At 40.9% G+C, this 104,978-nt stretch carries 78 protein-coding genes, 10 tRNA genes, 1 other RNA gene and 8 pseudogenes; 50 read left to right on the top strand and 47 right to left on the bottom strand.

The annotated features are described in order from the left end of the window. Positions 1–159 (top strand): annotated as a pseudogene (locus FTU82_RS01810) (IS4 family transposase); the annotation flags it as partial. Positions 160–177: 18 nt separating this feature from the next. After that, positions 178–960: pseudogene (locus tag FTU82_RS01805) on the top strand (M28 family peptidase); the annotation flags it as partial. A gap of 60 nt (positions 961–1,020) precedes the next feature. Here the strand turns inward: FTU82_RS01805 and lon are convergent. Together lon and FTU82_RS01795 are read right to left on the bottom strand one after the other, a co-directional pair. Next, complete coding sequence (lon, locus tag FTU82_RS01800; RefSeq protein ID WP_180085187.1) at positions 1,021–3,447, bottom strand: endopeptidase La; 2,427 nt, start codon at positions 3,445–3,447, stop codon at positions 1,021–1,023. Between the two features lie 146 nt (positions 3,448–3,593). Then, positions 3,594–4,175 (bottom strand): 5-formyltetrahydrofolate cyclo-ligase, encoded by a 582-nt coding sequence (locus tag FTU82_RS01795; protein ID WP_005171883.1) that lies wholly within the window; start codon positions 4,173–4,175, stop codon positions 3,594–3,596. 419 nt (positions 4,176–4,594) lie between these two features. Here FTU82_RS01795 and FTU82_RS01790 point away from each other — a divergent pair, with 419 nt between their 5' ends. The 3 genes from FTU82_RS01790 (at position 4,595) to FTU82_RS01780 (ending at position 7,325) form a co-directional block, all read left to right on the top strand. Then, positions 4,595–5,077, top strand: a complete 483-nt coding sequence (locus FTU82_RS01790) for a VOC family protein (protein ID WP_171063357.1) — start codon at positions 4,595–4,597, stop codon at positions 5,075–5,077. Between the two features lie 499 nt (positions 5,078–5,576). Next, a complete protein-coding gene (locus FTU82_RS01785; RefSeq protein ID WP_227523622.1) occupies positions 5,577–6,854 on the top strand; it encodes a sorbosone dehydrogenase family protein in 1,278 nt (425 codons plus the stop codon). Between the two features lie 309 nt (positions 6,855–7,163). Further along, positions 7,164–7,325, top strand: a complete 162-nt coding sequence (locus FTU82_RS01780) for a YqaE/Pmp3 family membrane protein (RefSeq protein ID WP_005096350.1) — start codon at positions 7,164–7,166, stop codon at positions 7,323–7,325. A 189-nt stretch (positions 7,326–7,514) separates the two neighbouring features. Here FTU82_RS01780 and ssrS read toward each other — a convergent pair. From ssrS to FTU82_RS01765, 3 genes are all read right to left on the bottom strand, one after another. After that, positions 7,515–7,695: non-coding RNA, 6S RNA (gene ssrS, locus FTU82_RS01775), on the bottom strand. Between the two features lie 97 nt (positions 7,696–7,792). Next, positions 7,793–8,080: a cell division protein ZapA gene (locus tag FTU82_RS01770; protein ID WP_004279505.1), complete on the bottom strand. Its 288-nt coding sequence runs from the start codon at positions 8,078–8,080 to the stop codon at positions 7,793–7,795. Beyond that, a complete protein-coding gene (locus FTU82_RS01765; RefSeq protein ID WP_005096351.1) occupies positions 8,077–8,634 on the bottom strand; it encodes a hypothetical protein in 558 nt (185 codons plus the stop codon). Before FTU82_RS01765 ends, FTU82_RS01770 begins: the two co-directional genes overlap by 4 nt. 64 nt (positions 8,635–8,698) lie before the next feature. Between FTU82_RS01765 and FTU82_RS01760 the strand changes: the two genes are divergently transcribed. The 7 genes and pseudogenes from FTU82_RS01760 to FTU82_RS01730 all read left to right on the top strand — a co-directional run bounded on the left by FTU82_RS01760 (position 8,699) and on the right by FTU82_RS01730 (position 15,712). Beyond that, positions 8,699–9,331 (top strand): UPF0149 family protein, encoded by a 633-nt coding sequence (locus FTU82_RS01760; RefSeq protein ID WP_005096352.1) that lies wholly within the window; start codon positions 8,699–8,701, stop codon positions 9,329–9,331. Between the two features lie 128 nt (positions 9,332–9,459). Continuing rightward, entirely contained in the window at positions 9,460–10,794 is a 1,335-nt protein-coding gene (gene pepP / locus FTU82_RS01755; RefSeq protein ID WP_180100980.1) for a Xaa-Pro aminopeptidase, read from the top strand. Positions 10,795–11,086: 292 nt separating this feature from the next. After that, a pseudogene (locus FTU82_RS01750) lies at positions 11,087–11,325 on the top strand (DUF378 domain-containing protein). A gap of 478 nt (positions 11,326–11,803) precedes the next feature. Next, a complete protein-coding gene (gene yddG / locus FTU82_RS01745) occupies positions 11,804–12,709 on the top strand; it encodes an aromatic amino acid DMT transporter YddG (RefSeq protein ID WP_074383056.1) in 906 nt (301 codons plus the stop codon). A gap of 117 nt (positions 12,710–12,826) precedes the next feature. Continuing rightward, positions 12,827–14,035 carry an FAD-dependent monooxygenase gene (locus FTU82_RS01740; protein ID WP_180001167.1) on the top strand — a complete coding sequence of 403 codons (1,209 nt, stop codon included), beginning with the start codon at positions 12,827–12,829 and terminating at the stop codon, positions 14,033–14,035. Continuing rightward, the gene (locus tag FTU82_RS01735) at positions 14,032–15,279 is read left to right on the top strand and encodes an FAD-dependent monooxygenase (protein WP_180085189.1); all 1,248 of its coding nucleotides are present in this window, start codon (positions 14,032–14,034) and stop codon (positions 15,277–15,279) included. The genes FTU82_RS01740 and FTU82_RS01735 overlap by 4 nt, the downstream gene beginning before the upstream one ends. Positions 15,280–15,454: 175 nt before the next feature. Further along, positions 15,455–15,712: a hypothetical protein gene (locus FTU82_RS01730; RefSeq protein ID WP_005096360.1), complete on the top strand. Its 258-nt coding sequence runs from the start codon at positions 15,455–15,457 to the stop codon at positions 15,710–15,712. An 87-nt stretch (positions 15,713–15,799) separates the two neighbouring features. Here FTU82_RS01730 and rsmI read toward each other — a convergent pair whose 3' ends face one another. Then, on the bottom strand, positions 15,800–16,642 hold the full coding sequence (gene rsmI, locus FTU82_RS01725; RefSeq protein ID WP_180085191.1) for a 16S rRNA (cytidine(1402)-2'-O)-methyltransferase: 843 nt from the start codon (positions 16,640–16,642) through the stop codon (positions 15,800–15,802). Between the two features lie 10 nt (positions 16,643–16,652). Between rsmI and FTU82_RS01720 the strand changes: the two genes are divergently transcribed. The 4 genes from FTU82_RS01720 to FTU82_RS01705 all read left to right on the top strand — a co-directional run bounded on the left by FTU82_RS01720 (position 16,653) and on the right by FTU82_RS01705 (position 19,738). Further along, positions 16,653–17,612, top strand: a complete 960-nt coding sequence (locus FTU82_RS01720; protein WP_180100979.1) for a penicillin-binding protein activator — start codon at positions 16,653–16,655, stop codon at positions 17,610–17,612. A gap of 15 nt (positions 17,613–17,627) precedes the next feature. Next, a complete protein-coding gene (locus FTU82_RS01715; protein ID WP_005096365.1) occupies positions 17,628–18,041 on the top strand; it encodes a YraN family protein in 414 nt (137 codons plus the stop codon). 133 nt (positions 18,042–18,174) lie between these two features. Further along, positions 18,175–18,861 carry a BON domain-containing protein gene (locus FTU82_RS01710; protein ID WP_005096366.1) on the top strand — a complete coding sequence of 229 codons (687 nt, stop codon included), beginning with the start codon at positions 18,175–18,177 and terminating at the stop codon, positions 18,859–18,861. Next, positions 18,851–19,738, top strand: coding sequence for an alpha/beta hydrolase (locus FTU82_RS01705; RefSeq protein WP_100328783.1), 888 nt, complete (start codon positions 18,851–18,853; stop codon positions 19,736–19,738). Before FTU82_RS01710 ends, FTU82_RS01705 begins: the two co-directional genes overlap by 11 nt. 103 nt (positions 19,739–19,841) lie before the next feature. On the opposite strand, the gene nudC is transcribed toward FTU82_RS01705, so the two are convergent. The 3 genes and pseudogenes from nudC to dnaQ form a co-directional block, all read right to left on the bottom strand. Then, entirely contained in the window at positions 19,842–20,618 is a 777-nt protein-coding gene (gene nudC, locus FTU82_RS01700; RefSeq protein WP_005171856.1) for an NAD(+) diphosphatase, read from the bottom strand. Further along, positions 20,618–22,260 (bottom strand): annotated as a pseudogene (locus tag FTU82_RS01695) (chemotaxis protein). Before FTU82_RS01695 ends, nudC begins: the two are co-directional and overlap by 1 nt. 126 nt (positions 22,261–22,386) lie before the next feature. Continuing rightward, entirely contained in the window at positions 22,387–23,763 is a 1,377-nt protein-coding gene (dnaQ, locus tag FTU82_RS01690; RefSeq protein ID WP_005171851.1) for a DNA polymerase III subunit epsilon, read from the bottom strand. Positions 23,764–23,970: 207 nt separating this feature from the next. On the opposite strand from dnaQ, the gene FTU82_RS01685 reads away from it, so the two are divergent. The 5 genes from FTU82_RS01685 to FTU82_RS01665 all read left to right on the top strand — a co-directional run bounded on the left by FTU82_RS01685 (position 23,971) and on the right by FTU82_RS01665 (position 32,502). Next, positions 23,971–27,204: a LysM peptidoglycan-binding domain-containing protein gene (locus FTU82_RS01685; RefSeq protein ID WP_180085197.1), complete on the top strand. Its 3,234-nt coding sequence runs from the start codon at positions 23,971–23,973 to the stop codon at positions 27,202–27,204. 40 nt (positions 27,205–27,244) lie between these two features. After that, the gene (locus FTU82_RS01680; RefSeq protein ID WP_180085199.1) at positions 27,245–29,047 is read left to right on the top strand and encodes an extracellular solute-binding protein; all 1,803 of its coding nucleotides are present in this window, start codon (positions 27,245–27,247) and stop codon (positions 29,045–29,047) included. 24 nt (positions 29,048–29,071) lie between these two features. Then, complete coding sequence (locus tag FTU82_RS01675; RefSeq protein ID WP_074383047.1) at positions 29,072–30,118, top strand: ABC transporter permease subunit; 1,047 nt, start codon at positions 29,072–29,074, stop codon at positions 30,116–30,118. Next, positions 30,118–31,128, top strand: a complete 1,011-nt coding sequence (locus FTU82_RS01670) for an ABC transporter permease (RefSeq protein WP_100328778.1) — start codon at positions 30,118–30,120, stop codon at positions 31,126–31,128. Before FTU82_RS01675 ends, FTU82_RS01670 begins: the two co-directional genes overlap by 1 nt. A gap of 129 nt (positions 31,129–31,257) precedes the next feature. After that, positions 31,258–32,502, top strand: a complete 1,245-nt coding sequence (locus tag FTU82_RS01665) for an NADH:flavin oxidoreductase/NADH oxidase family protein (protein ID WP_005171838.1) — start codon at positions 31,258–31,260, stop codon at positions 32,500–32,502. Between the two features lie 63 nt (positions 32,503–32,565). On the opposite strand, the gene FTU82_RS01660 is transcribed toward FTU82_RS01665, so the two are convergent. The 12 genes from FTU82_RS01660 to pyrC form a co-directional block, all read right to left on the bottom strand. After that, positions 32,566–33,987: an iron-containing redox enzyme family protein gene (locus tag FTU82_RS01660; RefSeq protein ID WP_180083219.1), complete on the bottom strand. Its 1,422-nt coding sequence runs from the start codon at positions 33,985–33,987 to the stop codon at positions 32,566–32,568. 293 nt (positions 33,988–34,280) lie between these two features. Further along, positions 34,281–34,356, bottom strand: a tRNA-Glu gene (locus FTU82_RS01655). 46 nt (positions 34,357–34,402) lie between these two features. Next, positions 34,403–34,478, bottom strand: a tRNA-Glu gene (locus tag FTU82_RS01650). A gap of 24 nt (positions 34,479–34,502) precedes the next feature. Next, positions 34,503–34,578: transfer RNA gene (locus tag FTU82_RS01645), tRNA-Glu, on the bottom strand. A 131-nt stretch (positions 34,579–34,709) separates the two neighbouring features. Further along, positions 34,710–35,615, bottom strand: a complete 906-nt coding sequence (locus FTU82_RS01640; protein ID WP_180085201.1) for an alpha/beta fold hydrolase — start codon at positions 35,613–35,615, stop codon at positions 34,710–34,712. Positions 35,616–35,696: 81 nt separating this feature from the next. Next, positions 35,697–37,109 carry an amino acid permease gene (locus FTU82_RS01635; RefSeq protein WP_100355245.1) on the bottom strand — a complete coding sequence of 471 codons (1,413 nt, stop codon included), beginning with the start codon at positions 37,107–37,109 and terminating at the stop codon, positions 35,697–35,699. A 112-nt stretch (positions 37,110–37,221) separates the two neighbouring features. Continuing rightward, positions 37,222–37,297: transfer RNA gene (locus FTU82_RS01630), tRNA-Glu, on the bottom strand. A gap of 209 nt (positions 37,298–37,506) precedes the next feature. Continuing rightward, on the bottom strand, positions 37,507–37,656 hold the full coding sequence (locus tag FTU82_RS01625; protein WP_005096385.1) for a hypothetical protein: 150 nt from the start codon (positions 37,654–37,656) through the stop codon (positions 37,507–37,509). Between the two features lie 80 nt (positions 37,657–37,736). Beyond that, positions 37,737–40,265 (bottom strand): TonB-dependent siderophore receptor, encoded by a 2,529-nt coding sequence (locus FTU82_RS01620; protein ID WP_180085203.1) that lies wholly within the window; start codon positions 40,263–40,265, stop codon positions 37,737–37,739. Between the two features lie 163 nt (positions 40,266–40,428). Then, positions 40,429–40,504: transfer RNA gene (locus FTU82_RS01615), tRNA-Glu, on the bottom strand. Positions 40,505–40,524: 20 nt separating this feature from the next. Further along, the gene (gene rnt / locus FTU82_RS01610) at positions 40,525–41,184 is read right to left on the bottom strand and encodes a ribonuclease T (RefSeq protein ID WP_034608604.1); all 660 of its coding nucleotides are present in this window, start codon (positions 41,182–41,184) and stop codon (positions 40,525–40,527) included. Continuing rightward, positions 41,169–42,203 carry a dihydroorotase gene (gene pyrC, locus FTU82_RS01605; protein WP_180085204.1) on the bottom strand — a complete coding sequence of 345 codons (1,035 nt, stop codon included), beginning with the start codon at positions 42,201–42,203 and terminating at the stop codon, positions 41,169–41,171. The genes rnt and pyrC overlap by 16 nt, the downstream gene beginning before the upstream one ends. 151 nt (positions 42,204–42,354) lie before the next feature. On the opposite strand from pyrC, the gene FTU82_RS01600 reads away from it, so the two are divergent. Next, on the top strand, positions 42,355–43,635 hold the full coding sequence (locus FTU82_RS01600; protein ID WP_100328772.1) for a diguanylate cyclase: 1,281 nt from the start codon (positions 42,355–42,357) through the stop codon (positions 43,633–43,635). A 65-nt stretch (positions 43,636–43,700) separates the two neighbouring features. Here FTU82_RS01600 and argG read toward each other — a convergent pair whose 3' ends face one another. Continuing rightward, complete coding sequence (gene argG / locus FTU82_RS01595) at positions 43,701–45,041, bottom strand: argininosuccinate synthase (RefSeq protein ID WP_100328771.1); 1,341 nt, start codon at positions 45,039–45,041, stop codon at positions 43,701–43,703. 248 nt (positions 45,042–45,289) lie between these two features. On the opposite strand from argG, the gene FTU82_RS01590 reads away from it, so the two are divergent. From FTU82_RS01590 to FTU82_RS01580, 3 genes are all read left to right on the top strand, one after another. Then, positions 45,290–45,643, top strand: a complete 354-nt coding sequence (locus tag FTU82_RS01590; RefSeq protein ID WP_100534377.1) for a hypothetical protein — start codon at positions 45,290–45,292, stop codon at positions 45,641–45,643. 140 nt (positions 45,644–45,783) lie between these two features. Next, on the top strand, positions 45,784–47,820 hold the full coding sequence (locus FTU82_RS01585) for an NADPH-dependent 2,4-dienoyl-CoA reductase (RefSeq protein WP_180085206.1): 2,037 nt from the start codon (positions 45,784–45,786) through the stop codon (positions 47,818–47,820). An 87-nt stretch (positions 47,821–47,907) separates the two neighbouring features. After that, positions 47,908–47,997, top strand: a tRNA-Ser gene (locus FTU82_RS01580). Positions 47,998–48,127: 130 nt separating this feature from the next. On the opposite strand, the gene FTU82_RS01575 is transcribed toward FTU82_RS01580, so the two are convergent. The 3 genes from FTU82_RS01575 to FTU82_RS01565 form a co-directional block, all read right to left on the bottom strand. Then, a complete protein-coding gene (locus FTU82_RS01575; RefSeq protein ID WP_180085208.1) occupies positions 48,128–49,099 on the bottom strand; it encodes a class I SAM-dependent methyltransferase in 972 nt (323 codons plus the stop codon). 302 nt (positions 49,100–49,401) lie between these two features. After that, positions 49,402–50,100 carry a pirin-like bicupin family protein gene (locus tag FTU82_RS01570; RefSeq protein WP_005171818.1) on the bottom strand — a complete coding sequence of 233 codons (699 nt, stop codon included), beginning with the start codon at positions 50,098–50,100 and terminating at the stop codon, positions 49,402–49,404. 177 nt (positions 50,101–50,277) lie between these two features. Next, positions 50,278–51,498, bottom strand: a complete 1,221-nt coding sequence (locus tag FTU82_RS01565) for a L,D-transpeptidase family protein (RefSeq protein ID WP_005171817.1) — start codon at positions 51,496–51,498, stop codon at positions 50,278–50,280. Between the two features lie 206 nt (positions 51,499–51,704). On the opposite strand from FTU82_RS01565, the gene hemE reads away from it, so the two are divergent. From hemE to FTU82_RS01540, 5 genes are all read left to right on the top strand, one after another. Further along, the gene (gene hemE / locus FTU82_RS01560; protein WP_074383035.1) at positions 51,705–52,775 is read left to right on the top strand and encodes a uroporphyrinogen decarboxylase; all 1,071 of its coding nucleotides are present in this window, start codon (positions 51,705–51,707) and stop codon (positions 52,773–52,775) included. A gap of 10 nt (positions 52,776–52,785) precedes the next feature. After that, complete coding sequence (locus tag FTU82_RS01555) at positions 52,786–53,586, top strand: DUF817 family protein (RefSeq protein ID WP_005096399.1); 801 nt, start codon at positions 52,786–52,788, stop codon at positions 53,584–53,586. 146 nt (positions 53,587–53,732) lie between these two features. Then, positions 53,733–54,203 (top strand): DUF3015 family protein, encoded by a 471-nt coding sequence (locus tag FTU82_RS01550; protein ID WP_005096400.1) that lies wholly within the window; start codon positions 53,733–53,735, stop codon positions 54,201–54,203. Between the two features lie 78 nt (positions 54,204–54,281). Further along, positions 54,282–56,168 (top strand): DUF4105 domain-containing protein, encoded by a 1,887-nt coding sequence (locus tag FTU82_RS01545; RefSeq protein ID WP_180085210.1) that lies wholly within the window; start codon positions 54,282–54,284, stop codon positions 56,166–56,168. Positions 56,169–56,331: 163 nt separating this feature from the next. Next, the gene (locus FTU82_RS01540) at positions 56,332–57,720 is read left to right on the top strand and encodes a diguanylate cyclase (protein WP_180085212.1); all 1,389 of its coding nucleotides are present in this window, start codon (positions 56,332–56,334) and stop codon (positions 57,718–57,720) included. A gap of 19 nt (positions 57,721–57,739) precedes the next feature. On the opposite strand, the gene FTU82_RS01535 is transcribed toward FTU82_RS01540, so the two are convergent. From FTU82_RS01535 to FTU82_RS01505, 7 genes are all read right to left on the bottom strand, one after another. Next, the gene (locus FTU82_RS01535) at positions 57,740–58,300 is read right to left on the bottom strand and encodes a DUF4385 domain-containing protein (RefSeq protein WP_180085213.1); all 561 of its coding nucleotides are present in this window, start codon (positions 58,298–58,300) and stop codon (positions 57,740–57,742) included. Between the two features lie 129 nt (positions 58,301–58,429). Continuing rightward, positions 58,430–58,867, bottom strand: a complete 438-nt coding sequence (locus tag FTU82_RS01530) for a hypothetical protein (protein WP_005096405.1) — start codon at positions 58,865–58,867, stop codon at positions 58,430–58,432. Positions 58,868–59,150: 283 nt separating this feature from the next. After that, positions 59,151–59,699, bottom strand: coding sequence for a GTP cyclohydrolase I FolE (folE, locus tag FTU82_RS01525; RefSeq protein WP_005096407.1), 549 nt, complete (start codon positions 59,697–59,699; stop codon positions 59,151–59,153). 93 nt (positions 59,700–59,792) lie between these two features. Further along, the gene (locus FTU82_RS01520; protein WP_005096408.1) at positions 59,793–60,476 is read right to left on the bottom strand and encodes a Smr/MutS family protein; all 684 of its coding nucleotides are present in this window, start codon (positions 60,474–60,476) and stop codon (positions 59,793–59,795) included. A 195-nt stretch (positions 60,477–60,671) separates the two neighbouring features. After that, positions 60,672–61,478 carry an indole-3-glycerol phosphate synthase TrpC gene (gene trpC, locus FTU82_RS01515; RefSeq protein ID WP_005096409.1) on the bottom strand — a complete coding sequence of 269 codons (807 nt, stop codon included), beginning with the start codon at positions 61,476–61,478 and terminating at the stop codon, positions 60,672–60,674. Between the two features lie 20 nt (positions 61,479–61,498). Further along, entirely contained in the window at positions 61,499–62,545 is a 1,047-nt protein-coding gene (gene trpD / locus FTU82_RS01510; RefSeq protein WP_005096410.1) for an anthranilate phosphoribosyltransferase, read from the bottom strand. Positions 62,546–62,554: 9 nt separating this feature from the next. Further along, positions 62,555–63,139 (bottom strand): aminodeoxychorismate/anthranilate synthase component II, encoded by a 585-nt coding sequence (locus FTU82_RS01505; protein ID WP_005096412.1) that lies wholly within the window; start codon positions 63,137–63,139, stop codon positions 62,555–62,557. A gap of 811 nt (positions 63,140–63,950) precedes the next feature. Here FTU82_RS01505 and glnA point away from each other — a divergent pair. From glnA to FTU82_RS01475, 6 genes are all read left to right on the top strand, one after another. Further along, positions 63,951–65,366 (top strand): type I glutamate--ammonia ligase, encoded by a 1,416-nt coding sequence (gene glnA / locus FTU82_RS01500; RefSeq protein ID WP_180085215.1) that lies wholly within the window; start codon positions 63,951–63,953, stop codon positions 65,364–65,366. Positions 65,367–65,461: 95 nt separating this feature from the next. After that, positions 65,462–65,740: a hypothetical protein gene (locus FTU82_RS01495; protein ID WP_074383029.1), complete on the top strand. Its 279-nt coding sequence runs from the start codon at positions 65,462–65,464 to the stop codon at positions 65,738–65,740. A gap of 35 nt (positions 65,741–65,775) precedes the next feature. Continuing rightward, positions 65,776–66,243, top strand: coding sequence for a chorismate lyase (locus FTU82_RS01490; RefSeq protein ID WP_034609065.1), 468 nt, complete (start codon positions 65,776–65,778; stop codon positions 66,241–66,243). Positions 66,244–66,249: 6 nt separating this feature from the next. Then, positions 66,250–67,128 carry a 4-hydroxybenzoate octaprenyltransferase gene (ubiA, locus tag FTU82_RS01485; protein WP_180100978.1) on the top strand — a complete coding sequence of 293 codons (879 nt, stop codon included), beginning with the start codon at positions 66,250–66,252 and terminating at the stop codon, positions 67,126–67,128. 135 nt (positions 67,129–67,263) lie between these two features. After that, entirely contained in the window at positions 67,264–68,478 is a 1,215-nt protein-coding gene (locus FTU82_RS01480; RefSeq protein ID WP_180100977.1) for an alpha/beta fold hydrolase, read from the top strand. Between the two features lie 135 nt (positions 68,479–68,613). Beyond that, positions 68,614–68,871 carry a hypothetical protein gene (locus tag FTU82_RS01475; protein ID WP_005096421.1) on the top strand — a complete coding sequence of 86 codons (258 nt, stop codon included), beginning with the start codon at positions 68,614–68,616 and terminating at the stop codon, positions 68,869–68,871. Position 68,872: 1 nt separating this feature from the next. On the opposite strand, the pseudogene FTU82_RS01470 reads toward FTU82_RS01475, so the two are convergent. After that, positions 68,873–69,034 (bottom strand): annotated as a pseudogene (locus FTU82_RS01470) (DUF559 domain-containing protein); the annotation flags it as partial. 180 nt (positions 69,035–69,214) lie between these two features. Between FTU82_RS01470 and FTU82_RS01465 the strand changes: the two are divergent. After that, positions 69,215–70,226, top strand: a pseudogene (locus FTU82_RS01465) (transposase). Between the two features lie 92 nt (positions 70,227–70,318). Here the strand turns inward: FTU82_RS01465 and FTU82_RS01460 are convergent. Continuing rightward, complete coding sequence (locus tag FTU82_RS01460; protein WP_180100976.1) at positions 70,319–70,552, bottom strand: helix-turn-helix transcriptional regulator; 234 nt, start codon at positions 70,550–70,552, stop codon at positions 70,319–70,321. Positions 70,553–70,631: 79 nt separating this feature from the next. Between FTU82_RS01460 and FTU82_RS01455 the strand changes: the two genes are divergently transcribed. From FTU82_RS01455 to istB, 13 genes and pseudogenes are all read left to right on the top strand, one after another. Then, positions 70,632–71,117: a hypothetical protein gene (locus tag FTU82_RS01455; RefSeq protein ID WP_180100975.1), complete on the top strand. Its 486-nt coding sequence runs from the start codon at positions 70,632–70,634 to the stop codon at positions 71,115–71,117. Between the two features lie 625 nt (positions 71,118–71,742). Then, positions 71,743–72,033: a hypothetical protein gene (locus FTU82_RS01450; protein ID WP_180100974.1), complete on the top strand. Its 291-nt coding sequence runs from the start codon at positions 71,743–71,745 to the stop codon at positions 72,031–72,033. A 46-nt stretch (positions 72,034–72,079) separates the two neighbouring features. Then, positions 72,080–72,700, top strand: coding sequence for a restriction endonuclease subunit S (locus tag FTU82_RS01445; RefSeq protein WP_180100973.1), 621 nt, complete (start codon positions 72,080–72,082; stop codon positions 72,698–72,700). Continuing rightward, the gene (locus FTU82_RS01440; protein ID WP_180100972.1) at positions 72,700–74,241 is read left to right on the top strand and encodes a type I restriction-modification system subunit M; all 1,542 of its coding nucleotides are present in this window, start codon (positions 72,700–72,702) and stop codon (positions 74,239–74,241) included. The genes FTU82_RS01445 and FTU82_RS01440 overlap by 1 nt, the downstream gene beginning before the upstream one ends. Then, on the top strand, positions 74,238–75,440 hold the full coding sequence (locus FTU82_RS01435; protein ID WP_180100971.1) for a restriction endonuclease subunit S: 1,203 nt from the start codon (positions 74,238–74,240) through the stop codon (positions 75,438–75,440). The genes FTU82_RS01440 and FTU82_RS01435 overlap by 4 nt, the downstream gene beginning before the upstream one ends. 3 nt (positions 75,441–75,443) lie before the next feature. Further along, a complete protein-coding gene (locus FTU82_RS01430) occupies positions 75,444–76,604 on the top strand; it encodes an SAVED domain-containing protein (RefSeq protein WP_180100970.1) in 1,161 nt (386 codons plus the stop codon). Positions 76,605–76,615: 11 nt separating this feature from the next. Continuing rightward, positions 76,616–77,809, top strand: coding sequence for a nucleotidyltransferase (locus tag FTU82_RS01425; RefSeq protein ID WP_180100969.1), 1,194 nt, complete (start codon positions 76,616–76,618; stop codon positions 77,807–77,809). 4 nt (positions 77,810–77,813) lie between these two features. Further along, positions 77,814–78,467: a hypothetical protein gene (locus tag FTU82_RS01420; protein WP_180100968.1), complete on the top strand. Its 654-nt coding sequence runs from the start codon at positions 77,814–77,816 to the stop codon at positions 78,465–78,467. 125 nt (positions 78,468–78,592) lie between these two features. Beyond that, positions 78,593–81,874, top strand: a complete 3,282-nt coding sequence (locus tag FTU82_RS01415; RefSeq protein WP_180100967.1) for a type I restriction endonuclease subunit R — start codon at positions 78,593–78,595, stop codon at positions 81,872–81,874. Then, positions 81,864–82,616: a M48 family metallopeptidase gene (locus tag FTU82_RS01410; protein WP_180100966.1), complete on the top strand. Its 753-nt coding sequence runs from the start codon at positions 81,864–81,866 to the stop codon at positions 82,614–82,616. The genes FTU82_RS01415 and FTU82_RS01410 overlap by 11 nt, the downstream gene beginning before the upstream one ends. Positions 82,617–82,717: 101 nt before the next feature. Further along, positions 82,718–82,942: pseudogene (locus FTU82_RS16090) on the top strand (transposase); the annotation flags it as partial. 92 nt (positions 82,943–83,034) lie between these two features. Further along, positions 83,035–84,054 carry an IS21-like element ISAba8 family transposase gene (gene istA, locus FTU82_RS01405; protein ID WP_180100965.1) on the top strand — a complete coding sequence of 340 codons (1,020 nt, stop codon included), beginning with the start codon at positions 83,035–83,037 and terminating at the stop codon, positions 84,052–84,054. After that, positions 84,054–84,827 (top strand): IS21-like element ISAba8 family helper ATPase IstB, encoded by a 774-nt coding sequence (gene istB / locus FTU82_RS01400; RefSeq protein WP_001053379.1) that lies wholly within the window; start codon positions 84,054–84,056, stop codon positions 84,825–84,827. The genes istA and istB overlap by 1 nt, the downstream gene beginning before the upstream one ends. Before the next feature lie 339 nt (positions 84,828–85,166). Here the strand turns inward: istB and FTU82_RS01395 are convergent, their stop codons facing one another. From FTU82_RS01395 to FTU82_RS01335, 13 genes and pseudogenes are all read right to left on the bottom strand, one after another. Further along, positions 85,167–91,460, bottom strand: coding sequence for a DEAD/DEAH box helicase (locus tag FTU82_RS01395; protein WP_180100964.1), 6,294 nt, complete (start codon positions 91,458–91,460; stop codon positions 85,167–85,169). 1 nt (position 91,461) lies between these two features. After that, on the bottom strand, positions 91,462–94,800 hold the full coding sequence (locus tag FTU82_RS01390) for an STY4851/ECs_5259 family protein (protein ID WP_180100963.1): 3,339 nt from the start codon (positions 94,798–94,800) through the stop codon (positions 91,462–91,464). A gap of 918 nt (positions 94,801–95,718) precedes the next feature. After that, entirely contained in the window at positions 95,719–97,077 is a 1,359-nt protein-coding gene (locus tag FTU82_RS01385; RefSeq protein WP_180100962.1) for a tyrosine-type recombinase/integrase, read from the bottom strand. Then, positions 97,067–97,570 carry a hypothetical protein gene (locus tag FTU82_RS01380; protein WP_180100961.1) on the bottom strand — a complete coding sequence of 168 codons (504 nt, stop codon included), beginning with the start codon at positions 97,568–97,570 and terminating at the stop codon, positions 97,067–97,069. Before FTU82_RS01380 ends, FTU82_RS01385 begins: the two co-directional genes overlap by 11 nt. Further along, positions 97,567–99,792 carry a hypothetical protein gene (locus FTU82_RS01375; RefSeq protein ID WP_180100960.1) on the bottom strand — a complete coding sequence of 742 codons (2,226 nt, stop codon included), beginning with the start codon at positions 99,790–99,792 and terminating at the stop codon, positions 97,567–97,569. The genes FTU82_RS01380 and FTU82_RS01375 overlap by 4 nt, the downstream gene beginning before the upstream one ends. Beyond that, a complete protein-coding gene (locus tag FTU82_RS01370) occupies positions 99,779–102,148 on the bottom strand; it encodes a hypothetical protein (RefSeq protein ID WP_180100959.1) in 2,370 nt (789 codons plus the stop codon). Before FTU82_RS01370 ends, FTU82_RS01375 begins: the two co-directional genes overlap by 14 nt. 110 nt (positions 102,149–102,258) lie before the next feature. Further along, positions 102,259–102,582 (bottom strand): annotated as a pseudogene (locus FTU82_RS01365) (DUF2726 domain-containing protein); the annotation flags it as partial. 63 nt (positions 102,583–102,645) lie between these two features. Then, positions 102,646–102,721 (bottom strand) — tRNA-Asn (locus tag FTU82_RS01360). A 6-nt stretch (positions 102,722–102,727) separates the two neighbouring features. Then, positions 102,728–102,803, bottom strand: a tRNA-Asn gene (locus tag FTU82_RS01355). Between the two features lie 292 nt (positions 102,804–103,095). Continuing rightward, positions 103,096–103,171, bottom strand: a tRNA-Asn gene (locus tag FTU82_RS01350). 5 nt (positions 103,172–103,176) lie between these two features. Further along, a tRNA-Asn gene (locus FTU82_RS01345) sits at positions 103,177–103,252 on the bottom strand. Between the two features lie 147 nt (positions 103,253–103,399). Then, entirely contained in the window at positions 103,400–104,026 is a 627-nt protein-coding gene (locus tag FTU82_RS01340) for a superoxide dismutase (protein ID WP_005096423.1), read from the bottom strand. Between the two features lie 153 nt (positions 104,027–104,179). Then, a complete protein-coding gene (locus FTU82_RS01335; RefSeq protein WP_180085219.1) occupies positions 104,180–104,938 on the bottom strand; it encodes a Nif3-like dinuclear metal center hexameric protein in 759 nt (252 codons plus the stop codon). Positions 104,939–104,978: the final 40 nt, after the last annotated feature.

Here is a 104,978-nt window from a genome sequence, read left to right as displayed (position 1 = left end):
AAGAAGCATGGACGACTCTCAATGAGTTTATTTCGCTATGGTTTAGACTATGTTCAAATGGCGATTCAGCGTTTAATTGGTTTTGGGAAAAAAGAAGAGTTTAAGGAAATTTTGGCAATTTTAAGAAAGCAGAATCCTGATAGGATAAGGGTTCTGTGAAATTTGTCGTGTACAGAGAAGAATGTTAAAGAACTGAACCGAGTGTCTGCATGGATTAAAGGACAGATGCAGCGTTTTGGCATTCCCTGTCAGTTTCAGGTCTATGTAGTTAATAGCCTAAGCTATCGAAATGTCATTTGCCATTTAAATGCTCAGGCCAAAACCAAAATGGTCATGGGCACGCATTATGATGTCTTTAGTGATCGATATGGTGCTGACAATAATGCCTCGGGAGTGGCAGGTTTACTGGAAACCGCAAGATTATTGGCCTTGCAAAAATCCAAGCTCAAACATGAGATCGAATTTGCTTTTTATACCTTGGAAGAGCCGCCTTTTTTCAAGACAGAGCATATGGGCAGCTATATTCATGCCAAGTCGCTCAAGAAAAAAAAGCAGAAGCTGAAAGGTGTGGTGATTCTGGATTCAATTGGCTATTTTGATGAAAATCTGGTGCAGACTTATCCGGTGGGGTTGAAATGGATTTATCCAGATCATGGGAACTTTATTGCCGCGATTGGTCATTTGACCTCGACTGGCATGACCGGAGATTATTGTACTGCCATGCAAAGTCTTAACCGTCTGGAATGTCAACGTTTTATCAGTCCAACTTTTGCTCAGGATATGAATTTTTCTGGTTATCTGAATTATGCCAAATTCAATTATTCGACCATGTTAATTACCGATACGGCGCATTATCGTAACCCTTATTATAATACTGAGCTGGACACCTTGGATAAACTGGATCTGAAAAAGATGACCTATGTGATTGATGGGCTGGTAGAGATGGCCTTGCAACCTTAATCAATTTCTTTACACAATAAAAAACCCTGCCGGAGCAGGGTTTTGGCAAATCAGCTCATCTTAATGACGCGCTGCTTTCGCTTCTTCTTTGGTTTTCACAATTGGTGCTTTAACCAAGGCTTTTGGCAAAGAGGTCAGTGCCAGCGGTAAAATCTCATCAATCGATTTTACGGCTTTAATTTCTAGACCTTCTTTGACATTTTCTGGAATTTCCGCCAAATCACGTACGTTTTCCTGTGGAATGAAGACCAGCTTGATGCCACCACGATGGGCTGCAAGAAGTTTCTCTTTCAAACCGCCAATACGTAATGCACGACCACCCAGACTGGTTTCACCTGTCATCGCGATATCCGGACGAATCGGAATCCCGGTAAATGCAGATACCAATGCAGTGGTCAATGCCAAACCTGCGGATGGACCATCTTTCGGTGTCGCACCTTCCGGTAAATGCACGTGCACATCGGTTTCTTCAAAGCGGGACGCTTCGATGCCAAGCTCATCTGCACGGGTACGCACCACAGTCATGGCAGCGGTAATTGATTCTTTCATGACATCGCCAAGAGAACCGGTAGTAATGAACTTACCTTTACCTGGAACGGCTGCAACCTCAATGGTCAGCAATTCGCCACCCACCGAAGTCCAAGCCAGACCATTGACACGGCCGATTTGTGCTTCTTCTTCCGCCATACCATAGTCAAATTTATGTGCGCCCAAGTAATCTGGAAGATTGCCTGCTGTCACTTCAATCTGAAGGTTTTTGGCTTTTTTGCTCACCGCTTCTTTGACCACTTTACGTGCAATTTTGGATACTTCACGCTCAAGGCTACGTACACCGGCTTCACGGGTATAACGGCGCACGATGTCACGAATCGCTTCTTCATGCACAGTTAACTCTTTAGCACGCAGCCCATTATTTTTAATGGCTTTTGGTACCAGATAACGATCTGCAATATTGACTTTTTCTTCTTCGGTATAACCCGGAAGACGAATCACTTCCATACGATCCAGCAAGGCTTCAGGAATGTTCATGCTGTTTGCGGTACAGATAAACATTACTTCAGACAGATCTAGATCCAGATCCAGGTAGTGATCACTGAACTTGTTGTTCTGTGATGGATCGAGGACTTCGAGCATCGCAGACGCCGGATCACCACGGTAATCTTGCGCCATCTTGTCGATTTCATCGAGCAAGAACAACGGATTTTTCACGCCAACTTTAGTCAATGACTGCACGATTTTACCTGGCATCGCACCGATATAGGTACGACGATGACCACGAATCTCGGCTTCGTCACGTACACCACCCAGCGCCATACGTACAAATTCACGACCAGTTGCTTTGGCAATCGACTCACCCAGTGAGGTTTTACCAACACCCGGAGGGCCGACTAAACACAGAATCGGGCCACGCAATTTTTTCACACGTGACTGAACCGCAAGATATTCCACAATACGATCTTTGACATCGTCCAGACCATAGTGGTCTGCATCCAGAATTTCCTGTGCTTTGTTCAGGTTAATGCTGACTTTGCTGGCTTTATTCCACGGTGTATCCAGAATCACTTCCAGATAGTTGCGTACCACAGCAGCTTCACTTGAAGCAGGCTGCATCGCTTTGAGTTTACGGAATTCAGCTTCTGCTTTTTTACGTACATGCTCAGGCAAATCAGCTTCAGCAAGACGTTTTTCAATTTCAGCGACATCATCTTCCGCGCCGCCGTTCATATCAGAAAGCTCGCGCTGAATGACTTTCATTTTTTCATTCAGGAAGTATTCGCGCTGGTTCTTTTCCATCTGACGTTTAACAGAGTCATGCAGGGTTTGCTCAATCTGCTGTTCTTCAGATTGTTGCAATAGATAAGTCATCAGCTCAGTTAAATGCGCTTCGAATTCATCATGTTCCAGGAATTTTTGTTTGACATCAATATTCAATGGAACACGGGTCGCCACGAAGAATAATAACTGTAACAGGTCTTCAATTTTGTTGGCTGCGGTGATCAGTTCACGCGCATTACGAAGTTTCGCTTCTGCATATTGAGCAAAAAGCGCACGTAATTCTTGTAAGCGCACGGCTTGAGTGTCTTCATCCACCGTAACGGTCATTGGGCTGAGTTCATGTTCTGCTGTCAGATACTCATTTTCGTCAATGATGGTTTTCAGTTTGGCACGGTGCAGTCCTTCAATCAGGACTTTGATACAGTTTTCATCATTTTCGTGATTCACAACTTGCACAATCTTCGCGACAGTACCGTATTGATATAAATTGTCGTGATCAATTTCTTCTGTAAGCGAATCTTTTTGCGCAACTACAAATACTAGATTGTCACTGTTACGAGCCACATCAACTGCATTGATCGATTTTTCACGACCGACAAACAGCGCAATTTGCATATGCGGATAAACCACCACATCACGCAGCGCCAAAAGGGGTAGTACACTTGGAACCTGAGGCTCTAAGGTTTCTTGATTCATAATAATTTCAGACATGAGCACTCCTAATGAGTGACAACGGTGTTGCCATGTTTTAATAGTGATGGGTAATTTAAAAAATACAAGGGGCGTTAAGATTAAATTGTATGAAAAATGACTAATTATGTGATTTTAAAGTAGTTCACAACAGGGAAATTGAGAAATTAGCGTTTGAAAGCTAAAAAAACTGTCGGGGTAATAAGAGCATCCAAGGGTTGGTCCCATTTTTCCCGTTTTAAGGACTGGCTAAGCAGTTGAAAGTCATGCGCCAGTCCCAGACGGAATGGAAGCCCGGGCGCAGAAGCCAGGGTTCGATCATAAAAACCGCCACCCATCCCAATGCGTGTCCCTGAATGATCACAGGCCAGCAGCGGCATGATCAATAAATCCAGCTTAGAAACATGAGTACCACGTGTCGTCATGGGCTCCCGCATTCCCAGCCGATGATAGGCAAAGCGCTTGTTGCGATATTGATGCTGGCTGATTCGGATCCAGACCAGCTGTTGATTCATGTCGCAAATCGCAGGCAGATAGACCTGTTTGCCCAGTTTAAAGCAGCGTTCAATAATGGTGTGGGTATGAATCTCACCAAAAGCATGCAGATAAATGCCGATGTGCTTGGCATGAATAAATTGCGGGCTACGTATAAGGCGATTTAAAACTTTTTGTGCAGCTTGCCTTTGCTCAAATTTAGAAAGATGACGACGTGTTTTACGCAGGTATCTTCTTAATTCTTGAATGGTCATAGGGCAAAAGCAGATCTGACAAAAGTGTGCTCTAGTCTAAGTGGGAATTCGGGAAAAGTAAAAAATAATTGTGATCTTGATTCTCATATGACGAGGTAGCAACTTGGTTAAGTTCAGCAAATTTCATAATGAATCTCATCTCTAAAAACTTGATTAAAATTGGTCAATTAAAGGCATTGAATTATTGGCTGCTTAAAATGTCATAATTTTTTTATTTTCTGTGAAGCATGCGTTTTTAAGTCATCATTTTGATGATCATGAAACAGATTTTGATTAATAAAGGTACAAATCTAAAATCGATTTTTTGTGTTTTTGAGTGAATTATAGATAAGGGATCAGATCTCTGATTAACCCAATAGATCTAACACATTGTGCCTAGGCAGAGCGCGTAAGACCTAAATCAATGGAGATTGAACATGATGAATATTGCGAAGAACACCATCTGCCTCTGGTATGATAACGACGCTGAAGCTGCTGCACGATTTTATGCCGAGACATTTCCTGACTCCTCAATTGGCGCGATCAACCTTGCACCCGGAGACTATCCTTCTGGAAAAGAAGGCGATGTCATCACCGTTGACTTTAGGGTGCTGGGTATTAGCTGCATTGGACTAAATGGTGGCCCGGCATTCCAGCATAACGAAGCATTCTCATTTCAGGTGGCAACTGAAGATCAGGAAGAAACCGACCGATACTGGAATGCAATTGTTGGCAATGGCGGTCAGGAAAGCGAGTGTGGCTGGTGTAAAGACAAGTGGGGCATTTCCTGGCAGATTACGCCAATTGTGCTTATTCAGGCAGTGACCAGTTCTGACCGTGCCGCCGCCAAACGTGCCTTTGATGCAATGATGACCATGAAGAAAATTGACATCTCCGCGATTGAAGCGGCATTTCGTGGTTGAGAGCCACGGATCTTATCTTTCATTCCAGTGGATCTGGCTGTGTAGCACAATCTTACCCAGCTGTTTGGAGGACTTCCCTTAATTGTTTTTTGAAGTATTTCAGACGAATATCCGACTCTCTTATTCATAGATTCTCTAGGTTTAGGATCATTCAGGTCTGATTTGCACGTAGAAGCTCATCAAAAGATGGGCTTTTATTTTGAACAGTATATGAAACCTTAAAACGGAGCTGTGCTTGGATGAACTACAACAATCCCTGAGTCGAATGACTGATCAGAATTCTTTTAGCTCTTGTGCATCATGCTGCTACGACAAAAAAACAAATCTACTTCAAAACTGATAACCAATTCATAACCAGAAAAAACATCAAGCCACTAGTGGCATCTCTAATTGTTTTTTAAAGTAAGTCGATGACGATAAAAAATAACAAGAGATAAAAATGCCTATTCAGCCGGTTCACTTTTTTTTGCCTGGTGCAGGCTTGGCACTTCTGCTGGCGATGACGGCTTGTACTATGCCATCCAAGTCGCCAATTGCTGACAGTTATGGTTCCCAGCCACAGTTACCCAAACCAAAATCCAGCTTGCTGCCTACAGTCAATATTGCACCTGCCAAAGGTTGGCCTGAGGGCAAAATGCCCACTCCGGCTACAGGTTTAAAAGTTCAGGCATTTGCCAAAGGGTTGCAGCATCCGCGCTGGATCTATGTATTGCCAAATGGTGATGTGCTGGTGGCCGAAACCGATGCACCACCTAAGCCTGATGATAGCAAAGGAATTAAAGGCAAAATCATGAAATGGGTAATGCAGCGAGCCGGCTCATCGCATCCGAGTGCTAACCGCATTAGTCTGCTTCGTGACAATAATGGTGATGGAGTCGCTGAACAAAAAACTGTATTTTTACAGAATCTCAACTCTCCATTTGGCATGGTGCTGGTCGGCAATATGTTGTATGTGGCCAATACTGATGCCCTGATGCGCTTTCCTTATCAAGCAGGTGCTACTCAAATTACTGCAACCGGCACCAAAGTACTGGATTTACCGGCGGGTCGTTTAAACCATCACTGGACCAAAAATGTCATTGCCAATCCTACGGGCAGCAAACTCTATATTACGGTAGGTTCCAACAGTAACGTAGCTGAAAATGGCTTGGATCAAGAAGAAGGTCGGGCACTGATCATGGAATTTGACCTGGCCAATACTCAAGCACGACCTTTTGCAACCGGACTTCGTAATCCGAATGGTATGGACTGGCAACCACAGAGTGGCAAACTCTGGACGGTAGTCAATGAGCGTGATGAGCTCGGCAATGATCTGGTTCCAGATTATCTCACCTCGGTTAAAGACGGTGCTTTTTATGGCTGGCCCTATAGTTATTATGGCCAACATGTAGATACACGGGTCAAGCCGCAAAACCCTGCACGGGTGGCACGGGCAATTCCACCAGACTATGCTTTGGGTAATCATACAGCATCATTGGGCTTAAGTTTTTATACAGCAGATCTAATGCCTCATTATCGAAATGGTGCACTGATTGGCCAGCATGGCTCATGGAACCGCAAACCGCATAGTGGCTATAAAGTGATTTTTGTTCCCTTTCAAAATGGCCAGCCTTTCGGTCAGCCTCAAGATGTCTTAACCGGATTTTTAAGCGAGCAGGGCAAAGCATTTGGGCGCCCTGTTGGTGTAACCGTAGATTCTGCAGGCGCTATTTTAGTGGCTGATGATGTCGGTGACGTGATTTGGCGGGTATCACCCTTGAATACGGCTGCCAAGTAGCAATCAGTTTTCACCTAAACAGCCCAAAGATGAGGGGTTTCAGTCGAGTGAAAAGCTGCTGGGCAGCGCGAGTGAAAGCAAGGTCTTTTTCATAAAAACGTCAAGACGATAATTGAAAATATAAGTTCGCCAAGCTGATTTAAAATAATTTTTAAGCTGCATTTAAGCTAACTGAATTAGGCTTTTGAGATGTTTTTTAGAATGATACAGCATGCATATTTTTTTTGATAACACTAAAAAGAGCGAACACAGAGTCCAGTAAAAACTGGATATTAAAATTGCAAACACGAACACAAGAGGGTATTTAAAATGAAGTTGATGATTGCCTTTATTTTCCCCTGGTCATTATTTATGACCATTCACAAACCGGTTGAAGCAACAATATGTCTCATGCTGCAGATTTCAATTTTAGGCTGGATTCCTGCCGCAATCTGGGCCATGTTTATTTTAGATCGAGATCAAATAACTTGAAAATTCAATGTGTATTTAAAAGAAAGTTAAAGCGATTTTCTTGTTAAGCATTTTATAGGCCTACCAGATAATGGCATGAATAAAATGAACTTTGAAAAATGACCGAGATAAATACTGAAATATAGAACTGAGAGAAAATTTAGAAAGGATTTTAAGAGAATTATAAGTATATTTTAAGCAAAAAACTAAAGTACTCCGAAGATGCCGCTGCATGTCGTTACCCTGAACCCGATGAGTTCAAGGTGGACGCGACGCATACTTGCTGGGTTTCCTGCACGAAGGCAGGCATACACTCTAAATATGCAGAACGCATCCGGAGATATAAGTATCGGCAGGGATATAGACCCGCTGGCGAACACCTCAGAGATAAGTTAATTATAAACGATAATGTCGGTGTGGCAACTCTATGCTGTTCATGAACTGTAAACAGTTCAGCCAAATGGCCGAAGTTTAAACAGAATATGAGATTATTCTGTTAGTTCCTCAACTTCTTCTAAAATGGTTTGTAACAAACGCTCGCAATGCGCATATTGTTGAAGTGATCTGTTCATGTTCAAGACTTCCTGCATCAGCTCAAGTGCCACCATGATAATCAGCTTGCTGGGTTCCATGCGTGGTGCTTTACGACGAAATTCATCGTATTTATCATTCAATAACTGTGCCGCGCGCTCTAATTCTTCCTGCTTGTCAGGAGTAGAGGCCAAACGGAAACTATGCCCCAATACTCTGAGATCAATTGCAATTTGTTCACTCATGATGAGGCTTCCTCAGTTACTTCAGTCGGATGGGCCAGTTGTTGGATTTCTTGTGCATGATGATCCTGCGCAGTGCCGAGAATTGCCAGACGTTGAATAATCGCCTCAACTTTGGCTTTGGCATTTTCATTTTTCTGGGTTAAACGCTCAGATTCCTGATTGAGGCGCTGAATTTCCTGTTGGGCTTGACGCTGTTCGATCAGCATCTTTTCCTTCAAAACCCGCAGTTCATTTCGTTCAGCCAGAATTTCCTGAAAACGGTTTTTCAGATCGGTACAGCTTTTTTCCAGACGGCCATAACGGTCTGCCAGTGCAGTTGCATCATTATTGAGCAGTTGAAACTGGGCACGAGAATCTGTCAGCTGTTCGGTCAGGTGTTCATTTTCTTGTTGTTTTTGCGCAATCACGCTGTTCTTTTGTTCAATTTGCTGTTGATGTTGCACCATGGAAGAGTCTTGCTCTTCGCGCAAACTGGAATTCTCACTTTCAAGCCGTGCGAGTCGCGTTTTTAACACGCCAATCTGCACTTGTAGACGCTGTAATTCTTCTAACATATCGAGGTCGCACAGTGTTGCAAACAGAGGTAATATATAAGCAGTATAGAGATTGGATAAACGAATGCAAGACGATATTTCAGGTTGGACCGAATGGCACCGCAATTTTTCTTCAATTGAGGAAATTTCTAGCCCGAGTGAACTGCATGGTTTGCTGACCGGGATTGTTTGTGTCACCCAGGCACCGAGCAGTGAAGAATGGTTACAGATTTTAGAAACACTGGATGTGCCTGAACTGGATGCCGAAGCATTAGAACTGTTGACTGGCGAAGCTGAAGATGTTTTCCATGCATTGTCTGAAGATGAACTGGATTATTTACCTTTGCTTCCAGATGATGAGCATGTGCTCTCAGAACGTGTGCAGGCATTGGCGGACTGGTGCGCAGGCGTGGTGTTAGGTTTTGGTCTGGCTTCTGGTCATATTCGTCAGGACGAAGTAGAACTGATTGAACATTTACAAGATGTTGCAGCGGTTGAATTTGAAGACTCAGACGATGATGCCGAAGGTGAAGAAAGCTATCAGGAATTGTATGAATTTGTGCGCCTGATTCCAGTGAGCCTGTCTTTGGGACGTAAGAAAGTGGAGGTTGAGGAAACGCCACTCTTGCAGCAATTGACACAAAAAGTGCAGCCTCAGGTTTCTGCTACAGAGGCGCAAAGCGTGGTCGAAATTTTCTCGCCTAAACGTCCAAGCTAACTAAATAGTTAGCTATGTCATCACACTGCTTGAAATCAGGCATATATTTTGCTGTTTCATTAGAATATATGTTCTGTTTTCAAGAGAAAATTTCAATAAAAGCATGAATTGACAAGAAGTAAGGTGTAATGAAGAAATTAACACAAGCTGATTTTCAGGAACGTCGCAGTATTCTCGCAGGGGAAATTGGTTTACGCAGTATTGCGATTATCGCGACCAGTCCGGTGGCGATGCGTAACCGTGATGCAGATTATAAATACCGTGCAGACAGTAGTTTCTTCTATTTAACCGGATTTTCAGAACCTGAAGCTGTGGCTGTGATTGAAACCTTTGACACTGAAGAAGAAGGCTATAGCTATAGTTTATTCTGCCGGGAACGTAACCGGGAAATGGAAATCTGGAATGGCTATCGTGCAGGGATTGATGGGGCGATGCAGGATTATGATGCAGATGAAGCCTATCCGATTGATCTGCTAGATGAAGGAATTCTGGAAAAATTACAAAATAAAGACCAGTTATTTTATCGCATTGGCCACAACGCGGATTTTGATGCACGTGTAGCGAAATGGATTGCGACTGCAAGTGGTGAAAGCCGGCGTGGTACGTCTGCACCTGCTCAAGTGATTCAGCTGGATCGTATTATTGACGAAATGCGTCTGCATAAAGATGACAATGAAATTGAACTGATGCAAATTGCTTCAGATATTTCGGCAGATGCACATACTCAAGCGATGCGAGCAGTACGTCCGGGCATGATGGAATATGCACTCGAAGCCGAGCTGAATTATATTTTCGGCAAGAATGGCGGTGTTCCGGCCTATAACAGTATTGTCGGTGGCGGTGAAAATGCCTGCATCCTGCACTACGTAGAAAATGATAAAGCGCTGAAAGATGGTGATTTGGTGTTGATTGATGCCGCGGCTGAATATCAGCTTTATGCTTCAGATATTACCCGTACCTTTCCAGTGAATGGTAAATTCAGTCCGGAACAGAAAGCCTTGTATAACGTGGTACTGGATGCCCAAATCGCTGCGATCAATGCCGTGCAAATTGGCAACTCCTATAAAGAACCGCACAATGTTGCTGTGCGCATCCTGGTGCAAGGTCTGCTTGATCTTGGCTTGATGCAAGGTGATATCGACGACATTATAGAAAAAGAAGCTTTCCGCCAGTTCTACATGCATGGCACGGGTCACTGGCTTGGTATGGATGTGCATGATGTTGGCGCGTATAAGGTCGATGGTGAATGGCGTCCGTATGAAGAAGGCATGGTGGTCACCGTTGAGCCGGGTGTATATATTGCACCTGATGATGAAACTGTGGATGCAAAATGGCGTGGCATTGGCATCCGGATTGAAGATGATGTCGTGGCCACTGCAAATGGCCCGTTGGTGTTAACCGCGAAAGTCGTGAAAACGGTAGAAGACATTGAAGCATTAATGGCGAAAGCACAGGCTACTTAATTTTAGAGACATGAAAAGCCGATCCTTAGATCGGCTTTTTTTATGACTGCTCTAATAGATTTGAAGCCAGATCTTTTGAGAGATTGCGCAACGATAGTAAAAAAGATTTCAATTACATTTATCACGAACAAGTCAAATAAAACTCACCCAGTTAAAATTTGCAGCTTAAAAATTGACAGGAATTCAACACAGAAAATCGGTTTTTAGCATCAAAGCTACATATTAAATGCGCTTTGCTTCTCATACTTTCTCTGATCCTTAAATAAACTTAAAGAACAGCAGGAGAAGACTTATGAGACTAAATACGATTGACTGATTGCTTACGCTTTAACAATTATTGGTGGCATCAATTGGGGTTTAATTGGTGCATTCGACTTTAATTTGGTTGCTGCAATCTTTGGTGATATGACTGCGCTTTCTCGAATTGTTTATGTACTGGTTGGTTTGTCGGCATTGTACCTGATCTATACCGGTACGAAATTAGGAAAAACAGTGCATCACACTGAGCCGCATAGCCGAGTGGTGCGTTAATACGCCAACGATTAATCTATATGACTTACATCCCTACAAGGTTGATTTTAAATAATTAAAATTCGGCTTGAGTGGATGGAATAGTTATCAATAAAACGGAGCTGAGGCTCCGTTTTTATTATGGTGATTTGAGCTAGATGACTGGCTGACAGAGACGGCATTTTGGGTGTTTGGATAGCTATAAAATAGCGGAGTTATGAGGAAAAAACGTCCATAAACAAATGATTTTTTTACCTCCAAGCTGTAGATCTTAGTTCTCCTTAAAAGCTAAGCGACGATTTAAAAAAATAAATGTTGTGCCAATTTTAGTCATACAAAACTATAAATTTAGCTGAAAGTTACAGTTCTTATCTAAAATTTAAGTCTGCATTATTTACTATCATTCTGATTCATTGCATGATCTGAATGAGTCGAAAAATTAATCTTTAAAACTACAAAAGCATATATCTGAATATCTTTGATTCTGAGTAAATAGCCCATGCTCTTAAACGCTCTACCGGTATTTAATCGAAATGTCGCGACTTTAATTGGTCTTTCTGCGGTCATCTTCTGGAGTACGAATGTTGGCTTAATTCGTAGTGTCAGTGAGAGTTTTGGAGCGGTCGCAGGTGCTGCCCTGATTTACAGTGTGGCATCCATTATTTTATTTTTTACCATCGGTCTACCCAAGCTTTCTACTATTCCAAAGCCTTATTTATGGTGGGGAAGTCTTTTATTTGTTGCTTATGAATTATGTTTTGCCCTTTCTATTGGTTATGCTCAAAATAGTCGGCAAGCCATTGAAGTAGGGATGATTAATTATCTATGGCCGACTTTTACCTTATTATTTGCAATCATTTTTAACAACGTTAAAGCCAATCTCTTAATTCTTCCTGGTTGCCTATTGGCCTTGGTTGGAATTTGTTGGGTTTTAGGCGGAGATACCGGCTTTGATCTCTTACAAATATGGAGCAATTTGAAAGCTAATCCTCTTAGTTATGGTTTAGCTTTTGCTGCAGCGGTTTTGTGGGCTGCATATTGTTCCGTGACCGTAAAAACTTCTCAAGGTAAAAACTTGGTCACGATATTCTTTGCCCTTGCTGCGGTTGTGCTCTGGATCAAATATTTCCTGATGAATGGAGCAGCGCTTAATTTTACTTATGATAATACCGTCACTTTGATTATGGCAGCCGGAGCTTTAGGTTTGGGATATGGTGCCTGGAATATTGGAATTATTTCTGGAAACATGACATTAATGGCGGGTGCTTCCTATTTTACTCCGGTGTTATCTGCTTTATTTGCAGCATTATTGCTGAGTACGTCTTTGTCTTTTGGTTTTTGGCAGGGTGTGGCAATGGTTACGGCTGGAGCAATTCTGTGCTGGTTGGCCACCCGGAAACAATAAACATCAGAGGCGAGACACGCTATTTCATTATAAAAAAGAATTTTTTTGAGCTAATATAAAATCCATCATGATTATAAGTATCTATTGACTTAGATACGACATTGAAAGGATTACAGCATGCAACAAGAAGTCATCATTGTCGGTGGTGGTATGGTGGGCTTAAGCCTCGCACTGATGTTGGCGAAAACCAATATTGCAGTCAAACTTTTGGAAGCCATCAAATATCCAGATTATGATGATGAACATCTTGCCCCGTATCATTCCAGTTTTGATGCGCGTAACAGTGCCTTGTCGCGCCGTAGTGTACAGATCTATCAGGAACTCGGCCTTTGGGGTGCACTACAGCAACATGCCACACCAATTCTGGAAGTCAATATTACCGAACAAGGCAGCTTTGGTAAGGCATGCCTAAAAGCAGAACAGGAAAAAGTCGAAAGTTTCGGTCAGGTGATTGAAAATGCCTGGCTCGGCCGTGTGCTGCTGACCCAAGTGAAACAACAGCCGCTGATTGAACTGATTGATGGTGTACAAGTCACATCGCTGACCCAAGATGCCGATTGTGCTTATATTCAGGCGCAGCGTGGTGAATCTGAGCTGACTTTACAATCTAAACTGGTCATTGCCGCAGACGGTCGTGATTCTTTCTGCCGTAAAGCATTGGGCATTGGTACTTCAGAACACGATTATAATCAGGTCGCGATCGTGACTACAGTACAAACCTCGAAGCCCCATGGTCATGTCGGTTTTGAGCGTTTCAGTCATTTAGGCCCTTTGGCGTTATTGCCATTGCCGGGTGAATATCGCCGTTCCGTTGTCTGGCCGGTAAAAAAAGGCACAGAAGGTGAATGGTTGGGCGATGAAAATGATCAGCATTTTCTTGATGCCTTGCAGGACACTTATGGTGATCGTGCCGGAAAATTCCAGAAAACCGGTCGCCGTTTTAGCTTCCCATTGTCTCAAGTCCTGGCAGAAAAACAGGCCGTTGGCCGTGTGGTATTGATGGGCAATGCTGCACATACCATCCATCCTGTAGCCGGACAGGGCTTTAACCTGTGTATGCGCGATGCTTATGTGCTTAATCGCTATTTGGCAGAGCAGCTTGAGCAGGGTGCTGATTTAGGTGATGCAGCCATGCTACAGGACTACGAAAAATCACGCCTGAAAGATCAGCAGCGGGTCATTAAATTCTGTGATTCAGTGGTACGCGGTTTTAGTAATCAGAATCCATTCCTCAAACTGATGCGTAACACAGGCTTAATCTGCTTTGAAAATATTCCAGGCATTAAACCTTTGGTTGCAAATTATGCCATGGGATTAAAAGCATGAGCTTAAATCAAAATAACGAAATCTTGGATGTGGTCATTATTGGCGGTGGACTGGTCGGTGGACTGACTGCACTTCTGCTGGCGCAAGGTGGTGTGCAGCCTACAGTTTTAGACGCTGCCCCAATTTTAGATGCAGATAAGGCATTAGGTGTGGCGAATCCACGTGTTTTGGCGCTGAGTCAGGCAACCATTCACCTATTAAAAATAGTCGGTATATGGGAAAAACTGGCACGTCAGCAGCCTTATACCGGTATGCAGGTCTGGAATAAAAATGGCTATGGTGATATTAATTTCGGCCAGCCTTCAGAAAAAACACCCTCAGTAGAACAAGCCTTAGGTTCGATGGTGGAACCGAGTATCCTGAATCTGGCTATTCAGCAAAAGATGCTTGACGCTGTACAGGATTACCGTACCGAAGTTAAAGTCAGCCGGGTAGAACGTGGAGTCGGTGTCTGGATCATTCATCTGGCCGATGGCACACAGCTTAAAACCAAGCTGGTGATTGGTGCAGATGGTGCCAACTCCTTTGTCCGTGAGCAAGCTTTCATCGATATTGATGTACTGGACTATAAACAGGCCGGGATCAGCTGTGCGATTCAAACTGTACAGCCCCATCAGCATATGGCGCGCCAGATTTTTCTGGAAACTGGCCCTCTGGCTTTTTTACCGATGGCCAGCTTAAAAAAAGAAGAGCAGGGACATTGGCAATCCATCGTCTGGACTTTGCCGGATGATTATGCTGAAGAATATGCAGGGTTGTCAGATGCTGACTTTACACAGCTATTGACCCGTGAAAGTCATCATATGCTCGGTAAGGTCGTACAAGCGACACCACGTGCGACTTTTCCATTAAAAGCACGTGCCGCCCAACACTATGTTCAAGATGGTCTGGCTTTGATTGGTGATGCTGCCCATGTGATTCATCCGCTGGCAGGTCAAGGGGTGAATATTGGCTGTCTGGATGCTGCCGTGCTTTGTGATGTATTGCTGCATGATCAGTCACGTGGTATTTGGGCACACGAGCAAAGCCTGAAGCGTTATGAGCACCGCCGTAAAGGACAAAACGATGCCATGATGCACAGCATGTCTGCGATTGGCTGGATGGAAACGACTTCATTTTTCCCGATGGTTTGGGCACGTAATTTCGGTCTGAAACAGGTGGAAAATCAGCCCATGTTAAAAGATGCATTTATGGCACAGGCCAATGGTCTGAGTTTACTTAAAGACACACGCTATGCAGCTTAGCGTTGAAATGTAAATTTTTTAAACAAACATCCATAAAGAGTAACGATTTTGTTTAAAAAAAATACGATTTTTTAATATTTGGTACTAGGCGAATGCCACATAGATTGCTAAATTTCACTTAATTCGACACCTGGCTTTAAATACAAAGCGAGCGCTCATTTTGGGGGAGATGCAAATGACAGACATGAATAATGATTATGACGACGACGTTGAAGATTCAATCGTTGACGATGATGAAGCAAAAGCAGCTGAAAAAGGCGCAACAGAGAGTACAGAGGTCGTCAATGATAACGATCTTGCAGAAGCTGAAACTTTGACCGTGACTGCAAAGTTAAAGAAGCGTCAGGCACTTGAAGACGAAATTGCGGCTTTTCTCGCAAGTGGCGGCCGTATCGTTGAAGTACCGGCAGATGAGTCAGTAGCTAAAGAATAAGTCATTCCTTGACTTGGATTTATAAAAAAACACCACATCAGTTGTGGTGTTTTTTTGCAAAAATAAAAGTGATAGATAGCTAGAATATTAATCGTTGGCTGATGTCAGTTCTAAAGCACGTTGATAAGCCACTTTCTTTTTGATACCGGTTAAATCTGCTGCCAGTTGTGAAGCTGCTTTGACTGACAGATCCTGTAATAAGCGATTCAATAATTTATCCAGCTTTTCCTGATCCAGATCTTTTTCTTCGGTTGCTCCGCCAATCACCAGAACAATTTCACCTTTTTGCTGATTATGATCATTAGCAATGAATTCGACCAGTTCACCTAAAGTCATTTTCTTGATGGTTTCAAAAGTCTTGGTAATTTCACGCGCGAAGCCAACAGGACGGTCTGCTCCAAATATGCCCGCCATATCTTTAACGCATTCCAGAATCCGGTGCGGTGCTTCATAGAAAATTAAGGTCTGGGTTTCATCTTTGAGTTTTTCCAGATTCAGCAGGCGCTGACTTTGTCTGGATGGCAGAAAGCCTTCAAAACTGAAACGGTCACTCGGCAAGCCGACCGCACTTAAGGCCGCAATGGCAGCACAAGCACCGGGCACAGGAATAACACGGATATTATGCGCTTGAGCAGCCCGAACAAATTTAAAACCAGGATCGCTAATCAGGGGCGTGCCAGCATCACTGATCAGGGCCATATCTTCGCCGTTCAGTAGACGCTGGATCAGCTGCTCAATTTTGTTGCTTTCATTATGTTCATGACATGCAGTCAAAGGTGTTTGAATATTAAAGTGTTTAAGCAACTGTGCCGAAGTTCGTGTATCCTCAGCAGCAATCAGACTCACCGACTTCAACACCTGAATTGCACGATAACTAATATCATCTAAGTGCCCGATTGGAGTCGCAACAACAAATAACTGAGCACTCATAGGTTTCTCCATGTGGAATAAATTGAATAATAAAAAATGGAAGATGAAAAATAAAATATTAGGCTTGTGTTTAGTCAGCTGCATCAGCAGCGTTCAAGCAGAAGTGTTGATCATTCTACCCGAATCCGGGCCTTTGGCGCGAGCTGCATCGAGTATCAAACAGGGTTTTCTCAGTACCTATACCGCTTCAGGACACAAGATTCCGCTGAAATGGGTCAATGCCAATCAGAAAAACATCTCCCAGTTACTCAAACAGCATGTCAATAAAAAGACCAGAATGGTGGTGGGGCCGTTAGCACGTAGCGACGTGGAACAACTGCTGAACAGCAAACCCAAAGTACGTACCCTCAGCCTGAATGAAGTGGCTGATGCGTCTCCCAATGTCTGGCAGTTCAGCTTATCCAAGAAAGATGATGCCGCTGCCTTAAAAGCACTTTTATTCAAAGACGGGATTCGGCAACTGCTGATTTTACGCCAGCCGGGCAGTGAAGCAGAGCATGAACTGTTGTTGATGTCCTTGCTGAGCCAGAGTGATCTGAAATTCAAGATCGTAGATAAACCACCACGATTTTTAATGCCCAAGCAGGGATTATTGTTTCTGGGCAATGCAGAATGGATGGCTGTCATGCCTGAATTAAATCGTTCACGGATGTATACCGTAGCCAATGCCATGAGCGAACAGCACAAGCTGCCACAAGGGATCAAGTTTTGTGATGTTCCAGTGCTTTACTTAGCGGATTGGCCGGATGTGCTGCAAGCTTATGCCAAGGAACCGGTTAATCTGTCTTATCAGCGCCTGATTGCTTGTGGCGGCGATGCCTGGCACATCACCCAGCAGTATTTATCTCAGCCGCGGCTGCAAACGATTGAATTTCAGGGCAGAACCGGCCGGATTCAGATCACTGAACACGGTGTCCAGCGTACTCCGCAATGTTTTCAGTACAGTGGCACAGGTGTAAAGCTGCTCTAACAGGGAAAGAGAATAATGCGACAGCAATTAGGTACATGGGCAGAACAGCAAGCCGCCCAACTGATGCAGCAGCAGGGATTTCAATTGCTTACAGCCAATTATCACAGCCGTTATGGTGAACTGGATCTGATTCTGGTACGTGAACAGGAGCTGATCTTTGTTGAAGTCAAAGCTCGTGCACACACCGGATATGCGCAAGCGATCGAGTCGGTGTCGAAAGCAAAACAGGGCAAGATGCTCAAGACGGCAATGTGCTTTATTCAGAAAAATCCACAATTTGCACACTATTACTATCGTTTTGACGTGATTTGTTTTGATTTTAAACAGCAATTTGCAAAAACCCTACAGCATGACTTTTCGCAATACCCTTATGATCTGGAATGGATTGAAAATGCTTTTACTTTTGATCAAGAGTTTATTAATCTGTGAATAAAATAAGGTCTAAAGATGCTTATATTTGCCTCAAGATCATTGTAAAGTTCAAGCAGAGTTGCCATGATCTGAGCTTAAAGACAGATTATTAGATTGAAAAAGACGTAATAAAATGAAGGAGTCTTGCTGAGTGGTTAAGCGTATTGCAATAACAATGCTGTGTGTCGCAAGTTTATCAGGTTGTGCCAGTTTTATTTCTAGCGGCACAGGTACGGCTCCTGTAGGAACTGAGAGTGGGGCGCGTACCTTGGGGCAGGTGTTTATTGATTCCTCGATTGTCCGTACTGCAAAAATTAATCTTTATAAACTAGATTCGCGCTTCAAACAGGCTCGGGTCAATATTGAAAGTTTTCATGGCAATGTCTTGCTGACCGGTCAGGTGCCCGATGCACATCTCAAGCAGCTGGCAGAAGACAATGTCAAATCCATGAGCGATGTCAAAGCGGTACATAATTTTATTACTGTAGGCAACCAGATCAGCTATAGCACCATCATGCAGGATACTGCGGTCACAGCGAATACCCGTGGCCTGATCATGAAAGCCACTGTGGTTGCGGACAGTAAAGTACATGTGCATACTGAAGATGGCGTGCTGTATGTGATGGGACGTTTGAACAGCGCAGAAATTGCTGACCTGAATCAGGTATTGCAGCAAGTGGGCAATGTCACCAAAATTGTGACCCTGATTGACAATGTTGAACAGTCTTCAAATCTGAGCAGTCAGAACTTTGCAGCACCTGCTTATGCACAGCCCGGTATTGAACAGACGCCGGTTGCGATAGATCCTGATACGGTTGAACCAACCGATGCTCCATAAGGTCGGTCATTTTAAAAACCAATTGTCGAATCAGATTCTGGAAGTCCAGCAACGCTATAAAGCATTTAGACTCTATGATTTTGGCAGTTATGCGCTGAATCGTTTAACGCCTAAACAGGGTTACACGATCGAAACTCAGCTGGCTTATGGTCTAAAATCACGGCAACGCTTTGATCTGTTCCGTAGCCAGCAGCCTTTGCCCCATCGCCCCCTGATTGTTTTTGTACATGGCGGCGCGTGGTTGCATGGCGATAAAAAGGACTATCAGTTCATTGGTGAGGCCTTTGCCAAAGAAGGCTATGATGTGGTGGTGATGAATTATCATCTGGCACCACAACATATTTTCCCAGCCTATATTCATGATCTGCATTTATTATTGAACCACTTGCAGCAGTCTGCCGGCCGGTTAGATATCTGTGCTGAAAACCTGGTTTTGATGGGACATTCGGCTGGGGCATTCAATGTCATGTCTGCACTGTATCATCCGCAATCTGCCAGTATTGATCATAGTCTAATCCGTGCGATTATTGGTCTGGCGGGGCCTTATCATTTTGATTATAAGAATGATCCGATTTGTGCTGATGCTTTTGATCAGACGGTGCCATATCAGCAGGTCATGCCTTATTATTTTGTTAAAAATAGCCCAACCCGGCATTATTTGTTTATTGCCGAGAAGGACAACATCGTTGGCCATTTTAATAGTCAGGATCTAGATCGGGTATTGCGAGAAAAGGGCAATCATAGCCATTTGATTCATATTCCGAAACTTGGCCATATTACGATCGTGGGTTCGCTCTCCAGTTTGTTCAGTCGCTATTTCCAGACCAAAGCGCAGGTGCTTTGGGCACTCGAGGATGCATTTAGATCTCGAGACTGATAGCGGGATTTAACCCAGTAGTAAGGCATAAAAAATAATCCAAGAGATTATCTCCCTTGGATTCTTTTTTTATTGGTTCAGCCAAACTTGAGCTCAATAAGAGCTAGAGCCAGGTCTTGGTATCGTCTGCGACTGCCGTACCTTGAGTCACATGCATAATCATGGCATGGGCAATACTGCCCTTGAACGGAATTTCGGGCAGCTGATCGAATTTAAAGAATTGCGCATCGCTAATTTCTTCTTGCTGTAATTCGATTTCACCCGCGGCATATTCAGCCTTGAAGGCAATCATCAGATTGCTTGGAAACGGCCAGGGCTGGCTGGCCAGATACTGGATATTCTTGAGTTCTAAACCGACTTCTTCCAGCGTTTCACGACGTACTGCCTCTTCCAGCGTTTCGCCTACCTCAACAAAACCGGCAATCAGGCCATACATCTGGCTTTTGGTATTACGCGCGTTTTTGGCCAGCAAAATTTCGTCTTCACCCCGGGTAATGACAGTAATGACACAAGGCTGAACCCGTGGATACTGACGATAGTTGCAGGATGGGCAGAGCATCGCATGTTCAAGCGGATGTGCTTCGGTGGCTGTACCGCAATGACTACAAAATTTGTGATTCCGGCGCCATTCTAAAAGCTGTACCGCACGGCTGGCCTGTTCGAATTGCTGGGTATTCCAGAACTGTAATAACTGGCGGATGGGTACCAGTTGCAAGCCTGCAGGAATCGGCTCATCGGGAAGCAGGTCACGGGCAATCACTTGATCACCCGTGTGGAGTAACAAATCACTTGCGAGGGCTTCAACCTGTGGAAGCTGAAAATGTTGATCGACCAGCAGTTGCTGCTGCTGAAAAATATAAGCAAGTGATAATTTGGACATTAGGCAACTATTTTGAGTTTTTCACTACTGTCCAATGCTACCTTAAACATAGCCTGTAAAACAGGCTGTTTGTTCTTTAAGTTATCAATCATCATGTCGGCACTCGCCAGAGTATCCAGAGCACGATGAATCTCTTCCGGCGTTAATGCCATTGATAGATCAATACGGTTCTTGATGAATGCTGCAGTGGTGGTGAATGCAGTACGAACATGTTCTGCATTCAGGAACAGCATCGCCCCGCCAATTTCACAGAATTGTACTGGCACAGGTTCGAGTGCAGCCAAGTCCTGATCTTGCAGATAGTTGCTCAGAATCTGGCTGGAAAGCTCGATCAGGGCCTTGGTTTCAGTGAGTAAAGCCGCATGTGCTTCATCCAGGCGGTCCAGAGAAATATTCATGTTGTTGACGCGCAGCTGCAAACGGCTCGAGGTGTGATGACGTTCCAGTACCCCAATCGAGTTCATGGCAGACAGGATCACATTCATCAACTGCTGGGCAAAACCCGGATCTTTCAGGATTTCAGTCTGGCTCAGTGAAGTAGCTTGACGGTTCAGGTCATGATAGGCTTCATTCAGGTTCAATACTTTGAAGATGTTGGCCAGATTATTGAGCTGTGCCTGCAATTCCTGAGTTTTTTCAGGACTCATGTTCTGATAGTTAAACTCGATGTCATTACGAATCTGCGCCATTTCTGTGGTCACCAGTTCGCTAATGGTATGCATGGTTTCAAAGTCTGGACCATACAGGTGGCGACTAAAGACCTGTAACTGCATATCGGTCAGCAGGTCTTCACCAATATTGAGCTGACTGCGGATATGTTGTGCAGTATCATCTTCCTGGCTAATACACAGACTCAGGACATTGGCCAGGTCTGCAAGTGAAGCCTTGAAGCTGTCCGGCGAGCCAAAATATTGTGCCATGTTGCGCTCGATACTCACCAGAGTGCGCAGACGTGGCTCATTAATCAGCAAGTGATCAATATTGCTGAATGCAACGAAAACCAGATTCCAGTACTGTTTGCTGGTGTGCGATTGAGCGAGCCCAGCCAGATAAGCCCCCACCAGTTTAATCGCCTGCAGATCCAGTTCACTTTCTTCCTGCTTAAGCAGCTTGTTCAGGGACAGCTTGTACAGGCGCTGAACATATTTGGATTTTTCCAGACCGGGTGCTTGTGGTAACTGAAAGTCAGGCGTGATCAGATCGAGCAGGGATTCAATATGCTGACCTTCACTGGTGAGCGGTTTACCCAGCGCAATTTCCAGACGGTTCAGGGTGTCGAGCAGGAACTGTGGAATTTTTACTTCACGCAGGCAGATAAATTCGATATAGCGTTTCAGCATGGTGGTGCCTTCACTCAGGGCAATGACGTCCTGCGTATTGACCTGTGCCGGGTTCCCCATAATCTTGCGCATCAGTTCTGCTGAATAATGAGCGACTTTTGCCAGGCTGGACATGTCGATGAGTGCCAGAACCTGGGCGCATTGTTCGAACTGATTTAATGCATCATCAATGCCAAAAGTAAAGTCTGATCTTCTACCAAGGTGCTTACTGCTGATTCGACTAACTTGATCGAGTTATCAACCTCATTTCTTATTATCAGTAAGGCTGTTGGATCAAAATGTATAGAGGTTTGGTAAGACATGGATCTGCACCTTTCCTGAAGTATTATCTATATATGAGCCCCGCTTAAAGCTGCGGAACCTCTTTGTATTTACTATAACTGAAGAACTGTAGTTTTTAACCTAAAGCATGCTCGGAAATGTAGATTTTATTTCGAGAAAAGGCAAGCAGTTCCATGTTTTTCTTCGAATTGTTTGATCCATTTCTCATGTTCCTGCAATTCTTGTTCTGAGGGGAGAATCACCGGCAGTTCAATTTCAACTCTGGCCATGCCTGAACGGTTGTTCTGATCGTCAGAATGAGACAAAGCATCGATATCAAAAGATACCTGTCCACCGGTCATCGCCAGATAAACATCAGACAGGATTTCCGCATCGAGCAAGGCACCGTGGAACGTACGGTCACGCTTTGGAATCTCGTAGCGGCGCACTAAGGCATCCAGCGAGTTTTTCTGCCCCGGATGCTTGGACTTGGCCATTGCCAGGGTATCGGTTACTTCACAAACTTCGGACAGGGCTTTAAAACCTGCCCGTTTGAATTCCATATCCAGGAAGTTCATATCGAAGCTGGCGTTATGCGCGATAATTTCGGCACCGTGCAAATAGTCAAACAATACTTGAGAGATTTCCTCAAATAACGGTTTGTCTTGCAGGAACTCATCGGTAATGCCGTGGACATTGACCGAGTCGCCGACCGGTGTTTTCGGATTGATATAGATATGAATCGAGCTGCCGGTCAGTTTGCGGTTGATCATTTCCAGCGCGCCAACTTCAATAATCCGGTCACCATCCTGATAATAAAAACCGGTGGTTTCGGTATCCAGAATCAATTGTCGCGGGCCATGCAATTGTAAGGTTGCGGGGGTAATCACAATCTGGGGATGTAGTTGCGAGCTATTGGCAACGGTTGCATCCACCTCTTGAAGCGCTGGATCACTTTGCTCAGGGTCGGCAACTTCATTCAATTCAATGATTTCTTCTTCCTGCATATCGTCCAGCTCTTCTTCGCTCTCGGCCAGATCCAGACCAAAAGGATCATCTAGCAGCCAGTCGGGTTCAGATTTTTTTTTATCTTCAGATATTGAAGGGCTTTGCTTGGATTTTTTCAGGGTTTCATCGGCGCCCTGATTGGCCAGCTGATCGGCCATTTCATTGCCGGCATGCCCGGCGTGACCCTTGATCCAGTGCCACTCAATCTCTCGTCCCTGACAGACTGCATCCAGTTTTTGCCACAGGTCAGGGTTTTTGACGTCTTTCCAGTTTTTCTTTTTCCAGCCGTGAATCCATTCGGTAATGCCTTGTTTGACATAATTGGAATCGGTATAGATCACCAGCTTATCCTGTTTGTCACAGAACAGAATGCCTTCGATGGCAGCCGTCAGTTCCATGCGGTTATTGGTGGTATGGTCTTCACCGCCACAAATTTTGTGTTCTTGTTGGCCATTAACAATGTACGCACCCCAACCGCCTAAACCCGGGTTGCCGCGACAGGCGCCATCAACATAAAGTGTGATAGTGTGTGACATAGATTAAATCCGATCAAAATAGAACAAGCTGGAAGGCTTATTGTATAGCGCAAATGCAGTCGATCAATCTATATGTCCGGGATTTTTTAATTTCTTGTAACATTTAACGTGAAATCGCGGTAAATTATTGCCTTGTGTCTTCGACCTGCTTCACTACAATGGCATATCTAAAAAATAAATTTATATACGAGTTGTTTGGATTTTTTTATGTATAAACCAACCGCAATCTTGTGGCAGCCGACATTACCTACATTTCTAAAATTTTCTGTACTGGGAACTGCACTTGCTTCCTTGGGACTGACGGGCTGTTCATCTACACAAAGTGCGACCCAAACAGCGAAAAGCAAGCAAGTTGGATCACAATATCTGGATGCCAACAGTCTGGATGGACTGGAAGATTTACTCTCTGCAACCGATATGCGTGCAGTAGAAGGCGACCGTTTACTGGTTCTGAAGCATGGTGATGTCTGGAAACGCATGACTGTGGGTTTCAAGATGGATTTAAGTGTCTGGAATCCGCGGATTGATGCGCAGCGCGGCTGGTTTATTTCACGTCAGCCTTATCTGGATCGTTTAAGTGCGCGTGCCTCACGTTATTTATATTACACGGTAAAAGAAGCAGAACGCCGTGGTATGCCGACCGAGCTGGCGCTATTACCGATTATTGAAAGTTCCTATGACCCGGCAGCGACCAGTAGTGCGGCAGCGGCAGGTTTATGGCAGTTTATTCCAAGCACAGGCCGTATTTATGGTTTAAAGCAGACCCCTTTATACGACGGTCGTCGTGATGTGGTGGAATCGACCCGTGCAGCCTATGAGTTTTTAGGCAGTTTATATAACCAGTTTGGTTCTTGGGAGCTGGCGCTGGCGTCTTATAATGCTGGCCCGGGACGTATTCAGCAGGCGATTAACCGCAATAAGGCAGCAGGTCTGCCGACCGACTATTGGTCACTCAAATTGCCACAAGAAACCATGAGCTATGTGCCACGTTTCCTGGCAGTTGCACAAATTATTAAAACTCCAGGTCAGTATGGGGTGAGCCTGCCACCAATTGCCAACCGTCCGCATTTCCGTGAAGTGCCTGTAGGCGTGGCCAATTTAAATGAAATTGCAGCCATCACCGGTTTGAGCCGTGCGGAGCTGTATCAATTGAATCCGGGGCATCGTGGTGATCATATTGACCCTACCAGTCCGCGTCGTATTTTGATTCCTGCTGACCTCAGTCCTTCAGTTGATGAAAAGCTGAAAAAACTATCTGGTTCCGGCGGATTATCTGCGAGTAGTGCCAGCAATCTGCCGAAAAACACCACCCCAGTGGTGCCGACCAAAGCTGCGCCTCCCGTATTAAATGCGAAAACGATTACACCGGCAAAACAGACTCCACCCGTTCTTGCCAGTACTCGGCCTGCAACGACTGCACCTGTGGTGACAACGGCAAATACAGTGGCACAGACCACGAAAAAGATTTCAACGCCTAGAGGCTCATCTGCCTTGGCCAGTTTTGCTGCCCAAAGTGATTTGCCGATTCCAAGTGCGCCACGTATTCCGGTCGCAGTGACACCGGCAGCGCCAGCGAAACAGATTCAGGTCGAACCACCGATTTCTGCAGCCGAGCGTCAGCAAGTTCAGCAGGTCGTCACCGCGCAGGAAACTGACAAAACTGTGGATGACGTTCTGCAGCCTGTTGCAACACCGGCAGAGCAGGCTCAGGTAGTTGAAGAGCTGAAAGCATTGGCGCCGGCAGGCACAGAAATTGTCGATCCTTATGATGGTAAAATCAAGCTGACGGCTATTCAAACCAGCCTGTCTGTGGCTGAGCAGCAAGGCAAGGAACTTACCAAAGGCTTCTCTTATCCGAAAGAAGTTGCTGACAATACCACAGCGACTTCGGTCGAAGCCCAGTTGAACCAGGGTAAAAATTACGTCAAGACTGATTCTGAAGTGGTGGTGGTCGCGCCTAAGGGCAAGCGTAGTACCTATAAGGTTTTACCGGGGGATAATCTGGCACTGATTGCAGCAAAAAATGGGGTGAACTGGCGTGATGTAGCGAAATGGAACCAGATCGATCCAAACTCTACGCTATATGTAGGCACCACGATTTATTTGTATGATGCCAAGCCGGTGCAGGAACAAACCAAAGCCAAAGAAAAGCCGGAATCTTATGTGGTTCAGGCCAATGATTCTCTAACCAGTGTGGCAAGCCAGTTTGGTTTAAGTCTCAAACAGCTGGCTGATTTTAATGGTTTAAGTACCAACAGTGGTTTATTTGTCGGTCAGAAGCTGTCGCTGAAAGAAACGGCTGCAGCTAAAGCCAAAGTAGAAGATGCTAAAAAAGCTGAAGCTGCCAAAGCTCAAACCAAATCCTATACAGTCAAGCGCGGTGAATATCTGAAACTGATTGCCGATCGTTATGGACTGTCAAATGCTGAACTGGCGTCATTCACCTCAGGTTTAACTGCGGGTAGCAGTTTGATGGTGGGACAGAAAATCAATGTGCCACTTCAGGAAGTTGAAGCACTGACCGCATCGACCCAAAAGACTGAACAGACATTTGAAAATGTTAAAGTTGATCAGACAGCAACTGAAAATTATCAGGTCAAACGCGGTGAAACCCTGTATAGCATTGCCAGTCAAAGCAAGCTCAGTGTGTCTGAGCTGGCAGCTTTAAATGGTTTTGCGGCCAATAGTGGTTTACGTATAGGCCAGACCATCAAGATTCCGGCCGGCAGTCAGGTGCCTGAAACTTATACAGTTCAATCGGGCGATACCTTGACCGGCATTGCAGCAAAATACAATCTGTCGATGGATCAGGTGGCGAGTCTGAATGCTATTTCTCGTAATGCCGGCCTGCGCGTCGGTCAGCGTTTAAAGCTGACGGGTGAGGCAGCTGAACCCGTGCGTGAGTCTGTGGCGGAAACGGTGTCGAAACATATGAAATCCGATTCGCATGTGGTGAAATCGGGTGAAACCTTAAGTTCTATTGCGCGTCAGTATCATCTTCAGGTCAAGTATCTGGCCGATTTAAATGGCCTGAATGCCAATGGCAACGTCCGTATTGGTCAGCGTTTAAAAATTGTGGGTGATGTTCCGACGGATAAAAAAGCAGAAGACGTGAAAGTGGCAGCTACGCCTGTGGCTTCTAGAGCAACTGAATCTTATACCGTCAAGTCAGGCGAATCCCTGAATGCGATTGCCAGCCGTTTAGGAATTACGGTCACCGAACTGGCCGAGTTAAATAATCTCAGTCCACGTGCCGGATTGCGTGTCAGTCAAACCATCCAGATTCCAAAACTGGTGACTGATTATAAAGTCAAACGCGGCGATACCTTGATCGGTCTGGCCTCACGTTACGGCATGAACAGCAATCAACTGGCGGAAATGAATGATCTCAAACCGAATACACAATTACGTATTGGTGATGTGATTAAAGTGCCAAACTAATTCATTCATCGTGAGATTTTTTAGTTTATTTGTTTTAAGCATGGTTGTCCCGCTGGTAATGAATACCAGTTGGGCAGCCCTGATCACCACGCCTTATATTGCGCTACATAGCCCACCGAAATATAGCCATCTGCAATCCTTACCTTATGCCAATCCGCAAGCCCCCAAAGGTGGTGCACTGATTCTGGCGGCCGATGGCAGCTTTGATAATTTAAATAGCATGAATGGCAAAGGCAATGTCACTGAAGGGATCAACTATATTTTTGACAGTTTGCTGTCGAAATCACTGGATGAGCCCGGGGTGTATTATCCCTTGCTGGCGGAAAAAGTCAGTTTTGACCCCAAGAAAACCGCCTTTATCATTTTCCATTTAAATCCGAAAGCGCGCTTTAGCAATGGTCAGCCCTTAACTGCGGAAGATGTCAAATATAGCTTTGAGCTTTATCAGACCCAGTCCAATTTTGGCTTGCAAATGTATCTGGCAGATTTAAATAAGCTGGAAGTACTGTCAGCTTTAAAAATCAAAATGCATTTTAAATCCGGGCATAATCCGGAAATGGCCATGATTGTCGCGCAGATGCCCATTTATTCTAAACGGCAATGGCAAAGGCGCAATTTTAAAGACCTGACGCTGAAACCGATTCTGGGTTCAGGGCCTTATGTGATTGAGCGCATAGATCCCGGCCGCAGTATTTCGTATCAGCGCAATCCTCAATACTGGGGAAAAGATCTATTGGTGAATCGCGGTCGTTATAATTTTGACCGGATCCAGTATCGTTATTATCGTAGTCCGGAAATCAAGTTCGAAGCCTTTAAATCGGGCCAATTTACTTTGCATGAGGAAAAACAGGTCAATCGCTGGATCAGGGATTATCAATTTCCTGCGGTTCGGCAAGGACAAGTCAAACGTTATCGTTTTCGGCATCAAAATCCGGTCCCGACCCAGAGTCTGGTCTTTAATACCCGGCGTCAGCCCTTTGCCGATATTCGCTTCCGTCAGGCCTTAAGTTTCGCTTACGATTTTGAATGGCTGAATAAAGCCATGTTCTATGGTGAATATCAACGTCTGAACAGCTTTTTTTCCAATAGCGAGCTGGCTTCTCGTGGACGGCCGAGTGCCCAAGAGCTGCAAATTTTAAAGCCTCATTTGCAGAAGCTTCATCCGGTTCAGCGTCAGGCTGTACTTCAGGACTGGCAATATCCTCAATCCGATGCCTCAGGGTTTAACCGGCAGAATTTATTAAAAGCCCGTCAATTGCTGTTAAAGGCTGGTTATCGTTATCAACAGGGGCAGTTGGTCAATGCTTCCGGTCAAGCGGTCAAGATTGAATTTTTACTGCATCAGATGGAACAGCAGCGTCATCTGATGCCTTATTTGCGTCATTTAAAACGTTTGGGGATTCAGGCGAATATTCGTATGGTCGAAACCGCACAGTATTATGAACGGCTAAGAAATTACCAGTTTGATATGATTGTCGACAGCATGCCACAGTCCCTGACACCGGGGCAGGAACAAAAACAGTTCTGGAGCAGTCAGGCTGCCAAGCAGGTCGGTAACTATAATTATGCCGGTATTCAGAATCCTGCTATTGATGCGGTGATTAAGCAAGTAATTCAGGCGCAGAACCGGGAGCAGGTGATTGAGAGTACCCGAGCTTTAGACCGGTTGCTGCGGGCAGGTTATTATCATATTCCGACTTATGGTACGGGTGAATACTGGTATGCTTACTGGAACATGTATCAGCAGCCCAAGCTTAAACCTAAGCTCTCCGCGGGCATTGACTACTGGTGGGTCGATGCAGCAAAGGCTCAACATGTGGCCAATTATTTCAAACAGCATTAAGCTCCAAGCCTATCAGGGAGTGCCATGAGCACTTATATACTCAAGCGTCTGTTGCTGATGATTCCAACCTTGCTGATCATTTTGCTGATCAATTTCATGGTGATCCAGCTGGCACCGGGTGGGCCGGTGGAACAAGCGATTTATCAGGCACAACAGGTCAATGGCTTGACACATACCGGATTACAGTATCAGGGGCAGCAAGGCCTCACCCCTGAGATGATCGAGCAGATCAATATTCAATATGGTTTTGATCAGCCTGCCCATATCCGCTTTTGGGACATGCTAAGGCGCTATGCCCAGTTTGATCTGGGCACTAGTTTTTTTAAAGACAAGGCTGTGACTGAGCTGATCTGGGAAAAACTACCGGTATCGCTGTCTTTAGGTCTGTGGAGTACCTTAATCATCTATCTGGTGTCTATCCCTTTAGGCATCGGCAAAGCCAGAAAACATGGCAGTGTTTTTGATCAGATCACCTCTTTAATGCTGGCGGTGAGCTATGCCATTCCAGCCTTTATTTTTGCGATTTTACTGATTGTATTTTTTGCCGGTGGATCTTTTCTGCAATGGTTTCCCTTACAGGGACTCAGCTCTGAAAATTTTGCCGAACTCTCATTTTTCGGGAAAATTCAGGATTATTTCTGGCATATGGCATTGCCATTGTTGGCCATGGTGCTCGGCGGATTTGCCAGTTTGACCTATCTGGTGAAATTTTCTTTTGTGGAAGAGCTGAGTAAGCAATATGTTCTGGCTGCGCGGGCCAAAGGTTTAAATGAAAATGCAGTGCTATATCGGCATGTGTTTCGAAATGCGATGTTAGTGTTGATCGCAGGTTTGCCAGAAGTATTAATTGGGGTGTTTTTCGTCGGCAACCTGTTTATTGAGATTATATTTAATCTCGATGGTTTAGGTGTTTTGGGTTTTGAGGCGATCATCCAGCGCGACTATCCGGTGATTTTCGGTACTCTGTTTATCTTTACTTTGCTTGGTCTGATATTGCGATTATTAAGCGATTTGCTGTATCAACTGATCGACCCACGGATTCATTTCAGTTCACGTCGGGGATCCTCCTAATGTCGTCCTTGATGCAATTAGGCTGGCAACGCTTTAAGCAGCACAAGCTGGGATTTGGCTGTTTTATTATGTTTGGCCTTATTTTTATCATGTCCTTGGGCGCAGAACTGATTGCCAATGATAAGCCCTTGCTGGTGAAATATGATCATGCAGTGTATTTGCCTATCTTAAAATCTTATCCGGAAACCGTTTTTGGTGGGGTATTTGAAACCGAAGCCGAGTATAAAGATCCTGCCGTTCAACAGTTGATTGCAGAAAAAGGCTGGGCGATCTGGCCAATTATTCCATTTTCATATCAAAGCCCGAATCTGGAACTGGCTGTTCCGGTGCCTTCGCCACCAAGTGCACAAAACTGGCTCGGAACAGATGATCAGGGTCGTGATGTGTTGGCGCGGATTCTGTATGGCTTGAGGGTTTCACTCTTATTTGGTTTTGCGCTGACTTTATTGTCGGCGGCGATTGGAGTTTTGCTGGGGGCTGTGCAGGGCTATTATGGCGGCTGGATCGACCTGATCGGGCAACGACTGCTCGAAGTCTGGAGCAGTTTGCCGATGCTATTTATGGTCATGGTGCTGGTCAGTCTGTTTAGTCCCAATATTTACTGGCTATTTCTGATCATGCTGTTGTTTGGTTGGACCACTCTGGTGAGCATGGTACGGGCTGAATTTCTGCGTGCACGCAATCTGGAATACGTCTGGGCGGCACGAAGTATGGGTGCAGGAGATGGGCGAATCATGTTCAGGCATATATTGCCGAATGTCATCGGTTCAAGTCTGTCACAACTTCCCTTTATGCTGACTGCCAATATTACCGCACTGACGGCTCTGGATTTTTTAGGTTATGGGCTACCACCGGAAACAGCCTCTTTAGGAGAGCTGTTGCTGCAAGCCAAAAATAATTTAAATGCGCCGTGGCTGGCTTTATCAGCTTTCTTTAGTCTGGCCATTGTGCTGAGTTTGCTGATGTATATTGGCGAAGCAGTGCGTGATGCTTTTGATCCAAGACAATAAATCACGAAACTTTTTAATCATCGTAAAAATAAGCAGATGAAAATTGTGTAAATTTGACAAGTTGAATTGTCAATTATCCTGACTTGCGTTATAAACGAATACAAAATAAAAGTAATATCAGGACAGATCATGACCCAATTGGCCGATTCCATTCAAATTCGTCATACCAATTTCAAAAACCGTATTATTAAAGGCGCTATGAGTGAGGCGCTGGCCAATGATGCCGGCCAGCCCAATCAGGCACATTTCAAGTTGTATGAAGCCTGGGCCAAAGGTGGACTGGGCTGTGCCATTACTGGCAATGTCATGGTGGACTTTCGTGCCAAAAATGAGCCGGGCGTGGTGGTGGTAGAAACCGAGCGTGATCTGGAGCAGCTTAAAGTCTGGGCGGAAGTGGGCAAGCAGCAGGGTATGGTACAGTTGGTGCAGTTATCACATCCGGGTCGTCAGTGTCCCAAAGGCTTAAATAAAGAAACAGTTGCGCCGTCGGCCGTACCTTTTAGTCCGGCATTGGCCGTCAGCTTCGGCACACCACGTGCGCTGACTGAAACTGAAATTCTGGAGATTATCCAGCGTTTTGCCACTTCAGCGCAAATTTGTGAAAAGGCCGGTTTTGAAGGCGTCCAGTTGCATGGTGCGCATGGTTATCTGATTAGCCAGTTTCTGTCACCGCTGACCAATAAGCGTCAGGATCAATGGGGTGGCAGTATTGAAAACCGTACCCGTTTTCTGCTGGAAACCTATCAGGCTGTCCGTGCTGCAAGCTCAGAAAATTTCATTATTTCAGTCAAACTGAATTCTGCTGACTTTCAGCGCGGTGGTATAAGTGAAGAAGATGTGATCTATGTCTTTAAGGCGATGGATGCAGCCGGGATTGATATCATTGAAGTGTCTGGTGGCAGCTATGAAGCGCCTGCCATGGCTGGTGTAAAAGAAGACAAACGCAAAGCTTCAACCATTGCCCGTGAAGCCTATTTCCTCGATTTTGCCGAAAAGATCCGTCAGGAAGTCAATTGCCATATCATGGTGACTGGTGGCTTTAGAACCGTCGACGGCATGAATGCTGCACTCGACAGTGGTGCATGTGATTTTGTCGGCATTGCCCGACCTTTTGCGGTAGAGCCGGATCTGGGTGATCGTTTGATTGCAGGGCAAGATGTACGTTATGCGGTTGAGAAAATTAAAACCGGTATTCCGCTGGTTGACAAAATGGCGATTATGGAAATTATCTGGTATGCCGCGCAGTTTAAGGAAATTGCCAAAGGCAAACAGCCGAATCCAAAACTGTCACCGTTAAAAGTCTTTTTGAACTACCTCAAAGGCAATGTTAAAGCCGTAATTAAAGGGCAGTTGAATTCGCGTAAATCGGCTTAAATTTATCATCTAAGCATAAAAAACCGGGCAATTAGAATGCCCGGTTTTTTATTCATCACATAGTTAAGAATAATGCATCGCCTGGGTCTGGAAAGGAAATAATAACTGTCCCAGTTGACGAGTGGCCCATAAACCCACTTCAGTATGATGCATATGCGGTGAAGTATAGGGAATCAGCAAGTCAATTTTCTGTTCCGCACCTTCACAGCGCATAAAGCGATTTTTTAACTGATTTAAACGTTGTTGATCCATACGGCTTAAAGCAGGTTCAACTTTCGCCTGAGACGGCGCTGCGCTACGTGAAGACAGCCGAGTTGCTAAAGTTGCCCCCTGAATCCAGTCTTTAATGATCTGTTTTTCAGTCGCATTAAACACACCAAACATTTTACCTTCAGGATGATCAATCATTTTCCAGAAACGGCTCTGTTCAACAGGAGCATCTTTAATAATCCAGCCTTTCTCAATCAGCACGTTCAGGAACTTGAAAATTTGTACCGGATCTGATAACCAGTCATTGATAGTCTTGCCACTAAACTGACATTTCTGATTATGAATATATTGGCCAATCAGTGCCTTGTTCTGGAATACTTTTAAGGCCATGCGCTCAATATCCAGCTCTTTCACAATCTGGGAAGAACTTTTACCGATGTCATTGAGCAGATAGCCTTGCTTGATCAAATCAAGATAAGTCTCCGGATCTTCCGCATTCTCATAATGCTGGATAAAGGCTTGCAGGGATTTTTGTGCATGGCCATTGTGGGCATTATCAATCGTAATATGCACATTGAAATAATGGGGATCAATCCCGAGTTCAGCCAATTCGTAATTGGTAATGAGTAGATGCAGCGGCAACTGTTCATAGCCGAGATTAAAACCAATCACCAGAGGCAAGTATTTGGCCGGCGCATAAGCCAGTGCTAACTGTACCGCGGCCTGCTCATAATAACTGGCATCCAGTTGTTCGGCATAACTGTTCAGCTCATAGTGACTTAACAGGTGCTGATACATGGTGACATGATTGGCACGTGGATGTCCCAGACCCAGTTCTTCCAGATAGATATAGATCAAATCTTTCAGCTTGGGTTGATTGCAGTTATGTACGGTGGAATATAACCAAGAACCATCGACCAGTTTAACCGGTGCAACCTTGGACAGAAATTCGAAAGCATGTGAAACCGTTGGGAAATACTCCCGGGCCTGATGTTGTTTACGCCGTCCCAGATAAGCCTGAAACTTGGCACAAATTTGATGATGTTGTTCTAAAAGATGCTGTTCAACTTGTGCCGGTTGATCCAGCCATTCAAGTGTTTCTATATTCAGTTTTTTAATCAGATCACTCAAATAAGATTCAGCTTGTTCGGTTTTGGTATTCGTCGAGATTTCAGTATCTTGAAAAAAGTCGACCCAATCCTTAAAGCTTTTAAATTGATAATTATGATTATTATTTGGCGATAAAGGCAAACTTAACTCTGTGCTGACGAACATAATCTGATCCTTGCAGATATCTCTTCAGTTACCTTAACGTGCGACTTGACGTCTAGATGTTGAATTTTTGTTCTAATTTATTGGTGTATTGCTTTAAATGAAAATGAACGGATATTTATATGAATAGAAATGTTAAAAGAATGCAAATTGTAAAATATGAATTACATGGCAGCCTATGTAACGAAGAGCATATTTTAATGAGTGGTAAAAAATTATATTTAAATATTCAGAATGCAAAAAAGCCCAAGTCGCAATGCCCGGGCTTTTTTGTTGAGATGTTGCCATCTCGAATATGGCGTCCCTACGGGGATTCGAACCCCGGTTACCGCCGTGAAAGGGCGATGTCCTAGGCCTCTAGACGATAGGGACAGTACAGAAGATAAATTTTAAAACCTTTACTTTTAACTTGAAGTAATGGCGTCCCTACGGGGATTCGAACCCCGGTTACCGCCGTGAAAGGGCGATGTCCTAGGCCTCTAGACGATAGGGACTTAATAAAATGTACTTCTGAAAATTGGCGTCCCTACGGGGATTCGAACCCCGGTTACCGCCGTGAAAGGGCGATGTCCTAGGCCTCTAGACGATAGGGACGTTTCAGAGGTGGGCGTATAATAGGGTGAAAATAGGGGGGTGTCAAACGCATTTCTATAAAAATTTTTATTTTCTGGATTGAGTGCGTAAATTTAAAACAATATTGTTGAAATAATGGAAAATGATTTAAATTAAGCTGAATTTTTAAGCAATTCCAGCATGGCAGCTAACACTTGGGGATGCTGTAAATAGCCCGCAATATAATGTGGACGTTGTACAAAGGTACGAATTTCCTGATTGATAATGGCAGGCTGAAAATTAAATGAAGCTGCTGAGAGTGGAAATGCGGTGAGAAAATCATCATGTGAATAGAAATTTATCCAATCGCCTGAAATGGCAGCAGGTCGTATGATCGGTTGCGGAAGATGCGCCTGAATGACACGAAATGCCAGCGGTGATCCGAGGGTAATAAAACGCTGGATATTCAGTTCTGGATGTTGAAGCAAATAATTATAGGCGATCACGCTACCCAGCGAATGTGCCACCAGAATCTGTGGTTTGCTGCTATGCAGTTGATGATGAATGCGCCGATGAACTTCCTGCATAAAAGTCGGATTGGCCAAATAAAGATAGGTTTCCAGCAGGAACTTATGCAAAAAACTGGCGTGTAAACTGGGGAAATAATTAATGAGTACCGCAAAATCCCGCAAGGCAATATCTTTGCTTAATGCTGTGATGAACTTTAGTTTTTGATTGAAATTCAGGACATCATCAATATTCGACTGCGGGACGTCACAAATTTGATAGGTACACTGGTCTGGTGGCGATGCCGGTTGCAGCTGTGCCGGATGTAGAAAAGGGAAATGCGGCCATTGCTGCGGCATTAAGGTGCTGGCATTGAGTAGATTATGCAAATGATGTCGAGAGAGTAAATCACCATAAAAAGGGATACGGATATGCCGTTTTAAATAGCTAAAACGGGCTTGCTGTTGCGGGTTATTTCTGAGGCCTCTTTTGAGAAGATGCAGCCAATGTTGGCGTAATGAAGGTGCCGTATACTGTTGCTTGTTCATGCCGTGAATAAACACAATTTTCATCGACGCACCATTGAAGCTGCCCAATATACAATCAGTATAGACAAAAAAGAGCGACCGAAGTCGCTCTTTTAAAGCTGATGCTTAAGACTTGTTATGGTAGAACGCATAATAACTGGCATAGCAGGCTGCAATAAACAGCAGACAGCCAAAGAAGCTGATGCGCATTGATGGATCAAAGACCATACTGACACAGGTAATAAAACAGAACACGAAGCCTAAAATCGGCACAATCGGGAACAATGGTGCAGCAAAGCCCAGTTCTTTGGCCGTGTGACCCTGTTTATACCACTGACGACGGAAGTTGAACTGGCTTAAGCAAATACTCATCCAGACCACCACCATGGTAAACGCTGCAACGCCCAGCAAGTTGGTAAAGATCGTTTCTGGCGCAAACTGTTCAGATAATAAACCTGGCAATGCACCCAGCATAGTCACCATGACTGCAATATACGGTACACCGCGAGCATTCAGTCTTGAGAATACGGCAGGTAACTGTTTGCTGTATGACAATGACCACATCATACGAGAAGCAGCAAATAAGCCCGAGTTGGCAGCAGATAACAACGCAGTGATAATGACAAAGCGGATGATGTCTTCAGCATATGGGATACCAATGTGCTGGAATACGGTTACGAATGGGCTGCTACTCACGCCTTCAGCGGCTAAGCCTGCTTCCTGATGCGGAAGTAATGCCGTCACCACGATAATCGTACCCACAAAGAAAATTAATAAGCGGAAAATTGCAGTATTAATGGCTTTAGGGACATTTTTCGCAGGATCTTCAGTTTCACCCGCCGCAACACCAATCAGCTCTGTACCCGAAAAGGCAAAGTTCACGATCAGCATGGTCGCAAAAATCGGGAATAGACCTTCAGGGAACCAGCCCTGGGCCGTCAGGTTGGTAAATAGAGGCGCAGCTTCGTAGCCCTGATAGCCCAAAACACCAAAGATGGCCAGTAAGCCCAAAACAATAAAGGCAACAACAGTGACTACTTTCACCAGTGCCAACCAGAATTCGGATTCGGCAAACCATTTGGTCGAAATCATATTTAAGCTAAATACAAAGACACCAAAAATAATGGTCCATAACCACATGGAAATATCCGGGAACCATTCCTGCATCAGCAAGGCGGCTGCAGTAAATTCGGTTCCCAGAGTGACAGACCAGGTCAGCCAGTATAACCAAGTGATGGTATAGCCTGTACCCGGTCCAATATAACGTTTGGCATAAGCACCAAATGAACCAGATTCTGGCATATGAACAGCAAGTTCGCCCAGACAGAGCATAACCATGTAAGCGATAATGCCGCCCAGGAGATAAGCAATAATGGCACCTACAGGCCCCGTTTGTGCAATGACTTCACCCGACCCTAAAAATAGGCCTGTTCCGATTGCGCCACCAAGCGAAATCATGACCAGATGTCGAGTACTCATAGCGCGTTTTAAAGGCGCAGAATTGCCCTGATGCGTAGCATCATTCGGAGATGAGTGCATAGGAGTTGAAAAAAATCAGAAGAATGAAGCGAGTTATTGTAGTGAAAAACTACAAATCTGCAATGTATTAATAATAATTTTGAATAAGGCTTGATCGTATGCGATCAATAGATGGCGTCCCTACGGGGATTCGAACCCCGGTTACCGCCGTGAAAGGGCGATGTCCTAGGCCTCTAGACGATAGGGACGTTGCGAGGTGATGCGTATATTAAGGACTCAATTGGTTTTTGTCAAAAGGCTTTTATATAAAAAAGCGCTAAAAGTTCAAACATTAAACAGGAGTAATGCATTAATTTTATTGAGGGCTTAAATAAATCGAATGATTGGGCTTATTTGCTCGTCATTTAGGCGGAAAATGAAACTCCCGCGGCTGGCAGGAGTTTAAAACAGCCAGATTTTAATGATCGGGTGTTTGGTATTCTGTCGGGTTATGCACAGGAGCAGTCTGCTCGGCAGGTGTTTCTACTTTCTCTTCACGGTTCACGATATAAAGATAAAGCAGTGAAGGAGCTAAAATCAGTAAAACCAGTAAGATCTTTTTTAACATGGCAGATAGACAAAGTACGAAATTGCATTAATTATAGCCTAAGCAAATTAAAAAGAGCATCGGAGTGCTCTCTATAAAACTTAGAATTTGAAAGTGACATCGGCGATAAACTGGCGGCCGATTTCAGTCATAACTCTTGGTTTGCTTGCGATTGTTGATTTGGTGGTATACGTGTTGGTGCGGTTAGTTACATTGTTAATAGTTAAACCAAAGATTGCATGTAAATCTTTTGAAAGTTTCCAATCATAAGTTGTACGCATATCCCAGATAAATTTAGGTTTAATTTCAGAAGCAATATAAGTATCAAGAAGATTACCTTCATATTCTACTTTGTCATCTTTACTGGTCACTGTGATCATATCGTCGTAACTGTCTTTATAGCTAAAGAAGTTTGAAAGTTTTACTGGTGCGTGATCGAAAGCAATATCCCAATTTACACGGGCAGTCCATGGTTGGTTGAAGTTTTGTGCAGGACGCTCTGACCAATGCATAATTTTACCGTTATAGGACACGAGTTCATCTTGATCTGCGGTTATGAATTTGTCGGTATAATCGGTATAACTGCGGAATACATCGCTATAGTCAAAACCAAAAGCAATGAAATGCTGTGTACTAGCGAATTTCAAAGCTTCACGATTTTTTAATGTGAGTGTGTAGATGTCGGCTTCACCATGACCATCATTGCTATATTCATAAGAGAAGTTGAAACCATCTTTTGGGATATCGGTGTGGGTACGTGAAATTTCATCTTGGTATTTGCGATTCACCCACTTAAGACCTAAATCCCAAGAATGTAATTGGGTGTTGATACCCAAAACAGTTTCATCACTAAATGGTGTGTCTAGGTCAGAGCGACGTGTGGCATTTGCTGAGTTCGTTGCAGATGTGACCCAGTCCGCCTGCGGATTCTCACGTGAGAATTTATACATCAACTCACCAATACCATCGTTGAGTTCGGTGCCTAATGTTTGCTGACCATAGTAACGATTCCAGCCTGCTAAAAATTGCAGTTTGTCATTCGCAAAGGGCTTATAAGACACGGAACTACGTGGAGAAATATTGAAATTACCGCTTAAAGAGTCGTAGTCGGCACGGACACCTACTCGGGTCGATAATTGATCGTTCCATTGAATGTTGTCTTCAAGGAAAGCATTGAAGCGGTCTTGTTGAGCAGAGAATTGTCCAGCTTTATACAATGAACCTGCAGCGACATATTGTCCTGTCCAACCTTGAATCGTGGGTGTCGCATCGCATAAAGCATCATCAGCTAAACAGGTATTGTTAGCTAAATTTTTCATATTGACAGCTGAAACATTTGACATATATACATCAGAGGCACGTTTCCAATCCACTTCTGCATGAGTGTATCCTGTACCCGCTGTAATCTTATGCTGAGTCGTACCAATTTTGAATGGATCAAAGGCTGCTTTTAAGTCGTAGTTGAGCGCAGTTTCATTTTGTTCTAGCTGACCAAAAAGCGTACCTTCAGATACGGTTTTTGAGTCGGTCCAATCTTTACTGCCTTCAGCATAATGCCAAATAAAACCATAGTTGTTTTCTGAGTTTCGGACATTATCAGCACTTTGGAAGTTGAGTTTATGCGTTAATGTTACAGATCCTATGTGGTGTTCTAACTCTGAAAACATTGTTGTCGTTTCTGTGTCAAGCGTACTGGCTGAGTTGCGACGGCTTTCAGCATAATTCAAGCTGTCAAGTAAAGCATAATCAAATCCAAATTTAGCTTTCACTGTCTCGCTTGGGTTATAGAAGAAGGTTGAACCAATGTTGGTATTACTGCGTTCTTGATCAATTTTTTTCGGGTCATCAAAACCACTCATTACAGGAATAATAGATTTACGTTTTGATGCATAACTATTAAACCCCCATTGCTCTGAAAGCTTGCCATAAATATTGGCACTTAAACCTTGTTTGGTATATTCCTTTTGATAGGCTTCAGTCGGCTCTTCAAAGAGCTCTTCTTCTAATGGGCTAACAGCATTAAAGCGAGCCCAGTCACTTTCTGTGTAATCATATGTGACAGTACCATGAATTTTTCTAATTTCAGTTTGTGGTGCACAGGTCTTTGCATTGACCACGCCACCGGTAAACTGACCATATTCAGCAGAAACATTGCTGTCGAGTACTTCCAAATCACACAGTAAGTCTGTATTGACAGCCATCGCTTGAGAGCCAGTGCTAAATGTATTGTAGTTACTTGGACCATCAGCAGGGTTAATTAATAGGTTATTGGATACGCCATTCACAATAAAATTATTTTGGAAGGTTTGAGCACCATTGATAGAAATTTCAGAGGGTTTAAGTTCACCTTGTGAGCCTGCTGCTAACTGTGATTGGCTAAACTGCACATTCGGATTCACCTTTAAAAAATCAGTTATATTCTTTGAGCTATTCGGCGTTTTTGCTAAATCTTCTTTGCTATAAACCGTTTTCCCAACTTCATTTCCTTGCTGAGCTTCGACAATAATCGTGTTGAACTTAAGTGTTGCCTCATTGGGGACAGATTCTTGATAACTGGATTCTTCTGCGAAACTAGAGGTTGATAAAGCTGCCAATATAGCAAGTGAAAGTGAAGAGTAGGCAAAACGCATGAGAAGGTTAAATCTTTGAAAGATAATGAAAGCGATTATCATTAACTTGATTGCTATAATCAATAGTAATGAGAATTATTTGCATTAATTGGGCTTTAAATGTGTAAGATTTAAGCAGCTTAAGTCGCTGAAAAATAAAAATATGAAAAGGGAGGAAAATATATGGCGTCCCTACGGGGATTCGAACCCCGGTTACCGCCGTGAAAGGGCGATGTCCTAGGCCTCTAGACGATAGGGACGTTTAGAAGATGGCGGTATCTTATTGATCCGCCACCAGAGTGTCAAGCAGGTGAGGCGCGAGTTTGTTTAAAATATAGCAAAACAGTTCAGCTGTCTTCTGTGTGTCATATAACGCAGAGTGAGCTTCTTTGCCATCAAAATCGATCCCGGCCTGAATACAGGATTTCGCCAGTACGGTTTGACCAAACATCACCGCACTCAAGGTCACCGTGTCAAACACAGAAAAACTATGGAACGGGTTCTGGTTTTTGGTGCCGGTACGGGCAATTGCTGCCTGAACAAAACCTAAATCGAAATGTGCATTGTGACCCACCAAAACCGCATGGGTACAGTTTTGCTGACGGCGCACGTCATTGACCGATTTGAAAATACGCTTTAATGCGGTTTTTTCATCTTCAGCCATGGCAATCCGCATCGGATTTGACGGATCAATGCCGATGAATTCCAGTGACCTGCGATCGAGGTTGGCCCCTTCAAAAGGATTGATATGTGCATGGTAAGCTTGGCCCGGCACAAATTGGCCATCCTCATTATAAACAATCGGAATGGCCGCAATTTCCAGCAATGCATCAGTCTGTGCATTAAAACCTGCCGTCTCGACATCGACAACTACAGGTAAGAATCCACGAAAACGTTGACCAATGATTGGGAGGGTTTCATTTGTCACACTTTTCTCCATTGAATGGTTTTACCCGCATAGAGCGGAATAATCTGTTCACCATCCAAATAGTCTAAACTTTCAGGGATTACTTGATCTTCTTTAACCAGTGTAATGGTACTGGTATTACGTGGCAGGCCATAGAAGTCTGCACCAAAGTGGCTGGCAAAACCTTCCAGACGTTCAATTTTACCCACTTGATCAAATGCCTGAGCATACAGCTCAATGGCAGTCGGCGCACTATAACACCCTGCACAGCCACACGCATTTTCTTTTGCATTTTTTGAATGTGGTGCGCTGTCCGTGCCTAGGAAAAATTTAGGATTGCCACTAGTCGCCACTTCCAGCAAGGTTTGCTGATGGGTTTGACGTTTTAAAATTGGCAAGCAGTAGAAATGCGGCTTGATGCCACCCACCAGCATGTCATTACGGTTGAACAATAAATGTTGCGGCGTAATGGTTGCAGCGACATTACGGTCTTGCTCAAGCACAAAGTTTGCTGCTTCGCTGGTAGTAATGTGCTCTAACACCAGTTTCAGCTTAGGGAACTGTCTGAGCAAGGGTGCGAGGACTTCATCCAGAAAGCGCTTTTCACGGTCAAAAATATCGATATGGTTATGCGTCACTTCACCGTGCAGCAATAAAGGCACCTGATGTTCTTCAAGCTGCTCAATTACGCCATACACTTTACTCATGTCGCTGACACCACTATCAGAATTGGTGGTTGCACCCGCAGGATAGAGCTTGATGGCATTGATATGCGCAGATTCTTTGATCTTTTTAACTTCACTTGCCGGGGTGTTGTCTGTGAAATACAGCACCATACGCGGGTCGAAATTTATCCCTTCAGGTACGTGCGCCATGATGCGTTCACGATAGGCATTGGCCTCTTCAACGGTTTTAACGGGTGGTACCAGATTCGGCATACAGATTGCGCGAGAAAACTGTCTGGCTAAATCGGGAACAGTACGTTGAAGTGCTAAACCATCACGCAGGTGAACGTGCCAATCATCTGGCTGGAGAATCGTAATCGTATTCAAGGCAAATTCAGTCGAACAAATAAAACAAATGATAATCCATCTATAGCAAAAATGGTAATGAGAAAGGGCTACAAAATAAGGGATATCTATAAATTAATTTGAAAAAGTATGTTATTTTAAAATTACTAAAAAAATTACATAAATACTTGCAATGGAATACAAGTACAGTTTAGCGAAATTACAAGATGACAAGGAAAACATAGAAGAATTAATTACACGCCAAAGTCAGCGTGTAGGCCCGGTCTTCCCTCAACATCTGGAACAGGAATTCTGGACAAAAAATCTGGAACGTGCCCGCAAACATGTCGAAAAATATGTTTGGGGTGGGGTATTGGCTTATTTTATTTTTCTGGTGGTGATGATCCCCACAGATTACTGGATTATCAGTAAAGAATATTTCGTGCATGATTTTGTGCTGTCTATGTTCGGGCTACTGAATGGCGGTATGTCATTAATTCTCTTTTATATGTTTTCCTGTTTACCCAAGATCAAGCGCTTTTTTCCGCAAGCTTCAATGCTGCTGGTATTCTGGATGCTGGTGTCGATTTCCTGTATCACGATGTTGGTTAAAACCCCAGCGTTACAACACCAGTCGATGGCAATCGTCACCATTATTTATATTCTGGGTTATATCCTGACCGGTATTAAGCCTGTACAGATGCTGGTCACCGGACTGGTCGCTGCAGCAACGACCATTATTGTATTATCAATCATGGCCATAGACTTTAATCCGCTGGTTTTTGGGCGAATTCTGATTGGGAGTTGCTTACTGGGTTATGTAATTAGTCATATGATTTTCGCGCGTGAGCGTGTGATTTTTTTATATAGTATCCGGGCCAGAATCAGTGAGCAGATCCAGCGTATTCATACCACTGAATTATTACATTTAAGCCAGTATGATGAACTGACCAAGATTTCCAATCGGAGAACCTTCGATGAAACGCTTGAAGTGTATTTTGAACGGGCCCGTCGTGAAGACACTGCCTTGGCGATTCTGTTTATCGATGTGGACTTTTTTAAAAACTATAATGATTTTTATGGGCATCAGAAAGGCGATGATGTTATTTCAACCATTGCCAGAACCATCAAGAATGCGATCCGTCATATGGACTTTGTGGCGCGTTATGGCGGGGAAGAGTTTGTTGTGTTATTGCCAGAAACAGATGCACATGGTGCTTATGCCGTAGCTTCAAATATTTTCAAGGCGATTGACCGTCTGGAAATTCCCCATGAAAAATCTTTGGTTGCGAAACATATTACCATCAGTTTAGGCATTACCGTCTATCGTGGTGAAACATATACTGATAAAGATATATTATTGGGAATTGCAGATCAGGCGTTGTATCGTGCCAAGCAGCTTGGGCGCAATCAGATTTATTATCAATCACTTCGTTCCGTCAACTCAGATACCGCCAATGGCTCGATGCTTTAAACATCAAGAACAACTATCCATAAAAAAACCGCTCATCAAGAGCGGTTTTTTAACAAAAACAAAACTTAGTTTTTGTCTTTCAGTTGTGGCACTGCAGATGCTGTACCCACTGCAAGCAAACCAGTTTCTGTATAGATGCCAAGTTTTGCGCGGGTATCGGTAATGTCCAGATTACGCATGGTCAACTGACCAATACGATCCATTGGAGAGAACATAGAATCACCTTTCTCCATGGTCAAGCGCTCAGCTTCATAGGTCAGGTTAGGCGACTCAGTGTTCATGATGGTGTAATCATTACCACGACGCAGTTCTAAAGTCACAGTACCGGTCACGGCTTTAGCCACCCAACGCTGTGAAGTTTCACGCAACATCAGCGCTTGAGAATCGAACCAACGGCCTTGGTACAACAAACGGCCTAAACGTAAACCGTTGATGCGGTATTGTTCGATGGTATCTTCGTTATGAATACCGGTCACAAGACGCTCGTAAGCAATATGAAGCAGCGCCATACCCGGAGCTTCATAAATACCGCGAGATTTTGCTTCGATAATACGGTTTTCGATTTGATCCGACATACCTAGACCATGACGGCCACCGATACGGTTTGCTTCAAGAATGAATTCAACTGGATCTTCGATACGTTGACCGTTGATCGCAACCGGGAAACCTTCTTCAAAAGTAATCGATACTTCTTCAGCTTTAACTTCTACGTCATCTTTCCAGAAGGCAACGCCCATGATTGGATCCACGATTTTGATGCCCGCATTCAGGTATTCAAGATCTTTGGCTTCATGGGTCGCACCCAACATGTTTGAATCTGTTGAGTAGGCTTTTTCTTTTGACATTTTATAGTCAAAACCGTTGTCGATCAGGAACTGCGACATTTCTGCACGGCCGCCAAGCTCATCGATAAAGGTTTGGTCTAGCCAAGGCTTGTAAATTTTAAGCGCAGGGTTGGTCAACAAACCATAACGGTAAAAACGTTCAATGTCGTTACCTTTGTAAGTAGAACCGTCACCCCAAATATTGACGTCATCTTCTTTCATGGCAGTGACAAGCATGGTACCTGTAACAGCACGACCAAGAGGAGTCGTATTAAAGTAAGGAACACCGCCAGTTGAAATGTGGAACGCGCCACATTGAATTGCAGCAATACCTTCTAATGCAAGCTGTAAACGGCAGTCGATTAAGCGTGCTTTTACTGCGCCATAAGCTTCAGCTTTTTTTGGAATCGCATCGTAATCGTCTTCGTCTGGCTGACCCAAGTTCGCTGTGTAAGCATAAGGTTCAGCGCCTTTTTGTTTCATCCACAAAAGAGCAGCAGAAGTATCTAGACCACCAGAGAAGGCAATACCAACTTTTTTACCTACTGGGACATTCTGCAAGATAGTTGCATTATCAGACATTGTTCATCCTAATGATATGAAATAGGCACGCCAGAATTGGTGGCCTGAAAAAATACATATTGTCTCAATTGTATCATTAATTTATTTAGGTTTGCTTTAGAAAAGAAAAACTCGTTTTAAAATCTATATTCAATAGGCTTAAATAATCATAAATTGCACGATTTTGAGCAGAATCCTGCTAAAAAAGTAAAAATTCGCTATATTCAGCCGAATAAAGTTAAAAACTCAGATAAAACAGGAATAAATGCATGGCGACTCATATCCCACCCTTACCTAATTTAAATCCTAAAACCAAGAATGAAACGCTGGCACTGTTGCATGGGATTTATGCCGGTCTGATTGGTTTTAGTACACTGGTATTTTTATATCTGGAATATCAGCAAGCCAGTATTTCTACGCTGAGTTTAGGTATGGTGCTGCTGCTTTTAGGCGGCCTGGTATTTTTTAATATACAGGCCAGCATCAAAGTCAAACAGGGCAATGGTTCAGGACGGACTTTATCCAGAATTATGGCCATCCTGATGCTCCTGAGTTTTCCGATTGGTACAGTATTGGGCGTGATTGCATTATGGAAATCTAGCGCGCGACAATGGCAGGATTAATCCGCCAAATAGAAAGTGATCCTCTTCTAAAGATTGATATTTGTGCCTGAAAATGCTGAACTCCGGGTCATAAAAAGCCACTGAAAATCAGTTAAAGTAAGGGAATGACTTGCTCAGCCAAATATAATCAGGGATTTGTTATGACTACGACGCGCTATGCCAACATTTTAAAGCCACTGCATTTGGGTTTTACCACCATTAAGAACCGGGTGGTGATGGGGTCGATGCATACTGGCCTAGAAGATCGTTTTTATAATTATCCCAAACTGGCTGCGTATTTTGGTGAGCGTGCAAAGGGTGGCGCAGGTCTGCTGATTACGGGTGGAATATCGCCCAACCGTCAAGGCTGGTTGTTACCGGCGGGCGGTACCATGAATACTTTGGGGGACATTGCGCCGCATCGTTTGGTGACGCATGCAGTGCATAAGCATGGTGCCAAAATTCTGTTGCAGATTCTGCATGCCGGACGTTATGGCTATCAGCCTTTTGTGGTCTCGGCCAGCCCGATCAAGTCGCCGATTTCTCCCTTTAAACCACGTGAAATGTCAGATAAACAGATTCTGAATACCATTCAGGATTATGTCAGAACGGCCAGTATTGCCAAAAAAGCCGGCTATGATGGCGTAGAAATCATGGGTTCTGAAGGCTATTTGCTGAATCAGTTTTTAAGCCGGCATGTCAATCAGCGTGCTGACCGTTGGGGTGGCCCGATCGAAAACCGGATGCGTTTTGCCGTAGAAATTGTCAAAGCGATTCGTGAGGAAATTGGCGAAAAATTTATTATCTGTTTCCGTTTGTCGCTTCTGGATCTGGTACATGATGGCAATACCATGCAAGATGTGATTACCGTGGCTAAAGCTTTGGAAAAGGCGGGGATTACTTTACTCAATACCGGTATTGGCTGGCATGAAGCACGTATTCCCACCATTGTGACTTCTGTACCGCGTGCAGCTTTTGTCGATTATACCGCTGAAGTGAAAAAGCACGTGGCGGTGCCGGTCATTGCATCGAACCGGATCAATATGCCAGATACTGCTGAAGAAATTCTGGCTTCCGGCCAGGCAGACATGGTGCAGATGGCACGTCCATTCTTGGCAGATGCCTTCTGGGTCAATAAAACCGCGACCAATCGTGTTGATGAAATCAATACCTGTATTGCCTGTAATCAGGCCTGTCTGGATCATACCTTTAAAAACCAGCGCGCAACCTGTCTGGTCAATCCACGTGCCGGCTATGAAACCGAACTGGTCTATGTCAAAACCAAAAAAGCCAAAAGTATTGCAGTGGTCGGTGGTGGTGTTGCAGGGCTGTCTGCGGCCACAGTCGCAGCCAGTCGCGGGCATGATGTGACGCTGTTTGAGGCCAGTCATGAAGTGGGTGGACAGTTTAATCTGGCTAAAGTCATTCCGGGGAAAGAAGAGTTTCACGAAACGATTCGTTATTTTAAAGTCCAATTGGAAAAAACCGGCGTTGATGTGCGATTAAATACCCAAGTGAACCGTGAACAGCTGGAACGTGAAGGTTTTGATGAAGTCATTGTCGCGACTGGTGTCGTGCCGCGAGCGCTTAAGATCGAAGGCAGTCAGGCACCGCAAGTCTTGTCTTATGCAGAAGTACTACGCGGTGCGCCAGTCGGAGATCGTGTTGCAGTCATTGGTGCAGGCGGTATTGGTTTTGATGTGTCCGAGTTTTTGTTAAAGCCACCGCATCAGGTACAGCCGCAACCTGTGAATGAATGGAAACGTGAATGGGGTGTAGACCCGAATCCAAATTATGTCAGTGAAGGCGGCATACAAGGTGCAGAAATTGAAGCACCTATTCGTGAAATTTATTTATTACAACGTAAAAAGACACCGCTTGGCGCAGGCCTAGGCAAGACTTCAGGCTGGGTACATCGTGCCCAATTAAAAAAACACGCGGTGCGCATGTTGCGCGGTGTGCAATATAAATCTGTTACCGATGAAGGCTTATGGATTGAGGTGGATGGCCACGCTCAATTATTGCGTGTGGATAGTATTGTGGTGTGTGCAGGACAGGAGTCGGTAAAAGATTTGATGCCACTTGCCGGGGAAAATACCTTGGCACAATATCATATTATTGGTGGGGCTAAACTGGCTGCCGAGCTGGATGCCAAGCGTGCCATTCGTGAAGGAGCCGAATTGGCCGCCAAATTGTAGGGATTTGATGAAACTATATGCAGTTAATCAGATTCACTGTAACTTTCACTTGTCAGTTACATAAAAGCGCCGTATTATTGCGCCCATGGAAGCGTGGCAGAGCGGTTTAATGCACCGGTCTTGAAAACCGACGAGGGTGTGAGTCCTCCGTGAGTTCGAATCTCACCGCTTCCGCCAAATTTTAAAAACCCCAATCGAAAGATTGGGGTTTTTTTATTGCTGATGAATTTTACAGAATGATTTAAAATAAACGGATCTTAAAGAGGTTCGATATTTAAAAAGTCGATAATTTATAAACAGATATTCTTCAATCGCATACTTCAATCTTAATCAGAGCCAGAGCAATTCTTTCCACATGCTGATAAGCAGGTTGCTCTAATTCTTCACCAAAAATATCCGGATCAATTTCCTCATAAGACCAGTGAATATTTTGATGCTGCTGCATCAGGTCTTGCAGATACTGTAAAAATCGATTGCCATTTCGTGTGATGGTAGCGCCGGTATATAAAAATAAACGGCCGCCTGAATTTAGCCTTTGCAGGCCTTGTTTTATAATTTTAAAAGATAATTCATTGCCATCGAGCTCATTACCTCCGTGTCGATATTGCCGTTGCTCAGGATCAATTAAATAAGGTGGATTGGCAAAAATCAGGTCAAACTGACCTTCAAGATTGGAAAATAAATTGCTCTGTACAGGAGAGATTGAAGTAAAACCCGAAAAATCAATATTGAGTTGACTATAGAGCAAGGCTTTGGGGTTTAGATCTGCTACAAAGATTTCCTCATGATCTGGAAAGTATTTGGCGATACTGATGGCAGCAGCAGAGGTGCCACAGCATATTTCAGCAGCCCGTTTGAAAGGGCGAGGTTCGGTGGCTAGATATTGCTTGAGATGATAGACAAAGCGATAAGTATCGGGACCAAAAAAAACAGCATCCTGTTGTGTGGTCGGAAAGGAAGAGTGAATAAAGAGTTCACCTTCCAGTGAAGCGACTCTGACCAGACTGGTGTATTGCTCATCCTGAACCTGTAGAAGTTGCTGTTTTGCCAGCAAGGAAAAAAGAACCGGATCAAGATCGGTTTTGCTAAATTCCAGATTCCAGCCAAATATATCCTGCAGGGTTATTTCCTGATTTTTCTCGTTTCTTTTACGATCTAAAATCCGTTGATGCGACAACGGGGTAATGGCTGTGAACTGATAGTTTTGTTGTTTTAAAAACGCTAGTAAAAAATGCAGAGCATGTTGCTGGTGATTCTGAATTTCTAAAATCTGGTTCATAAGCGTTGCTCTTTGGTTTATTTAAAATCAATACAAAGCTGGATAGACGTTGAATCCCATATAAGACCATGACCAGATCAGCCATTCGCGATGCGTTCATTCAATAGAAATGAATCAGCTTCATCTTCGCCTGAAATGCCAGAATTTTAAGTAAAAAACTGATGTGAATTGGTGTGATTTTTATAGCTGTTTTTAAAAAAATTATCTTCTGATAAAGCTTCTGTCTGCTTTTATTCTCGATTCATAAAAAATGGCTATTCATCAAAGTGATTAATAGCCATGATGGGTGAGAGCCTTAAAACTTAGTGAGGCACTTCTGGTAAATCAAACCAGATCACTTGCGCATCATCGATGGCTTGAATCTCTGAGTCATCCAGAAAAGCAATTGCACCACCCGCCTCAACTCTATGTTCTGCAATCTGCACAGTGCCAGAAACTACATGAATATAATTGATCTGCTGGGTGGCCTGCACTTGCAAACTTTGACCTTGCTGAATTACCGCAGTTTTGACTTCAGCATTCTGACGAATATGCATCGGCGCATTGCCATTCGGTCCACAAATTAAATGCCAATGGTTAGGCTGCTCATGCGGATCCAGACGAATTTGCTGATAATTCGGTTTGGCATCCTGTTCATTGGGAATAATCCAGATTTGCAGTAAATGTACCCGCTCATTGCCCTGATTCATTTCACTATGACGAATACCTGTTCCGGCACTCATGAGCTGCCATTCACCGGCAGCAATGCCGCCATGATTGCCCATGCTGTCCTGATGAGTAATGGTGCCTTTCAGTACGCAGGTCAGGATTTCCATATTGTCATGGGGATGGGTTCCAAAACCCTGATGCCCAGCGATTAAATCGTCATTAATAACACGTAAGGCACTGATCCCCATATACTTGGGATCATACCAGTTACCAAATGAGAAGCTGTGCTTAGACTCCAGCCAGCCCATTTTTACATGACCACGATTTTCGCTAGGATGTAGAAAAGCCTTCATGATTTCATCTCGATCTTATTTTCAACTTGAGATCATCATACTGTTGTTTTAAGCTCAAAAAAATCTCAAATGGGCGACATATCATTGCATTTTTGCAACGATATGTCAGCTTAAAATCAAGTCATAAAAAAGCCCACTGAAAAGCGGGCCATTTTATTCAAAGCATTTTATGGATCATTATTCTAAGAAACGAACAGTTACGCCAGATTTGACTTTACGGCCAAGATCATTGGCATCCCAGTTGGTCAGACGGATACAACCGTGTGAATAGGATTTAGAAATCATGGACGGATTCGGTGTACCGTGAATACCAAATGATTTTTTGTTGAGGCCAATCCAGACATTACCGACCGGGCCGTTTGGACCTGGTGGTAGAGACAGTGGTTTGGTGTTTTTACCTTGAACAAAGTTACTTGGCGAGTAGCTATACCAAGGATTTGGTGCAACGCCGGTGATTTTATAAGTACCCGTTGGTGAAGGCGTACTGGTATTGCCGATACTGGCAGGGAATGAGCCGATCATTTGATTTTTACTGTTAAATAAGTACAGTTGTTTGGCACCTTTATGTGCAACAATCAAGTGAATACCTTCTGGTAGCTCATTACGAACATTGGTCACCAGAATCTTTTGGCCGACTTTGTTAAAATTAGCACCTGGATTCAACTTCTTCAGGAAGTTTTCATCCATATGGAACTTTTCACTGAGCATTTCAGATGCGCTGGTGTAGTACAAACCTTTCATTTTCGCCTGTAGCGCATAATCTGAAGGAATCGATTTGGCAAATGGTCCTGCCAGATCTTTTTCAGTAATGGTGTACTCTACAAAGGTCGGCTTGGAACCCTGACGTGCCACCAGTTTGTCCCAGGTTTCCTGCGTCAGTACGCCATTTGGCTTGATGCCATTCATTTGCTGGAAAGAGGCAATTGCTTTCAGTGTGTTCTTGCCGCTGGTACCATCAATCGCACCCGGTGAAGCGTGGGCATTGTTGAGCATGACATGTGCACGTGCGTAGACCGGAAATTGACCTGCACCAATGTTTTCATACCACTGGGCATTGTTTAAGCCGTCTAAAGTCCACGAAGCTTTGGTCGCAGCAGAGTTCGTCGGGGCCTTGGTATTTGGCGCTGCACCAATATCAGCAGATTGGTCTTCGGTATCTTGTAGCTCATTCAGTGCTTCAGAGGCCTGATTTAAGTCTTGTTGTTCTTGCGCCGTAATTTTGGCTTCAGCCGGTGCTTGGGCGGCTGAAGCTTCAGTCGCGAGTGGATCAATTGGATCCTGGACTGAAACATCGGTAACAACTTGCGGGTTCAATGGTTGTTCAGCAGTAGACGCAGCAAAAACAGTACCTGCGAAAATGCAACCTAAACTCACAGCGAGCATTGTGCGAACGAACATGTAAATCAACCTTAAAATTATTTCTTTAAAAATGTGAAAAAACACTATAAGTATTACAGAAAAAATGTGGAGATGCAGTAGTTGTTTTGTGTAAAACATCACATTTGGCCACTTAAGCTGATCGGTTTTTAAAGTCAGCAGAAGTTATTAAAAATACAACCTTTTTGTTATGATATGGCGAATATCAAAGATAGATAGGAAAGTAAATGACGACCTTAAAAAATGATCGTTTTCTGCGCGCCTTGTTGCGTGAACCTGTAGATGCCACTCCGGTATGGATGATGCGTCAGGCGGGCCGTTATTTACCAGAATATCGCGCAACGCGTGCTCAGGCAGGAGATTTCCTTTCTCTTTGCAAAAATACTGAACTGGCCTGTGAAGTGACCTTGCAGCCTTTACGCCGTTATGATCTGGACGCCGCGATTTTGTTCTCTGACATTTTGACAGTGCCTGATGCTTTAGGTTTAGGATTGTATTTTGAAGTGGGTGAAGGGCCTAAATTTCATAAAACCGTCCGTACCGAGCAGGATGTCGCAAATCTGCCAGCCTTTAATGCAAAATCGGATCTGGATTATGTGATGAATGCAGTGTCGACCATTCGTTCAGCCTTGGGTGGCCAGGTTCCTCTGATCGGTTTCTCTGGCAGTCCGTGGACCTTGGCGACTTATATGGTAGAAGGCGGTTCAAGCAAAGATTTCCGCTTCACCAAAAATATGATGTATGCACAGCCTGAAGTGCTGCATGCTTTGCTGGAACGTCTAGCCGATGCCGTGATTGATTATCTGAATGCGCAGATTGATGCAGGTGCACAAGCGGTACAGATTTTTGATAGTTGGGGCGGCGCACTGGCACATCGTGAATATATTGAATTCTCGCTCAACTATATGAAGAAGATTGTTGCTGGCTTGCACCGTGAAAAAGATGGCCGCAAGATTCCAGTAATTCTGTTTACCAAAGGTGGCGGTCAGTGGTTGGAACCGATGATCGCTACAGGCGCAGATGCCTTTGGTCTGGACTGGACCACACCACTGGATGTAGCACGTCAAACCGTTGCGGGTCGTGCTGCGCTTCAGGGTAACCTGGATCCTGCGACTTTATATGGTTCATCGGAAACTATTATTAAGGCGACCAAAGCCATGCTGGATGATGCTTATGCCAATGGTGAAAAAACCGGTTATGTAGCAAACCTCGGCCACGGCATTACCCAGTGGGTCGATCCAGCCAATCCAAAAGCCTTTATTGATACCGTACATGAGTATAGTGCTAAATATCTTTAGGATTTAAACCTTGATCGATCTATTCAAATCAGGGTTTGAATTTACCTATAAGGCAGCTTCGGCTGCCTTATTCGGGATTCTGCTCCTGCTGGCGTTTGCACTCACTGCTGCCATGGGCAGTGATCTGTTTTACGGTTTTTACCGTTATGACTATCTGTTATTTTTTGCCCTGCTCATTCAGGTGCTGCTGCTTTATACCAAACTGGAATCCTGGGCCGAAGCCAAAGTGATTGCGCTGTTTCATCTCATGGCCATGGTGATGGAAATCTTTCTGACCCATCCTGCGATTGCCTCCTGGTATTATCCACAACCGGCAATCTTTAAAATTATGACCGTGCCTTTATTTGCCGGTTTTATGTATTCTGCGGTCGGCAGTTTTTTTGCGCGTTCCTTGCGTTTATATCAGGTCTCATTTGAAAAGTTGCCAGGCTTTCGCCATATGTTGCTGCTGGCGGTGTTGTCTTATATCAACTTTATGAGCAAGTTTTTTATTCCTGACTATCGCATGCTTTTATTTGTCTGGAGCGTGCTGATGTTCTGGAAAACTAAAATTCGTTTTCAGTTGAATCAGCACGCTTTTCAGTTGCCAATGTTACCGATCTTGCTGCTGCTGGCCTTTATCATCTGGATTGCCGAGAACATCAGTACCTTTTATCAGATCTGGCTCTATCCAAGTCAGATTGAACAATGGCATATGGTGGGCTGGGGCAAACTCGGGTCCTGGTATTTGTTGTTATTGCTGAGTCTGGTCTTGGTACTGAAGATTTTAGGGCAGCGCAATTTACATGGCGACTGGACGCTGAAAGAGTAATGGAATTATTCAGGTTATGTTTATGTAAAGCATGCATTTTTTCGATTGCGCCAAACCTGACTTATCGCTACTCTGCTGAGTGTGTAAGTCAAATTACATAATGAGAGTAATAACAAAGATTGCATGAGAATAACTGGAGAATAAGTATGTTGAAAAAAATTATGCTGGCGGCAGTATTAGCGACTGGTTCAAGTATGGCGATGGCTGACCGAGATGTCGGCTGTGGTATCGGAAGTCAGGTGTGGGCCGGTCAGACTGGTATTATTCCTAAACTTTTAGCAGGTACCACCAACGTTCTTTTCACGAATCAATGGCTCGGGATCACGTTTGGTACTTTGGGTTGTAGCCAGGGTGGAACAGTCACCGCTCAAGTGGTGACTTTTACCAATGAAAATGCTGAAGCACTGGCGCGTGATATGGCAGTGGGCGAAGGTGAAAGCCTGAATGTTCTGGCCGAACTTCTGAATATCAAATCTGAAGACAAAGGCCATTTCTTTAACATTTCCAAGCAGAATTTTTCTGAAATCTATTCCGAACAAAACCAGAATACCCTTCAAGTTCTGAGTTCATTACAAACAGTGATGGCCAAAGATGAAGTATTGAAATCTTATATCTGATCCGCACTTTGAAAACCCTGCTGCTCTGGCAGGGTTTTTCTTATGACTCAAAGAAATTGACGAGAATAAGTTAACTGAATGAAATATGCGTTCTTCATGTTGGGTCTGGCCTTCAGTCCCTTAAGTTTTTCAAACGAAATTAATCCAGATATCCAGCATTATCTCGATCAGGCCAAAAGCAAACGTCTGGATCAGAGCACCACCTGGCAGCGTCTGATGTATGCCAATTCTAAAGGCCACAGCGAGGTCGATTATTCAGGCTATTTTCTGGCAGAGCAGGGAAAGACTGATCTCAAAAAAGAAATACAGCATAATATTCAGGCCTTATTTGGCAGTACAGAACCGAATCAGTCCATCCGTTGTAAGTTTCCGGCCCGAAGCAGCTGGTTAATGCAGCAGCTGGATATTTCCGAACAGCAATTACCTGAAGTGAGTTGTCCGGATTTTGATCGATGGATTGCTGAGGTCAAGCCCTATCAGGCCACGCTGATTTATGCCACAGATTTTATGGGCAATCCCAGTTCGATGTTCGGGCATACCTTGTTGCGTCTAGATCCCAAAGATCAACAGCAGCTCAACCTGATTTCCTATGCCGTTAACTATGCCGCAACCGTCGACGGCAATGACAACTGGTCATTTGCCTGGAAAGGACTGACCGGACAATATCTGGGTGAATATTCCCTGATGCCGTATTATCGCAAGGTCAAAGAATATGGCGACTTTGAAAGCCGGGATTTATGGGAATATGAATTAAATTTAACGCCGCAAGAGACCCGGTTTCTGGTGCAGCATCTTTGGGAAATGCAGAAGGTGAGTTTCCCTTATTATTTTATCAACGATAATTGTGCTTATCGCCTGCTGGGGCTATTCGATCTGGTGCGTCCTGAGTTGAATCTACAAAAACAGTTTAATTCGACTGCCATTCCGATCGAAACCTTGAAAGTGGTAGAACAGCAGGGCTTGATCAAACAGAAAGTTTATCGTCCTGCCCTGGAAACACAGTTGCTGGCTCAATCTAGACAGCATGGCAAAGCTTTGGCAAAAAAGGCTCATCAGCTGGCTTATGCAGAAACAGGTACCATGCCTTCAATGTTGCAAACTTATCCGGCAGAGGATCAGGCCAAAGTGCTGGAAATGGCCTATGATCATCTATATCTGGATTTTCTCAGACAGAAAGTAGATGAGTCCTTTGCCCAGCCACGTTTTCGCAAGTTATTGGGCTTAAGAAGTCAGCTGGCTATCGAGAAACAGCGTCAAGCACCTGAGCGTCCGAAAACAGATCCAGTACAAAGTCATCATGCACGAAATATCAGTTTTGAGGCCGGACAGGTTCAGGGTGAATCCTTTGTTCAGCTTGGGCATCGGCATGCCTATCATGATTTAATCGATCCACAGGGTGGTTTGCGTACCGGCACACAACTGCTGTTTCTGGATGGGGCATTACAATATCGTAATAGTGAACTCAAACTGGAACATCTGGATTTACTGGCCGTCAATTCCTATAACCCGATTAATCCATTTAATACGCCCTTATCTTGGGGTTTTAATCTGGGCTGGACACAGGAAGCCTTAGACCGTCATGGCCAGTTTAGCGAAGAGCAACAGCATGGCGTCGCCGGTTTTAAGACCCAAGCGGGCTATAGCTGGGCAAATGCGAGCCGCGAACATTTGTGCTATGCACAAATGCAAACTCACGTTCAGGCGGGCAAGGCGCTCGATCAGGGTTGGCGCGTAGGAGCAGGGCCAACTTTGGGCTGCCAGAATATCTGGACTGATCAGATCAACAGTCTGGTGCAAGTGGAACTGCCTTATTGGGAAGATTCGCATCGCTGGCATCTGAAGCTAAATACCCAATTGCAATATGCCTTTACTGCACAGAATGCGGTTCGATTGTCTTGGGAATATCAGCAACAACAGGCGAAAGACTGGGATCAATGGAGTTTGGGCCTGATCCGTTATTTTTAAACGGCTTATATATTTTAAGGGCTAGTTTACGAAACTTTTCCTGTGAATCATCGATCAGTATAATTGGAATAATCTTGTCGATATTTTAGTTAACGCACCCGAATTTTGTTATATTTGTCACATAATGTTAGTGCAAATTGCAGTGTTTTGGGGAATGGGGCGTATGAATAATGAATGCATGGCAATGCTGGCCGAACAATGGAGGCAGATCTGTCAGAATTATTCAGCAGATGATCTATTGCATGCATTTCATTTTGTTCAGGAACATTCTGTTATTCTGGTCGAAGAATTCTATAAGAATATGCTCTTAGAAAAAGAATCGGCCCAGTTCCTGACCGAACAGATGGTTCAGCAGCGTTTGCGTAATACTTTGATTCAATGGCTGTCAGAAAGTTTTAGCGTACCGATCAACAAGAGTTATGCGCAAGCCGTACAAAAGCAGGCGATGGTTGGACATGTACATGCCCGGGTCGGTATACCTTCTTGGTTAATCATGCGTGGTGTTCGCGAAATTGAACGCAAGGTTTTTGAACTGTTGCAAGCATCTTCTCAAAACAGCATGTTGACCGCCTGCAGTTATATTGTGCAAATCATGGGCTTTGCCACAGAAATCATGTGCCGTTCTTATGAAGCCAAAACAGCCATGAATCAGGAAATCAAACACAGTTACCGTGTTTTTTCAGCCATGCAGGATGTAGCGGTACAAAAAGACAAACAGCGCAGCTCATTGCTGGACTGGGAAAATGAACTGATGTTTAAGGTCTTTTCGAGCCCTGACAATTTAAAGCATCCGATGTTGTCCAAATCCGAGTTCGGTTTATGGTTTATCCATAAAGCCTCTTATGCTTTTACCGGTTCGGACCAGGTCGATTTAATCATTGAGCGGATTTATCAGATTGATGCAATTAATCAGACCATCATGGATTGTACGGATAAAAATAATGTCTTGGGGCTGATTCAACAAATCCGTGACTTAAACCGTGAAATTCAACTGCTGGTCGATCAGTTATTTCAGGTTGCGGAATATATTGAATCAGGCAATGATTCATTGACCCAGTTGTTAAATCGCCGTTATTTAAATACGGTGATTTCCCGTGAAATCACTTTTTCCCGTAAAAATCATACACCTTTGTCTTTACTTGCGATGGATGCCGATTTCTTTAAAAGTATCAATGATAAATTTGGACATGCCGCAGGTGATCTGGCACTTAAATTTATTGCCGAAGCGCTGCAAAAATACAGTCAGGGCAGTGATTATGCCTTCCGGGTCGGTGGGGAAGAATTCTTATTGTTGCTGGTCGACACAGATAAACAACGTGCCTTAAGTATTGCCGAAAGTATTCGTAAATATGTTGAAAATGGCATGATTAAAACCGCGCAAGGACAACAGTTTAAAATCACGATCAGTATTGGATGTACGCTCTATGACGGGCATCCGGATTATCAGCGATTTTTAGATGCTGCGGATGCCGCACTGTATATGGCGAAAAATACCGGTCGTAACCGGGTCTATATGGCACAGTCACCCTCAAATCCAGTGGGGCAGCAATGATCCAGCTAGCTTAAAAGTTTTATTCCTCTGCCGTATGTTGCTGGATAAATGCCTGAAATTTTCGCTTTTGCTGAATATAGTCTGGATGGTTTTTCGCATCATTCCATTTTTGTTTAAAAATGTTGGCGGCCGCTGCTTTGACCGGATCTTCGTGGCTGCGTGGCAATTCTGAACGGCCATGTGCGCCGCTTAAGCCTTTCTTATCTTTCGGAACCGGCCCATCATATTTTTTACCACCTTTATGGTTGGCGTAACGGCGGGCACGGGTATAACCCATCTGTAAAAACTTGCGTGCCATGTCCGCACCGATAAAATCATCTTGTTTTAAATAAGCTAGGAATAGCTGATAAATTTTGTCACTGCTGGCTTGGGCTTTTTCTTCATCCGCAAAGCGCCAGTGCGGCAGAATTTCAGATTTATAAGGCTCCACCAATAATACGCCTTGTTCTCCTCGGCCAATTCGGTACAACTCGGGCCGTTTGCGAAAATTAATCTTTTCGAAGTCCAGAGAATAATCAAAACTATTCGACACCACCCGTGACTGACGTTTTGGCGGCGGATTTTTGGCTGCTGGACTCATATCTTTGCCTTATATTTAGAAGAGTAGATATCACCCAATAAAGAACACACTAAAAAATATAAAATAATTCTACTGATCTACTCACCCGAGATCAGGATCAAGAAAAGCCCCAGTCATGGGGCTTGGATTTTACTTTGACTTTTTCGAACTGGTCTTCGAGGTTTTGGCTTTATCAGACTTGCTCTTGGACGAAGTGCTTGACTGCTTTTTGGCCGGTGCTGATTTTTTTGAAGAAGATTTTTTCGTCTTGCTGTCTTCATCTTTGCTCTTATTGCTGCTTTTCGCTTTAGCCGGTTTTTTCGCTGAAGATGTTTTCAGGTCTTTGGCTTTATCGCTGCCTTTAGAACTCGCACTTTTCTTCGCCTTTACTTTTTCATCTTTACTGGCATTCTCTTTTTTAGAAGATGCTGCTTTAGATTTAGCACTTTCAGCTTTTTTGCTGACTTTGCGATCGCTGTCCTTGTCACTGCTTTTGTTCGACTTCTTCAGTTTTTCATCTTGCGTCTTTTTAGCAGTTTTTGCAGATTTTTTGCTGTCTTTGTCCTGATTGTTTTTGCTATTCGCCATGGTCATTTTCCTTGTCATTAAAAATCAAGCAGAAAGATATAAAGCTGTTTGCTGTATATCAACGTCAATTTACTTTAAGCGAGGACTAACTGGATTAAAACTTTATCATGTATCTAAATGTAGGCTTGTTGCAAAGATAAGCAGCAATTGTTTAGCTGCAAGTATAACGAATGCAAATTTGGTCAACAGCAGCTGTGATATCGATATTCTCTGACCAGAGCAGTTTATAAGAAATTAAAAAAACCCCGAATGATCGAGGCTTTAAATAACTGGCTTTTAAGGCTTAGTAGCTTTCTGGCACTGCACTTAAAAACTCACGGCGGGTTTCTTTATCGGTTTTAAAATCACCAATAAAAGAAACTGTACGTGTGGTCGATTCCTGTTTGCCCACACCACGCATCATCATGCACATATGTGCAGAATCAATCATCACGGCGACACCACGTGCTTTGGTGATTTCCGCCACTGCTTCTGCAATTTGCTGGGTCAAGTTTTCCTGGATTTGCAAACGACGCGCAAACATTTCAGTAATACGGGCAAATTTGGACAGGCCCAAGACATGACCTTCTGGTAAATAGGCGATATGGACACGGCCATAAAATGGTAATAAATGATGTTCACATAAGGAATAGAATTCGATGTTTTTGACCAGCACCATTTCACGGTTGTCGGAAGGAAAGACCGCTTTGTTGGTGACTTCTTCAAGTGTCTGACTATAACCCGAGGTTAAATATGAAAATGCTTTGGCAGCACGCACAGGCGTATCTTTGAGACCAGGGCGATTGAGATCTTCGCCAACGGCAGTAAGAATGTTTGCGTAGGATTGCTGCATAGTCATATGACGTATTCACTTAAACTGAGAATGAACAAGGACGGCATTGTAGCAGAAAACTTTTACAATGCCTTGTTTTGAGGCGAAAACCGGTTACTGTTTAAACTTTGGATTCTTTTCTGCACGTTTTAGCAGAACCAGAACTGCACCAGTACCGCCTTGTTTTTCAGGCGCACTGACAAAAGCCAAAACATCGCGATGCTGACGCAGCCAACCATTCACATAGGTTTTTAAAATCGCTTCCGGGCCTTTACCGTGTACGATCTTAATCACGTTCTGGTTTTCATCTTTGGCGATCTGGATAATTTGTAGCACCGCCTGACGCGCTTCTTCCACGGTACAGCCATGCAGATCCACAGCTTCAAACCAGCGTAAATTGCCGGCTTTTAAGTCTTCAAACACTTTATGCTGCAAGGTGGCAATGCGATAGCTCAAGTTGGCCTGACTCCCGACAGGATTGAGCATGGCCTGCGTGTCCGATAATGCCATGGCATCTGTTTCCATCGGGCCAGTCGCCGCTGCACGCTTTGCCAGGACTTGTGCATCCGGTTTTTTCTTGCGCGGTTTGTCCAATTGAACGGTATTTCCCGATTCAATTTTTTGCACGCCCTGCATTTGTTTGCGGAATAATTCCAGTTCTTCTAAAGCTTCTTGCTCGACAGTCTTTTCAACGGGTGCAGCAACAACCGCAGGGCTATGCGGCTGTGTAATTTGCTTCTTAAAAGATTTCAGCAGGTTGTACTGATCTTTAGATAATGAAGAATCGTGTTTACTCATAATGTAAAAACAAGGAAGATGCGGAATTTAACAGAATTATAGTCTGAAAATAGATAAAGGAGAAATGAATTGCTTGCATGGCATGTCTCGGTATTTATGAATTCACATGATGCTATTTCTTTTCTTATCAATCCTGAAAATAAAAAAGCCCAATCCTGAGATTGGGCTTGGTCTAAGTATTAAACTAGTCAATAGTTAAACCGATTCAGGCTCACCAAACAGGTTACGGAATGCATGATCAGGTCGAGGCTGTTTCATAAAACTTTCACCGACCAGAAAGGCATGAATATCATGCTGTTGCATCATCGCCACATCGGCAGGGGTAGCAATACCACTTTCAGTGACTAACAGGCGAGAGGGATCGAGTAAGTTCTTTAAACGAATCGAGGTATCTAAATCGACATCGAAGGTTTTTAAATTACGGTTATTCACACCCAGCAAGCAGCGATCTGAAAGTTTCAGCGCACGTTCCAGTTCAGCTTCATCATGTACTTCAACTAAAACATCTAAATTATGCTCAAAAGCAGTCTTCGACATTTCTTCCAGTTGCTGATCTGACAGACATGCCACAATCAGTAAAATACAATCTGCATCTAAGGCACGTGCTTCAATGACTCCATAAGGATCGATCAGGAAATCTTTGCGCAGCGCCGGCAGGTCACAATGCGAACGGGCAATCTGAATATTTTCATCTGCACCCTGAAAAAAGTCCACATCGGTCAGGACAGATAAACATGCGGCACCCGCATCTTGATACTGTGCTGCAATTTCTGCAGGATTAAAATTCTCACGAATAATCCCCTTAGATGGTGAGGCTTTCTTGATTTCAGCAATTACACCCGGACGTTTTGACATTAAAGACTGGGCAAAACCACGCACAGCTGATGCACCTTGAGCCAGCTCTTCCAGATCTTTATAGCTTTTCTGCTTTAAACGTAGAGCAAATTCTTCCGTTTTACGGTCAACAATCTTGCCTAAAATTGTATTTGCGATATCCACCATGATCAAAATTCCTGACCGAATTAAGCTTCGTATTGTTTAATGGTTTTGGTAAATTCAGACAGCACACTCATTTTCTCCAGAGCCTGGCCGCCATAAATAATGTCATGTGCCAATGCAACACCATGTTTATAGCTGCTGGTCAAACCGGAAACATAAATACCTGCACCGGCATTCAGGGCAATCATATTGGCCGCTTTATCACCGATCTCTGATTTTTTCTTGCCCAATGCATCCTTGATTAATGCCAGACTCTGTGCAGAATCTTCTACAATTAAACCAGTCAAGGTTTGAGATTCGATATTAACCAATTCAGGGGTAATTTCCCATTCAGTCACTTCGCCATTTTTTAGCTCAGCCACATACGTTGCAGATGCAAGACTGATCTCATCCAGCCCGTCGCGAGAATGCACCACCATCACATGTTCAGCACCGAGCTGTTTCATCACTTCTGCAATCGGACGACACAGTTCATTGGAAAACACGCCAATGACTAAGCGATTGACGCCGGCCGGATTGGTCAGCGGGCCAAGTAAATTGAAAATGCTGCGAATACCCAATTCTTTACGCGGGCCGATTGCATATTTCATGGCTGTATGATGATTCGGTGCGAACAGAAATCCGACCCCCACATCACGGATACAACGCTCGGTTTGCTGCATATTCAGGTCAAGATTAATCCCAGCCTGTTCCAGTAAATCTGACGAGCCTGATTTGGTCGAAACGCCACGGTTGCCATGTTTAGCAATGGTTGCGCCTGCTGCTGCGATCACAAATGCAGACGCGGTAGAGACGTTAAACAGGTTTTGACCATCACCGCCTGTACCGACAATATCGACTAAATAGGGAATATCGCTGACATCAATTTTGGTAGCCAGTTCACGCATGACCCGTGCGGCTGCGGTAATTTCATCAATGCTTTCGCCTTTAAGGCGCAAACCCATCAGCAGGGCACCAATCTGGGCATCAGTGGTTTCACCTGACATGATGGCACGCATCACGTCTTGCATTTGATCCTGAGTCAGGTGAATGTTTTTGGTAATATTGTTTAAAGCTTGTTGAATATTCATAAGATGTTCTTAGGCATAAATTTCGAGAAAGTTTTTAAAGATTTGATGGCCATGCTGGCTCAGGATCGATTCAGGATGGAACTGCACGCCTTCGACCGGCAATGTCTTATGTTTTACCCCCATAATTTCTTCCATAGAACCATCGGCTTCATTGGTCCAGCAGGTCACTTCCAGACATTCAGGCAAGGTGGCTTGATCAATCACCAGGGAATGATAGCGCGTTGCAGGAAATGGCGACGGAAGATTGCTGAAAATCCCGGTATCGCTGTGGTACATATCCGACAGACGGCCGTGCATGACACGTTTGGCACGTATGATGTCACCGCCAAATGCCTGACCAATACTCTGATGGCCGAGACAAACGCCCAATAACGGAATTTTTCCAGCAAAATGCTGAATCGCAGGAATCGAAATGCCTGCTTCACTCGGCGAGCATGGGCCGGGGCCAATCACTAAATACTTGGGTTGCCATCGCTCTATATCTTCCAATGTCACGGCATCATTACGGACTACTTTTACTTCTTGATTCAATTCGCCAAAATATTGAACGATGTTGTAAGTAAAGGAGTCATAGTTGTCGACCATTAAAAGCATGAGCTTAACCTATTGAAATTAATGCACTTAACTGTGCTAAAGTTGTCCAGATCGTACTTTATTTGCGCTTATTGCAAGCACGGGTGTGACACGACTAAATCATTGATTTCATTGTGTGAAAATAAAGCACTATTCATCATAGCAAAAAATAGCCGTATTCGGCGCAACAATTTTGCTCAATTTATTTGCTTTAAAAGCATCTGTATCAACTGAAATAAAATTTTAATCATGATTTAAAGTAATAGACTTACTTAAAGAGACTTTAGGCTGTGTATTTTTTAGGGAAAAATTGATAAGTTAAAAATAATCAGCAATATTGATCTAAAGTTTGTTGAAAAAAGCATCACTTGAATAATAGAAATTTATATAGACTATGGTGTAGAAAGTATATTTAAAGAAAATGCCTCAAAATATTCACTGAGCAACTGCATGTTGCAGATCTCTGTTTGTCTCAGACCATAAGAAAACGGTCAATTTTTTAGCAACATATGGGTGTTTTTTAAACAAATACACGAAAAAGTAGCAAATTTTATATAAAAAACTATGTTTTTAATACACTTCTATAGGTGATTGCACTATTTAGGTGCGCTAAAAAATAAAGCAGAAATAAAATAAATGAAGAATGCCTGAATATAGTGCATTTAGTTTCTCAACTAGTATAATAGTCGCAAAGTATTTTTGTCACTTCATGATTTCTTATATAGATTTCAAGATTTTATCTATACTTTGAATAGTTGGTACGGTAATTGCTTAATGACTACCAACTACTAACACGCACGTAACGAGTGCAACAAAAATTCATCGGAGCAAAATGAGCATGGCGAACAAAGTCCTTCAACTCATCCAAGAAAGTGGCGCGAAATGGGTCGATTTCCGTTTTACGGATACTAAAGGTAAAGAACAACATGTGACTTACCCAGCAGATACAATCGACGAAGATACTTTTGAAGACGGTAAAATGTTCGACGGTTCTTCAATTGCTGGTTGGAAGGGCATCGAAGCATCTGACATGATTTTACGCCCAGATGCAGAAACCGGTTTCATCGACCCGTTCTTTGCCGAGCCTACAGTTGTTGTGACTTGTGATGTGATTGAGCCTTCTACAGGTCAGGGTTATGACCGTGACCCACGTTCGATTGCTCGCCGTGCTGAAGAATACCTAAAATCAACAGGTATTGGTGATACAGCATTCTTTGGCCCAGAACCAGAATTCTTCGTATTTGACGAAGTAAAATGGGAAATCGATATGTCTGGCGCGCGCCATACATTGATCGCTGAAGAAGCTGCCTGGTCAACCAACAATGACTACGAAGGTGGTAACTCTGGTCACCGTCCACGCGTAAAAGGCGGTTACTTCCCGGTTCCTCCAGTTGATTCTTCACATGATATGCGTGCAGATATGTGTGCCAAAATTGAAGACATCATGGGCCCAGGTCGTGTAGAAGTACATCATCATGAAGTTGCATCTTGCCAGTTAGAAATTGGTGTAAGCTTCAACACCATGGTTCGTAAAGCGGACGAAGTTCAACAGTTTAAATATGCGGTTTGGAACGTTGCGCATCAATATGCGAAAACAGCAACCTTTATGCCTAAACCAATGGTTGGCGATAACGGTTCTGGTATGCACGTTCACATGTCGATCTCTAAAGATGGCAAGAACCTGTTTGCTGGTGATGAATATGCAGGCCTTTCAGAAATGGCATTGTACTTCATTGGCGGTATTATCAAACATGCGCGTTCATTGAATGCATTAACCAACCCTTCTACAAACTCGTACAAGCGTCTGGTTCCGCATTTTGAAGCACCGATTATGCTTGCTTACTCAGCGCGTAACCGTTCTGCATCTATCCGTATTCCTTACGTGTCAAGCCCGAAAGGCAAGCGTATTGAAGCTCGCTTCCCAGATCCGATGATGAACCCCTACCTCGGTTTCGCGGCATTGTTGATGGCAGGTATCGACGGTATTCAAAACAAGATTCACCCAGGTGAAGCGGCTGACAAAAACCTGTACGATCTTCCTCCTGAAGAAGAAGCGAAAATCCCGACTGTGGCGCATAGTCTGGATATGGCGCTTGAAGCACTTGAAGTAGATCATGATTACCTGCTGAAAGGTGGCGTGTTCACGAAAGACATGCTTGATGCCTATATCGAACTTAAAACTGAAGAAGTGCGTCGTTTAAACACGACCACTCACCCAGTTGAATTCGAGATGTACTACAGCCTGTAATTCTTTCAAGAATTTCACTGTAAAAAACCCGCGCATGTCGCGGGTTTTTTCTATACTGGGTTAATATAAAGCAAAGAATGTTGAATTAGATTGTTATGACTAAACCACGTAAAAAACATACCGGATTTTTTCCTTGGAATGATCCTAAAGACCATGCGCAAGGTTTTAAGTTAAATTTTTCTGAAGTTACGTATTTGGAAGTAGGGCGTACCATTGAAGGTTATAAACAAGCACAGTTTGTTGAACTGAAAAATCCTGAACTGGCACTTACATTTGACTATCCAAAAGAGTTTTATTTAAGCGCTGAAGGCTTAATTTTAATTAAAACACCCCAAGGCAAATTTGAAGTGATTGCTAAAGCAGATAACTGTTAAACATGACGTATTTTTCTAAAAATCAGCATGCCTTGATGCCCACTATGTCTGCTGAGCTAAAACCATGGCTGTATGCATCAGGTTCTCTGACACAGCAATTGACCGGCTTGGCGCAGGGACAATTTCATGTTGAGCCTATTCAAGAGCATTTTCAGCGTTTAAGCTTCGCCAATGCCAAATGGATGCAGATGTCACATCAGCATACTTCCTGGGTGCGGGAAAGCTATCTCTATGGTTCAGAACAGTCGCCCTGGGTGAAAGCAAAGAGTATTTTTCCAATTTTAAGCCTGCAAAAAAAAGCCCGAATCTTTCAGCATATTGGGACTAAGCCAATTGGCTGGTTCCTGTTTCAACGGACGAATCCACTCTGCCAGCGTCGGGTCATTCTTTTAGAAGAGGGTTGGACGCGTCAGAGCTGCTATACTTGGCACGGCTGTAAATTTATCGTACAAGAAACATTTTTACCGGCATTTGAACACTTTATACAAAATTCAAGGGCTTGACTTTATATGGCAACTGCACAAGCAATAACCTGGCGTGAGCGTCTTGGCGCCTATTATTATCTTTGTCGTTTTGATAAACCGATTGGTACTGAACTGGTCTTTTGGCCAACCTTGTGGGCGTTATGGATTGCTGCTCAGGGGATGCTACGCATTGAAATTTTAATTCCCATGATTTTGGGTGTGATTTTTATGCGGGCGGCGGGTTGTGCCATCAATGATTTTGCTGACCGTAAAGTCGATGCGCATGTGGAGCGTACTAAAAACCGACCACTAGCGACCGGAGTCATCAGCGCCAAAGAAGCGGTGATGGTATTTCTGGTTTTGGTGGCTGCCAGCGCCTGTCTGCTATTTTTCTTGCCGATCGAAACTTTTTACTGGTCATTTGGGGCTTTGCTGTTAGCGTTTATTTATCCTTTTATGAAACGTTATACCCATTTGCCTCAGGTATTTTTGGGTGCAGCATTTTCCTGGGCCATACCCATGGCCTATACCGCTGTTGGGCAAACACCTGATCTGACTTGCTGGTTATTGTATTTTGGTAATCTGGCCTGGACTGTGGCCTACGATACTCAATATGCGATTGCAGACCGTGAATATGATTTAAAGATTGGAGTAAAATCAACCGCAATTCTGTTTGGTCGCTATGATATTCCAATCATTAGCACCTTGCAGGCGAGCAGTATTTTATTGATAGGTGCTGCACTTTGGCTGGAAAATTTATTGATTCCATTTGGCTTGTTAGCACTTTTGCTGGTTGCTGCTGATTTTATTTACCAATGGTTTAAAACTCGCGATAAAAATCCACAGCTATGTTTTTGGGCATTCCGTCATAACCGTTGGATTGGCCTCATTATTTTTGTGGGAATATTGTTTGCTCTAAGATAATTACCGTATGTCGGATAACAACAAAAGCATCCTATAAAGGATGCTTTTTTTATGATTAATTTTGAGTGATCTCGATTAAGAGATAGGGAATAACAATAAAAGGATAGAAATATGTAGAACAGTTATAAGAAATTGATGTTAGGTGTGCTGTGTTCCTCGGTACTATTTTTATCTGCGTGTAACGATGATGATAATGATTTCTTTGTCCCGCAGCCTCAGGTTTTTCTCGGTGAACAAACGTATACCCAAGATGTTATGTCTCAAGCATCAAGTATTCGGGTTATGCGCTATAACATGCCAAATGTACAGAATAGGACTGCAGAAGCTACTGCCTTGGTAATTTATCCGCGAACACAACAACCACGAGATGGTTGGCGTGTTGTTGTCTGGGAGCACGGTACAGTAGGGAGCGGTGATAGTTGTGCACCAAGTCGAAATACTTTTAACCCACGCTTTAAAGCCATGGCTGAGAGTCTGCTTGCCAAAGGCTATGTGATTGTTGCTCCTGATTATGAAGGATTGGGTACACAGGGCATTCATCCTTATTTACATTTAGAGAGTGCGGCACAATCTGCAATTTATGCAGTGAAAGGATTTAAGCAACAGCAAGGGAATAGATTTAATGGAGCTTGGGTTTCTGTGGGTCAATCACAAGGGGGGCATGCTTCGCTTGCAACGGCAGAATTTGCAGGAAATGATCCAAACTATAAGGCAGCGGTTGCTGCGGCACCAGCCTCCAGCCTAGGTTATATTATTGGTACAGTTGCCCCACAAGCTTTAAATCGATTAGTTTTCGGTGAGGGTGCTGGTGTTGTTCCGGCAGGAACTGCCAAAGCTGTGTATTCAGAATTACTTGCTTATGCAGCATATGTGGCAGTTGGAATTAAAGCTTATGAGCCAAATTTTGTATATCAGAATATTTTTGAATCCAGTGCAAAACTGGTTGCTGAGCGTGCAGAAGGAACCACTGGTGAAAATGGCTTGTGTCTAGGCGATTTAATGACAGAGTTTAGTGCAGATATCGATCAATGGTTGCGGCAGAATCCTGGAAGAACAGTAGCTGAATATCCGGGGTTGATAGATGCTTTTGATCAAAACAGATCTGTGAAAGAATTTTTGGTGGAGAACCAACCCGCGACTAAAAAAATCAGTGTACCAGTCATGATTATTCAGGGTAAGGAAGATATGGCAGTACCTTATGATGTTACAGATGTTTTGCAAAAGAATTTGGCAGCTTTGGGTACAGACGTGACTTTCCTAGGGATTGAGGGCGCAGGACATACTCAAGCAATTGTAGAAAAGAATGCTGAACTGGTTGCATTTATTGAAGAGCATATGCCAGCTAAGTAAAGAATAGAGTTATTAAGATCTACAAAGGAGCTTCGGCTCCTTTTTTACAGTAAAACTTTTCAAAGACTTGAGCTATGACTTTATTTTGTTATATTGAGCAGTGCAATTAAGTGAAGAAATTAAAGTAGGTTTGTTATGTCTGAGCAGCCGCAGCCCCGCAGTGTTAAAAAGCTGGTAATTTTAGGTGCGCTGGTATTATGTATACCGATATTTTTGGTGAGTATGGCTTTTCTTGCGGTAAATAGTGATGCTAAAAATCAGGAAAAATATAAACAGCAGCAGGCAGAAATGATTGCGCGCATCGAAGCGCGAGAAGCTGCGGAAAAGCTCAAAGCAGAGCAAGATACAAATTCAACCCAAGCTGCATCCGAAAGCGCAGTAACCTTACCTTAAATTATCTCAAATCTCTTTGCAGTTGTCTGATGCTTGGAATCTGAGTGTATCGAATCACGGTATAGCCTGCTGCAATCAGCATAGCATCCCGTTCAGCATCTTCCTGCTCTTTGCCAATGTGGCTGGTTTTCCTAATTGATAAAATGATTGTCAAATAAGAACAGAGATTGTAACTACAATTTTTTTTTTAAATACAAAACTGAAATATTGCTTTAAGTTCAATTTAGAAGATTGGTGGCAGTCCAAATGGAAAAAGTTAGGTGTATTTATGTAATAGCCCCCAATTAAAACGGACACTTCTCAATTAAGACCTAGTCATAGCACTAGGGTTAAGGAGTGTTCTATGCAACGTATTGAAGTTATTACATCAGTGCAGCGTCGTCGACGTTATTCAGGTCAGGAAAAAGCGCAATTTGTTGCCATGACCATGCAACCAGGTTCATCCGTTTCTTCTGTTGCCAGACAGTATGGTATCTCTCCAAGTTTGCTGTTTAAATGGAAAAGACTTATGCAGGATGGTGGAGTCACTGCCGTGGAAGCCGATGATCAGGTCGTCAGTGTGTCTGACTATAATTCGCTGTTAAAAAAGTCAAACAGCTGGAGCAAATGCTGGGACGCAAAACTGTAGAAGCTGAAATTCTCAAGGGTACCTTAGAGACTGCCCAGGCAAAAAAGTACATATCGCACATGCCCTTATTGCCACACGACGATACCCAACACAACAAATAGCCCTGAGCTTAGGGGTATCGAGATCAAATCTCTATCGGCGACTGAAGCAGCCAGAAGTTGCTTCTCACGCGAGCTGAACCATTAAAGAATGACCGGACGCATGATGGGAAAGTTGCAGTATCTATTTCAAACAGACGCTGGTGTTAGGATGGCTTTGAGATTAAATGTTGGAATTGTGAGAAAGTACGGGTGATCTTTAGCCTGGATTGCTGTGATTGGGAAGTCATGAGTTATATTGCAACCACTACCGACATCAGTAGTGATGTGATGTACTTGTACAGAGTATGGAAAAACGCTTTGGTGCAGTCAGTTATTTGCCTCAGCCGGTTGAATAGCTGACAGATAATGGCAGTTGTTATATTGCGAAATCGACACAGCAATTTGCGCATGCACTTGGCTTTCGGATCTGTACCACACCGATCAGAAGTCCACAGAGCAACGGGATGGCGGAAGCCTTTGTGAAGATATTCAAACGGGATTACGTCTATTTGAATGATGTGCCTGATGCTGAAACCGTAATGAAAGCTTTGCCGATATGGATAGAAGATTGCAATTGCAATCATCCGCATAGTGGATTAAAAATGAAATCCCCTCGTGAGTTCAGGTCGCTAAAATTAGCGAGTTAACTGTCCGTTTTTGTGGGGGCTAATACAATTTAAAATCATTAGACTTCTTCAATGCACGAAACAGACTGTGCAAGAATTTAATTAAATTAAGATTATTCAGAAAAGTATTCTGACAAGAAATTGATGAAATTGCTGTCAATGGCATTCAACCAATCATAAAGTTCGATGAAATCTAATCTTCTTTCAAAATTCTCAACTTTAGCCACATATGATTGAGGCTTTTTTAAAGACGAAGCTAACTGTACCTGAGTCATTTTTTTCGACTCACGTAGTCCTATCAATTTGTTAATAACTTTCCTATATCTAGGATCATGTATTGAGCTCATGGCTCAAAATGTTGTACTATCTTTATTAATATCCCAAAATAGGATATTTTTTATTATTGTACACTGGGTGTTTTATTTTATGTCATTAAATCATAAACTTAGTTATCATTTGATTGAATATCTGTCGAATCAAAATTTTAGAGACAGTGAGTTTAAAGAAATTTTTAATGGTTTTAAAAAAGAAAACCCAGAGTTTTCGTCGAATAATAGTTATCAACGTACATATCGTATTATAAGGGAGCTAGTAAATTGTGATTTGATGATTCTTAAACGTACTCATCATAATTACAGATACACTTCAAATTACTCAGTTTCATCGCTAAATAATTTTTTGTTAAAACAAGATATTACGATCGATTTTAAGGATAAATTGAAAAGTGAATTTGCTGAAGTGAATTTAAATATAGAAAAAATCCGTCTAGAAATTAATTTTTTTGATAAATATATGAAAGAGTATCCTATCTTAAAAGACACTATCCTTCAGTTTAAAAAGAAAAGTCAGCAAAAACTGACTTATTTAGAATCTCAAATTTGTGTTTTAAATATTATTAGGACAAACGTTTAATATGACTTTATTTTCGTGTGAATGCTAACAACCTAAGCTGGATTTTGATTATTTAAGATTTTTGAATAGTTCTCAGATGAATGCTATCTGTTTTTTGATACGGGTATTTGCTACGAGAAGTTTGATCCTCAAAATTTAGAATGCTTTTTATGTATGATGTTTGACTTTCAGTGAATATCATTGGATCAAAAGATTTAGTGTAATTTATCATAAATAAACTTTATGAAATTTAATATCAAAGAAGAGATCAAGCTACATCTAAAATTTTAGCAGTCCAACTCATAATAATTAAATTACCCCATAAAATTAATAGATGGAGAGGGTAAGAAATGAAGATATAAGCCTTATTAAAAAATTAAGTGTTTATATCTATGAATTAATTAGAATTTTTTCTTATACGCAAATTTTAAATTAAGTCTAATCAGCAAGAACACTCTTTTTATTAATCATAGATCTTCTACTGTTAAAAAAACACTTATTGACATAGGTCGAAATGCAACCTAATATGCAATCAATCAGTTGAATGCATAGCAGTTCTACTGCGAAAATTTAGTGATGACAGGCGGCCACCTGTCATCGTATTCAAAACTATATAACGCGACTAAACATTAGGAGTTAAGAACAAATGAAAGTATATCAGATCAATTATGACCTGCGTAAACAACGTAACTATGAAGAGCTGGATAAAAAAATTAAGGCTTATGGAACATGGTGTCGACCATTAAAGTCTTGTTGGATTATTGCTTCAGAAAAGACTGCTATGCAGATTTTAGATGATCTTAGACAGGCTTTAGATGGTGATGATGGCTTATTAGTCACACGATTGAATCCAGAAGCCGCTTGGATCAATTTGGATGATGATAAAGATAATTCTACAACCGATTGGCTTAAGCAAGTTGTTGGTAAAGCATCGTAAGTAATTTGAGCCAAGGATGGCTCAATCTCTTTCAGAGTACATATTTATGTCAAATATAAAGAAAGTCGTAAAACTGAGCGATCTTGCAGAGATCCGCACAGGTTTTACATTCCGTGAAAAGGTTGAAGAAGTCGAGTCAGGCAATGCTCACGTATTGCAGATCAAAGATATTCGTAACATTGCAACGGATACATGTGGCTATACACTTTTTGCTGATGCTTTACCGCAAATTGATTGGCAGGGTAAAAATAACGCAATCGTATCGCCTGAGTCTGTGTTGTTGCCCTGTCGTGGAGAGTATCTCAAGGCACATTATTTTGTAGGTCATCAAGATCAAGCAAAAGCACTACCACTCATTGTGAGTAGCCAGTTTTTGATTCTCATGCCAAATCAAAATGTACTGTCTGAATACTTATGCTGGTACTTGAATCAACCTCATGTGCAATACGAGTTACGCAAAGAAAGTCAGGGTTCTAAGATGCCGATGCTGAGCGTATCTACAGTTAGCCAGTTCGAAGTTGAAGTCCCTAGCTTGGACATTCAGCAACGCATAATCGAATTAAACCGTATTTGGGAGCAAGAGCAGATCTTGACCCAACAATTACTTAAAAATCGTGAACAAATGATGATGGGCATGTTTAAACAACTGCTCCAAGGAAATAAATAATGGTTACTCAAATTAATCAAGATACCGTCAATAAAGCCCTTTGGTCGGCATGTGATGTATTCCGTGGCACGGTGAGTGCAGATACCTACAAAGACTATATTTTGACAATGTTATTCTTAAAATACATCTCTGATGTATGGCAAGACCATTATGATAATTATAAAAATGAGTATGGTGATGAGCCTGAACTGATTGAAGAAATGATGAAAAACGAGCGTTTTGTACTCCCTCGTGAATCTAATTTCTATACCTTGCATGAGCATCGCTTTGAGCCCGGCAATGGTGAACGTATTGATATGGCTTTACATGCACTTGAAGAAGCCAATGGTACAAAGCTTAAAGATGTAGGCAAAAGCGTTTTCCAAGATATCTCTTTTAATACCGATAAATTAGGTGAAGAAAAGCAAAAAAATACCATTCTAAAAGACCTTTTAGAAGTGTTTGCTGTGCCTGAGTTGGATCTCAAACCAAGCCGTGTCGGTTTACTTGATGTTATTGGTAACGGTTATGAGTTTTTGATTAAAAACTTTGCTGCGAGTGGTGGTCAAAAGGCAGGTGAATTCTATACACCACCTGAAGTATCGGACTTAATTGCTGAGTTACTTGATCCACAAAAAGGTGACAGTATTTGTGACCCAGCATGTGGTTCTGGTTCACTGTTAATGAAGTGTGGTCGTAAAGTTGTAAGTAATCACAACAGCAAAGAATATGCACTCTACGGGCAAGAAGCGATTGGTTCAACTTGGTCTCTGGCTAAGATGAATATGTTCTTGCATGGTGAAGATAACCACAAAATTGAGTGGGGCGATACGATTCGTAATCCAAAATTATTGGATAAGAATGGCGACTTGATGCTGTTTGATATTGTGACTGCAAACCCGCCATTCTCATTGGATAAATGGGGCTATGAAGATGCGGAAAATGATAAGTTTGGTCGCTTCCGTCGTGGTTTACCGCCAAAGACCAAAGGCGATTATGCCTTTATCTCGCACATGGTCGAGACGCTAAAACCTGTTACGGGGCGTATGGGGGTTGTGGTTCCGCATGGTGTGTTATTTCGTGGCTCTTCCGAAGGGAAAATTCGTCAGAAGCTGATTGAAGAAAACTTATTAGATGCGGTGATTGGCTTACCTGAAAAGCTGTTCTACGGTACGGGTATTCCTGCTGCAATTTTAATTTTCAAAAAGCGAAAATCTGATGATTCGGTTTTGTTTATTGATGCAAGTAGTGAGTTTAAATCAGGTAAAAATCAAAACAACTTAACAGAAGAGAATATTGCCAAGATTGTTGAAACCTATCGTGCTCGTAAAAGTGTAGATAAGTATGCGTATTTGGCGACTTTGCAGGAAATCAAAGACAATGATTACAACCTAAATATTCCTCGTTATGTGGATACCTTTGAAGAGGAAGCTGAGATTGATTTGGTTGCTGTACGTGCTGAGCGTGAGCAGTTAAAAACTCAACTTGCTGAGCTTGAAGTTCAGATGGCGAAGTATTTAGAGGAGTTGGGTTATACATCTAATATAGGAGGTACTAAATGAAAGTACCTGAAGGTTGGAATGTTAAGCAAGTAGGAGATTTATTTGAGCTTCAATTAGGTAAAATGCTCAATAAAGAGGCTCTGAAAAAAAATCCACAATTTTATTATCTTGGTAATTCTAACGTTCAATGGGGACGTTTTGACTTAACTGATTTAAAAAAAATGCATTTTAATGATAAAGATATCGTTAAATTTAATTTACAAGCAAACGATATTCTCGTGTGTGAAGGTGGAGAGGTCGGACGTTGTGCGATATGGAAAGAAAATCATAAAACTATTTTTTATCAAAAAGCCTTACATAGACTTCGTTCTAAAGGTGAAATAGTTCCAGAATTCTTTCAAAATTATATGGAGAAAATTGCAGGTACTAAATTACTTGATAATTATACGACAAGAACGAGTATTGCACATTTAACACAAGAGAAACTTTCTGTACTACCTGTATATCTTCCACCAATTGAGGAGCAACAGGAAATAGTACAGATAATCTCAACTTGGAATCAAGCGATTTCAGCTACTGAAAAACTGCTAGAAAATAGCCAACAGCAGAAAAAAGCGTTGATGCAACAGTTACTCACGGGCAAGAAGCGTTTGCTCGATGAGACAGGGGTGAAATTTAATCTTCCTTGGGAAAAATATCGTCTTGGAACATTGTTGAAAGAAGAGAAGCAGCGTAATAAAGATAACTTAATATCTCGAGTGCTTAGTGTGACAAATCATAGTGGCTTTGTTTTACCTGAAAACCAGTTTTCAAAGCGGATTGCTAGTGATGAAGTATCTCATTATAAAGTGGTAAGAAAAGGCCAATATGGCTATAACCCATCACGTATTAATGTAGGTTCATTTGCCAGACTCGATCAGTTTGAGAATGGTTTATTAAGTCCTATGTATGTTGTTTTTAGTATCACGTCTCCATCTTTAGATAGTGATTTTTTCCTTTACTGGATGCAGTCAAACGAAGCGAAACAACGTATAGATAATAGTACCCAAGGTTCAGTTCGTGATTCTGTCGGATTTGATGCTATCAGCAGTTTTGTTTTTAAACTACCTGAACTACAAGAGCAACGAAAAATTGCAAAGGTTATTGCATTAGCAGATCAAGAAATTGATACCTTACAAAAAAAACTCAATTGTTTAAAGCAAGAGAAGAAAGCTTTAATGCAGCGATTGTTAACAGGTAAAAGAGGGGTAAGTGTCTAAAAGATGGTGAATAAATCTAGTAAACCAAAAGAAATTACAAGAGCTATTAAAGATTCAGTTAGATCTATGCTCTGGGGAAGGGCTGCAGGTCGATGCCAATTTAATGGATGTAATCGCCCTTTATACAAATCGCCTATTACGACAGAAACAGTAAATATTTCTGAAGCTGCACATATCTATTCATTTTCGGAAGATGGTCCGAGAGGATGGGGACCTTTTGTTCTCAATAAGGACAAATTAAATGATATAGATAATCTGATGCTGATGTGTCATGACTGTCATAAAACAATTGATCAGGATAAAGAAGGAATACGTTATTCGGCAGATATTTTGCGTCAATGGAAAAAAGAACATGAGGAGCGAATTTGGTTAGTGACTAGTATTGGTCCTAATAATAAATCTCATGTTGTTCTATACGGTGCAGATATTGGTAAAGAGAAATCGCCACTCCAATTCAAAGAGGTTGTACATGCAATGTTTCCGCGACGGTTTCCTGCGGAACAGTCTATAGAATTATCTTTATCTAGCGAATTAATTGATAGTACGGATCAATATTGGGACTTTCAAGCACAGAATCTTGAAAAAGTATTTGAGCGAAAAGTGAAAAGTGTAATAGAAACTACTGAAAACGTTAACTTTTCTTTATTTAGTTTTGCTCCTATGCCTTTGCTCATAAAATTAGGGACATTATTCACGGACAAAATCGCGGTTGAAACATATCAGCCAATCCGTGAGCCAAAAGGATGGATGTGGCAGACCAGACCTGATGATTTCAGTTTTGTTATTTCTAAGCCAGAGAGTATTCAAAAGAAAAAACCAGTATTAATTTTATCGCTAAGCGCTGAAATCTCTAGTGAGAGAATAACCACTGTTCTTGGATTGGATGTTGAGATATGGAAAATTTATACGCCATCTCCTCATCAACATAATGATTTTATTCGCTCTCCGGAACAATTGTCTGAATTTCGTAGTGTTGTTCGCAAAACTTTAGAAGAAATTCAGTCTATTTATGGGTTAGATGAGCCTCTGCATTTATTTCCTGCAATGCCTATTTCATGTGCAGTTGAATTTGGCAGAGTACGAATGCCTAAGGCTACAATGCCTTGGATTATTTATGATGAAAACAGACAACATGGAAGCTTTATTAAAGCATTAACGATTTAATGGGGGATATAGTGAATATTTTTAATAAAGAAATTCTTTTACAAAAACTAATCGATAATCTTGATCTACCTGATTCTGCTTATGAAAAAGCTATTGATCGTTATCAAGATATTGGGGAATGGATTGGCCGCCCAGAATCATCTTGTTCTGAGTTTGAACCACACACTTTTCCCCAAGGTTCTTTTCGTTTAGGCACTGCAATTAAGCCTTTAAATGAAAATGAAATGTATGATCTAGATCTAGCTTGTAATTTTAGATTTGGTATTCAACCTCTTACACACTCTCAAGAAGAATTGAAAACTTTAGTAGGTATAGAACTAGAAGCATATCGGGTTGCAAGAAATATTAAATCTGATCTAGAAGAAAAACATCGATGCTGGCGATTGGAATATGCTGATCATATTCACTTCCATATGGATATAGTTCCGTGCGTACCAGCTAATGTAGCTAGAAAAGGCATGCTTTTTGAGTCTCTTCGTCAATATGGCACAGATCAAAATTTGGCGGGAAATATATCAGAAAAAGCAGTTTGTATTACTGATGATAGACATCCAGCTTATGAAGAAAAAGGAGCTGATTGGCAGATTAGTAACCCAGAAGGATATGCCCTATGGTTCAGTTCTCGAGTGAAATTAGGCTTAACAACGAGATCTTTATTTGAAGCATCTCAGGTAGATGAAGTTCCTCTTTACAAAGAAAAAGCCCCATTGCAGAGAGCTATACAACTTCTAAAACGGCATCGAGACAAGATGTTTGCAAAAAATCCTGAATCGAAACCTATCTCAATTATTATTTCAACGATAGCAGCACAGTCATATTCGGGAGAACAGACCATAGAAGAAGCTCTACGGAAAACACTTATGGGATTGAAGCAATTTGCTGATTCTGGCTTAGAGGTGGTTCCAAACCCAGTAAATCCTGATGAAAATTTTGCAGATAGATGGAATATGCCAGAATGTGCTGATCTACAGTTGAAAAGAAATTTTGTCCTCTGGGTGAGTAGTGCTCTACGTGATTTTAACTTTATTCTTAATGATAATCAGGATATCTCTGTACTATCAGAGACTATCGAAGACCGATTCTCAATCCGTATTAATCAAAAGGAGATTAGTCAATTTTCAGGAAAAAATGATCAATTGATAGCTTCCAATATTTTAACACCTAAGAGGATTGAAAATGTTGTAGCAAAACCATGGAGACATTGAGTTGATGGTAAATTCAATCCATGGTCTTGATATATTCTTGCACAATAACCATTTGATGCGAGTAACTCCGGTTTCAGATAGTTCTATATTTATAGAGGGAAGTGTCAAAATTTATCATGAAGCTGAAGGTTATCCCGTCATAAACCAAAAATTAGAAATTTCGGTAAAGATTCCCCCTGATTATCCGAGGAACCCACCGATATTTAGAGAGTTAGGTGGAGTTATTCCGAATGATGGAAATTTTCATATAAATCCAGATGGAACCATATGTCTTAGTTCACCCTTTAGTCTTATGGCTCAACTTCAAACGGATAATTGTTTCAATAATTTCTTTGAAATTTTTTTTATTCCATATGCTTACGCATGTCTGTTAAAAATTAATCATAAAATTGATTTTATTTTTGGGGAGTTAAGACATGGTAGTGCAGGAGAAATAGATGAACTAAAAGAGTTATTTAAAGTAGATGATGTTCATCAAGTATTAGAATGTTTAAAAGCATTAACTTTGAAGAAAAGGGTTGCAAATAAGAGGCCCTGTCCATGTGGGTGCTCAAAAAAGCTTTCCCAATGTAAGACTAATAGTTATTTAAATAGCTATCGATCATTGCTTCCTCGAAATTTTTTTTCAAAAACTTGGAAGAGATTATCTAAAAGTTAATTATAAAATTAACGTTAGATGTTATTTATTTAAAAGATATATAGAGTTAATTCAAAGTTTAGACCAAAGAGGTTTTTCATGCGAATTGGGTTAAATAGTATTTACAGTTTAAATAAAGGCTTTATATGAATAAATATGTACCCAAATTCCAAGAAGAATTTAGTGCAAAAATTCCAGCTTTGGCCCTTCTAAATAATTTGGGGTGGTCCTTCCTACCCCCATCACAGGCACTTGTTGCCCGTGATGGAAAGCAAGACCAAGTGGTATTACGCCAAATTTTACGTCAAGAGCTCTCTAAACGTACTTTTCCATTCGCGGGCAAAGAATATCCCCTATCGCCAAAATCAGTTGATAACTTAATTGCTGGAATCTGTAGCCCTGCTTTGAATGAAGGGTTGCTGACCGCCAATGAAAAAATGTATGACCATTTATTTTATGGCATTCCTGTAACTGAATTTGTGAATGGAAAAAAGGTTAGCCCAACGATTCCACTGATTGATTGGTATAACATCCATAACAATAACTTTTCATACACTGAAGAATTTGCTGTTACACGCTCAGGCGGTGTAGATACACGTAGACCCGATATCATTTGCTTTGTAAATGGTATCCCTTTAGTTGTGATTGAAGCAAAACGGCCTGATAGTCAGGCTAAGAAAGGTCCAACGATTAATGAAGGCATATCTCAGACGCTTCGTAATCAGCGACCTGATGAAATTCCACATCTGTTTGCATATAGCCAACTACTACTCTCTATAAATGGACATGAAGGGCGTTACGGCACATGTAATACCCCTGCAAAATTTTGGGCTGTATGGCGAGAAGAAGATATTTCTGATGCAGAAATGTATGCGCTTAAAAATAAGAAATTAAGTACTTCACAAAAACAGAGCCTATTTTCTTATCGTCCAGTTGATGACTTAACTTGGTATGAAAACCTAATTGCGGGTGGAGACTTAGCTGTTACAGGTCAAGATCAACTTCTGATTAGTCTATTAAAGCCTGAACGACTACTCGAAATGGTTCGCCTATATACGCTTTTCGACAAGAAAGCAGGAAAAATTGTTGCCCGTTATCAGCAAATCTTTGGTATCAAACGCCTCATTGAGCGTATTAGTACGAAGAATAGCAAAGGTGGTCGTGAAGGTGGTGTCATTTGGCATACAACGGGCTCAGGTAAATCTTTTACTATGGTCTTTCTCAGTAAAGCCTTGATCTTGCATGAAGCTTTAAAACAATGCCGTATCTTGGTTGTCACTGACCGTGTTGATTTGGAAGATCAACTCAGTAAAACCTTTGTATCAGGCGGTGAACTGGCAGGAAAAAAAGACAAGCAAAATGCCATGGCGACTTCAGGCAAACGCTTGGCTGAACAAATTGGTAAGGGTACAGAGCGAATCATGTTCTCTTTGATTCAGAAATTTAACTCTGCAACCAAACTTCCTGAATGTGTTAACACAAGTTCTGACTTCATTGTTCTGATTGATGAAGGGCATCGAAGTCAAGGTGGTGAAAACCATGTGCGTATGAAACTCGCACTTCCAAATGCTGCATTTGTGGCATTTACAGGTACGCCATTACTTAAAGATGAAAAGACCGTTAATAAGTTTGGTCCTATTGTTCATGCGTATACGATGCAGAGAGCAGTAGAGGATAAAACTGTAACGCCTTTGCTCTATGAAGAGCGAATCCCTGATTTAGATGTCAATGAACGAGCGATTGATACGTGGTTTGAAAGGATTACAGAAGGTTTAAACGATCAGCAAAAAGCAGATTTAAAACGTAAATTTGCGAGAAAAGGTGAGATTTATACTGCGGATGATCGTATTCGCCTGATTGCGTTAGATATTGCCAATCACTTTGTGAAAAATATTGATGATGGTTTAAAAGGACAGCTTGCTTGCGATAGCAAGGTTTCAGCGATTAAGTATAAAAAGTACTTGGATGAAGCGGGCTTGTTTGAGTCTGCTGTGGTGATGAGCCCACCTGATAGTCGTGAAGGGAATACAGATGTTGATGAATCGACTACCCCTGAAGTGACCCAATGGTGGAAAGAGAATGTCGGCACTCAGGATGAGCAAGAGTATACTAAACAAGTGATTGAGCGTTTTGAAAAAGATGATTCGCTTAAATTGCTGATTGTGGTGGATAAGCTCTTAACAGGTTTTGATGAACCTAAAAATGCTGTTCTTTATATTGATAAAAATTTAAAACAGCACAATTTGATCCAAGCAATTGCGCGTGTAAACCGGCTTCATCCGATGAAAAAGTTTGGTTTATTGATCGACTATCGAGGTATTTTAAAAGAATTGGACGCCACAATTCTTGATTACCAAGATCTCGCTGCCCGTACCCAAGGTGGCTATGATATTAATGATCTTACAGGTTTATATACGCAAATGAGTTCCGAATACAAACGATTACCTCGTTTGTATAAAGCACTTTGGGCAATTTTTGCTGATGTTAAAAATAAAAATGATCCAGAGCAGTTACGCCAAGTTTTAGTCCCTCGTATTGAAGAACGTGAGGGTGAGTTAGTCGATATTCACTTAAAAGTTCGCGATGATTTTTATGAAGCACTTACAGAATTTGCAAGTTGCTTAAAAGTTGCATTGCAGTCAGCAACCTTCTTTGAAGATAAAAGCTTTTCTGATGCAGATCGTCAGCACTACAAAGAAACAGTCAAACTATTTACAAGCTTGCGTCAGATTGTGAAACGAGATGCTGGAGAGACTATTGACTACGATCAGTATGCTGAGCAAGTTAAAAAACTGATTGATAAGCATGTTGTGGGCATTGAAGTTAAGGACCCTGATGGGGTTTATGAAGTCGGCAAGATGGGTAAAATAGCTCAGCCTGAAGATTGGAGTGAAGAGAAAACACGTAATGAAACGGATATCATCAAAACACGTGTAACGAAGATGATTGAGCAAGAGTTACGTGATGACCCCTATGCTCAGGAGGCTTTTTCTAAGTTGTTACGTCAAGTCATCGAAGAAGCTGAGAAAGAGTTCGATCACCCTTTGAAGCAACACATGCTTTTTAGAGAATTTGAAGAACAAGTTGAAGCTCGTCGTTTAGATGAAATTCCTGATGTGTTCAGTGGTAATAAGCATGCTCAAGCTTATTATGGTGTCTTCAAGAAACTATTACCTGAAGCATTCTCGATAACAGATCAACAGAATCAAGATAAGTGGATTCAACTCGCTTTTGAGGTTGATAGTTCTGTTATGAGCTCTGTAGCTGAAAACTCAATTAATCCACAAAATATTGAAGCAGATATCCGTAAAAAACTATTACCTCAGATGTTCCGTGAATGTAAATCTATTGGTAGTGGTATGGATCAATCCAAAAAAATTGTGGAAATGATCGTACAAATTACTCGGGTCGGTTTAAATGGGCTCTAGGATAAATACGTTACCAGATAAAAAGTTAAGTATCATTTATGGTGATGAGGTTATCGACTTTGAGGTATTTGAAAGGCTGAGTCGTACTCAAAAGATCCTGATTAAAGTCTATTCTGATTGTCGAGTAGTGGTGTCAACACCACCTGATACAGATGATCAAACAATCATTGATGCTGTAAAACAGCGTAGTCGTTGGATTTATAAGCAATTAAAAGATTTTCGTGAACAACGCAAATTCATCACACCTCGACAATATAGGAGTGGTGAGAGCCACTTCTATTTAGGTAAACAATATCAGCTGAAAGTGGTCAAAGATGATTCAAGCCCCCAAGTAGTAAAGCTTTTCAGAGGGAAACTAGAGGTCAATACTTTGGATAATGCTCTTGAAAATATTAAGTCGCTGTTAAATGATTGGTATAGAAACCGAGCAAAAGTGGTATTTGAGAGTCGTCTAGAAAGACTTTTGGAGGGAGCATTATGGGTTGAGAATAAACCTGATATTCGTTTATTCACGATGAATACTCAGTGGGGAAACTGTTCACCATCAGGTGTGATTACATTAAATCCTCATCTAATTAAAGCCCCTACAATATGCATTGACTATGTAATTTTGCATGAGTTATGTCATTTGGTTGAACATAATCACAGTGATCGCTTTTATCAGCTTTTGAAGCAGGTTATGCCTGATTGGGAAGTGAGAAAGGAAAAGCTGGATAATATGGCAGAGAAATTTTTTGACTAGAATTTAATGTGATCTTAGCCAAAATAGTAGGTACAACATCTCTTTAAAGGTAATGTAACTTTAATCCGTGGGCATGGATGATATTCTGCAGTACCTGTAAGGTGCCACCAAGTTCTGCAACTGCCAAGTTGATCAACTACAACCTAACACGTTGGACTATATGAAGTTGCGATTTGGATGATAGCAACCTGCCGATTGATACAAGAAGCATTGCTTCGCAAGGGGCGGAAAAGCAAAAGCGTCTCTTGACTTTGGGATGTAAGAACTGGCTGTTTGCTAACTTACTGCGCAGTGGTCAGCGAGTAGCGAATATCATGATGCTGATTTAGTTGTTAGCGGCAGTGTAAAAATGACCCCCTAATGGCATTTAAAAACTGACCCCCTTGGTTAATATAGCGGTCATTTTGGACTGCTCAACATGTTAACTTTGGAGCAAGCAGTGACAATCCAAATACTTCATCAACAAGGTAAATCTATTAAAGCCATTAGTCGTGAACTGGGGGTATCCAGAAATACCGTACGTAAATATTTACGGCAAAACACCACACCTCAGTATCAGCGTATACAGCCTAGAATAAGTATCCTTGACCCATATAAACCCTATTTACTCCAACGTGTAAACGCAGCTCATCCTGAATGGATTCCTGCTGTCGTGCTCTACCAGGAAATTTTAAGGTTGGGATATCCAGGAAAGATCAGGATCTTGAGGGAATATCTTGCAACATTAAAACCAGTTGCTCAACCGGAACCGATCATTCGTTTTGAAACCCAACCTGGCCAACAAATGCAAGTGGATTTCACCACGATTCGACGTAACAACACGACTTTAAAAGCTTTTGTCGCAACATTAGGGTATTCCAGAGCGACTTTCGTGAAATTTTATGATCATGAACGTACCGATGCATGGATCGATGGTCTAGAAAATGCATTTCAGTTCTTTGCAGGAGTACCTCAGGAAATACTGTTTGATAACGCTAAAACGATCATGATTGAACGGGATGCCTATCAGGAGGGGCAGCATAAATGGAATCCCAAACTGCTCGACTGCGCCAAGAAATACAGCTTTCGTCCTCGCGTATGTAAGCCCTACCGTGCACAGACCAAAGGCAAAGTTGAACGCTTTAATGGATACCTCAAATCAAGCTTTATTGTGCCATTGAAAGCAAGCCTGAAGACTTCGGGTTTACTGTTAGATGTTGATGTCGCCAATGCCCACATTGGCCGGTGGCTGCATGAAACCGCCAATCAGCGGATTCATGCCACCACGCAAGAAAAACCGGCTGTTCGACTGCAACAGGAGCAGCAAAAATTTACGCCATTACCGCAATCAGATACAGGTTCCTGCACTGTACCTGTTGCAGCAGCAGAGCATGTCATGCCCTACGAGAGTTTGCAGCATCCCTTATCGGTATATGACCAGTTGCTGGGAGTTTCATGATGAATCTGCAATACGACCGTATAGAGCAACTTTGCCAAAAGCTCAATCTGCCTGCCATCGCATCACAATGGTCACATCATGCACAACAAACATTAGGTCAAGATGGAAGTTATGCCGACTTTGTTGAAGCGATCTTGACGCATGAATATGCTGCCAGGCAACAGCGCAGTCAGCAGGTACTGATGAAACTCTCAGGCCTGCCTCAAGTCAAAACCCTGGAAGACTATGATTTTAATTATGCCCTAGGGGCCCCTAAATCACAGGTGATTGAACTGTTCAATCTGAGCTTTATTGCTAGAGCAGAAAATGTGGTGTTTCTCGGGGCTAGCGGAGTAGGAAAAACGCACTTATCTATGGCATTAGGCTATAAGGCCATCATGAACAACATTAAGATCAAGTTCATTACCGCCGCCGATCTCATGCTGCAACTAAGTACAGCCTACCAGCAAGGTAAACTGAAAACCTATATGCAACGTGCGGTACTGGGACCAAAGTTACTGATTATCGATGAAATTGGTTATTTACCGTTTGGACGTGAAGAAGCGAATCTGTTCTTTAACGTGATTGCCAAGCGTTATGAAAAAGGCAGTACGATATTGACGAGTAACTTACCCTTTAGCCAATGGTCTAAGTCATTTGCGGATGATGTTACGTTGACCGCTGCGATGTTAGATCGGCTATTACATCACTGTCATGTGGTACAGATATCGGGTGAGAGTTATCGTTTGAAGGATAAAAAAAGAATTGGGATTCAGCCCCAGGTTGAAACTTAATACGAGATCAAAGGGGTCAATTTTACTTTGCCATTTGTAAGGTAAAAGGGGTCAATTTTAGAATGCCGTTGACATAGTCAGAAAAACTCAATAGGCCTACCTGACTCAAGAAGGCTTCACGGGATGCTTACAGTTAAAATTCTATAATACTGAACGAGCTCATTAAGAGAAATATGCTGTGGTCTAACACCCTGTAAAACTTTACTTGAGGGAAAATGAATTTGGGCTGAGAAGAATTTAGCTCAAATTTAACCTGACAGGAACAATAAAAAATGGGTAACTGTCAGATCAGGTTTGAGCTAGTACAATATATATTTAACAATTTAACAATTTAACAATTTAACAATTTAACAATTTAATATAAGCATTGGTCGCAAAGGTTTCACCATTTTTTAACCTTAATGCTTTTTCCAAACTTTCTAAATTCTCAATTACTTGTTCATCACTTAAATTAAAAGGATCAAACTTAATATATTGGTTGGTCCTACCATCTGATTGAACTTCGTATATACGCCAGTAACCAAGCCCCTGATCTAATTGAATCATTAATTGTTTGCCAGATTCTAATGTAAATTTGATAAAGCGGCGGTGAGGGATGTCATCCTTATTCTCAGTGATACCAATTTGACAATCTTGACCTAATTTATTTTTCAATAGTGACTTTAGGGTGAGTCGATATGTTGCAATATCAGTAAAATCATGATGTAAAAACTTTTGTTCTTTTTCATTCTTTTTGAATAAAGTACAAATAGTTATGTTTTTAATATCAAATGGCAGTATTTTCTGTAAGCCGTCCAACCAAGAACTTAATAAAAGAATATTACTTGGGGACTGAAGATAACGATCTATATAAATAACATCAGTAACTTTATCGTGCGTAAATATATCATGTAATCGTTTGTCACAAGTAATTAACTCTTTCCAATAGCGATGTCCGAAATGAAATAAATCACCATTCAACTGTGAAGATAACTCTAGCTCGACTATCGGTTGTTGTAATGGTAATTGAATTTTCTCTGTTATGTCCTGCTTGACTAAAACTTTCTGATTTTCATTGAATAAGGTGATACTTTGAGTTTTTAACCAATTCTGATTTGGACATGAAGCTTGTAAATCTTCACAGGCGATAGTGACACATTTATTCTCTAATTCAACTTGTGCAACAATATGTGGTGAAGCATCTTCAGCCTGTGAAAAATGCAAATTTAAGCTATTTTTATATAATGCCAACTCAGAGATAAAGTCTTGATAATAATTTAGTGGTTGGGTAAGTACGATTTCAACTGTTAAGTTTTCTTTCTGTTGCCAGTAGATGAGTTTTCTTTTTACTTCAGGATGAAAAATATCCCACTGATCTATATTTTCATTTAAGACCAAGCTCAAACGTTTTGCCCCTTGTCCTAAATAGCGTTCAATACATTGGGTTAAATTTAGAGGTGAGTATTGTCCTTCAGGGAAAAATTCTGCTTTAACTGGTGCAATATAATGTTGATAAGTGGTTCCTAACCAGTTGCTTGCTAGTTTACGGTCAAGTTTATGGAAATAATGACGGGTTTGAGTATCCAATAAACATTGCCCACAACTACTTTCACATTTAGCATCACATTTAAGTTCTTCAAACATTTCATACAAAATTGTCTGGATATAATGAGGAGCTTCTGTTGAGAAGCCTGCACCACCACTGACCAGATCGAATAGCTGAATTGCAAGAATTTGCGTTTGATCTTCCAATAAAATATTTCGAATTCCGAACCCAAGCTCACTACTCGAAATCCCTAATTGTTTAGCTAAAGCTTTGCGTACTGCAACGGCCAAAGTTAATGCAATTTTAGTATTTTTTTCATTCACTAAAAGATATTCATGTGTTTCAGGGTGTTGAAGTACAAGTTCAAAGACGTCGGTATTGATATAGCTTCCGAGATGTAAATCTTTAATAACTAATAAGCTCCCTTCACAGTCTAGTCGTTTTCCATCCTGATCCCATTTATCACTTTGGACTGCTTTTAATGGCTCATGTGCGGCTTCAGGAGAAAGGTCCTTTGGAAATTCGTGAGCATGCGTTTGTGATTCTGCACGACCACAAGTCATACAAATGGCATATCCATGCCCATGAAGTCCAGAACTATAATGCAGGACATGACCTGTCTCATCAGCAACCATATAGCCCAATGCATTATTAGGTAAATAACGTTTTTCACCTTTAGCTACGACCCATGGTTCCTGGACTGGAATAAATTGCTGTGATGAAACATCGTTCGTTGGTTCTACATAGTAATCGTGTACAAATCCAGCTGGTTGTAGAATTTGGCGTGTATATTGAGGAGGAATTTTTTTGCCGCAGTCAGTATTGTCACAATACAGTTCAGTACAGTCGACTGCGCTTTCAGAAGAATAACCAGTTTGATGGCAATGTGGGCATTTCCAAGCCAGATTAAACTTCTGTGCCTCACGTGAATCATTACTATGGATATTGTGCCATGCTAATGAAATCCCACTCGACTTAAATACTAATCCATCTAAAACAACCTCAGCACCAGGCGCATATTCTCGAATAGCTACTGCTAAATTACGAGTTGGCATTTCTCTAAGTAAAGAGACATTATCTTCTAGATTTTTTTGACTTTCGTCTTTACCTTTTTCCTCAAGCTTACGACGCTGATCAATATAGTTATTTGTTTCGAAAGTGACAATATCCGTAGGGAATCCATAGCCTGGTAAGAAGCATTTTGCTGCTAATTCTTTAAGTAAATATTCTTCGCATAAACGTTTATATTCAAAATTCAAGCGTACACGATATGGGCTTTCTGATTTAGTCGCTGAAATTTCACTGTTTAGCTTATTAAATTCAGTTAACCAACGCTGCTGTAATAGTTTAAGTAATCTTGCACATTCTGTTGTTAAGTTTTCAACACTCTCAGTGGCTAAAGCTGTTCCACTGGTAAGCGTTTTTAATGCCTTCTCAAAAAATTGATGATCAGCTAGCCAAGCGAGAAAGGTATCACATACAGATAAACTTGCTTGATCCTCTGGTTTCGTGTAGAACCATTGCAAAGTTAAACGTGTTTTTTCAGTATCGGTTTGTCCTAAGTCTCTTAAGAATAAGGAAAATAATAGAGAATTCACATGCCGTTGAACTAAGCGTTTGGAGTTGAAGGTCACATGAGGGGCCGGAATAACGGTTTCAAAAGCCCATTTAGGTTGTTTAAATACATATTGATCATGTGGGTTTGATTTACAGATCGTATAAGATAGTGCACGTGCTTCTTTACTTCTACCTGCTCGACCTGCACGTTGTAAATAATTGGCAGGGTGCGGTGGAACGTTATTCATGACGACAGCTGAAATCCCCCCGATATCTACCCCCATTTCCATCGTAGTCGAGCAGTTCATGACATTTAAACGTCCAGTTTTGAAGAGATCCTCATACTTTTCCAAACGTGAACTTGATTGTTGGGCGGAGTGTTCGGCAACTTGATAGTAGTACCCACCTTCAACAATGCGGTCAGTCAGATCATTCCATAGGTTATTTTGTCTTAATTTTTGGACTTGGGGGTTTTGTTTAATTAAGCGTCTTAATTCAGTTAAACGTTGTGCTATATCTGCATCTGAGAAGAATTGTGTAATATCAGGCATTGCAATTTTTTCACATTGCCATGCTGTTTTATCTTTTGGTAATTTTAGCGGTAGGTAAGGGGTTAATCCCTTAAATGTTGTATCAATCAGACGCTGAGTCTTCGGACAAATGAATGCTTCTTTTACTAAACTGAAAGTCATTTTTTCAGGTCGTAAAAAGAATTGGTTCACGTCACTGGATAAAATTTGACTTTGTTGAGTCAAAGCTTTCCATGCACATTCTAGCCAACCATTGATTATATCAAGATCGCCAGGTTTATTAAGATCGAGATCAGCGCCTAGCGCGAGCAATTTCACCAAACGGTTTTTTGAATTTGCGGTTGCATTTGGCCATTTTTTAGTGCGACGATCATTTTTTGCTGCTGAAGATGAAGATAATAAGCGCTTAGTTGCAATCTTACGTCCCATCCATTTCGAAATATCATGCTCAATATAAATATAGTAATATTCACGGATATAGAAGTCTAAACAGACCTTTAGAAAGTCATGCCAATCTTGTAAGTTTAGATTTTTTGCATCCCAATACTCATTTGGTGTACTGCGGACTTGGTCAAGTCCTGTGTATCCAATTTTGACTAGTCCTAATGTTTCAGTACTATTACGTTTCTTTGGACGGCGGCTATATTCGCTTAACAATAAAAGATGAGCAACTTTGAAGAGACCTTCTAAGTCTTTGAAGACTTTAGGTGAATAGTATCGAATTGCATTAGCAATCCAATTTTGAATATCACTCACCTGATTAAGACGCTGGACCATTTCTTGCCAAGACAAAGCTTGAGTTTGTCCAAGTGAAGTACTTAAAAAAGAAATTTTTTCTTCCAATTCTGAAATTTCATCTTGCATATCAGCATCATGCATTGTCTTGTATTTATCTAATCGCTTTTGCAATTTTATTAATTGCTCATTCTCATTAGATGAATTCTTAAATTCTTGTTTTAAAATATCAACAACTGCACCACGTAATCGTGCTCGTTGTGCATCCTGTTGAAGCTGAACAGACATACGAGCGGTTCCTTGTCGACTGTCTGTAAAGGTAATGAGCTTTCTCCCTTGTGCGGGAAGATTTTGAGCACTCAAATTATGATTTTTTTCTTTTTGAGACTCCTGTAAGTCTTCTTCGCTGATTTGTGGACAAAATTCTAGTACTGATGGAATTGCTTGAGTGACATAGAATGGGGCACCTAAGATACTACGCTCTACAGGAGACTGGCCTGGTTTAGTGGTGGTAAAACCACAATCAGGTGCCGCACAACTACTTGCACAAGCATATAGCGTTACAATAGAGTCTTCTTTGTAAGTTTCATTACCTTCCTTATCAAAGTTATATGCTCTATGAGATGTCTTATAATGTGAAAGAAGTAATTTATGATTGTTTATTTCTTCTGAAATATCACGTTTTGAAGCTTGTTTAGGTGCATCTTCATCGTCTTCTTGATCTTGTAGTAAAGAAAACTCATCAAGATAGCCATCTACTGTTTGTGTTAAACGGTCTTCTCCATCAACATCAATCACTGCACCCAATAAATGAGGCTCATTACATTCTTTGCAGAATGCCAATTCTAAAACTGGTGCGCCACAATCGCAATGTTGGCGTTGATTGGCATATACAAGACCATATGGCCAATTTTTTAGTTCAGTATCTTTTTTATGTTCACAATCTGGTGATATACAACTCCACAACCCTTGGGTTATCCGTTGCATGAAATGGCCACGGAGTTTTAAAAAGGCCTGATCTTTTTCATTTGCTTGGGTATTGGTCAGTAAGTCTAGCCACTCTAAGATTTGCATTTGAGTAAGCTTAATACCCTTAATTTCCAGAATTTTTTGTAATTCTAAACTGGTTTTGGGTTTTGTTGATTGGACAATACTATCTCTCAGCGCACATGCTGTGTCATGTTGAGTTAATGCATCGAAACGTGCTGGAGACACCAAATAGGTAGGGTCAATCTGACATAAGTCATCAAAGGTTAATTGGGACGTTTTTTGAGTGAGTGGAAGGATCGGGACGCTGCGTTGTCCACCAATCACTTCAATATTTTCGGTTGGGATTCCTGCCAATTGGCTTAGAAATAATTTTAATTGTTGTTCAGCATTTTCATCTGCAATAGTTGCAGATGTTGCGACAAAGCGGATATCTTTGGCCTCGACACCAAAAGCTTGTAATACTCGGCGTAATTGTAATGCTAATTCTGCCGCTTGTGAGCCCATATAGCTATGTGCTTCATCCAGAACAATCCAGCGCAAAGTTTTATTTTGTTTTGATTTTTCAAGAATAGGAGCATCCATCTGACGAATAAGCATATATTCAAGCATGGTGCCATTGGTTACCAAAATTGGTGCTGGATGTTTGCGCATTAATTCGCGAGATAAGACCTGATTAGGTTTCTGTTTTTTTCTGACTTTGCTATCACGCTCTTCAGTATTACCATTGTATAAGCAGTAACGAATTTTATTACCAAAATGCTGTGTCCAGGCATCTAAGCGTTCTTTTTGAGAATTGATTAGGGCATTTAAAGGATATAGAAATAGTGCATGTACGCCTTCTAAAGCTTCTTTTTTGGTGAGGCTTTGTTCATATAAGTCATTTAAAATTGGAATCATAAAACATTCAGTTTTACCTGAACCTGTACCGGATGTCACAACGATAGATTTTTTTTCTTTTAGAAGTTTTTTCCAGCTCGTTAATTGATGTTTGAAAGGATGAAATTCAGCACCAAAACGATAGCGACGCCCATTTTTTGAATCATCTAATGCGTTTACGACATCCTGATGCAGCAATTCGCCACTTAAATCACGCATTCTTTGACTGGCATATTCCCAAGCAAAAGTATGTTCAAAAACAGGAGGAGCAAGAAATGCAAACTCTTCGCCAGGGAGTTGAGACATTTGTTGGCTCAAATGTTGACGCAGTTCATGATTCGCGATTCCTAACACCCCCAGTGTTGATTCTTTTGTACGTTCCGTCGCTTGTTCTAATAAAGCTGAAAAATAACGTTGCATTTTATTTCCCTTCATAATTTAAAAAATATGCTGTAATTATTGAAAAAATGTTTTCAAACCATTCTTGGTCAAATTCTCTTATTTGACGAATATGTTGATTATTTAGTACATCAGAATGAGTTGGTAGATGTTGAGTTCTACCCAAAGCTAACATGCCCATATAAATCGGTAGAATCATCACAGATGCTTGGTAAGCATGGTGAATAGTTAACTGAATGGGGAATGTTGTTTGTTGTTGATACCATTGGATTAGTTCACGATCTAGAACAGTTGGCCATTCGTCTTCCGATGCACGCTTAATAAGCTCACCGCTATAATGCGAACTTAAGCCTTGTAGCATTTTTGGTGGATAATTGTCGGGTAATTGATTATTCAAGAAATAGCTTTCAAATCGTTTTAATACTGGAATAACTGTCGCCAGATCAAGAAAATATTCACGCGTCTTTTCTCTGGCTTTATCTGGCTCATGACCTTCATCTATATATAATTGATAACTTTGATGAATAGCTGTTTTCCAGTCAGAAAAAGTAATACTTTCCCAGATAAATCCAAACTCCCGTTGAAATCGTTCTAAAAAGCGAATATTAAATTTCAATAACCAAATCGTCTGTGCTAAACAAGCAGTATTTTTCGATAATTCATGCCATATTTGAAATGTTACCAAGGGTAAATGTGCGTAATTGCTATATAAGCGAAGAATATAAATCCAACCGGAATGATGCAAATCTTGCATTAATTGGGGTAAAAAGTCCCGGATTGTATGTGGGTTCTTAGATGGGTCATAGCGTCTTACAGCGGCATGAAATGTTTTAGGTGGTAAAGAGGTGTCTTCATAAGGTGTACTGCCCATAACGTATGTAGGACGAAAATTAACTTTACTTCCAGCTTTCGGAATAATTAACCAAGGTCCTGAGTTGGGATCTAATTTAGGCAGACAATATTTACCAGTATGTACACCTTCACTTGTGACAGGGTCTAGAGGAACCAATGCTTGTTCAGGTTGAGCAAGGAACATTAACATTGGTTCAACATCTTTGAGGTGAGCCAGTTTCACATTACTTAAACTGTAAAATTCATTGAATAAATGGTCACGCTCAAATTTCACATGATAATGACTGATCTCATATTCGAGCTGTTGCTTCATACCTCTAATTGTTAGTTGCACACGACTATCTAACTGTTTAGAAAGTGCCAGTAAAGCTTCAAATTCTGGTTTGTATTTAATTAATTGCTCTTGAATAGGGCAATGTTGTTGTACTACAAATTTCCATCGATAATATGGGGCATCAGCACTTCGAATATTTGATGTGCGGAGGTTAGCTTCAACAAAGAAATGAGTTGGCTGTTCTGAACCTGAAAATAAATGTAGGCGACTTCCAAGTAAATCAGATAATGTTAATTGTGGACGACTAAATGGTATTTCATCAGCATCGTATAGAATCGCACCTTGCGCTGGAAAAGGTAGATGAAATACGATCGGTTGTGTACTCACCATCAATGTCATTTTGATTGCTGTAGGTGGATAATTTTGGACAGAAATATTGTATTCGTTACCTTGAATACCATGGTCTTGCAAATTTAATTTTTTAAGTTTGAACTTTAGTGATGTATTTTTTGCTTCAATTGCTAAACATACACAGCTACTCTTAGTGAGGATCTGAATATGACCTTCTTGAGGTGACTGACCTGGGACAAGTTTAATTTTAAAGTCTTCTGGTAAGATGGCTATCTTACGACGAAGCACAACATGGTTTTTTGTGTTACGTACACTAATGTTGTGTACCCCATACTTTGTACTACCATTAAGATCATCTAGTGGGGTAATGCCGGAATAACAACGTAATTGATGATTCAGTGTACGCATTCCATCATTAAGATATATAGCTTTGGGGCGGCCCACAAAAGTTAAAGCAGGTACGGTTGACCAAGGACATTTCTCACCTTGTAGTTCAATGAAGTCATTCTCTAGATGTGAACATTGAATTTCTATATGCTCATCTGTAGATCGATGCTTTAATTGAATATTACCTTTCACAATATATGTTTTATGCTTTAAAAGATCACCTTTGTGCCCAGTGACACACTCTTCAGCATTTAAAATTTCGTAGTGATTAGGTACAAGTAAAATAATCTCGTTTTCAGGTGTACGAAAGCTTGCCTGGCCAATAAACTTATAATTATTTCCATCTTCTATAAATGCGATTGGGACTTCACCCAATTCAATAGCACTTTGTTTGAGTTCTAAAAAACCTATTTGCTGGCCACGATTCTGAATAACAAGTCTTAAATCCTGATCAATTTGATGCCGATCAATTACATATGTTCCAGATGAAATATGAAACTCTGCAGTAGAACCTTGAGGGCGGCTATTAAAGGTCCCTGAATCTAACTCTGCAATAGCATTATGTATTTCATAAGCAACCAAGTCACCACGTCGTTTAACGTCCTGACCTGCAATCAGTTCAATATTGATCACTTTGGGTAGGAAAATCTCTGTTTGAAAAATCTGTTCCTTGCAATTAAAAAAATGTACGCAAGACAGATGTTCCTGCTTTTTCTTGATTTCTCGGAATTCTTGACTTGATGTGGTTAATAATTGATTAAGAAACTGTGTGGCAATTTCATTTTCTAAAGGTAATGGGAACACCTCTCGCCATTTCGGATAGCGGTTTTCTAAATATTCTGCTGGTTTATCTGTTTGATCCAACTGATATTTTTCAACCAATGCACTAAGGTTTTCAACCATATCAGCAATCAACAACTTCGTTTCATAATGTTTGAATGCTTCGGGCAATCGCTGAGTATAGTGATCAATTAAGGCATCGATCATTTTAGGATTATTTTGCCGATAATGCCCATATTGCTTCACAATACTATGAAATACATTATGGTAACGATTATCAGATGTCGTTAATAAATTGGAAGGGAAGCCTCCTTCCTGGAATACTGAACCTAAGTAATTTTGATGTTGTGATTGTTCAAAAGAAATCACATGACGTTGCCAGAACTCTTCTAGACCTTTTTTGACGATTCGTCGAATATCAGGAATTCCATCATTGAATCCTAATTTTTGATATATTGGATTCCACTTCCATTCGCGACTATATTCTCGACGAAACCATTCTGCTGCAAAAAGTGTAAATGCTCCACACCATTGCACATTTAAATACTGGTTTTGGGGGCTACTTAAACTTAATACATGCTGTAATTTTAGATATTCAGCTTGGCTTAAATGGTAGCGATAAAGTGGTTGTCCATTAGGTTGTTGCATATTTCTATTTTCTAACATTATTGTTAAAAATTGGCGTACATTAACCGTATTTTCTAACACATTCCCCATATATTCCTCTAAATTTTATTAAAATCTATATTTCTACTGAATGATTAAATTATACTAAGGTTGTTGCTGTAAGTACTGATTTTTTTAAAAAATTTATTATTGAGTACTTATTCAAAAAAATCCCTGATGTAGAACCTTCTTTTATAATTGATTGTTCTTTAGTCAGAATTAATAATTAATTTTCTTTGAAAAATTCCATAGTGATATCTTAGCTACCAATGCTTTCAATCAAAGAAAAAACTTCTTGGTGATAGTGTTAAAAAACTGTGTTGGATCGACCAAAGTAAATCATGTTGCTTCGATGTAAAAATTAGTTCTGTTCTTTGGCAATCTGAATGTCATCAAGTCGGTCTATAAAGAGCAGGTGACTTATCTGTTCCATGACTTCTAAAGGGTTATAAAAAACTGCCACTCCAAAAGAGTTTCAGATCTAGTCAGTTATGCTTTTTTTTTCTACTGTAATCACGCTGATAAATCTCAAAGTTGTTTGATGATATTGTGGTTGTGGTAGAAATGAATAAAAAGTCATTTGAATTAAAAGATATGTGACGAGGCTTGGTGTTATCAGATGCTATTTACAATTAAATTAGAATAAACTAGAAATAAGATGCCGTATCTAACGGATGTACTAAGCGATATATTATTTAATGAGGGAGTCTCATTTTATCATCCATGTTTAATAGTTGAATACCCAGTGATTTTTTTGATTGCAATACTCAATTGTATTCAAAATCAAAAGGTAAGAAAGGACAAAACGACTCTATTCTGATACTACTAGCTCTATTGAATAGGTGAAGTGAATTAGGTCGACTTAATAATCGAGTTGTCACTTAAATATGGGTTTTAGATGAATTTTAACTTTTAAATGTGTATGTAATAAAACTGTTTCGTTATATAAAATTAAGTAATCAGCTTTATTTAAGATTTTGTTTTATTTCTAAGCTGATCAAGAAGTTCACGTAATATAATAGGATCAATTGGAAGATTATTATTTAAAGCGTTTTCTAAAAAATTAATGTGTGAGTTGATGACATGATTGGAGGGGGTTGCAAGTACTCTTTCTTTTAATTTATCGATTTCAGAAAGCTCATCAAATGCTAAATTTATATATGTATCCAAAGATGTGATGGATCTGTGGCCAGTCCATTCAAGCATAATTTGTTTTAATCGATATGTATTTAATAGCATTTTTCGAAATTCATCACTATTCGACAATTCATGTTCTAAAATTAAAGATTTAAATTTTTCTGTGATAAATCGATGGCGAAACATATGAGCACAGACTTTGGAGGAAAGATTTGCCTCTTTTGACCAATTATTCATATAAGTAGTCAAAGTATCTGGTTGTAATGGATGGCCTGATGTGTGGGAAATAAAAATATAATCATGATTAATGCCCTTTTCTTTCAGTATCGGATTTCTATAGTAATGAACATAAAAGCGTAAATTGAGTAAAAAAGTTCTTGAAACAGGAATTTCCCGTGTCTTAGTTAAACGATTATTTTTTAAATTTATAATTTCTAGCAAAGGTGAGTCTGATTCACTCTTTAACGCTGATCTTAGGGAGTTCATGGATATAGAGCAGACTTCTGTTCTTCTACCACCTGTATTTTCAAGTGCCTGAATAAGACACAAGTTTCTAAGTCTTAAAGGCTCATTCACTGAGTAATTTATATGATTCAAAAGTTTATTATAATCATCGAGTGAAACAGGATAGCGTTTGTGTTTAGGTGAAGGTGGAGGGAACGAATAATGAAAATAATTAGGGTTAGACCTTTGTTTGTTATTTTCTCTAGAGACTTTTTTATTTTTACTACTTAAAGATATTTTATTATTTTTACCAATCCCAATAAAATTATTAAGATTATAAAGCTCTGCAATAAAAAAAAGAAAATTAATGGTTTGATAAGCAATACGTATAATTTGGTTATTGGATCGAACATCAGGGTCATCTTGTAAATAATCCATAAAATCGGAAAATAAATTATTGTCAAATTGTGAGAAATTTTCTATTTTTTTACAATAAAAAGTAAATCTGATAAAGTGAGTTAAATGATTGGCAAATATTCTGTATGTGCCACCATTATATTTTTGAGAATAACCAAATTTTAATTTATAAATAAGATATGAATTTGCTTCATAGCATGGAACACCATTAGGGTATATTAAAAAAGGTAAGGCATCAATATTGAAAAATTTTATATCTTGTTTGTATGTGGAGAGGTAATTTGGTAATGATAAATTACTAACCATTGAATATAGTTTTTTACTTTTCATTATAAACCACCTCATTAGCATGGTTTAACAATTTTTCAAAATATTTTAATTTGTTGTTGGTTTCATCAATAATATATTGGTTGTTTGTGCCTAAAGCTAAATTGGAAAGTGTTGACTTTAGATCATATATGATTTTAATGAGTATTAGGTTATTAATTTTTAGATTGTTATTCTCTGACTTTAATTCTTCAATTTTATTTTTTTTACTAGCTGGAGTTGTGCTGATTGAAGATAAAGCTTTTATTCTTAAATCATTAAATTGAATATATGTCATATTTGAATATTTATTTACGTATAATTTATGTGTATTGAGTGATAGTGAAATAATTCCATATTCTCTATTGGAGTATTTTGCTATATTTTTTTGAGATGAAATAGCGTTTTTTATATCATTGTCATTTATATAATTATTTGGCTTATTTATTATAAGTTGGAGTAAATCAATTTCAGATTGAATTGAATTTTCAACTTCATAACTATCAATTTTTTTCATATTTCATCCTTAACTATTAATATTAGCTCAAATTCTTGAATGATATTATTGTTTTTATCTTTGGTAGTAAAAAATCTAGGTTGAAGGTCAATTATATGTTCATCAATAAGATAGTGTATTTTGCTTGATAACTTATTTGTAAAGTTAAAGTTTTTCATGCTAGTTATTTCTAAGTCATTAACATTAAAATGATTTAATAATACTGTGCGTAAATCTTCAATATTTTTAACAATTGGGCCGGATATTCCTAAATAGGCTTCAGTAATTGTGTGAGATTTTACGCCATTAAGAACGCTACCTGTTAATGGTTCAGTAATATAATGATATAAATGTTCAATATCAGTATGACCGAGGAAGTGTCGTAATGTATCTAAGCCATCAAAGCTTTTTGACCAGAAAAATATCATTGCAAAAAAACGTCTTAATTGATGTTGGCGTATATAATATCTTCTATATTCATTTGGTGAGTATTCTATTTTTTTTGTTTGAAAATAATCACAAAATAAATTTAATAAGTTGCTATAGTTTCCAGTCGATAACTTTTTCCATGTATTTCTACTATAAGAATAGTTATTTATTAAATTAATATCTGAAAGTGTAGAAAAATTATTTTTTAAAATAATTTCATTAAATTTTTCAAGTTTATAAATGATTTTTGCTATGATGCTTGGTATAGGTCTTGACATCTTTTCACGATGAAAATTAATGCCACCAACACCACTTTTTCGATTATCAAATATAACTTCAAATTCTTTGAATTCTGTTAATAATGGATCAAAATTCTGAGGTAATAAACAATCTAATGGGTGTAAATCAATAATTTCTGAGTTGCGTCTAGCAGTGATCGCTCCTAACGCAACTAATATAGATGCTAATAGAATATTGTAAAAATCAATAAATCCATGATTGTGACGTAAATTTATAAAATAATTTTCATCTTTAGGTATTTTTAACTCTTTAATACCTATTTTCTTTAATGTGCTTGGAAAGTTTGCACTGTTATAAAAATCATTAAAATTGCCTTCTTTATTTTTGATGAATAAAGAATATTTAATAATTGTATCAATCAATATATCTAAATGTTTATGAATAAATTCAAAAGAATCACGTATAGCTTTAAAAGTTACATCAGCAGGCAGTGTTGCAAATCTACCCAAATCTTTTAAAGGGGTTATTTTATTTATTCTTTTCACTCCGATAGTATTAAAGTTAGAAATATTGATTTGAGCACAATCATTTTGAGAGTGGACAAATACAATTTTTTTTAAGTTCTTTATTTGAGATTGAAGGTCTTGGTATGAAAAGTATTCTTCATCACTAGTCGTGTAAGGAAGACATAAGTATTCTGTTTTAGCTGTGTCTTCGATTAAGTTTAATTGCTGTAAAGTAAAAGGTTGTTGGTTGAATACGATGATGCGATCTTCAAGAGATTTAATGAAAAATTTTTTTTTTACTTTATTGGGGTTATATGTAGAGTAACCTTCATTACAATAAAGCCAGTATTTTGATTTTCTTAGTTCTTCTAATGTTAGATCAAGTTCATCATTATGGTTATTATTGATGAAAAAAGGATATTTCTCTTCAAATTTAATTACATCATTTATATCTATTTCTTTAATTTTTTCTTTTAGAAAATTTGTAACAAATATATTATAATTAATTGATGCGTTGATTTTCCCATTGTTTGAAATATTGACCAGATAATCGACTATGTAGTCTTCATTAATCTTATTTAAACCATATTTGCTTAATTCTAAAATATTAGAATTAAGCAAAATGGAATTTATAAAGTAAATTATATTTTTTAAATTAATACTTATGGTTTGAGTTTTTAATAAAAATCCTTCATTGTAAATAGGGTGGCTTTGAATGCAAAGCCAGTATTTGAAGGTGTTTAGTATGTTTGGTCTTTCTATTAATAAAATATTATTGTCAATTTTTATTTTATTGAAGTTGACTGTTATTATTGCTTTATTTAATTTAATCATCCATATATTTGATTCAAATTTTGTATCATTGTAAAACCAAACAGGATTTCTTACATCTGATAGATTTAAATTGTGTATGGTGCATGTTTTTTCAAAAGATTTTTCAATTAATCCGTAATTGTTGGGGTTGCGTATTATCTCATTCTTTAATAAGGTGAGTTCTTTCTTTGACATATTTTCTATATTTTTGTTAGGGTCAGATAAAATATCTTTTAATTTATCATTTACTATCATTTATAAATATTCCTTCGATTATATCATGTTTGATTGGATTTTTTCTTGCTATTTCATACATCTCTATAATATCTTTAGTTAAATATAAGCATTGTTGTAAATTATTTTGAAATGCTTCAATCTGTGATATTACATAATTTGCACTTGTGTACCACCATTTTAAATGTTTTTTTATGTCTTTTTGATTGTAAGATGTCTCTTCAAAAAAGTATTTAATTGCAAGAAAAATTTGTAGAAGAGGAACTGTTATTAAATAAATACCTATATAACTATTTTTATCTTCATTATTTTTTTTCTCAATATTTATTTCATGAAATCCTTTTTCAATATGATGAGGTATATCTTTGAATGCATGATTATTTATGAATTTATCAAGTTCTTCTTTTGTGAAATCTACAGATTCAAATAAGTAAATTGAGTCTTTCATTGATTCGTAAATAAGAGCATTTTGAAATATTCGTAACCATCTGTTCGTGTAAAATTTCCATAGAGTATCTGGTAGATATGAATCAATCAATGCAGGATTATATTCCTTATGGCCTAGTGCTAGACTCATTTTATTTACAGACATAGTTTCATAGTAAACACGCACTCCACAACTTGCTCTAAATCTTGTTAATGTTAAATTTTGAAAAATATGACTACTTTCATTATCGTTAAGTAATATATCACCATTTTTATAACTTGTTATTTCGTATGATTTTTTTAGACCATTAATGACGGTGGTACAGGTGCCATTCTCAATTTTTTTTACTCTTTGTGGTTCTGTGAATGCAGTTCTTGAAGCTAATAGCATGTATTCATAATCTTGATTATTTGCTGATTTCAAATAATTTCTTGCAATACTAGTAATTTTTATGATGTCTTCAATTATTTTTACTGACTGGGGGTTTAATTTAATTAATTGTTCAGCATAATTTACTCCTCTTCTCTTTTTAAAAGACTTGGTATACCAGGATTCCCCAATTTTGAAAAGACCTACATTGTTTTTATTATCGTATAGTTTCCAATTTATTAACCAGGATTCAGTTATTGCGGGATGTTGATTAATTAATAATATGAGGAAAGGGTATAAAGTATTGTAGCTTGAATAAAAAATTTCATCTTTAATGATATTCTTTTCCTTGCTTGAACCTGATATACCTAAAAAAACAGAATAACTCTTAAGGGTTTTATGTTTAAAAGGGAATTCATAATAAGTTCGAAATGTATTGTTTTTATTTAAAATTCCTACTTGTACATTATTTTTTGAATTATTGTTTTGGCTAACTTTAACTATTCCTTTGCTAACGCATTCAATAAAAAAATTATATTTTTCATTTGTTTTTTTTGTGAGTAATTCTGAACAGTAAATTATATGGTCAATTTCATTAGTTATTCTAATAAAAATGAGTTCCTTAGCTTCACTATCTGTATAACTTATTGGAATTTGTGTTACCAATTTATTATGTATTAACTGTTCTTTTTCATCTTTTACCAAGTTTGTTGTAGTGTTTTTATGTGTACATTTTTTATATATTGGTCTGAGTATTTCTGTGATAGGTTCTTGCCATATTCCATAGTTAACTAATACATTGTACATATCAACTATAGAACCCCATCTCGTGTGAAAATGACCAATATTAAAGTTTTTTATTTTTGCATCTATTAAGCATAAATTATAAACAATGAGCATGCTTTCAAATGCATATTCGGAAGACATTGCCCTTTGAATGTCTTTAATATTTGGATAGACTACAACTAAAACTCTAAATAAACTAATAAGATACCCAATTTTTTTTGACAAGGTGGTTGATATGATTTTTTTCCCATAAGTGATCATTATATGATGCAATTTATTTGTGAATTCTTTTCCATATGTGTCGTAAATAATACTGATATTGAGATTTAGGATTTTATTATCATTACTGCAGATATTCCAACCTCGATAATATTCAATTTTTTCTATATTTTTTTTCATGTTTTTATATAGAAATATACAATTTTCCACATTCTCATTTATTGTATTAAGTGAAAGGAGAATTGTAGTTTTACTTGTATTTAGCAATAAGGCTAGATTATTGAATACCGATTGCACCTCATAGCTATAATGGTATTTATTGTAATTAGTTGTCTCCAATTCAGTATAGATAAATCCTATAAAGCATTGCAGATGGCTCTCTAGTGCTTCAGACGATTTCAAATCGAATATTGAGTGTTGAGTTGATGTCTGTTTTAAACATTCGATATACGTGCAATAAAGTGCTACCAGTGATGTAAGTTTATTAAGTTTCTTTTCTTCTTGTTTTAGCCAGTCATAGCTATCTGCATCTAATGTTTTTGAGTGTTCATAATCCTTAAGATATCTAACTTTCATAGGATGATGCATCCATGACGATTGTCAAATAATTAAAGATCAAAAAATGCACTATGTCAATGAAAAATATATAAAGAAACTATTTGATAACTTTATTCAATTAGGAAAAGAGTGAGATCATCCAGTTCAATAATGGCCAGTACATTATAGTCACGATCAAGCACCACAAAATCTGTAACTTTACGATTGAACTGATTACGCATGTTCATCTGGTCATGCGTAATCAAGGCGCTAAAGGCAACCTGAGCCAGAATATGATGATGAGGAAAGGCTTCTTTTAGGCGTGTAAACATCCTGCTTTCAAAAGCAGTAATCACACGCTTCGGATAGAATTTTTTTTGACGGGTGAACAGATGCGGGAAGAGCAGGCAAACTAACGCAAAAGTTGCCAGGCAGCCAATCACAAAAAATATAAACTGACTCAAATTAAACACAGATCACAAATAGGGAAGAATAAAAAAAACCCACTTCGCAATGAGTGGGTTTTTTCAGAATCTTGGCTCTCCCACCTGGGCTCGAACCAGGGACCTGCGGATTAACAGTCCGTCGCTCTACCGACTGAGCTATGGGAGAATAGATTGGCTCTCCAACCTGGGCTCGAACCAGGGACCTGCGGATTAACAGTCCGTCGCTCTACCGACTGAGCTATTGGAGAATCTGACAGCGATTATAGAGAGATTTAAAAAGGGGTCAAGGCACTTTTAGAAAAAAGCCGAAGAAATTGAATCAAGTGTTTTAAAAATAGTCGAAAAGGCTTGGAGTTCAAACTGTTATGTTTATGTAAACAGTCGGAGCAGTCAGATTGTTATCAGCCTTAATTTTTATAAGTGATCTGGCTCAGAGAATATAAGGTAGCTAATTGTATATACAGATATCACTACCGATCTCAATTTAAAAAAGCAGATATAAAAAAACCCACTTCGCAATGAGTGGGTTTTTTAGAATTTTGGCTCTTCCACCTGGGTTCGAACCAGGGACCTGCGGATTAACAGTCCGTCGCTCTACCGACTGAGCTATGGAAGAATAGATGGCTCTCCAACCTGGGCTCGAACCAGGGACCTGCGGATTAACAGTCCGTCGCTCTACCGACTGAGCTATTGGAGAATCTGATCGGCATTTTAGGCAGGAAACCCAAGGTCGTCAATCAATTAATGTAAAGAAATGAATTGTTTGCTTTATAAATATTCATTTGGGGCTTAAAAATAAAAAAATCACCCGAAATGGGTGATTTTTTAGCAAAGAAATAAAGAATTATTTCTCAACACCTGCAGGCTGACCTGCATATTTCGCATTTGCATAATCCCAGTTTACTAGGCTTTCCAGGAAAGTAGAGATGTATTTAGGACGTGCATTACGGAAGTCGATGTAATAAGCATGTTCCCAAACGTCAATCGTCAATACTGCAACTTTACCGTGCGCCATTGGCGTATCAGCATTTGAAGTTTTCATGATTGACAGTTGACCGTTTACTTGGTCAGCCACTAACCAAGCCCAACCTGAACCGAACTGAGTGGTTGCAGCAGCAGCAAATTCTTCAGCAAATTTTTCGTAAGAACCGAAAGCTTCATCAATTTTTGCAGCCAAAGTACCCGTTGCTTTACCGCCACCGTTTTTAGCCATACAGTTCCAGTAGAACGTGTGGTTCCAAACTTGAGCAGCGTTATTGAAAATACCTGCTTTAGACGCATCACCAGCAGTTGCTGTAATGATTTCTTCTAGAGTTTTGCCTTCAAGCTCAGTACCAGCGATCAGGTTGTTCAGGTTAACCACATAAGTATTGTGGTGTTTGTCGTGATGGTATTCTAAAGTTTCTTTGCTGATGTGTGGAGCAAGATCTTCGTAGCCATAAGGTAATGCTGGTAAAGTAATGGTTGTCATGTTCTCAATTCCTTGCATTTAGCTGGGTTTTAACAATAAGTGGCTTTATTGTAATAGATAATCGGACCAAATGGGCATTACGTATAAATAACAATACACAATAAATCCTGAAAATATATAAATAAAGCTCGTGGAAAATGCTGTCAGCGAGAATTAAATCGGATTGTTTAATTCGTAATAAGCATACTCAATATTAAACTGTTCTGAAATCGCTTTGGCCAGGCGCTGTACACCATATTTTTCAGTGGCATGATGGCCACAGGCATAATAATGTACATTCAGTTCCTGGGCTTCATAGAAGGTGCGTTCGCTCACTTCACCAGAAATATAAGCATCACACTCTTGTAGCGCTGCTTTATGAATATAATCCTGCGCACCACCGGTACAGAAACCGACTTTATGGATTTGAGTTTTGTCCGCAGGAAGATGAATTGCATCAAAGCCAAGTTTTTCTGAAACATGGTTTTTAAAATATTCAGGACGCATCGGTTGTTTTAAATAGCCAATATTGCCAATCGGATGGCGTTCACTCGGATCCAACTGTTCGATATTTTCCAGTTCTAATAAATCTGCAATCGCCGCATTATTGCCTAAAGTTGGATGACTGTCTAAAGGCAGATGATAGCCAACCAGAGAGATATCATTTTGAATTAAGGCTTTAATTCGTTTACCGCGCATACCAGTGATCGGATAGGCTTCACCTTTCCAGAAATAGCCATGATGAACCAGCAGTAAATCTGCGCCTTGCTCAATTGCCGCTTCGATCGCACTTTGCGAAGCACTCACGGCACACAGAATTTTATTGACCTCGGATTTACCTTCGATCTGCAAGCCATTCGGTGCATAGTCCTTAAATTCACGTGCTGCCAAAGTCTGTTCACACCACTGAATAAGATCATTTAAATTCGCCATAAAATTCCTGTTCGTTTAAAAACTTGCCAATATTTATCTT

The organism is Acinetobacter sp. YH12151 (assembly GCF_013418355.1).
Taxonomy (GTDB): domain Bacteria; phylum Pseudomonadota; class Gammaproteobacteria; order Pseudomonadales; family Moraxellaceae; genus Acinetobacter; species Acinetobacter pseudolwoffii.
The sequence above is the reverse complement of the archived record's forward strand: the minus strand, read 5'-3'. Positions and strand labels throughout refer to the sequence as shown.

What these genes read in the sequence shown, in the direction of transcription:
- lon (WP_180085187.1), bottom strand. Translation starts at nt 3,447, where the DNA reads ATGTCTGAAATTATTATGAATCAAGAAACCTTAGAGCCTCAGGTTCCA.
- FTU82_RS01795 (WP_005171883.1), bottom strand. Translation starts at nt 4,175, where the DNA reads ATGACCATTCAAGAATTAAGAAGATACCTGCGTAAAACACGTCGTCAT.
- FTU82_RS01790 (WP_171063357.1), top strand. Translation starts at nt 4,595, where the DNA reads ATGAATATTGCGAAGAACACCATCTGCCTCTGGTATGATAACGACGCT.
- FTU82_RS01785 (WP_227523622.1), top strand. Translation starts at nt 5,577, where the DNA reads ATGACGGCTTGTACTATGCCATCCAAGTCGCCAATTGCTGACAGTTAT.
- FTU82_RS01780 (WP_005096350.1), top strand. Translation starts at nt 7,164, where the DNA reads ATGAAGTTGATGATTGCCTTTATTTTCCCCTGGTCATTATTTATGACC.
- FTU82_RS01770 (WP_004279505.1), bottom strand. Translation starts at nt 8,080, where the DNA reads ATGAGTGAACAAATTGCAATTGATCTCAGAGTATTGGGGCATAGTTTC.
- FTU82_RS01765 (WP_005096351.1), bottom strand. Translation starts at nt 8,634, where the DNA reads ATGTTAGAAGAATTACAGCGTCTACAAGTGCAGATTGGCGTGTTAAAA.
- FTU82_RS01760 (WP_005096352.1), top strand. Translation starts at nt 8,699, where the DNA reads ATGCAAGACGATATTTCAGGTTGGACCGAATGGCACCGCAATTTTTCT.
- pepP (WP_180100980.1), top strand. Translation starts at nt 9,460, where the DNA reads ATGAAGAAATTAACACAAGCTGATTTTCAGGAACGTCGCAGTATTCTC.
- yddG (WP_074383056.1), top strand. Translation starts at nt 11,804, where the DNA reads ATGCTCTTAAACGCTCTACCGGTATTTAATCGAAATGTCGCGACTTTA.
- FTU82_RS01740 (WP_180001167.1), top strand. Translation starts at nt 12,827, where the DNA reads ATGCAACAAGAAGTCATCATTGTCGGTGGTGGTATGGTGGGCTTAAGC.
- FTU82_RS01735 (WP_180085189.1), top strand. Translation starts at nt 14,032, where the DNA reads ATGAGCTTAAATCAAAATAACGAAATCTTGGATGTGGTCATTATTGGC.
- FTU82_RS01730 (WP_005096360.1), top strand. Translation starts at nt 15,455, where the DNA reads ATGACAGACATGAATAATGATTATGACGACGACGTTGAAGATTCAATC.
- rsmI (WP_180085191.1), bottom strand. Translation starts at nt 16,642, where the DNA reads ATGAGTGCTCAGTTATTTGTTGTTGCGACTCCAATCGGGCACTTAGAT.
- FTU82_RS01720 (WP_180100979.1), top strand. Translation starts at nt 16,653, where the DNA reads ATGTGGAATAAATTGAATAATAAAAAATGGAAGATGAAAAATAAAATA.
- FTU82_RS01715 (WP_005096365.1), top strand. Translation starts at nt 17,628, where the DNA reads ATGCGACAGCAATTAGGTACATGGGCAGAACAGCAAGCCGCCCAACTG.
- FTU82_RS01705 (WP_100328783.1), top strand. Translation starts at nt 18,851, where the DNA reads ATGCTCCATAAGGTCGGTCATTTTAAAAACCAATTGTCGAATCAGATT.
- nudC (WP_005171856.1), bottom strand. Translation starts at nt 20,618, where the DNA reads ATGTCCAAATTATCACTTGCTTATATTTTTCAGCAGCAGCAACTGCTG.
- dnaQ (WP_005171851.1), bottom strand. Translation starts at nt 23,763, where the DNA reads ATGTCACACACTATCACACTTTATGTTGATGGCGCCTGTCGCGGCAAC.
- FTU82_RS01685 (WP_180085197.1), top strand. Translation starts at nt 23,971, where the DNA reads ATGTATAAACCAACCGCAATCTTGTGGCAGCCGACATTACCTACATTT.
- FTU82_RS01680 (WP_180085199.1), top strand. Translation starts at nt 27,245, where the DNA reads ATGGTTGTCCCGCTGGTAATGAATACCAGTTGGGCAGCCCTGATCACC.
- FTU82_RS01675 (WP_074383047.1), top strand. Translation starts at nt 29,072, where the DNA reads ATGAGCACTTATATACTCAAGCGTCTGTTGCTGATGATTCCAACCTTG.
- FTU82_RS01670 (WP_100328778.1), top strand. Translation starts at nt 30,118, where the DNA reads ATGTCGTCCTTGATGCAATTAGGCTGGCAACGCTTTAAGCAGCACAAG.
- FTU82_RS01665 (WP_005171838.1), top strand. Translation starts at nt 31,258, where the DNA reads ATGACCCAATTGGCCGATTCCATTCAAATTCGTCATACCAATTTCAAA.
- FTU82_RS01660 (WP_180083219.1), bottom strand. Translation starts at nt 33,987, where the DNA reads ATGTTCGTCAGCACAGAGTTAAGTTTGCCTTTATCGCCAAATAATAAT.
- FTU82_RS01640 (WP_180085201.1), bottom strand. Translation starts at nt 35,615, where the DNA reads ATGAAAATTGTGTTTATTCACGGCATGAACAAGCAACAGTATACGGCA.
- FTU82_RS01635 (WP_100355245.1), bottom strand. Translation starts at nt 37,109, where the DNA reads ATGCACTCATCTCCGAATGATGCTACGCATCAGGGCAATTCTGCGCCT.
- FTU82_RS01625 (WP_005096385.1), bottom strand. Translation starts at nt 37,656, where the DNA reads ATGTTAAAAAAGATCTTACTGGTTTTACTGATTTTAGCTCCTTCACTG.
- FTU82_RS01620 (WP_180085203.1), bottom strand. Translation starts at nt 40,265, where the DNA reads ATGCGTTTTGCCTACTCTTCACTTTCACTTGCTATATTGGCAGCTTTA.
- rnt (WP_034608604.1), bottom strand. Translation starts at nt 41,184, where the DNA reads ATGGAGAAAAGTGTGACAAATGAAACCCTCCCAATCATTGGTCAACGT.
- FTU82_RS01600 (WP_100328772.1), top strand. Translation starts at nt 42,355, where the DNA reads ATGGAATACAAGTACAGTTTAGCGAAATTACAAGATGACAAGGAAAAC.
- argG (WP_100328771.1), bottom strand. Translation starts at nt 45,041, where the DNA reads ATGTCTGATAATGCAACTATCTTGCAGAATGTCCCAGTAGGTAAAAAA.
- FTU82_RS01590 (WP_100534377.1), top strand. Translation starts at nt 45,290, where the DNA reads ATGGCGACTCATATCCCACCCTTACCTAATTTAAATCCTAAAACCAAG.
- FTU82_RS01585 (WP_180085206.1), top strand. Translation starts at nt 45,784, where the DNA reads ATGACTACGACGCGCTATGCCAACATTTTAAAGCCACTGCATTTGGGT.
- FTU82_RS01575 (WP_180085208.1), bottom strand. Translation starts at nt 49,099, where the DNA reads ATGAACCAGATTTTAGAAATTCAGAATCACCAGCAACATGCTCTGCAT.
- FTU82_RS01570 (WP_005171818.1), bottom strand. Translation starts at nt 50,100, where the DNA reads ATGAAGGCTTTTCTACATCCTAGCGAAAATCGTGGTCATGTAAAAATG.
- FTU82_RS01565 (WP_005171817.1), bottom strand. Translation starts at nt 51,498, where the DNA reads ATGTTCGTTCGCACAATGCTCGCTGTGAGTTTAGGTTGCATTTTCGCA.
- hemE (WP_074383035.1), top strand. Translation starts at nt 51,705, where the DNA reads ATGACGACCTTAAAAAATGATCGTTTTCTGCGCGCCTTGTTGCGTGAA.
- FTU82_RS01550 (WP_005096400.1), top strand. Translation starts at nt 53,733, where the DNA reads ATGTTGAAAAAAATTATGCTGGCGGCAGTATTAGCGACTGGTTCAAGT.
- FTU82_RS01545 (WP_180085210.1), top strand. Translation starts at nt 54,282, where the DNA reads ATGAAATATGCGTTCTTCATGTTGGGTCTGGCCTTCAGTCCCTTAAGT.
- FTU82_RS01540 (WP_180085212.1), top strand. Translation starts at nt 56,332, where the DNA reads ATGAATAATGAATGCATGGCAATGCTGGCCGAACAATGGAGGCAGATC.
- FTU82_RS01535 (WP_180085213.1), bottom strand. Translation starts at nt 58,300, where the DNA reads ATGAGTCCAGCAGCCAAAAATCCGCCGCCAAAACGTCAGTCACGGGTG.
- FTU82_RS01530 (WP_005096405.1), bottom strand. Translation starts at nt 58,867, where the DNA reads ATGGCGAATAGCAAAAACAATCAGGACAAAGACAGCAAAAAATCTGCA.
- folE (WP_005096407.1), bottom strand. Translation starts at nt 59,699, where the DNA reads ATGCAGCAATCCTACGCAAACATTCTTACTGCCGTTGGCGAAGATCTC.
- FTU82_RS01520 (WP_005096408.1), bottom strand. Translation starts at nt 60,476, where the DNA reads ATGAGTAAACACGATTCTTCATTATCTAAAGATCAGTACAACCTGCTG.
- trpC (WP_005096409.1), bottom strand. Translation starts at nt 61,478, where the DNA reads ATGGTGGATATCGCAAATACAATTTTAGGCAAGATTGTTGACCGTAAA.
- trpD (WP_005096410.1), bottom strand. Translation starts at nt 62,545, where the DNA reads ATGAATATTCAACAAGCTTTAAACAATATTACCAAAAACATTCACCTG.
- FTU82_RS01505 (WP_005096412.1), bottom strand. Translation starts at nt 63,139, where the DNA reads ATGCTTTTAATGGTCGACAACTATGACTCCTTTACTTACAACATCGTT.
- glnA (WP_180085215.1), top strand. Translation starts at nt 63,951, where the DNA reads ATGAGCATGGCGAACAAAGTCCTTCAACTCATCCAAGAAAGTGGCGCG.
- FTU82_RS01495 (WP_074383029.1), top strand. Translation starts at nt 65,462, where the DNA reads ATGACTAAACCACGTAAAAAACATACCGGATTTTTTCCTTGGAATGAT.
- FTU82_RS01490 (WP_034609065.1), top strand. Translation starts at nt 65,776, where the DNA reads ATGCCCACTATGTCTGCTGAGCTAAAACCATGGCTGTATGCATCAGGT.
- ubiA (WP_180100978.1), top strand. Translation starts at nt 66,250, where the DNA reads ATGGCAACTGCACAAGCAATAACCTGGCGTGAGCGTCTTGGCGCCTAT.
- FTU82_RS01480 (WP_180100977.1), top strand. Translation starts at nt 67,264, where the DNA reads ATGTTAGGTGTGCTGTGTTCCTCGGTACTATTTTTATCTGCGTGTAAC.
- FTU82_RS01475 (WP_005096421.1), top strand. Translation starts at nt 68,614, where the DNA reads ATGTCTGAGCAGCCGCAGCCCCGCAGTGTTAAAAAGCTGGTAATTTTA.
- FTU82_RS01460 (WP_180100976.1), bottom strand. Translation starts at nt 70,552, where the DNA reads ATGAGCTCAATACATGATCCTAGATATAGGAAAGTTATTAACAAATTG.
- FTU82_RS01455 (WP_180100975.1), top strand. Translation starts at nt 70,632, where the DNA reads ATGTCATTAAATCATAAACTTAGTTATCATTTGATTGAATATCTGTCG.
- FTU82_RS01450 (WP_180100974.1), top strand. Translation starts at nt 71,743, where the DNA reads ATGAAAGTATATCAGATCAATTATGACCTGCGTAAACAACGTAACTAT.
- FTU82_RS01445 (WP_180100973.1), top strand. Translation starts at nt 72,080, where the DNA reads ATGTCAAATATAAAGAAAGTCGTAAAACTGAGCGATCTTGCAGAGATC.
- FTU82_RS01440 (WP_180100972.1), top strand. Translation starts at nt 72,700, where the DNA reads ATGGTTACTCAAATTAATCAAGATACCGTCAATAAAGCCCTTTGGTCG.
- FTU82_RS01435 (WP_180100971.1), top strand. Translation starts at nt 74,238, where the DNA reads ATGAAAGTACCTGAAGGTTGGAATGTTAAGCAAGTAGGAGATTTATTT.
- FTU82_RS01430 (WP_180100970.1), top strand. Translation starts at nt 75,444, where the DNA reads ATGGTGAATAAATCTAGTAAACCAAAAGAAATTACAAGAGCTATTAAA.
- FTU82_RS01420 (WP_180100968.1), top strand. Translation starts at nt 77,814, where the DNA reads ATGGTAAATTCAATCCATGGTCTTGATATATTCTTGCACAATAACCAT.
- FTU82_RS01415 (WP_180100967.1), top strand. Translation starts at nt 78,593, where the DNA reads ATGAATAAATATGTACCCAAATTCCAAGAAGAATTTAGTGCAAAAATT.
- FTU82_RS01410 (WP_180100966.1), top strand. Translation starts at nt 81,864, where the DNA reads ATGGGCTCTAGGATAAATACGTTACCAGATAAAAAGTTAAGTATCATT.
- istA (WP_180100965.1), top strand. Translation starts at nt 83,035, where the DNA reads ATGTTAACTTTGGAGCAAGCAGTGACAATCCAAATACTTCATCAACAA.
- istB (WP_001053379.1), top strand. Translation starts at nt 84,054, where the DNA reads ATGAATCTGCAATACGACCGTATAGAGCAACTTTGCCAAAAGCTCAAT.
- FTU82_RS01395 (WP_180100964.1), bottom strand. Translation starts at nt 91,460, where the DNA reads ATGCAACGTTATTTTTCAGCTTTATTAGAACAAGCGACGGAACGTACA.
- FTU82_RS01390 (WP_180100963.1), bottom strand. Translation starts at nt 94,800, where the DNA reads ATGGGGAATGTGTTAGAAAATACGGTTAATGTACGCCAATTTTTAACA.
- FTU82_RS01385 (WP_180100962.1), bottom strand. Translation starts at nt 97,077, where the DNA reads ATGAAAAGTAAAAAACTATATTCAATGGTTAGTAATTTATCATTACCA.
- FTU82_RS01380 (WP_180100961.1), bottom strand. Translation starts at nt 97,570, where the DNA reads ATGAAAAAAATTGATAGTTATGAAGTTGAAAATTCAATTCAATCTGAA.
- FTU82_RS01375 (WP_180100960.1), bottom strand. Translation starts at nt 99,792, where the DNA reads ATGATAGTAAATGATAAATTAAAAGATATTTTATCTGACCCTAACAAA.
- FTU82_RS01370 (WP_180100959.1), bottom strand. Translation starts at nt 102,148, where the DNA reads ATGAAAGTTAGATATCTTAAGGATTATGAACACTCAAAAACATTAGAT.
- FTU82_RS01340 (WP_005096423.1), bottom strand. Translation starts at nt 104,026, where the DNA reads ATGACAACCATTACTTTACCAGCATTACCTTATGGCTACGAAGATCTT.
- FTU82_RS01335 (WP_180085219.1), bottom strand. Translation starts at nt 104,938, where the DNA reads ATGGCGAATTTAAATGATCTTATTCAGTGGTGTGAACAGACTTTGGCA.